Below are 113,899 nucleotides of genomic sequence, written 5' to 3'. Positions count from 1 at the left end.
GATGATCGAGGTGTCGAGCGGCGCGGCGGCGGTGATCCGCTTGGCGAGCTCGTCCGCCGGGATGCCGAGCTCGAGGCTCGCGATCACGGGCAGAAGCACGATCGGGGTGGCGACGAGGTCGGAGTAGGTCTTGACCCGCTGCACCGTGAAGCTGTTGCCCTGGGCGAGGTCGCTCGTGGTGCCGGTGGACTGGGTGGAGACGAAGACCTTGGCGGTGGCGCTGAACTTGGGGGTCTGCACGATCGAGACGCTGGCGGCGGCGGCGACGCCGACGAGCGCGAGGATGAGGATCATCACCCAGCTCTTGCGGAGGATGCGAATATAGTCGCGAAGTTCCACTAGGCGGCCTTCCCTGTGTTGACTTACCGTGCGCGTGTGCGGTGGTGCGCGAGGGCACAGCAGATGCCCCCTTCGTCATGGCGTCACACAACTGCGGTCCTCTCCCGCTACAGCTGGGCTACGTGCATGAATGGGGGTCATAAAACAGGGCAAATGGGGGGGGTGGAGCACGGACACGTGCGGGGCTGGTCGACGATATCCGCTACGCCGGTAGTCGCGCAGGTAGGCTCACAGGATGGGTATGAACTTTGTATGCAACGAGGCGAATCGGGAGATGACTCCCGTGCGCGGCAACGGCCCGCCCCGGGTACAACCCCAGACGACCGACTGATGGACGATTCAGGGGGAATCGCAAGAAACGGTGGGCCGAAGCACTGGGGAGGTTCTTCCGCGCCGAACTGATGGTCACGTTCCATCCGGGGATGTTCGACAACCCGAAGGTGGCGGGGCTGCTGCTCGGCAGCCTGACGACGTTTGCATCGATTGTGCTTTTCGTCTACGTGAGCACACCCGAGGAGAGCGTGGCCCCGCACGCCGGCCTGTTCGTCCTCATCGTATGTGTGTCGCTGCCGGTCGGGCTGCTCTCGATACTCTTCCGCCGGTTCTTCACCCGCACCGTGCGCACGATCGTGCTCACGTTCCTGGTGCTCGACACCGCCGTCAGCGTCTATCTCACCGACACGACCTCATCGGCCCTCGCGATGAGCACCTGGATCCTCGTCATTCTCGCTCTGTCCTATATGTTCCTGCCGATTCTGCAGTCGCTGCCGTTCGCAGTGGCCGGCACGGTGCTCGTCACGACCGCGCTGATCGTGCACCCGGGCATGCGCGGCATCGACCTGCTCCTGATCATCCCCGCGGCGATCATCGCGAATTTCGGACTGCACTGGCTCGTGACGAGCGCACTCAAGTCGGAGACCGATGACCTGACCCGGCTCGGCAACCGGAACTACTTCGAGCGCATCCTCAACGATCACGTTCGGACCGCCCCGTCCGGCGCTGTGACGACGGTCGTGCTCATGGACCTCGACCACTTCACCCTCACCAACGAGGTGCGCCAGCGGGCCTACGGCGATACGCTCCTCATCGACTTCGCCGCACGCTGCAGGCAGCTCGGCGGTCCGGACTCGGGCGTGATCGTCGCCCGCACGGCCGGCGACGAATTCGCGATCCTTCTGCCGGGCGTGGCCACCGGGGAAGCCGAAGCCGCGGTCGAGGCCATGCGGGCGGATGTCCACGGGTTCTCGGCGGGCATCGCCGGCCACGAGCCGGGCGAGTCGGCCTCCGGGCTTCGAACCCGAGTGACGGAGGCGCTCTCGAGCGCCAAGCGGGCCGGGCGCGGAACAACCAGCATCCACGGGGGTCACTATGCGACGGCGACGGCCGTCGGGCAGGCCATCGCGAACGACGAGTTCAGCCTCGTGTTCCAGCCGATCGTCGATCTGCGCACCCGGCGGGCGGTCGGCGCCGAGGCCCTGCTGCGCTGGACGCACCCGACCCGGGGCGCGATCTCGCCGGTCGAGTTCATCCCGCTGTGCGAGGCGAGCGGGGCGATGCCGCGCCTGGGCGCCTGGATCGTGGACACGGCCGTGACGATCGCGTCAGGCTGGGCGATGCCGGTCGAGCCGGGGGCGCCGCCGTTCTATGTGAGCGTGAACGCCTCGGGCATCGAACTCGGCGACCCGCACTACGCCGACCGGCTGCTCGCCCTGTGCACGGCTGCGGCGCTGCCGGCGGGAGCGCTCAAGATCGAGCTCACCGAGAGCGACTACGTCGTGGAGTACGGCGCCGTGCACGCGAACATGGCCCAACTGCAAACATCGGGCATCCCGATCATGATCGACGACTTCGGCACCGGGTCATCGAACCTCGAGCGGCTGAGCGAGGTACGGGCGAACGTGCTGAAGATCGACCGCCGCTTCATCTCGGCGATCGGCTGCGCCGCAGACGATGCCCCGCTCGTGCAGTCGATCCTGGGGCTCGCCCGGGGTCTCGGCAGCAGCGTCATCGCCGAGGGCGTCGAAACCGATGCCCAGGCCGACTGGCTCGAGGACCACGCCTGCCGCTTCGCGCAGGGGTACCTGTTCTCCCGGCCCGTGGCATCCGCCGACCTCGCCGAAGTGTGCGCGGGACTGCGCGAGCGCTCGGGATTGCTTCTCTAAGTGGTGAAGCCGTAAGTTCCGACCGTCGGAAGTTCTGTTGGGCGCTATTGCCGCCAACACAAGACCACTCAAAAAAACAAGAAGCCAGGGTAGGCATCGATTCGGAAGAGGCAAGCTGCACGACTGGAATGAAGTTGTTGTCGAATTGAAATTGTGGACAACATCCGGGAGCGCCTGAGATGCTGCAGTCCCCCACGTCTGCAACACGCATCCGACTGACCAGCCGCGCCCCCAACTCACACAGCTCGCCGGGGGAAAATACCTACATCAATGAGGATGCTACCAAATTCCACAATTACGACACCTTTGGCACCTACCAGAGCGAGTCCTTGATTGGCACAGCAAGGCGATGCCTAACGTTCAAGGGGATTTAGGCCGGGATGGTCACGACTTTGGGGCTCCCGAAACTGGTGTTGTTAAAACGGAACTGTTTAGGACAGTTCAAGGCGTCCAGGGCATCGGGCATCGGGCATCGGGCATCGGGCATCGGGCATCGACCGTGCCGCACCCGTCGCCAATCCCGCCGCGGTCTCGTGGTTTGCCGCTCTTGCCACGCCGGCGTAAGGCGCCGAAACGATCATGAATGGGCTCGCCGCCCATGGCGTTGCTCTGCTCTGGGCGGTACACGGCGACCCCGTTGTCGGCCCGTCGCTCTGACGATCCACACATGCGAAAACGTGTACGACCGTTGGAGGCCCGCTCTCGAATATCCGCCATATACACGGCGTCTATCCTGACTCCTATGGCGCGGGACACTAGATTCTCTAGCGTGGGTGATGCCGGATGCCCCGCCAACAGCTACGAGTCGTTCAACTTGGGGACAACATGGGCACTTATGTCCGGAACGGTTTGGGGCTACTCAGGCATGGCAGACAGTGCAGGTTTCGTGTGCTGCCACAGACATATAGGTCGGCTCCGAGCCTTCCAACCCGATCTCATTCCAGGTTCCGCGGTTGACTGGCATCCCCGAGTGGATCGGCACGACATTCACTGGGAGCATCCCCGTTCCCGGTGTGCTCCGGGCCCGCATCACAGACCTCGCCACGACAAGCGGGAATAGTGCGGTGACCAGCGCCACGGCCGCAGTCACAACGAACGCCTTGGGTTCCCTCTCCGCACAATTTGGCAAAACTTCGTACGGATCGGAACCTACATTCAGGCGGCCACCAAGGCCACGACCCTCACGCTGTCAGTGCCTGCGATGACGAGCCGCGGCGATGAGGACGCTCACATCTTGGGCTAGGAAGTCGGGACAGCAGTGTTCTACGTTGCGATAGATCCTGTTGCTGGCATCTACTACTTTGGGCAATCAATGGGGCGATGCGCGGAAACACGGGCGGCCTCCTCGCCGTTACCAGGCTGGCGCTCTGAACTGCTCGACCTGCTTCCCGCACAGCCCCTCGGTCAGGTATCCATCGCCATCGGAAGTGTGAATGGGAAGAGGCTCCCACGGCCTCCGCTGGCAATTCTCTAGGCGATATGACCGCTAGGCTGGGGTCTTCTAGCATTCAGCCTGGGGGCGGCGCTCGTGGTCATCTATTTTTTTGTCGCGGGCATATCCACGGCACTTGCGGGCATATCTCAAGGTATCGACCGGTACTACCGGCAGGTGCAGAGAAAGACCCTGCCTTCGAAGCTGTCGTTTCTGGCTCGGGGAACATGGACACCGATCGACTTCATGCTGCTAGCCGGGCTAGTAGTCTTCTCCGGGCTCCGCTACTACGTCGGAACCGACTATGGCATTTATACGACGATCTACGCCCAGCTCAACCCCCAGGACTGGGTGGGTTCGCTCACTGCCTCACCTGTAGAGTTCGGCTTCACGATCCTGTCGCTCATGATCCGGTCGTTCACCAATCAGGCATCCGTACTCTTCTGGGTGACTTCCACAATCACGATCGTTCCTGTCTTTGTCGCCATGAAGAGACAGAGCACCAACTTCGCGCTCACAGTATTGTTTTTCATCTTGCTCGCGTCGTATGTCACACCATTCAACATCGTTCGCCAGGGTATGGCGATCGCGCTGCTCTTCTGGGCAAGCTCGTTTATGGTGAAAAGGAAGGTGCTCTGGGTCCTAGTCGTCCTTGTCGCTACGTCCTTCCACAGCACAGCCATATTCGCCGCCGCATTGCAGCTGATCCTCTACAGATGGAAGCCGACCCTGCGGACCTTCATCGCCGCGCTCGTTGTCACGTACGTGGTAGGCGCTGTCTTCATAAAGCAGCCTGCAGTCGTCAACTTCCTCTCCAGCATCAACGGCCGCTACGCAACTTATCTAGATGGCGCTGGGAGCGGACTCGGCACCTACCTGATCGCGGCAATCTTCGTCATCTTGGTCCTAATCGCATTCGCCCTGCCCAGAGATCCTGGCACGGAGCGGTGGCTTGGGTACGCGGCGCTCGCGCCAATCTTTCTGATCCTCGGGACAAGCTTCGCCGTATTGGGCCGGATGGAAGGGTATTTCAGCATCTTCTTCATCCTCCTGCTCGCCAATCGAATACGAGTGAGTAAGCATCGACTTGGTTTTACTATCGTCGTTGTCGTCATCTCGGCTATATTCTTTGCGTTCTATGTGTCCAGCTTCGCGAGCTTGGTGCCATACAGGATGCTTCCGTAACCCCTCAATTTGACCCAAATTGCCGGGCAAGGTCGAAGACTCGGAATGGGACTGGGACTGGGACTGAGCATGGGCAGTTCGTCATAGCCTCTGGGTCGGGAGCTACTAGATTCCGAGGGGCGCAGGGCGTAGCCCACACGATAGTTTGAGTGCATGACCCTCGCCACACCCGCTGCCTCCGCCTCTCCCCCGGCCCGGCGCGTGCGCTGGGGCCTCGACGACGCGGCCGTCGGCGCGGTCGGGGCGATCCTGCTCGTGCTCGCGGCCGACTGGGCGCTCAGCCACGGCTACCTCACCGACCCGCGACTCGTCGAGGTGCTCAGCTACCTCGTGGTGTGGGTGCCGCTGCTCGGCAGCGTGCTCGTGGCCTGCTACCTGCGCGGCTCCCGCTCGCCCGCCCGCGACTTCGGGCTGCGCTTCCACCCACTCGACCTGCTCTGGGGGCTCACGATCGGGCTGCTGACCCGGGTGGTGGCGAGCCTGTTCGAGATCGCCGGCTACGGGCAGATGGGCACCACGGGCGCCACGCTCGACGCACCCGCGCACGACGCCTGGTGGATCGTGCTGGCGCTCCTCGCACCGGTCCTGATCGCGCCCCTGATCGAGGAGCCTGTTCTTCCGCGGCCTGCTGCTGCGCGCGGTCACCGCGGCAACGGATGCCCGCCGCCCGGTGGCCCTGGCTCTCGCGTGCGCGGTGAGTGCGCTGGTGTTCGCGCTGGTGCACGTGGTCGACGCCGGTTCCCCGACCGCCCTGTGGGTGGTCGGGGCCGGGACGTTCGTGTTCGGGCTCGCCGCGGCATCCGTCACCGCGGTCACCGGCCGGCTCGGCGGGGCGATGGTCGCGCACATCGTATTCAACGGCCTCGTGGTGGTGCCGGCGCTGCTCAGGTAACTGGTGTGGGCCCGCTACCGTGGCCTTCCTCCGACGGGCTGCTGCGGCGAGTACGGCGTTGCAAACAGGGCGTAGATCGGTCGCGATGCGTTCACGTTGTGCCCGACGTCAATGTGGACCCCCGCGTCGGACAGGTCGAATCTGATTGTGACCTCATCGTTGTTGGGCGAGTTGGGGTCATAGACCCAGATCGTGGCGATTCCCCCTTCCAGGAGATAGGCGTAGGCGAGAACCTGGTGGTTCTCGCCCAGGTCGGTCGGAAGGAGCGACTTCACCATCACAAGGCCCAGAGGGCACGGGCGCCCCGAATCGACGGCAGCCATGATGGCGGGAAAGGCCTCGTGCGCCATCACCCACGATCGTCCGTCCGCATCGACCCGAGGCGTATCGGGGTAGGCGGGTTCCATATAGTGCCAGTAGACGACCGGCCCGTCGGGGAGGTCAAAGGAATCGAAGAGTCGCGATACCAGGTAGTCGAAGAGAGGATCTCCGATTCCCGCGGGATTTGTCGTCTGGGCGGGCGGAAGCTGTCCGGCGTTGTAGTAGTCGGCGACGGCATAGGCCATTCCGCCGCAGATGCCATTGGATGCGTTTCCGATCGTGATGTCGCCGAAGGGATCCGGCATCTTGATCAGTCGCGCGAGCGACTCGTCCGGCCAACGGTTGTCGAAGTGAAATGCGTTGACGGACGGCTCAAAATTGGGAACGCTGACCCTCCTCGCAGGGACGATCTGCACGTCCAATTCAGAGTTGTTGCCGAATCCCCCCGAGAACGACACCCCGGTACCGAGCGGCGCACCCTGGTGATAGCTGTTCCTCCCGACGAAGGGGTTGTACCAGTAGAAGTAGAACTGGCCGCCCGAATAGGTCGTGTAGACCGCCTCGTCCTTCCCCACCGCGAACAAGTCGATGTGGTCGTCCGTGCGGGAAACAATGGAGATCGGCGTCAAAGGGCTCAGTGTAAAGCCGTCCCCGAAGTTGGTGTCTCCGTTGCGGACCCACCGGTTGGACCACCCGCCATTCGTGTCGTAGAAGGTGGTGTACACCGCGTCGTCCTTGCCCACCGCGACGAGGTCCAGGTGGTTCTGGTCGCGCGCGACGAGGGCGACCGGCGTGCGTTGGTTCAGGGTGAAGCCGTCGCCGAAATTCGAGTCGCCGATGCGGAACCACCGATTGAACCACCCGCCATTCGTGTCGTAATAGGTCGTGTACACCGCGTCATCCTTGCCCACCGCAAACAGGTCGACATGATCCGGGTTGCGTGAAACCACCGAAATGGGCGTCAGCCCGGGCAGGGTGAAGCCGTCGCCGAAATTCGGGTCGCCGATGCGGAACCACCGATTGAACCACCCGCCATTCGTGTCGTAATAGGTGGTGTACACCGCGTCATCCTTGCCCACCGCAAACAGGTCGACATGATCCGGGTTGCGTGAAACCACCGAAATCGGCGTCAGCCCGGGCAACGTGAAGCCGTCGCCGAAATTCGGGTCGCCGATCCGGAACCACCGATTGAACCACCCGCCATTCGTGTCGTAATAGGTGGTGTACACCGCATCGTCCTTACCCACCGCAAACAGGTCGACATGATCCGGCGTACGGGAAACCACCGAAATCGGCGTGCGTTGGTTCAGGGTGAAGCCGTCGCCGAAATTCGGGTCGCCAATCCGGAACCACCGATTGAACCACCCGCCATTCGTGTCGTAATAGGTGGTGTACACCGCATCGTCCTTACCCACCGCAAACAGGTCGACATGATCCGGCGTACGGGAAACCACCGAAATCGGCGTGCGTTGGTTCAGGGTGAAGCCGTCGCCGAAATTCGGGTCGCCAATCCGGAACCACCGATTGAACCACCCGCCATTCGTGTCGTAATAGGTCGTGTACACCGCATCGTCCTTGCCCACCGCGAACAGGTCGACATGATCCGGGTTGCGTGAAACCACCGAAATCGGAGTCAGCCCGGGCAGGGTGAAGCCGTCGCCGAAATTCGGGTCGCCGATGCGGAACCACCGCTCCGACCAGGCGCCGTCGGCGGAGTATCGGATGTGCCCTTCCGTTCCCGTTGCAAAGCCGTCGCTTTCCGACTCCACGAACACCGTGGCGAAGGGCGCAATGGTACTCGGCGGGCTGTTGGGATCGGTCCATTCCCCGTGATCGAGACCCGAATCTGTCAAGGTGAGGAGCTTGTCGGTTCGATTGTGGATTCGCATAAACGTCGACCGTGCTGGCATCACTGCCTCCCAAAGAAATCTCACATACTTCTCAAAGATGGAGCACCGATGTCGCGAGACTAGACCCGGTGCGTGGCCAGAGGCAAGGTTCGCTGAGTGAATATTTCGATGGACCACTCATTGTCTGGAAAAAAGGCGCATCTCGGCGAGCAGCACCTAAAATGGGGGGACGGCTCCGGTTCACGGATCTGTTAGACAGGTCGGGACGCGACAGCGATCCGACGGGAGCCCATGATCCAGGACACGCGCACGCGCACGCGCAGAGCAATTCGGCGTCGTGAGCGCCTCGTCCATCGGCTGAGTCTCGGGCTGACCCGTGGACTGGCGGGATTCGTCACGGTTGTCGTGCTGGCGGCATCCGCCCTCGTGTTCGCCCCCGCGGCGAGCGCCGGCACCGACGACTACCCGGACCAGTGGAAAAACGTGCCGATCGACTCGATGTTCGACACCTGGCTCGAGTACAACCGCGAGTGCACGTCGTTCGTCGCCTGGCGGCTGCACTCCAAGAACGGGTTCGAGATGCCGTTCCACAACGACGCGACCGGCTGGGCCGATGACGCCCGCGCCCGCGGCTACACCGTGGACATGAACCCGACCGTCGGCTCGGTCGCCTGGTGGGCCTACGGGCACCTCGCCTGGGTCGAGTCGGTCAACCCCGGCGGCACGGTGACGGTCGAGGCGTACAACTGGCGCACCGTCACCGGCGCCCACGACGGCGCCTATCACGAGAACACGTATTCGGTGAGTGCGCCGTCGGGGTACATCCACTTCAAGGACTCGGGCTCGGGCGTGCACTCGGGCGACTTCGTGAGCTACCGGGGCGACGTGTATCGCATCGCCGGTGGGGCGCCGATCTACGTCTCCAACTGGGCGACGTTCGGCGGGATCAAACCGACGATCGCGCTCTCCGACTCGCAGTGGGCGGGCCTGCGCACCTACCCGGCCGACGGCACGCTCGTCTCGGCGCAACCGAGCCAGCAGGTGTTCACCATCGTCGGCGGCGCTCCCCTCTATATCTCCGACTGGGCGACGGTCGGCGGCGCGAAGCCGACGGTGTCGATCGGCGACGACGATATCCGGAACGCCGACCAAGCGGATGCCGCGAGCCCCTGGAACCACCTCCGCTTCCACCCGTCTGACGGCACGTTCGTGTCCGCGCAACCGAGCCAGCGGGTCTACCAGGTCACGGGCGGTGCACCGAGCTACATCTCGGACTGGGCCTCGGTGGGCGGCGTTCAGCCGGTGACCAATGTCGGTGACGACGTGATCCGGAACGCCGGGACTCCGGACCACGCCAGCCAATGGAGCCACCTGCGGCAACGGCTGTTCGGCACGGATCGATTTGAGACGTCTGCGGCCATCTCGGCCTGGCGCTTTTCCTCGGGAGTCGGCACGGTCTATATCGCGAACGGATTCAACTTTCCGGACGCCCTCTCCGGTGCAGCGCTCGCCGGCAGTCAGGGCACGTCGGTGCTCCTCGTCACGGCCGACGCGATCCCGGCGGCGATCGGGTCGGAGCCTGACGCGGCTGAAGCCGAGACGGATCGTGGTGCTTGGCGGAGAGGACGCGGTCTCGGCATCCGTGTACCAACAGCTCGCGGCATTCACAACCGGAGGCGTTGTGCGGATCGCAGGGCTGGACCGGTACGAAACGTCTGCGGCGATCTCGAAGAGCGGCTTCGCGCCGGCACGCCCGGTCGTCTATGTGGCGAACGGGTCGAACTTCCCGGATGCGCTTTCGGGAGCCGCGGTCGCGGGCAGCCAGGGCGCACCGGTTCTGCTGGTGCGGGACGACGTGATCCCTGCCGCGATCGCGACCGAGCTGGCGCGCCTGAAGCCGGGGCGGATCGTGGTGCTCGGCGGGGAGAGCTCGGTCGGGGCGGCCGTGTTCGAACAGCTCAAGGCGCTCACGACGGGCGCCGGAGCCGTGACCCGGATCGCCGGAGACGACCGTTTCGCGACATCGGCGGCGATCTCCGCGGCGACGTTCGCTCCCGGTTTGCCGGTCGTGTATCTGGCCAGCGGAAGCAACTTCCCGGACGCGCTTTCGGGAGCGGCGGTCGCGGGCGACGCGGATGCTCCGATCCTGCTCACGCGTGCCGACAACATCCCGGCGGTGGTCCAGGCCGAGTTGGACCGGCTCCGCCCGGGGAAGATCGTGGTGCTCGGCGGCGAAGACTCGGTGAACGGCTCGATCCTGCCGTAACGGCGCCGAGCACCTGCCGTAACGGCGCCGAGCACCTGCCGTAACGGCGACGAGAGCGGGAGTTCCGCCCCATTTGCGCAGCTACGCGCCCACTGCGACTGCTGAGTTCGCGTCGCGCGCCTATTGCGCCGCTTCGCGCCAAGCGTGCCTGGCGCGAAGCGGCGCAATTGGCGCGCGAGCCGAGGGGGCCCGTGAGGCAACACGCGAGCGCGGCGAAGGGTTAGCGGCGGGTGCTGCGGGTACCGGTGCGGCGGCGGGCGGCTCGGGCGGTGCGCCAGAGGATGATCACGTCGCCCATGATCGACCAGTTCTCGATGTAGTACATGTCGAGGCGGAGCCGCTCCTCCCAGGGCAGTGTCGAATGCTCGTAGAGCTCGCCGAGGCCGGTCATGCCCGGCTTCATCAGGAACCGGCGGTGTCCGAGGCTGTCGAAACCGGTGACCTCGTCCTCGAGCGGCGCGCGCGGTCCGACGAGCGACATCGTTCCGGCGAGCACGCTGAACAGTTGCGGGAATTCGTTGAGGCCGAAGCGACGCCGGCGCCCACCCGGGCGCCGGGCATCCACCGACCGGAAGCCGAGCAGGGTCAACGGGCGGCCGCCGCTTCCGATGCGCTGCTCGCGGGTGAGCACCGGACCGGCCGTGACCAGGCGGATCGACAGCGCGGTGACCGCCATCACCGGCGACAGCACGAGCAGCAGCATCCCGCCGACGATCAGGTCGAAGGCACGCTTCGCGAATCGCTTGCCGCCCTCGAACCGGGGCGTCTCCACGTGGATGAGCGGCAGGCCCGCAACGGGCCGGGTGTTGATGCGGGGGCCGCCGAGGTCGGTCAGGCCGGGGGCGACGACGAGGTGGTGCCGGCCGGGCTCGAGGCCCCAGCTCAGCTCGCGGATCTGCAGCGGCGTCAGGCCGCTCGAGCCGGTGAGCACCACGGTGTCCGCGCCGGTTGCGGCGAGCGCCGCCATGACCGTGTCGAGGGGGCCGTGCACACGGATGCCCGTGCCCGGCAGGATCGCGCCCGCTCGCCCGGCGGGCACGCACGCCGCGACAACGCGGTAGCCGGCGGAGGGAACCCGGGCGAGTTCGAGGCCGATCTGGGTGACGGACGTGGCCGTGCCGACCAGGAGTACGGTCGCCGAGTGGTGACCGCCGCGTCGGTTGGCGCCGAGCCACTGGCGCCACATCCAGCGGGAGAGGAACAGCACGAGGATGCCGGCCGGAAGGGCGATCAGGAAGTAGCCACGGGCGAACCGGATCTGGAAGAGGTAGGACACGATCGCGAGCGACCCGAAGAGTCGCAGCGAGGCGCGGGCGACCATCTTGTACTCCTCGGCCCCCGAGCCGAGCAGCCGGGGACCGCGGGTGCCGTAGACGGCGAGGAGCAGCATCCACGCGGCGATGATGATGAGCGAGATGAGCGTGTAGCTCACGGCGAGGTCGGAGCGGCTCGCGCGCACGGTCGCGTCGGCGCTGTCGAGGCCGAACCAGGCGATCTGCACGCCGAACACGACCCAGATCAGCACGAGCAGGTCGGTGAGGGCGAGACGGCCGGCGTAGAGGCGGCGCCAGTCGGGAGGGGTTGTTGTTGTGATGGGGGCCTCCAGACGGTATCGCACGGTCTCGATGGCCACGGCGCACCTTTACGTTACCCCTTTAATGACACCCGTTCAGGGGTCGACCATGTCTGTGAGGTGTCGCATATCGACGTTCCCACGGCCCACGAAGGTCGATTTGCGACACCTCACGGAACCGCACACGAGGGTGGGCGGTACGGAGGGGGAAACTAGATGTCGAGGACCAGCTCGGCGGAGGTCGCCCGGGACACACAGGGGTACATCACCCGCAGCGAGTCCTTCTCGTCGTCGGCCATCACCGAATCGAGGTGATCGGGCGTTCCGGTGACGACACGCACCTCGCAGGTGCCGCAGACACCCGTGCGGCACGAGCCTTGAACGGGCATCCCGTTGTTCTCCAGGACATCGAGGATGCTTTCGCCGGCTGCCACAGCGAAGGTGACGTCGCTGCGGGCGCAGGTCACGGTCACGGCCTGGGGTTCCTGGGCGGACTCGCGGTCGACGGCGACGAAGCGCTCGAAGTGCATCCGCTCCCGGGGCACGAGCGCGGCCACGGCCTGCATGAGGGATTCCGGGCCGCAGCAGTACACGTCGGCGCGGCTCGCGAAGGAGTCCGGTGCAGTGGCGGCGTCGAGGCCGCCGAGGCCCCCGAAGGCGGCGATCAGCAGTTCGCTCGCCTCGGGTTGCACGAGCCTGCTCGTCGCGGGCGAGGACCTCGACCCGGTCGGGGTAGCGCTCGAGCAGGCTCGTCGAGGAAGGCCATCGTGCTGCGGCTCCTGCCGAGGTAGACGAGCTTCCAGTCGCGGCGAGCGGGCAGGGACTCGATCATCCCCATGATCGGCGTGATTCCGATGCCGCCCGCGATGAAGAGGTACGCGGCGGCGGGCTCGAGTTCGAAGTGGTTGAGCGGGCCGGACACCTCGAGCACGAGACCCGGCGCGAGGTTCGCGTGGATCCAGGCGCTGCCACCCCGCGACGCTTCGGTCTGCAGGACGGCGATGTCGAGGTGCGACCGCTCTGCGGGGTCGCCGCAGAGCGAGTACTGCCGCTCGAGGCCGTTCGGCAGGTGCAGGGTGATGTGCGCGCCCGGGTGCCAGGCCGGCAGCAGTGCGGTCGCGGTCCCGGCGGCGCGCACGGCGACGGAGCCCGTCGTGGCGAGGGCATCCGTGCGCGTGTCGGCCGGCGACCCAGCGGGCACAGCGGGCGCGGTTTCGGCGGGGGCCGCAGGCACCAGGCGGATGCCGAGGACGCCTTCGGCGACGCGGGTCACGGCCGCGACACGCATGGTGCGTGTCTCAAGAAGCGCCGGGGCGGGGCGGATGCCGCGGGCGGCATCCGCTGCACGACCGGCGGCCGCACCCGACCCGCGCTTGGCCGCGACGAGGCGCAGCACGACGGCGAGCATCGCCATGAGGATCAGCCCGATCGAGACGACGCGGTACCAGCTTGTGCCGACGTCGGTTCCGGTGAAGGCGGCGTGGAAGGAGACGAGGATGAGGGTCGCGTAGCTCGAGTAGTGCACGACCTTCCAGAACCGTCGCGGCAGGTACCGCATCAGCAGCGAGGTGCCCTGCACGGCGACGAGCAGGTAGAACGCGGTGACGCCGAGGGCCACCGGGAGCGCTTTGAAGTGGCTCGTGAACGGCACGAGAACCTCGGCGATGCTGAGGTGCAGCCAGCCGTCGAGCATCAGGGTGAGCATGTGCACGGCGACCATCACGATCGCGGCGCCGCCGAAGTAGCGGTGCAGGTCCTGGAGCCAGGCGGGGTTGTCGATCTGGCGCATCACGCGGGTGGAGAGCAGGATGCCCCAGACCACCGACAGCGTCATGAGCGCCCAGCCGATGACGGCGCTCGCCCTCGAGATGTACCACCAGAGGTGCGGATCGTTCATGCGTAGTGCTCCCAGTTCGTGGAGGTCGTGACGAGTCCGGTGTCGTCGATGATGAGGCCCGCGGCGCCGACGGTGGGCAGCCAGGCGAGGAAGTCGGCGGTGGGGCGGAGGAAGCCCGGCTTGGTGAGCACCTCGGCGCGGGCGCCGGTGGAGGCGATGACGGAGACGGTCTGCACCCGGGTGGCCGCACTCTCGTGGGTGCGCGGGTCGACGAGGTGGTGACGGCTGGCCGGGGCGGACGCGGCCTTCGGGACGGACGCGGCAGCCGGGACGGACGCCGCGGTCGGGGTCACCGGGTCGGAGCCGGCGGCCGGGAAGCGCCGCTTCCGCTGGCTCGAGGTGACGAGCGCACCCGCGGCGAGCCGCACGACGGCGGAATGCTGGCCGGGGTCGAAGGGGTTCTCGACGCCGAGCCGCCAGGCGACGGCGTCGGGAGCCTGGCCGGCGACGACGATGTCCCCGCCGAGTTCCGCGAGGGCGCCCCAGGCGCCGGCGTCGAGAGCGAACGCGCAGAGGAGGTCGGCGGCGAGGCCCTTGCCGACGCCGCCGGGATCGATCGTGGTGCCGAGCGGCAGCGTCACGATCCGGTCCAGGTGCGGGGCTCCGTCCTCGATGGTCAGCCCGGAGAGGTTGCCGGGCGAGACCGCCGACGCCGGCAATACGGTGACCCGGCCGGGGTCGAGGGCGGATGCCCGGTACCCGGCCGCGAGCACGTCCGGCAACAGGGTCGCGTCGTAGTCGCCCCTGGTCAGCCGGGCGCCGTCGAGCATGGCCGCGATCAGGCGCACGGTGCAGGGGTCGACGGCGACGGGTTCGCCCTCTGCGGCGTTGAGCCGGGAGACGTCGCTGTCGGGGAGGAACCGGCTCCAGAGTCGTTCGAGGCGGTTCGCCAGGTCGACGACGTCGTCCATCAGGCCGGCGGATGCGCCGACGAGCGCGAACGAGGCCCGCCCGCCCATGAGCGTCACGGCACGCGTGATGACCTCGGGCTGCGTTCCGGTCTCGGTGAACACGGCCCGGATGGCGGTGCGGGCGATGGAGTCGACCGCCAACTCTCAGCCTCCGGATCCGGCGGAGGTCGCGGCCACCGGGGCCGGTGCGGGCGCGGGAGCGGGTGCCGGAGCGGGCGCGGGGGCGGGGGCTGGGGCTGGTGCCGGTGCGGCGACGGGAGCCGGCGCTGGCGCGGGAGCAGGGGCCGGAGCCGCCGCGGGCGCCGGGGCAGGGGCGACCGGAGCCGGAGCGGCTTTCTTGGCCGGTGCCGGGGCCGGTGCCGGAGCTCCGGCGGGCGCCGCAGCGACCGGAGCCGGGGCGGGGACCGTGCCGGCGGCATCCGCTGCACCCGGTGCCGCCGTTGCCGTCGGCGGGTTCGCCGACGGCTCGGGGGCCGCCGTGGGGTCGGTCGCTCCGGCCGTGCTCGTGGGGGCCGGCGCGGGCGCCGCCTTGCGTGCGGCGGCCTCGTCGGCGTGGGCGGAGATCTGGAAGCCGGTCACCATGCCGACGAGGGCGAGGGCGGAGACGGCGCCGGTGACGGCCTTCGCGCCGCGGGCGGGCTGGCGGCGCTTAGTCGTCCTTTTCAATTTTCTCTCCGGTGCTGGGGGTCTTCGAGTCGTCGGAGCCGCTGTCCTCGACGTGCGGGGCTTTCGTCGGGGCGGGCGTCACAACGGGTGCGGCCGGCGCGGGGGCGGGAGCCGGTGCGGGAGCGACCGGGACGGGGACCGGGCGCGGTGCGTCGTCGCCGCCGGTTGATTTCCCGGCACCGGAGGCGGCGCCCGGCTCGGAACGGGTTCCCGCACCGGTCGACCCGGGAGACGGCTGGGTGCTGCCGTCGTCGGAGCCGGACACGGCGCCGGTGTCATCGGAGCCACCGGCGGCGGGGAGGTCGGTCGGAACGGCGATCCCGGTCGCGGCGGGGTCTGGCTGCAAGGGAGTGGCCGGGTCGGCCGACGGCGTGACGAGCAGGGCCTCGGAGGACTGCCCGATCGGGGCCTGGACGGACGAGGACAGGACATCGGAGTTGACGGCCATCGCCGCAACGCCCGTACCGAGCACCCCGACGATGGACAGGATCGTGATTGCCTGTGATTTCATGTCTCCCACGCTAGGGAGGCGCGAGAAAAGATGGGGCCCCCGAACGTCCAAGACTTGTCAAAGATTGCGCGGTGTCGCCCGGGATGAGGGGGCGGCCGCGCACTCGCACCGGCACAATGGTGTCATGCGAGTTCTGGTGGTCGAAGACGACGGTCCTGTGGCGTCGGGGATCATCGACGGCCTGGCGATGGCGGCGTTCGAGTCCCTCCACGTCGAGACCGGCCAGGCGGCGCTCTCGGCGATGACGAGCTTCGCGCCCGACCTCGTGCTCCTCGACCTCGGCCTGCCGGACATGGACGGCAGCGAGGTGTGCCGCAGCATCCGCTCGTCGTCGCAGATCGCGATCATCGTGGTGAGCGCGCGCGACGATGAGATCGACCGCGTGGTCGCTCTCGAGATGGGCGCGGACGACTACGTGGTGAAGCCGTTCGGGATGCGCGAACTGATCGCGCGCATCCGTGCGGTGTCGCGGCGCACGGCCGCGAGCGCTGCTGCGGGTGCGGGCACGGATGCCGGCCCGGCGACCGGCGCGGACGGGTCGGGCGGCCGCACCGAGCGGGTGCTCGGGTCCCTGGTCATCGACACCCGCACCCAGCGGGTGTCGCTCGCCGGCACCGAGGTCTACTTCACCCCCACCGAATTCGACCTGCTCGTCTACCTGTCGCGCGACGCGGGCGCGGTGCACCGGCGCGCGGATATCCTGCACGACGTGTGGGAGACGACCTGGCACGGCACCACGAAGACGCTGGACGCCCACGTGGCGGCCATCCGCAAGAAGCTCGGCAATCCCGGTTGGATCGAATCGGTGCGGGGGGTGGGCTTCCGGTTCGGCGTTCCGGAATGAGGTGGCAGTTCATGGCCGCGCTGATGGGGATCGCCCTGCTCGTGCTGCTCGTGCAGGACATTCCGCTCAGCGGCTACCTGCGACAGGTCGAGACGGACCGGCTCGTGACCTCGCTCGAACGGGATGCCTTCGTGCTCGCGGGACGCAGCGAGGAGACCCTCGAGACACCCCCGGCGAGCGCGGATGCGGCCAGCTCGGCCGCGGCCCTCACCGCGGCGGCGCGCGGGTACCGGGATTCCGGCGGGGCGCGCGTCGTGATCGTGAACGCGGACGGGGTCGCCGTCGTCACGAGCGACGATGACCAGTCGGCCGTCGGCGACTCGTACGCGTCCCGGCCCGAGATCATGGGCGCCCTCGGCGGACAGATCACCTCGGGCCATCGGTACTCCGACACCCTGCAGATCGACCTGCTCTACGTCACGGTGCCGATCGTCAACGGTCAGGACGTCGTCGGCGCCGTGCGCCTGACCTTTCCCGAGCAGGTCGTCACGGATGCCGTCACCCGCCAGATCAGCGTGCTCGGCCTCGTCGCACTCACCACGGTGGTGCTGGCCGGCATCGTCGGGTTCATCTTCTCGGCGACGGTCACCCGCCGGTTGAAACTCCTGCAGCACACGACCGAACGTCTCGCGGACGGGGACCTCGACGCCCGCGCCGACGAGCGGGCCGGGGCGCCGGAGATCCGGTCGCTGTCGGTCTCGTTCAACCGGATGGCGACGCGCCTGGAAACCCTGATCGGCCAGCAGCGCACCTTCGCGGCGGATGCCTCGCACCAGTTGCGCACGCCCCTCACCGCGCTGCGCCTGCGGCTCGAGCGTGCCCGGGAGCTGCTCGAGGACGGGACGGACGGGTCCGGCGTTGCCGCCGTCGAACGCCTCGCCGCCGCCGAGGCGGAGGCGGACCGGCTCGGCTCCATCATCGACGGACTGCTCGTGCTCAGTCGCACGGAGTCCTCCACCGCGCCCGTCGTCGAGTGCGATGTCGCTCGCGTGGCCCGTGAACGCGTGGAGCACTGGCAGCCACTCGCCCAGGAACTGGGCGTCGGCATCCGCTACGAGGGACCGGATCACGCGAGCGCGAGCGCCATCGTGACCGCCCCCGAGCAGATCATCGACAATTTCGTGGACAATGCGCTCTCGGCGAGCACGAGCACTGGCACCGGCACTGGCGTGAACTCGAGCACGAGCAGTGCTGCGGGGCTCCCCCACGAGATCGTCGTGCGGGTCGCGGCGGGATCCCCTGGCTGGCGGGTCTCGGTGCTCGATGACGGGCCGGGCCTCTCGGACGAGGACTGCGCCCGGGCGTTCGACCGGTTCTGGCGGGCGGACTCCGACGCTCTCGGCAACGGGCTCGGCCTCGCGATCGTCGCCCAGCTGGCGCGGGCGAGCCGGGCGACCGTGCTGCTCGAGCGGCGTCCGGAGGGCGGGCTCGAGGCATCCGTCACCTTCGAGGCCAGGGGCTAGCTGCCCCCGGCGCCGCCAGGTGCACAGTGCGGGGCCGTGAGGTGTCGCATATCGACGTTCCTTCGGCCAACGAAGGTCGATATGCGACACCTCACAAGGCCGCTACCTTTTCCGCTGGCCGCTCCCGAAACGGCGGGCGCGGCCCGCGCAAACCGGCGCGGGCGCGGACACGGGCGCGACGGATGCCGCCGGCCCGGTCGGGCCGACGGCATCCGTGCCTGAGGTGTCGGGACTAGAGGTTCACACGACCGGAGTTGATCCGTCGCGCGAACATCAGGGCGGTTCCGGCGAGGAGCAACAGAAGGCCGGCAAAGCCGCCGAACTCGATTGTGCCGGTGCCGGTCGACGCGAGCTCCGTGACCGACACGGCGGCCGGGGACGAAACCGAGCCGGAGACAGCCGGCGTGGACGACTGTCCCGAGGCTTCGAACGTCGCGGTCGTGTCGACCGGTGCGGTCGGGTCGGCCGGGTCTGTCCCCTCGGTCGGAGTAACCGGGGTCACCAGGATCACCGGGGCCGCCAGGGTCACGAGAGTCACCGGGGTCACCAGGGTCACCGGAGTCACCGGAGTCACCGGAGTCACCGGGGCCGCCAGGGCCGCCAGGGCCGCCAGGGTCACGAGAGTCACCGGTGTCACCGGAGTCACCGGAGTCACGGAGGTCGGGGTCACCGACTCGCTGTCACCGACGACGGAGACCGCGTTGCCGCCAACCGTCACCGGAGCGGAAACCACCGGGACGACCTGCGTGCCGGAACCGACAACATCCGTGCCCGACGTGACCGGACCAGAACCCGAGGACGAACCCAAGCCGGAACCGGCCTGATTAGCCGAACCATTCCCCGTTTCACTGTCACCGACGACGGAGACCGCGTTGCCGCCAATCGTCACCGGAGCAGAAACCAACGGGACGACCTGCGTGCCTGACGCCGTGGCATCCGAACCTGAGGTCACCGGGGCGGACCCTGCGGCGGGAGCGGAGGCCGTTCCCGCGCCAGACCCTGACGGAGCCGGCGAAGCAGACGTCGAGCTGCTGTCACCGAGAATCGAGACGGAGTTACCGCCGACGGTCACCGGTGCAGCGACGTCAGGGACGACCTGAGTTCCTGATGCGATGCCATCCGCACCCGAGGTCACCGGGCCGGACCCGGCCGCGGGAGCGGAGGCATCCGCAGTGCTCGCGGACGGTGTGCCCATTGACGCCGAGTCACCGAGGACGCTCACCGCGTCGCCCGATGCCGTGATCGGCACGTCGACGCTGATGAGGCCTTGCGTGCCGCCGAGAAGGGAGTCGCCTCCCGTTGTCGTTGCCGGGGCCACGGTGGCCGCCGGGGCGGAGGCAGGGGCCGGGGCGGTCGACCCGGTCGAGGTCGAGTCGCCGAGCACCGAGATGGCGTTGCCGGAGACGCTCACGGGTGCCGCCACCGGGGCGACGACCTGGGTGCCGGAGGCGGTTCCGTCGGAGCCCGAGGTAGTTGCAGCCGCTGGCGCCGGTGCAGCTGCAGGAGCCGGCGCCGACGCCGGTGCCGATGCAGCCGCGGGAGCCGGCGACGTGCTCGCTGAGTCGCCGACCACGCTGATCGCATTGCCGGTCGCCTGGATCGGGGCGGTGACGCCGGCGATGACCTGGGAACCGGACAGGGTCCCGTTGTCGCCGGTGGTGTCCGCGGCGTGGGCCGCGGTCGTGCCGAGGAGCGAAAGCGCCCCGACGAAGAGGGTGCCGTAGAGCGCCCGGGACAGAGTGATGTTCATGGTGATTCTCCTTGAAAGTGCGAGTGAGCCGCGCGAGGAACGCGTGGCGGTGGTCCGCATGCCGTCGGGAAAGCACGGCCGGGACTTACTCAGGCGGGAGAAGAACCAGGGTCGATGGAGAGGGAGGACGGCAGGGAGTCGTCCTCGAAAGTGAGACGGAGAGCCGCGACCGACGCGGCGCGTGTTGATCCGCAGGTTGCGAGCAGAGCTGCCGAACTGCCGCCGCCCGGTGCTGCGGCATCGGGAGCGGGCTGCGGCAGGTTGACGGGGTGTCCCGGCGTGCCGAGCGGGGCTCCGGTAGCGGATGCCGCGGCATCCGCTTGCGTCAGGCTCGCGACCGCGTCGGAGCCTGCCGGGGGTGCCGGCGGTGCCGCGCGCAGAGGGCGCGAACGAATGCACGCTCGGCGCGACGAAGACGGTCCCGGCCGGGACGACCGACGTGATCACTGCGCGAGTCACGAGGGTGGAAACGTCTGAAGCCGCGAGGGCGATCGTGGGCACGGCGACGGGCACGACGACGGGCACGGCTACGGGAAGACCCACCACATCCGGGATGCCGAGGTCCGGGATGCCGACGTCGGGTACTTCGGCAGCGACGGCGGCCAGAATCGGCGCAATGGTCGTCCCGACGGCTTCGGGCACGTCTGTTGACTCCGCGTCGATCGTTGCGGTGTCGACGCCAGGTACGTCAGCCACGAGGGAGACCGCAGCGGCAGGGACGCTGGCGACCAGCTCAGGGACGGAAGCGTTCAGGAGGCCGGGTGCGGCGGCATCCGTTGCAGGAGACGCATCGGGGAGCAGCTCGGCGGCAGATGCGGGATTCGTCCCGCCGCACAGGAACCAGGCGATGCCGAGCGCAACTGCGACGAGAGCGAGCCAGAGGGCGCGGGGGGCGCGAAATGCCTGGGCATCATCCATCTCGTTCACCTCCGTCGTCAGTTGCGTACAAGGCCGACCGTAGGTGCACGGGGAGCTCGTGTCCACGAAACTGGTCGATACTGCCAGCTTCACCGGGTCGAGCCTCGAGACCCTGCCCCGTCTCACCGGGGAATGTTGCATAACGCTGCAATTGGGATGGGCTGGCAAGGGGGCAAATCCCCCGGCTCGGGCCGGCCGCGACGGCCAGCGGATGAGCCAGGGAACAAGATTCGCGGTTCACAGGTTCACGTCCGACCCCTGTCCCGCAGCAGGTCGTGCCCTCCACACCCTCGCTGAGGTGTCGCAGATCGACGTTCGTTGGCCCTGCGAACGTCGATCTGCGACACCTCAGCGCCAGGTGAAGGCACCTAAAGGGCGTTCCCACGTGCTGAAATCCCCAAAACTCCGTCGAATTGGTTCAGCAGGTCGGGGTGACGCCGGTCGGAACCCGAAGAGCGGTCTGGAGGCTCGACCGCTGGCGCGCGCGTCGGTCAGCTGTCGAAGCTCACGACGGGCAGCGGTGACGGGCCCGGCCTGGAGAAGAGGTAGCCCTGCCCGTAGCGGCAGCCCATGGACCGGAGCAGGTCGCGTTGGCCTGCCGACTCGATGCCTTCGGCGACGACGGCGAGTCCGAGCGAGTCGGCAAGGCGCAGGATGCCCTCGACGATCGCCCGGTCGTGTTCGGAGCGTTCGAGGTCCCGCACGAAGGTGACGTCGATCTTGAGCAGGTCGACGGTGAAGGCCCGGAGGTGCGTGAAGGAGGAGTATCCGGTGCCGAAGTCGTCGATCGCCAGCTTGACGCCCAGTTCCCTCAGGCTCCTGGAAGGTCCGGGCCGCGGAGTCGATGGCCTCGAGCACGGCGCTCTCCGTCAATTCGATCCAGAGTCGCTCGGGGGCAGCCCACTCTCCGCCAGCGCGCGTTTGACAACGGCGCCGAAGTCGTCTTGAGCGAACTGTCGCGGGGAGACGTTGACGCTCACCGCGAGACCGCCGTCGAGGGTCGCGGCCGCCCGGCAGGCCTGACCGAGAACGGTCACGCCGATGCCCTTGATCAACCCGACCTCCTCGGCGATCGCGATGAACTCGCCCGGGTAGACGATGCCGCGCTCGGGGCGGCGCCACCGGGCGAGGGCCTCGGTGGCGACGACCGTGTTCTCCTGGAGATCGACGATCGGCTGGTACCAGGTCTCGATCTCGTCGAGACTCGACGGCGTCGCGGAGGGCGAGCTCGGTGTCCAGCCGCCGGTGGATGCGGCCACGCAGGTCATCGTCGAAGACCTCGTAGCGGGCCCGACCCCGGCCTTTGGCGGAGTACATGGCCTGGTCCGCGTTGCGGAGCAGCGCCTCCGCGTCGTCGTGGCCGAGGCCGAAGGCGATGCCGATACTCGCGTCGACGGATGCGACCAGGTCGCCGATCCGGATCGGTTCGGCAATTGCGAGCTGCAGGTTGTGGGCCAGTGTGTGCACGTCCTGGCTGCTGTCGACGCCCGGACAGATGATGACGAATTCGTCCCCGCCGATACGGGATACCGTATCGGCGGCCCGCGCCTGCTGCCGGAGCCGCACCCCGACCTCGGTCAGCACGGCATCTCCGATGTGGTGGCCAAGACTGTCGTTGACGAACTTGAACCTGTCGAGGTCGATGAACAGCACGGCCACGCCGTGCCCGTGCCGGGATGACTGCAACAGGGCCTGGTTGAGCCGGTCGAGAAGCAGCAGGCGATTGGGCAGGCTGGTCAGCGGGTCGTGGAACGCGAGGTGCTCCACCCGGGCCTCGGCGAGGCGACGGGCGGTGATGTCCTCAACCTGATACAGCAGCGCGCCGGCCTGCTCCCCCGCGGAGATCTCGGCGATGCTCACCTTGACCCAGGTTTCCTCGTCGTCGACCCGGCGCATCCGCCGGTCCATTCGTTGCCGGGTGGAGGGCCCGTCGAGCGCCTCCGAGGTGCGGTCACCGGACGCCCCGGCATCCGACGGCATGAAGATGGCCTCGATCTGCCGGTTGACCACGACGGATGCCGGCCCGGCGAGCTCGAACAGCCGCGGGTTCGCCGCCACCACCCTGCCGTCGAGATCCACGATCGCCGTGCCGAGCGGCGACGACGTGAACGCCGCCTCGAACTGCGCCCGCGCGGCCGAAACAGCCTGTTCCGCAGCGCGTAGGGCGGTCACGTCGGTGACCGTGGCCATGTGCCCGATGACCTGACCGGCGTCCCGGATCGGCGCGGTGCTCACCTGTACCCAGTTGACCTGACCACCGGGAGTGCGGAAGCGCATCATCGTCTCGTACGCAACCCCGGCTCTGATCGCGCCGGCCCAGTCGCGGTGCACGCGCTCGGTGTCGTCGGGGTGGATGGCGGTGGCGATTCCGCCCCGCCGTGACTCTTCCCTGGTGAGGCCGCTCAGGGCATGCCACTGGTCGTTGGCGCTGACAAGTCCGCCGGCCGCATCCATCTGCACGATGCCCACCGGGGCGATCGCGACGAGGGTGTGCAGCGTGTCCGCGACCTTCGCGAGGTCGCGGGTGCGCCTGTCCACCGCAGTCTCGAGGGTGTGGTTTGCCTCGTCCATCGCGACCATGGCGGCGTCGCGCTGCCGGTCGAGGTCGCGCAGCCTCCGCGCGGCCACCCAACTCAGGCCGATGCCGACCACCGTCATCGTGGCGATCAGGAACGCGACACCGAGCACCGTGTCGAACAAGCCCTGTCGCTGGCCCCAGAGTCGCAGCCAACCCAGCATGAAGGGACCGAGCAGGAAGAGTGGAACGACCTGGCGGAGCAGCCTCCCTGCGCTGCCCGGGTCGCGCAGCAATCCGACGAGGCCGGTATCTGGACGGGCCAGAAGAATCGCGACCGACGCGAACCCCACCGCGAGGGCGGTGATGAGAGCCATGCTCGTGTACCCGCTCAGGGTGTAGAGCGAGGACGCCCCGTAGGCGTAGCCGAGCAATGCGAGCAGGCTCACGGTCAGAGAGCCGAAGGCGAGGCCGAGCATCCAGGAAGCCCGAGGCAGCAGGCTCGCGCAGACGGCGATACCCAGCAGGATGAGTGAAACGGCCGTTGCAGGCGCCATGCGCGGTTCCTGGCCGCCGAGGGCGATGCCGGGCAGCAGTCGGTCGATGCCGAGGGTCACGCCCAGGATGTCTTCGGAGAGGGTGAGGGCGCCGATCAGGGCGACGGTAAGCCCCAGGACCAGCGCCACCCGACGCCGCTCGAGCAGGAACAGGGCAAGCGACAGCACGAGGAGAGCGAGGGCCGCCGTCGGCTTCATCGACCAGGGGCCTGCGAACGGGGCCGGTAGGGTGCTCGCGCCGAGGTACCAGCCTGCGAGCACGATGAGTCCCATCGCCCCGGTGACGGCCGCGCTGATGCGTGCCAGTTGTTGCATGCTGCCCCCGTGCTCACGAGACGCGGAAAGCCAACGCCCCCGTTAAAGGGTACCCGCGCGGCCCCGCACGCCACACCACCCCTTCCGTCGAGAGCCGCCGCGTGCACCGGGGGAGCGGACTTAACGACGGATGCCCCCTCACCGAAGTGAGGGGGCATCCGTTGTGTGAGAACTACACGCTACTTGTAGGTACCGGGCGTGAAGTCGTCGGACGAGAAGCTGTCGAAGTCGACGAAGCTCAGGTCACCCTCGTTGAACGCTGCATCATCGGTGAAGATGCGGTTCGGGTAACGCTCGGCCTTGGCCTCCTCCGTTGCCTCGACGGTGACGTCGCGGTAACGGGGCAGTCCGGTGCCTGCCGGGATCAGCTTTCCGATGATGACGTTCTCCTTGAGGCCCATCAGCGGGTCGCTCTTGCCTTCCATGGCCGCCTGGGTGAGAACCCGGGTGGTTTCCTGGAAGGAAGCGGCCGACAGCCAGGACTCGGTCGCCAGGGACGCCTTGGTGATACCCATGACTTCCTGACGAGCGGATGCCGTCTTCTTGCCCTCGGTGAGTGCCGCACGGTTGAGTTCGTTGTACTTCAACCGGTCGACGAGCTCGCCGGGGAGCAGGCCGGTGTCGCCGTGTTCGACGACGGTGACCTTGCGGAGCATCTGGCGGACGATGACCTCGATGTGCTTGTCGTGAATCGGCACACCCTGCGACCGGTAGACGTCCTGGACGCCACCGACGATGTGCTTCTGCACGGCCCGGACACCCTTGACGCGAAGAACTTCCTTCGGGTCGACGGCACCGATGATGATCTGCGTGCCGAGCTCGACGTGCTGGCCATCCTCAACGAGGAGGGTGGAGCGCTTGAGCACCGGGTACGCGATCGGCTCGTCGCCGTTGTCGGGGGTCAGGATGACCTTCCGGCTGCGGTCGGTGTCCTCGATCGTGATGCGTCCGGCGGTGTCGACGATGGGCGACGCACCCTTGGGGGTACGTGCTTCGAAGAGCTCCTGGACGCGCGGCAGACCCTGGGTGATGTCGTCAGCGGATGCCGAACCACCGGTGTGGAAGGTACGCATGGTCAGCTGCGTGCCGGGCTCACCGATCGACTGTGCGGCGATGATGCCGACGGCCTCTCCGATGTCCACGAGCAGGCCGGTCGCGAGCGAACGGCCGTAGCAGACCGCACACACACCGACGGCAGACTCACACGTCAGCACGGAACGCACCTTGATGGTCTCGATGCCGGCCTCGACCAGCTTCTCGATCAGCACGTCTCCGACGTCGTCGCCGGCTTCGGCGACAACCTCGCCTGCGGCGTTGACCGCTGCTGCGGCCAGGCTGCGGGCGTAGACCGCGTTCTCCACGTTGGGGTGGCGAACCAGTTTGCCGAGCGGGTCGACGATCGCGATCGGCAGGCTCGAGGCCCTTGGTCGTTCCACAGTTGTCTTCACGGATGATGACATCCTGCGAGACGTCCACGAGACGACGGGTGAGGTACCCCGAGTCGGCGGTACGGAGGGCGGTGTCGGCCAGACCCTTGCGAGCACCGTGAGTAGCAATGAAGTACTCGGCGACGGACAGGCCTTCGCGGTAGCTCGAGATGATCGGGCGAGGGATGATCTCACCCTTCGGGTTGTTCACGAGGCCTCGCATGCCGGCGATGTTACGCACCTGCAGCCAGTTACCACGAGCACCCGATGTGACCATCCGGTTGATGGTGTTGTCGGCCGGGAAGTTCTTCTGCATGGCCGCGGCGACGTCTTCGGTCGCCTTGGTCCAGATCTGAATGAGCTCCTGGCGACGCTCGAGGTCGGTCGTGAGACCCTTCTCGAACTGCGACTGCACCTTGGCGGCGAGCTTCTCGTAGCGGGCGACGATCTCGGGCTTGTCCGGCGGGGTGAGGATGTCGCTGAGCGCGACGGTCACACCGGAGCGGGTGGCCCAGTAGAAGCCGGCGTCCTTGATGCGGTCGAGCGTTGCCGCTACTTCCACCTTCGGGTACCGCTCCGCGAGGTCGTTGACGATGGCCGACATGGAACCCTTGTCGGCAACCTTCTCGAAGTACGCGTAGTCGACCGGCATCGTCTCGTTGAAGATCGCGCGGCCGAGCGTCGTGGTGACGAGCACGGTACCGACGGCCTGGCCGTTGACGAGCTCGACGCCTTCGGGCTGGGTGCCCTCTGCGAAGTACTTGTCGGTCAGGCGGATGCGAACCTTGGCGTTGATGTCGAGCGACTTCTGGTCGAACGCGAGAATCGCCTCGGCGACCGAGGAGAACGCGCGGCCTTCGCCGATCACGCCTTCCTTGAGGGTCGTGAGGTGGTGCAGGCCGATGATCATGTCCTGGGTGGGCAGGGTCACCGGGCGACCGTCAGACGGCTTCAGGATGTTGTTCGAGGCGAGCATCAGGATGCGCGCTTCGGCCTGGGCCTCCATGGACAGCGGCAGGTGCACAGCCATCTGGTCGCCGTCGAAGTCGGCGTTGAACGCGGCACACACGAGCGGGTGCAGCTGGATGGCCTTACCCTCGACGAGCTGAGGCTCGAAGGCCTGGATGCCCAGGCGGTGCAAGGTGGGCGCACGGTTCAACAGCACGGGGCGCTCGCGGATGATCTCCTCGAGCACGTCCCAGACCTGCGGGCGTGAGCGTTCGACCATGCGCTTGGCGGCCTTGATGTTCTGAGCGTGGCTCAGGTCGATCAGGCGCTTGATCACGAACGGCTTGAACAGCTCGAGTGCCATCTGCTTGGGCAGACCACACTGGTGCAGCTAAGCTGCGGGCCGACGACGATGACCGAACGGCCCGAGTAGTCGACGCGCTTGCCGAGGAGGTTCTGGCGGAAACGACCCTGCTTGCCCTTGAGCATGTCGCTCAGGGACTTGAGCGCGCGGTTGCCGGTACCGGTGACGGGACGGCCACGACGACCGTTGTCGAACAGTGCGTCGACAGCTTCCTGCAGCATCCGCTTCTCGTTGTTCACGATGATCTCGGGGGCACCGAGGTCAAGCAGACGACGCAGGCGGTTGTTGCGGTTGATCACACGACGGTAGAGGTCGTTGAGGTCGCTCGTTGCGAATCGGCCACCGTCGAGCTGCACCATCGGGCGCAGTTCGGGCGGGATGACCGGGACGACGTCGAGCACCATCGCGGCCGGCGAGTTGCCGGTCATGATGAAGGCGTTGACCACGCGGAGACGCTTGATGGCGCGGATCTTCTTCTGGCCCTTGCCCTCGGCGATCTGCAGGTGCAGGTTCTCGCTCTCGGTGACCAGGTCGAAGGCCAGCAGGCGCTTCTTGATGGCTTCGGCGCCCATGTAGGCCTCGAAGTACATGCCGAAACGGTCCTGGAGCTCGTGGAAGACGCTGTCCTCGGGCTTGAGGTCGCCGACCTTGAGGGTGCGGAAGTCTTCCCACACGCGCTCGAGGTGCGCGATCTGCTCGTCGAGGGACTTGCGGACCTGCCCCATTTCCTTCTCGGCGGCGTCCTTGGTGCGCTTCTTCTGGTCGCTCTTGGCGCCCTCGGCCTCAAGTGCTGCGAGGTCGGTTTCGAGGCGCACGAGACGGTCGGCGATCCGGGAATCGCGCTGGCCTTCGAGGGTCTTGATCTCGAGGCGAAGCTCGTTCTCAAGGCCGGGCATGTCCTGGTGACGGCCGTCTTCGTCGACCGTGATGACCATGTACGCAGCGAAGTAGATGACCTTTTCGAGGTCCTTCGGTGCCATGTCCAGCAGGTAGCCGAGACGGGAGGGGACTCCCTTGAAGTACCAGATGTGGGTGACGGGGGCGGCGAGCTCGATGTGGCCCATCCGCTCACGACGCACCGACGACTTGGTGACCTCTACGCCACAACGCTCGCAGACGATTCCTTTGAAGCGAACTCGCTTGTACTTACCGCATGAGCATTCCCAGTCCCGGGACGGTCCGAAGATCTGCTCGCCGAACAGGCCGTCTTTTTCCGGCTTGAGCGTGCGGTAGTTGATGGTTTCGGGCTTCTTGACCTCACCGTGCGACCAGCGACGGATGTCGTCTGCGGTCGCCAGGCCAATTCGAAGCTCGTCAAACGTGGTTACGTCGAGCAATTTCTCTCCTTGAAGAGTGTTCGGAGTATTTGTCATTCTGCCCGGCCCTAGATGTCGTCGATCGAGGATGATTCGAAGCGGGTGGAAATGTTGATGCCGAGCTCTTCCGCAGCGCGGAACACCTCGTCATCCGTGTCGCGCAGGCTGACGGCGGTTCCGTCCGAGGACAGCACCTCGACGTTCAGGCACAGGGACTGCATTTCCTTGATGAGGACCTTGAAGCTCTCGGGGATGCCGGGCTCCTGGATGTTCTCACCCTTGACGATGGCCTCGTAGACCTTGACGCGGCCGAGGATGTCGTCGCTCTTGATGGTCAGGAGGCTCCTGCAGGGCGTACGCAGCACCGTATGCTTCGAGCGCCCAGACCTCCATCTCACCGAATCGCTGGCCACCGAACTGCGCCTTACCACCCAGCGGCTGCTGCGTGATCATGGAGTACGGACCGGTCGAACGAGCGTGGATCTTGTCGTCGACGAGGTGGTGCAGCTTCAGGATGTACATGTAGCCAACGGAGACCGGGTTCGGGAACGGCTCGCCGGAGCGGCCGTCGAAGAGCTGGGTCTTACCGGTGGAGTCGATCATGCGCACGCCGTCGCGGGTCGGGGTCGTGGAGTCGAGGAGACCCTCGATCTCGATCTCGAACGCGCCGTCGAACACCGGGGTGGAGACCTTGGTGTTCGGTGCGGCGTGGTGCGCCTGCTCGGGCAGGTTGGCGGCCCACTTGGGCTTGCCTTCCACGTCCCAGCCCTGCTTCGCAATCCAGCCGAGGTGCGTTTCGAGCACCTGGCCGAAGTTCATGCGACCCGGGATACCGAGCGGGTTGAGGATGATGTCGACCGGGGTTCCGTCGGCGAGGAACGGCATGTCCTCGATGGGCAGGATGCGGGAAATAACACCCTTGTTGCCGTGACGGCCGGCGAGCTTGTCACCCTCGGTGATCTTGCGCTTCTGGGCGATGAAGACGGCAACACGCTGGTTGACGCCCGAGCCGAGCTCGTCGTCGCCATCCTGCGAGTCGAACACCTTGACGCCGATGATCGTTCCGCGCTCACCGTGGGGCACCTTGAGCGAGGTGTCGCGAACTTCGCGGCTCTTCTCGTTGAAGATGGCGCGCAGCAGGCGTTCCTCGGCGGAAAGCTCGGTCTCGCCCTTCGGCGTGACCTTTCCGACCAGGATGTCGCCGGGGCGAACCTCGGCGCCGATGCGGATGATGCCACGCTCGTCCAGGTCTGCAAGCAGATCCGGGGAGACGTTCGGCAGGTCGCGGGTGATCTCTTCCTTGCCGAGCTTGGTGTCGCGGGCGTCGACCTCGTATTCCTCGATGTGAATCGAGGAGAGGGTGTCGTCCTTGACCAGGTTCTGGCTCAGGATGATCGCGTCCTCGTAGTTGTAGCCTTCCCACGGCATGAATGCCACGAGGAGGTTCTTTCCGAGGGCGAGCTCTCCGTTGTCGGTTGCGGGACCGTCGGCGATGACCTCGCCGGCTTCGATCCGCTCACCGGCGGTGACCATGACGCGGTTGTTGTAGCTCGTGCCCTGGTTGGAGCGCGCGAACTTGCGCATGTAGTAGTCCTGCGTGCCACCCTCGTCGAGCTGGATGGTGACGACGTCGGCCGAAACCTCCATCACCACACCCGACTTCTCGGCGGTGATGACGTCGCCGGCGTCGATGGCCGCGAAGACCTCCATGCCGGTGCCGACGAGCGGGCTGTCACTCATGAGGAGAGGAACGGCCTGACGCTGCATGTTCGCACCCATGAGGGCGCGGTTCGCATCGTCGTGCTCGAGGAACGGGATGAGGGACGTCGCGACGGACACCATCTGGCGCGGGGAGACATCCATGTAGCCGATGTCTTCGGCGGGGAAGAGGTCGACCTCGCCACCCTTCTTACGTGCGAGGACTCGGGGCTCGGCGAACCGGGCGTCCTTGGTCAGCGGCGCGTTGGCCTGGGCGACGATGAACTCGTCTTCTTCGCTCGCGGTCAGGTAGTCGATGGTCGTCGTGATGACGCCGTCGACGACGCGACGGTACGGGGTCTCGATGAATCCGAAGGCGTTGATCCGCGCGAACGAGGCGAGCGAACCGATCAGGCCGATGTTCGGGCCTTCCGGGGTTTCAATCGGGCACATGCGGCCGTAGTGCGAGGGGTGAACGTCTCGCACCTCGACGCCGGCGCGGTCACGGGACAGACCACCCGGGCCGAGCGCGGACAAGCGGCGCTTGTGCGTGAGGCCGGCGAGCGGGTTGTTCTGGTCCATGAACTGCGACAGCTGCGAGGTACCGAAGAACTCCTTGATCGCGGCGACGACGGGGCGCACGTTGATCAGGGTCTGCGGGGTGATCGCTTCGATGTCCTGCGTGGTCATGCGCTCGCGGACGACGCGCTCCATGCGGGACAGGCCGGTGCGGACCTGGTTCTGGATGAGCTCGCCGACGGCGCGGATACGACGGTTGCCGAAGTGGTCGATGTCGTCGATGTCGATGCGGATGTCGGTGGGGACGCCCTCACGGATGCCGGCGATCGTGGTCTGGTTGTCGTGAAGGGCAACCAGGTACTTGATCGTGGCGAGGATGTCTTCCAGGGTCAGCACGGAGGAGCCTGAGCGGCGCTTCGATGCCGAGCTTGCGGTTGATCTTGTAACGACCAACCTTGGCCAGGTCGTAACGCTTGGAGTTGAAGAAGAAGTTGTCGAGGAGCGCGCGGGCTGCCTCAGCGGCGACCTGCTCTCCCGGGCGCAGCTTGCGGTAGATGTCCTTGAGGGCTTCTTCCTTGGTGAGGATGTTGTCCTTCTCAAGGGTGAGGCTCGATGGACGCGAAGCCCTTGAACTCTTCGAGGATCTGCTCGCTCGTGAGGCCGAGTGCCTTGAGGAACACGGTCACGGACTGCTTGCGCTTGCGGTCGATGCGAACGCCGACCTGGTCGCGCTTGTCGATCTCGAATTCGAGCCAGGCTCCACGGCTCGGGATGACGCGGGCGGAGTAGATGTCCTTGTCGGACGTCTTCTCCTGCTCACGGTTGAAGTACACACCGGGCGAGCGCACGAGCTGTGAAACGACGACACGCTCGGTGCCGTTGATCACGAAGGTGCCCTTGGGGGTCATCAGCGGGAAGTCACCCATGAACACGGTCTGGGTCTTGATCTCACCGGTGAGGTGGTTCATGAACTCAGCGTTCACATAGAGGGGTGCGGAATAGGTCTTGCCCTTTTCCTTGCACTCGTCAATGGTGTACTTCTCAGGCTCGAGCTCGGGGTTCGTGAACGACAGCTGCATCGTTTCGCCGAGGTCCTCGATCGGGGAGATCTCTTCGAAGATCTCGTCGAGCCCGGTGCGGGTCGGGAGGTCCTGGCGACCTTGCGCCTGGCCTTCTTCGACACGCTTCTTCCACTTGTCGTTTCCGACAAGCCAATCGAAGGACTCCGTCTGCAAGGCGAGCAGATCCGGGACCGTCAGATTGTCTGTGATCTTTGCGAACGACAGACGCCCTGCAGCGCGGCCGTTCTTGGGTGAGTTGGTGGTTGCGTTGCGCGCAGCAGCCAAGGAAATAACCTCCGTAGACCCCGTCAGGTCTAGTCACTGTTAGTAATGAATTCCGAGTACGCTCCCCAGACCCTCAGTTTGATACGAGGTATGCCTCAAGGTGGCTTGAGCACGCAAAGCCGACCGCAATATGAAGGCATGAATTTGTCTGGGAGCGCAAAGATCAACTATAGGCTGTCTTTTCCCCTATGTCCACCCCAATCTTGACCTTCACCATTTTCTCAGGTATAACCCGCCGCATCCGCCCCCTCGCTCACCCCTGCGACCCGCCGCCCACCTTCCGCGAGAGCGGAGAAATGGCCCTTTCGACGCCGCTGAGAGGGCCTAATTCGTACTCTCGCGGAGTGGTGGTGGGGGGTGATTGGGGGAGACTGGGGGGATGAGCAGGTCTGAAGTGCAGCATCCGTCGGTCACGTTGAAGCTGAGTGGGATGGTCGCGGAGGTCCAGCCGGACCGGTTCGTGCCGGGAAGTTTCGAGCTCGTCGTCGACGGCACGCCGCAGTCGCACGTGAACATCGACAACCCCGACGAGTTGTTCTTCGAGTACGTGCAGCGGATCGGGCACGTCATCGACCTGCTCGGCGACGTCGGCGAACCGATCACAGCCGTTCACCTCGGCGCAGGTGCGCTCACGCTCCCCCGGTACGTCGAGGCGACCCGGCCCGGCTCGCGGCAGCAGGTCGTGGAGATCGAGAGCGACCTGATCGACTTCGTGCGCGCCGAGCTGCCCTGGGACAAGCGCGCGAACCTGCGGGTGCGGCACGGCGACGCCCGCGAGGTGCTCGCCAAGCTGCCGGCCGGGCTGCACGGCACCACCGACCTCGTCGTCGTCGACATCTTCTCGGGGGCGCGCACCCCCGCCCACGTGACCAGCCGCGAGTTCTACGAGCTCGCCCGGCCGCTGCTGAGCCCCCGCGGGGTGCTCGTCGTGAACGTGGCCGACGGCCCCGGGTTGGCCTTCGCGCGCGCCCAGGCGGCGACGCTCTCCGCGGTGTTCCCGCACGTGATCGGCCTCGCCGAGACCCAGGTGCTCAAGGGCCGCCGCTTCGGCAACATCGTGCTCGTCGCGACGCTCACCGCGGTCGACCTGACCTGGGTGCCCCGGCTGCTCGCCGGCGGCCCGCACCCGGCCAAGGTCGTCGAGGGCGCGGAGCCTGCGGCAGTTCATGGCGAGCGCGCTCGTGACGACGGATGCGACGGCGACGCCGTCCCCGCTGCCCGGCCGCACGGTGTTCCAGATCGGCAACTGAGCCGGAGCACGACGGGACCTGCCTGCGGCCCGGCTGAGGCCGGGATCCCGAGCTGTCCAGAGGTGTCCCGGTTGTGTCGAGGGTCGCCGGTGCACCGGCGACCCTCAGCAGGAACGGGACCTGTCGCGTTCTCGGCGGAGCGGGCATCCGCTCTCAGACTGAGACTCGGCGCGCGGCACCCCCGTCTGAGGGCGGCGCCCGGGTTATCCTGTTAGGGAACCCGATCGTCCGCGGCACACCCGGCCGCCCTTGCCTCAGGACTACACCCTGCCCATCATCATTGGTTACGACGCCGTCACTCTCCGTGAGAAAGTCGACCTGCTTGCCGCCGGGCAGCGCCTCGACGAACTCGGCGAGTTGCGCAGCCTGTCCGCGCTCAACGAGAAGATCGCGCTGCTGCGCCTCATCGGACGCCTCGACGAGGCCTTCGACATGGCCAACGCCGCCCTGCGGCAGGCCCGGTTCACCGGGTCCCGGGAGGAACTCGCGGCCAGCCGCATCCGCCGGGCCCAGGTGATGCAGTTCCAGGGCAAGCTCGATGAAGCCGCGAGCGAGCTCACCCACTGCGTTCTCGAGGCGGAGACGCACGAGTGGAGCGCGGTCGCCGCGTTCGCGCGGGAGAACCGCGGCAAGGTCCTGTTCGAGCAAGGCGACCTCGAGGGGGCTCTCACGGACCTCACCGCCGCCGTGTTCCTGCGGGAGAAGGCCGGGGCATCCGTCGATCAGCTCGAAGGGTCTCTTCTGGCCGTCGCGGTCGTCGAGTCCATCATCGCCGAGCGAGGCCAGGGCCGCTAGCGGTCCAGCGCCCGCCTGCGCCTGCGCCGGCGCCCGCGCCGGTTTCCGCACACCGCGCCCCTCTGCGCCCACGCCCGCGCCGGTATCCGCAGGCCGCGCCCGCCGATGCGGGAGCGGGCCGCGCAAACGGGCGCGACGGCGGACGCTGCCCGCGCGAAGTGCGGACGGCATCCGCTCTCGACGCCTCACCCTCCCCGCCCACGCCCGCGCCGGTTTCCGCACACCGCGCCCCTCTGCGCCCACGCCCGCGCCGGTATCCGCAGGCCGCGCCCGCCGATGCGAGAGCGGGCCGCGCAAACGGGCGCGACGGCGGACGCTGCGCGCGCGAAGTGCGGACGGCATCCGCTCTCGACGCCTCACCCTCCCCGCCCACGCCCGCGCCGGTATCCGCAAGCCGCGCCCGCCGATGCGGGAGCGGTGTGCGCAAACGGGCGCGACGGCGGACGCTGCGCGCGCGAAGTGCGGACGGCATCCGCTCTCGACGCCTCACCCTCATTCGCGCAACCCGTCTCGCGAGAGGTCCGCGGGAATGGAACACACGGAGGGCGCTGCGGCAACCCAGTGGTCGATGTCGGTGGACGGGGGCATTCTGGAGGAACGGGCGCGGCCGGTCCCGCACACTTCACCGGATGCCCAGCACACGGCACGGCAGGCCCCTCGACGGTGGGCCGGCGCAGGAGAAGTAGGGAGGTCGAAGTGGACGAGTGCAGGCCGGCGCAACGGTCGGCGCAGATGACGGCGCAGTCGACTGCGCTGCGGCACGGCGCTACGTCGGCAACGGCGCGGGGGCAGGTGACGGCACAGGGGCAGGTGACGGCACAGCGGCAGGTGACGGCACAGCGGCAGGGGCAGCGGCGCGGCGCGGCGCAGCACGCCTGTCGGGTGCTCGGGCGGCTCACGCTGCTCTCGCTGCTCTCGGCAGTCACCGTGTTGCTCGCGGCGTGCACGTCCGGGGTGCCGGGTACTCCCGGCGGGACGGGAGTGCCGACGGCGCCCACCTCGACGGAACCGGCGCCCGGGACGCCCTCGTCCTCGGGCGCGACCGGTGTGCCGAGTCCTGACCCCGGAGCCCAACCGGGCGAACCGAACACCGGACCGGGCCCCGGCATGGCTGCAGGGCCCGTCGAGCCGACCGGGGAACCCGTCGTCCTTGCCTCCGGCCTCGAGGCGCCGTGGTCGATCCTCCGGTTGCCCGGCGGCGGCACCCTGATCAGTGAACGGGGCACCGCACGCGTGCGCGAGCTGGTGTCCGGCGGACTCCGCGATGCCGGAACGGTTCCCGGGGTGGTCCCCCGGGGCGAGGGCGGGCTGCTCGGCCTCGCCTACCTCGCCGGTCCCACTGCTGCGAGCGGGACCGGCACGGGCGCGAGCAGCAGCACGGCTCGCGAGACGGGCAGCGGCGCGAGCGGAAGCGCTGCGAGCGTCGAGGCGGGCGCCAGCGCTGGCCCCGGGGGCTGGGTGTACGCGTATTTCACCGGGGCCGAATCGAACCAGATCGTGCGGATGCCGCTCACCGGTACCGTCGGCAGCCTCGCGCTCGGGAGCCCCGAACCGGTGCTCTCGGGGATCCCTCGGGCGGGCAATCACGACGGCGGGCGCATCCGCTTCGGCCCGGACGGCATGCTCTACGCGACGACGGGCGACGCCGGGGACACCGCGAGAGCGCAGGACCTCGGGTCGCTTGGCGGGAAGATCCTGCGGATGACGCCGACCGGCACGGTGCCGCCGGACAATCCGTTCGGGACGCTCGTCTACTCGTATGGGCACCGGAATCCGCAGGGCATCGCCTGGGATTCCCGGGGCCGGCTGTGGGCGAGCGAGTTCGGGCAGTCGACCTGGGACGAACTCAACCTGATCACGCCCGGCGCAGACTACGGCTGGCCGGAGGCCGAGGGCATCGCGCACGATTCCCGGTACACCGACCCGGTCGTGCAGTGGCGCACGTCGGAGGCCAGCCCGAGCGGGCTCGCGATCGTCGGGGACACTCTGTTCGTCGCGGCCCTGCGCGGCGAGCGACTGTGGCGGGTCGACTCCTCAACAGGCGTGGCGACCGCGTGGTTTGTCAACACCTTCGGCCGGCTGCGCGACGTGGTAGCGGGCCCGGATGGGACACTGTGGTTTGTGACGAACAACACGGATGGCCGCGGCACCCCAGCCCCAGGCGACGACAGGCTCTACTCCGTTCGAGTGGTGCAGACCAGCCCGCCGGCGCGCGGCACCCGGGTGGCGCCGGGTGCGAATCCGCCGCCCGCAACGGCGGTGGCACGCTGATGGCCGATCTCACCCGCGTGCGACGCTGGGCCGAGGCGCTCATCGACCTGCACCTCGACTCCGGCTGGACCTTCGCGTTCGACAACGCTAAAAAACGTGCCGGGCTCTGCAACTTCACGGCGAAACGCATCACCGTCTCGCGCTACCTCGCCTCCCGCTACGAGGACGACGAGGTGCACCAGATCCTGCTCCACGAGGTCGGGCATGCGCTCGCCGGTCCGCGCGCCGGCCACGGCCCGAAGTGGAAGGCCATCGCCCGCGACCTCGGCTACGACGGCAAGCGCACGCACGACGGCGAGATCGCCAACGAACTCGCCCCGTGGGTGGGCACGTGCCCGGCCGGCCACATCCACTATCGGTACCGGAGGCCGACGCGTGCCCTCGCCTGCGGGCTGTGCGGTCGCGGCTTCAGCCGCGATCACCTCATCGACTGGAGGAGCCGGGAGATCACGGCCGCCGTGCGACGCCGGGCCTCGGCATCCGCCGGCCTCTGAGTCCGCCGCGGGCGGACCTCGCGCGCTCTGACGCTCGCCGGCCTGCGACGTCGCCGCTCACGTAGGGGTTGGGGTGAGCCGCGACGTCGAGCCCCACGTGAAGTGTCGCAGATCGAGGTTCGCGGGCCCCGCGAACGTCGATCTGCGACACCTCAGGGAACCGCGACGGGCGACGGATGCCTAGCGCACGCCGATCCGGCGGCGCCGGTCCCGGGAGGTGCGGCTGTCCCGGTTGAGCCGTCGGTCGCCGTGGTAGAGGATGCCCTGCCAGTCGACCGGCGCGCCGGGGTCGATCCGGAACCCTGCCGGCTGCTTCGGCTTCTTCACGTCAACGTAGAGGAAGTTGAGCAGACCGAGCCACACGTCGACGACGGAGTTCCACAGGCCGATGTACATCAGGATCGCCGCGCCGGTCGCGACGGCATTGAAGGCGGCGAAGATGGCGTTGCCGACGTTCTGATGGCTGATGTCCCGGTAGAGCGTGAGCAGCGAGAACGCCACGATCAGGTAGGGAACGATCACGTAGAGCGCCGGCGCCGCCGTGCGGTTGAGCACCTTCGGGGTGCGCACGAATGGGATTTTCTCGGCCGAGAACATCTGCTGGAACGACTTGAGCACCCCGGCGAGGTTGACGGGGAGCAGCACGAGGTTGAAGCCGTAGATGCGGAACACGTCGCTGAACCGATGGCCGGCGTCGCGCAGGTCGGTGCCCATCGCGAGGAAGTAGGGCAGCGCGGCGAGGAAGACGAAGGGGCTGAGCAGCCGGCTGTCGTATGGAAAGGCGAGCAGGAAGATGAGCCCGAAACTCGACCAGGCGATCGAGGCCATGTAGTTGGTGCGGAGGAACACCTCGCTCCAGCGCACCCGCTCGCGGCGGAAGCGGCGCTCCCGGAGCCTGGTCCCAGAATTTCGGCAGGATGAGCAGTCCGCCGTTGGCCCAGCGCCGGCGCTGCACGATGAGCGAGCCGAAGTCGGGCGGGGTGGCACTGTAGCTCAGGCGTTCGGGGTAGTTGACGAGGGTCCAGCCGTGAGTGCCGAGGTCGATGCTCGACTCGGTGTCCTCGATCACGGTGCGGTCCTGAATGTAGGTGCGGATCTCGAAGCCGCCGACCTCCTCGACCTCGACGATGTCCTCGAGGGCCTTCTTGCGGATGACGGCGTTCGCGCCGACCCAGAAAGTCGCGTCGAAGTAGGTCATGCCCTGGTGCAGCATATGTTGCAGGTCGGTCGACGCACCGGCGATCCGCTCGATGCGCGTCGGGGCCCCGTGGAACGAGGAATACGGCGTCTGCGTGACGGCCACCCGGGCGTTCTCGGGCTCCTCGAGCAGGTGGACGAGACGCACGCAGTAGTCCCTGAGCAGCAGGGAGTCCGCGTCGAGGGTGAGCAGGTATTCCGTGTCGGGCACCGGGAAGTCGCCCACGGCATCCCCGACAGCGCGTCGCAGGACCGTGCCCTCGGCCGTGTGGTCGGTCACCCACGACGTGCCCATCAGGCCGATGTAGGAGTTGAGGTTCATCGCCTTGTTCGCCTCGTGTGAAAGGGAGGCATACTTCTTGCGCTCGAAGTAGTCGAGCCGGGCGGTGAAGATCCGGGCCAGGCGCAGCGAGAGGGTCACGATCTGGTCGGCGTCGGGGAAGTCGGCGCCCGCGGCCGACGACTCGAGCGCGAGCAGGCTCAGCCGCAGGCTCGCGGGCCACGCCCATGATGACCTGGTCGACGAAGAACTCGTCGACGTGGTCGAGCACCTCCTCGGCCGCGGCCATCTCCTCCAGCCACGCGGCGGCCGCGGCGTAGTCGTCGGCGAGATCGCGGACATCCGCCGCCGTGACCCGCGGGTCATCGACGAACCGGTCGAGCCTGCGCTCCGCGCCGAGCCGGAACCGCGCGGCAGGCGCGGCAAGCCGCTCGCCGATCTCACCGGCGAGCGCCCTGGTCGCGTTGAGCACGCGCAGCGTCTCGGGGTCGGTCGGGAACGGCGCATCGTCGAGGAGCAGCACGATCCCGAGGTCGGGGAATTCCTGCAGCGCCGCCGACCACAGGGTCGCGCGTACGACGTGCGTCTCCTCGGCATACGACGGTACGAGCACGGTGATCCCGTGCTGGTAGGTGCCGAAGTGCCGGTCGAGCTCACCGCGCGGCACGCGCACGTGGCTCTGGTGCCGGTACATCGCGCCGAGGCGCGCGAGAAGGTACATCGACGCGGAGAAGGTCAGGAAGGTGACCACGATGGCGTAGCCGATCGCCTCCATCGTGAAGGTGAAGTCGGGGCGCGGGGTGTCGACGAACAACCGCACGATGGTCGTCAGGAGGTAGTACGCCCAGAAGCCCACCGTCGCCACGATGGCGACTCGGGCCCCCGCGATCGCCCGGGAGCTCGGCCGTGGGTGCACGATCGAGAGGGGTTCGCTACGCCGCTCCGCGCCCCATTGGCGGCGGCGAGCCCGGATCGGTCCGTTCCCGATGTCGGCCATCTCCGCGGATGCCGGCGGGAACCCCGCGGGCGCTGGCGTCGCGGAGGCATCCCGCTTCGTTGTCGATTCCGGTGTAGCCACGTGGGGTTTCCTATCTGAGACGAGCAGGAACCCTCCTGGACCGGGTTCGCGCCCGCACCGAAGCGAGAAAAAACAACCGCGGCGGTACGGTGCCCCCAGTTTAGGGGCGGATGTAGCACCGAAAACTGCCATAATCCACAGTGAGGTCGAGGAGTCCCATGTCCACACGTTTCCCAGGTCGGCGCCTGTCGGTCGTGCGACTGATCGGTGTCATCGTGGTTGCCGCCGGGCTGATCTTCGCCGGTTTCCAGGGCTGGAACCAGATCGCCGACGCCGCATCCGTGAGCGCGAAGCCGTGGATGGCCGGGTACGTCGATGTGACGGCCACGCCGAGCCTCGCCTTCGAGAATCCCGTCTCCGCCGCGGGCGACAACGTCGTGCTCTCCTTCATCGTCGCCGACCCGACCGCCGCCTGCACGCCGACCTGGGGCACCTTCTACACGATGGCGGCAGCGGAGCACGACCTCGACCTCGACCGACGCGTGGCGCGCCGCACCCAGCAGGGCGGAGAGGTGATCGTGTCGTTCGGCGGCGCGATCAACCAGGAGCTCGCCGTCGGCTGCACCGATCCCGCAGCACTCCAGGCCGCGTATGCCTCGGTGATCGAGCGTTACAAGCCGAGCACCATCGACCTGGACCTCGAGGGCGCGAACCTCACTGACACGGATGCCGGGGCGCGCCGCGGTGTGGCGCTCGCCGCCCTGCAGAAGGCCGCCGCGGCATCCGCTGCCCCGCTCGCGATCTGGCTCACCGTGCCGACGGCCCCGGACGGCCTCACCGAGGACGGCACGAACGCGGTGACGCAGTTGCTGACGGCCGGCGTCAACCTCAGCGGCGTGAACCTGATGACGATGGACTTCGGCTCCTCACGTGCCGCCGGGCAGTCGATGGCGGATGCCGCGACGAGCGCCCTGCAGTCCGCCCACGGCCAGCTGTCCACGCTCTACCGCCGGGCGGGCCAGCCGCTCGGGTCGAAGGCGCTCTGGAACAAGCTCGGTGCGACCGCGATGATCGGGCAGAACGACGTGCCCGGCGAGATCTTCACCCTCGCCGATGCCGTGGCGCTCAACGATTTCGCGCTCGCGAACGGCGTCGGCCGCATGTCGATGTGGTCGCTCAACCGCGATGCGAGCTGCGGGGCGAACTACCCGGACGTGAAGCAGGTCTCCGACTCGTGCAGCGGCGTCGAGCAGGGTTCCGTGCTGTTCGCGGATGTGCTCGGTGCGTCGTTCACCGGAAGCCCGGCCGCGAGCGCCGGCGACAGTTCGACCGCGCAGCCGATCGGTGTCGCGACGGAGAACCCCGCCGCCACGGACGAGCCCGCGGCAAGCCCGTACCGGATCTGGTCGGTGACGATCGCATACCCGAAGGGCACCCGGGTCGTGTGGCACCACAACGTGTACTCGGCGAAGTACTGGACCCAGGGCGACCTGCCGGACAACCCCGTGCTGCAGGCGTCCGAGACCCCGTGGCGGCTGATCGGGCCGGTGCTCGCCGGCGAGACGCCGGTGCCGACGCTGACGCTCCCGGCCGGCAGCTTCCCGGAATGGTCCGGTACGACGATCTACACCAAGGGCCAGCGGGTGCTCTTCGAAACCGGCGCCTTCGAGGCGAAGTGGTGGACCCAGGGCGACAGCCCGGATGCCGCGGCCGAGAATCCGGACGCCTCACCGTGGGTGGCACTCACCGACGCCCAGCTGCGCGTGCTGCTCGGCCTGCCGTTGATTCCAGCGGACGCCGACAGCATCGGGTAGCGGCGGCGAGCGGTTCGCCCGGTCGGCGGCATCCGCTTGCCTGCTCCCCTGCGCGCCCGCTCGCCGGCCAGAATGCCCTAACGAATTCGACGGAGTCTTTGCCCGGAAAGCGCTTAAAACGCGTTTCCACGCGTGTAAAACCCAAAAACTCCGTCGAATCGGTTAGGGGACGTCAGCCGCTGAGACCCAGGGCCTCGGACACGAGCCCGAAGATCCCGAAGAAGCCGGCGGCGCTGCCGAGGAAGATCCCGAGCGGGAGGTAGATGCGGCGCTGGCGGCCGGCCGCACGGACTTCCGTGTCGAGGACCTCAAAGCGTTCGATCAGGTCGTCACCGGTTTCGACGGGCACGTTCGCCCACATGGCCGGGTTGTCGAACAGGTCGGTGAACCGGCCGCACTCATTCTGGTCGAGCACGACCGGGAGAGCCTCGAGCCAGCCGACGAGGTCGTCGACGTCGAGCACCGTGACGAACGGCGGGCGAGCCCTGACCTTGACCTCGCGCGCGCCGACGAAGACCACCGTCGGCCGCACCGGTGCGGTCTGGGCACGGCGGTCGCTCATCAGGTCGGTGACGTGGTTCGCCTCGAACTCGGCGTGACGGAGGTAGGGCACGGTGCGTCCGTTGACGGTCAGCACGGACTTGTCGACGAGGATGCGTGCCCCGCGGTGCTGCTTCGCGTTGATGGTGATCACTCCGCCTGGGCCGACGATCAGGTGGTCGATGTCCCAGCCCTCGAGGCCGATCGGGAGCGCGTGGAAGACGGTCCAGTCGGAGCCTGAGCGCCTCGAGGCTCTTCCCGACGGCGATCTCACCGAGCGCGGCGAGATACCAGCCCTCGCAGCGCTTGCTGAGCGGTGAGCGCCCGCTGAACCGAAGCCACGGGGAACGGTCCGGCGTTCCGCCCTGCTCGCGCAGCAGCTTGTCGATCACGGATTCCGCCATGCGCCGCCTGTACATGCCGCCGCCGCTGAGCCTCACCATGTCTGCCGGTCCGTTACTTTTACTACGCGCGATCGCAAGTCCTGTCAGCCCATTGTCACCCCAAAGATGGGCGCGTCCTTACTCCGCGGGAAGATGCGGTTGGGTCAGCAGGCTCTTGGGGCGTCTCCCGAGCACGCCGGCCCGAGGACCGATCGGACGAAACGCACGCGGCTGACGGCCCCCGCTGCCCTCTTCGCGGGTCGCTCCGACTCCAGTATTCTATTGAGAGGACATCTGTCCGTTCAACAGCGGCCCGAGGGGAACGATCATGCCGGCATCCCCTCGTGCGTTCCGGAGAGTCCTGCGGACCGGGCGGGCCCCGCTGACCAGCTTCGGCATCCCTTTCGGACTGTCTGGCCTTGCCGGCACCTGGACGATGGCCGCGGGAGTGCTCGGCACGCCCGCTGGCATCGGTGAGGCCCTGTGGGTGTTCGGGCTCGTCGCCTGGGTTGCGGTCCTCGCCAATTACCTCGTGCGTAGCCGGAACAACGGGGGGACGATCAGGGGTGACCTTGCCGACCCGGTCCAGGGACCGTTCGCCGCCCTCGCGCCCACGACCGGGATGCTGCTGGGCACCCATGCCGCCGTGTCCCTATCCGCGGGTTCCGGTGCCGGGCATCCGCTTGCGGGGGCGCTGCCGGGATCGCCCCCGGGCTCCTGGTCGGACTGGTGCAGGGGGTCGTCGTCGTGTTCATGGTCGCGGCGCTCGTATTCGGGTCGTGGTCGGTCGCGCAGCTGGCTCTCCGGATGCGCGACATCGACACACTCCATGCCGGGTACTTTCTTCCGACGGTCGCCGCAGCCTTCATCGCCGGGCAGTCGGCGGGAACGTTCGGCTGGACGACGCTGAGCGTCGCGTCTATCGGGGTCGGGCTGCTGTTCTGGATGCTGCTGGGTGCGCTCATCCTCGGCAGGATGGCATTCCGACCCGCCCTTCCTGCCCGCCTGCTGCCGACGTTCGCGATCTTCTCGGCCCCGCCCGCAGTCGCGGGGAACGCCTGGTTCGCCTCCAACGGCGGCCGGCTCGACACGCTCGAGACCGTCCTGCTCGGGACGTTCGTGCTGCTGATCCTCGTGCAGGTGATGATGCTCGCCACTTATTGGCGGCTCGGGTTCGACCTCGGCTTCTGGGCGTTCACCTTCACGGCCGCGGCGAGCGGGACCTACGCCCTGCACTGGATCGGAGGTGCCGCCGCGCCCGGCGCCGGGACCGGGTCGGCCATGAGCCTGTGGGTGTCGGGGGCCTGGGTGTCCGGGTTCGCCGGAACCGGCATCCTCGCCACCGTGACCCTCCTGATCGGCAGTATCGCCGTGCGCTCGGTCGGGTACCTCGTGCGGGCACACGCGCGCTCGACGCAAGCGCGCGCCTGACCTACTCGGTGACGGAGATTTCCTTCCAGAAGGCGACGTAGCCGCTGTAGTCCTGGCCGACCCGGTCGAACGACGCGGGGTACGGAGTGGGGTAGCTCCAGGCGCGGTCCTGCAGCAGGGTGTCGCCGTCCTGCAGGCTGAAGTACTGGCATTCACCCTTCCACGGGCAGGTGTACGGGGTCGCGCTCTCCACGAGGAATCCGGGCTTGACGCTTGCCGGCGGGAAGTACCAGTTGCCTTCGATCTTGACGAGCTCGGACTGGGGGGCTTCGGCGATCGTGGTGCCGTTGAATACTGCCTTCATGGTGTGCTCCTGGTTCGGTCGGTGACTCGGGGTGTTGCGAGGCTGTTGCGAGGCTGGTGCGAGGCTGTTGCGAGTAATGAAACGTCAGGCCGGAAACCGGAATTCCCGGACACGGCGAATCTCGGCTGATTGTTGGGCGGCATCCGCTGGCGCGTGGGGCCGGGCCAGATCGATCGCAGCCCGGATCTCCTCGGCGCGGCCGGCCGCACGGAGCGCAACGGCGGTCTCGGACGCGCTCACGAGGTGACGCAGGGCGCGATGGAGCCCGAGGAATCCGGCGGAGGGGGCCGCGGCCTCCGGCGAACAGTGGTCGATTCCGAGGCGGGAGAGCTCGTCGATCACTTCCCCGGCCAGGAGGAAGTCTTCGACTGCCGGGCGCGGGGATCCGTCGCGGCGCCGCTCCCCCACGGCGACCACGGCCACGGAGAACCGGTCGGCCTTCTCGGTCTGCTGCGCGAGCACCCACTGGGCGACCCGCGCCGGGTTGCCGAGGTCGGCCACGATCACGAGGTGCTCGCCGAAGGGCGTCGCGGGTGCCGTGTCGCCGACGGTGGGCAGGGCGTCCGCAAGGATGATCACGTCCGCATCCTCGGCGAGCGCCTGGAACCCGGCGAGGCCGACGTCGAAGCGGACCTGGTACTTCTGCTGGGGCAGGGATTCACTCACTGGAAAAGGCTACCCGTCGGACGGCCGACCACCGTCCCCGAGCATGCGGACGCGTGGCCGGCGAGGGCTGGGGCGGGTCAGTCGAAGCGAGCGTCGTAGCGGGCGAGGGCGTCGGCATCCGTTGCGAGGGTCGTCGCCCGGCGCGCCGTGTCGAGCGCGGTCACGGGGTCCGCTTCGGCCTCGGCGAGTGCGACGAGCCGCTCGGATTCGGCGAGCCGGGTACGGGCCTCCGCGCCGACCCGGCCGGGGTGGGCCGCGATGAAGCTGCGGGTCACGGTTCCCTGGCTGCGCGCGGCCAGCAGGGCGCCGGCGAGCGCCGCCCGGGCGTTGTCGAGACGCAACTGCTGGTTGCGCGCCTCCGACCGGGTGACGTCGAGCCCGTCGAGCACCTCGCGCAGCCGGGCGAGGTCGGCGGCGGGGTCGCTCACCCGCGACGGATGCCGCAACTCGGCCACGATCGCATCGGCCGCGGTGATCACCCGGTTCAGTTCGGCGGCCGCGACGGACTCCTCGTGCCCGTCACGGAGGGTGCGGGCCTCGGCGATCTCGGCGTCGGCGGAGTCGAGGGCGGCATTGAGGGTCGCCTGGCCGACGTGCAGCTGGTCCTCTCCGGTCTCGATCGCGTCGAGGAGCTTTCCGGCGTGGAAGAGCCCGAGTTCCGCGGCCGCGAGTTCGTCACCGATGGGGTAGCCGGGGACGGCCTTGAGGTGGGCGGCCGCGGCATCCGTGGCCTGTTTCGCCTGCCCGAGGGCGGTGCGCGCCTCGGCGACGTTGCCGCTGAACGCAGCGAGTGCGGTGGGGGCGTAACTGAGCCGGAGCCTGTCGATGCTCGCCGCGCCCGAGGCGACTCGATCGGTCACCCGGTCGACGCGGCGGGTGAGCTGCTCGAGGAGGAGCGGGGCGTCGCGCTCGCGCCCGCGGCGGGCGGTGAAGACACGGTCCTGCTCGGCGAGGCGGGTCGTCGACTCGGCGGCGAGCGCGATGATCTGTTCCGTCCAGCGGCGGCGCTCGGACTCGGTGTCCGGCACGCTGTCGTCGAGCTTCTGTTGCAGGGCGAAGGCGTCCCGCAGCTGGCGGCGGGAGAGCTCGAGGGCCGTGGCGAAGTCCCGGGTCGCCGCCTCGCCGAACTGGGCGACCGCGAACCCGAGTTCGTCGGTCGCGGCGCCGACCTGGTCATCGGCGCGCACCAGGGCGATCGCAGCGGCGCGTGCGCGTTCGGCGACGACCGCGGCCTCCGCCTGTTCCCGGTCGCGGCGCCGGCGGCGGGCGGATGCGACGACGAGAGTCACCCCGAGGACCACGAACGCGAGAAGTATGGCCGAGGGTACCCACCAGAGATCGCCAGTCATAGCCGCGAGTCTAATCAACGCGGCTGGGGCGAATGGCGGGTGCGGCCGCGCTGCACGCGTCGGATGCGGCAGACACCGCGGCGGACGCAACGTCGGAGATTTTCGCGACTCGCGGCATCCGCCGCCCGGGTTCACGGCGTGTCGCGAAAAACTCCGACATAACGCACGCCGACCGGCTCCGACACCCGCCCGAAACCGCGCACGCGGCGGATGCGGCGCAGGCCGTGGACGACGCAACGTCGGAGAATTTCGCGACTCGCGGCATCCACCGCCCGGACTCACGGCGTGTCGCGAAAAACTCCGACACAACGCACGCCGACCGGCTCCGGGGCTGGCGGGCGGGCGGGAGACAGGCGCCCAAGCCGCTCCGGCGCCTACATGCGGCGCATCTGCCTCCGGATCAGGTCGTAGTCGTGCCGCGAGATCTCGAGCAGGCCGCGGCGGAGCCTGGTAGCCCCAGTCCGGGTCGGACCGGGTGAACTCGAGCACGTTCAGGAGCGGGCGGATCGAGGTGCTGACGGCATCCGTGTCGTAGTCGATGCGCCGCCGCCACGGCACATAGGTGCCGGAGGGCGTCTCGGGGCTCCGGAATTCGTACGCGTTCCCCTCGGCGACGAACCCGATCGCGGTGAACTCCCGCAGCAGCTCGCCCTCGACGGCGGTCTTCGGCGAGTAGTAGACGACCCCGTCGCTCTCCCGCATGCCCTCGAGCGTGGTGCGCAGCCGGTAGCCGGCCTGCGCGAACCCCATAGCGACGCCCCGCTGCACGTTATCGCGCTGCGCGACCCCGAGCCAGTACCGAATTGCCACTCCTCAGTTGTACTGCATGCCCCGGCACCACAGACTGGGGGCATGCGTGTTCTCCTGAAAGAAATCCTCGATTGCCCGCCGGATGCCGCGTGGCGCGCCCTGCAGAGCCCCGCCGTCTTCCGCGAGGTGAGTTCCCCTCTCATCAGCGTGGAGTCGCTCGAGGCCGACGGCTTCCCCTCGATCTGGGAACCCGGCGAGCACCCGGTCGAACTCACCGCGCTCGGCCTCGTGCCGATGGGGAAGCAGGTGATCCGGCTGCAGATGTCTACCGAGCGGCGCGACGGCGTGCGCATCGTGCGCGACACCGGCCGGGGCGTGTCTGGCGCCCTCGAGGCCGTCACACTCTGGGACCACCGGATGGCCGTGGCGGCAGACCCGGCCGGCACCGGCAAGACGCTCTACCGCGACCAGCTCATCTTCGGCACCGGCGCGCTCACCCTGGCGAGCTGGCCGGTGTTCTGGGCGATGTGGCAGTGGCGGATGCTGCAACTCAAGCGGCTCGCACCGACCTGGCGTTTCGACGTGGGCATCGACGCGGCCGGGTCTGCGGGTCCGACAGACGGCGATGCATCCACGCGCCCTGACGAATTCGACGGAGATTCTGTCCGAATTGCACGTGAGAGGCCCGAAAACACCCCGGAAACCGAAAAACTCCGTCGAATTGGTTCGGCCGACGACGGAAATACGACACCGACCCCGACGGAGGCACCGGCATGAGCTCGACGCTCGGGGCCCTTCAGCTCGCCGACTGGCGCCGTCGCGTGACCGGCCTGTATGCCGGAGTGCGGCAGCTGAGCGTGCAGAACCCGGCGGCAGGCCACGAACTCTGGCGGAGCGGGCGCGACGACCTGTTCGCGGGGCATCCGTCGTCGCCCCTGCTGCCCGACGACCGGGCCGCGTTCACGGGGCTCACGATCGCGCCATACGACCCGGACTGGCGCTTCGAGGTCGAAGTGCACCGGGCTCCGGAGCCGCACCGAATCGCGGTCGAGACCGGGACGGACGGCACCGTGCCGTTCGACCTGGTCGGCATCGTGCGGCTGCCCTACCTCGGCCCGATCGACCTGTGGCGGCTCGGCAGCTACGGCGGCGGCCTGTTCCTGCCGATCAAGGACGGTCTCGCCGGCCGGCCCGGCGGGACGTACGGCGGCGGGCGCTACCTGCTCGACACGATCAAGGGGGCGGACCTGGGCCCCGGCGTCGGTGACGACACCGTGATCCTCGACTTCAACTTCGCATACAACCCGTCGTGCGCCTACGACCCGATGTGGGCCTGCCCGCTCGCGCAGGCCGGCAACACCGTCACGGTCGATGTTCCGGTCGGCGAGCTCTACACGGGCGACCTCGACTAACGCACCTTCCGTCGATAGGCGTGCCCGGGGCGAGCGGGGGCCGACCGGGGCTTTTCTGGGAGGGTGCTTGACAGCATCCGCTAGACTGAAACAACTTGCGAATGCATCGCTGCGCTCGCTGCGTCGTAGAACGCCCTCTTCTTGTTGCGGCGGCACACCATTTTGGTGGGCCGAGCGCATATTGCGAATGAACATTCTTACGGCGAACGGATGTGCCCATTGGCACCTTCGCCATGTGAATCCTCCTGGCTCCGAAGCCTGCATTCCCTCACTCGGGGTGCGCACACGGTTCGACGGAGGGCTCTGATGCCCGAAAGGCACCACTTTGTCTGAAATTTCCTTCGGCGCGCTTGGCGTGCCGGCTCCCCTCGTTGCCGTGCTCACGGCGCAGGGAATCGACAGCCCCTTCCCGATCCAGGTCGACACCCTCCCCGACACCCTCAAGGGCCGGGACGTGCTCGGTCGCGGCAAGACCGGCTCCGGCAAGACCCTCGCCTTCGCGATCCCGATGGCCGCGCGCCTCGGCGGCACGCTCGCCGGCGGCAAGCGCCGCCCGGGCCGCCCGCTCGGACTGATCCTCTCGCCGACCCGTGAGCTCGCCACCCAGATCACCAACGCGCTCACCCCCTTCGCCGAGGCATACGGCCTCACGGTCACGACCATCTTCGGCGGCGTCTCCCAGGGCCGCCAGGTCTCCGCGCTCAAGGCCGGCGTCGACATCGTCGTCGCCTGCCCCGGACGCCTCGAAGACCTGATGAAGCAGGGCTACGTCAACCTCGACTCCGTCGAGATCACCGTGCTCGACGAGGCCGACCACATGGCCGACCTCGGCTTCCTGCCCGTCGTCACGCGCATCCTCGACAAGACGCCGAACAGCGGCCAGCGGATGCTCTTCTCGGCCACGCTGGACAACGGCGTCGACAAGATCGTCCGCAAGTTCCTCCACAACGAGGTGCTGCACTCGGTCGACGACTCGAACAGCATCGTCTCCGCCATGACCCACCACGTCTTCGAAGTCGACAACGCCGAACAGAAGAAGGCGCTCATCGAGAAGCTCGCCTCCGGAACCGGACGCCGCATCCTCTTCATGCGCACCAAGCACCACGCGAAGAAGCTCGCCAAGGCACTCACCGAGGCGGGCATCCCCTCGGTCGACCTGCACGGCAACCTCTCGCAGGTCGCCCGTGACCGCAACCTCGCCGCGTTCAGCAACGGCGACGTGAGCGTTCTCGTCGCAACGGATGTCGCCGCTCGCGGCGTGCACGTCGACGATATCGAGCTCGTCATCCACGTCGACCCGCCGGCAGAGCACAAGGCGTACACGCACCGCTCGGGCCGCACCGCCCGCGCCGGACACGCCGGTGACGTCGTCACCCTCGTGCTCCCGGAGCAGCGTCGCGACACCGCGGACCTGCTGCGCAAGGCCGCCATCAAGGTGACCCCGCAGCGCGTGACCGCGGACTCCCCCGCCGTCGCCGCCCTCGTCGGCGACGTCGCCGCGTACGTCAAGCCGGCGCCGCGCAGCGAACAGCCGCAGCAGCAGCGCCAGTCCCAGGGCGGACGCTCGCAGGGCGGTCGCTCACAGGGCGGCCGTTCCGAAGGCGGACGCTCGCAGGGTGGCCGTTCCGAAGGCGGACGCTCGCAGGGCGGACGCTCCGAGGGGGTCGCTCCGGCGGACGCTCCTCGTCCTCCGACGGCGGACGCTCGCAGGGCGGCAGCCGTTCCTACGCCTCCTCGTCGTCCTCCGACACCTCGCGCTCCTCGGACGGGCAGCGCGCGCGCGGCCGTGACGACCGCGACGGCGCGAGCACCGCTCCCGTTCGCGGCAACCGCGGCAGCCGCAGCAACGACACCGCCTCGACCGGCGGAGCGCGTCAGGAGCACTCGGGACGCCCCGCGACCTCCGGTCGCAGCCACGCCCCGCAGGGTTCCGGTCGCTCCGGCGGCCTGCAGGTCGGCGGACTCGTCCGCGGATCCGGTTCGGGAGCCGGCGCCGGCGCCGGCGGCGCTCGTCGCTCGGCCCCGCGCCGCGCCCAGGGCTAAGCAGCACCAGCACGAGGGCGCGACCGGCTGCCGGGGCTGAACCCCCGGCATCCGCTCGTTTCGCCCCGCACGACCCAACGGGCCGGCCTCCACCAGGAGTCCGGCCCGTTTCTGCGTGAATCCTGCGCCATCGGCGCCACCTGCGCGCGATTTCGCGGCCTGCGGCCACCATTTCCGGGCGTTCTCCGCGACCACCGGGGGCTAACTCAGGAAAATCGTCCCTCCGTCGCGTGCCGTCCGCTGATATTCGGGGGCTCGTTGTCCCACTGCTTCGAATCTCCTGAGTTAGCCCCCGCACAGGCGGTCAACCGGTGTCGCCCGGCTGGGTTAGGGTCAGAATATGGACACCACCACCGTCGTTGTTCGGCCCGTCGAAGAAGCGGATGCCGAGAGTCTGGGCCGCGTACACGCCCTCTGCTGGCACGAAACCTACGACCACCTGCTGAGCGAGGCTGCCCTCTCCCAGCTGCGGCCCCAGCGCCTCGCCGCCATGTGGCGCCGGTTCACCACCCAGGGCGCCGAATACCGCCAGGTCGTCGCGCTCGTCGACGGTGAGGTCGTCGGCTTCGCCGGCAGCGGACCCGCCCGCGACGAGAACGCCCCCCGCCGCCCACGAGCTCTATTTCATGTACCTGCTCGAGGACAAGCACGGAAGCGGCATCGGCCAGAAGCTCTTCGACGCGGTCGTCGACGCCGGGCCCTCGTACCTCTGGGTCGCCGCGGTCAACCCGCGCGCCCACGCCTTCTACGCACGCAACGGCTACGCCGCCGACGGTCACGAGCAGGTTCAGGAAGTGCTCGGCGAGCAGCTGCACGAGGTCCGCCTGGTCCGGTAGGTCTCGCCGCAGGCGGATGCCCGGGCGCCCGTCGCTCACGTCAGCGTGCGACGGGCCCGTCGCCGACCGGCAGCACCACGGCGAAACACGCGCCGCCCTCGGCCGCGGACTGCACCGTGATCGTGCCGCCCATCCTGGTCACCAGCCGGGCGGCGATGGACAGGCCCAGGCCCGTGTTGACCGGGCGGATGTCGCGGTACTTGGCTCGCAGGACTCCGCGCTCGAACGCGACGGCGGCATCCGATGTGCTCAAACCAGGGCCGCTGTCGCGCACCTCGACACGTACGTGCCGGCCATCGACCCGGCGGGCCGCGAGTACGACCTCGCCGCCGGTCGGCGTTGCGCGCAACGCGTTCTCGAGCAGGCCGTCGACGATCTGGCGCAGGCGCATGCCGTCAGTCACGATCGTGAGGACACCCGGCACCGCGCCCGCACCCGCATCGTCCCCCGGCCCGTCAACGCGCAGCGCGACGCCGAGCCTGCGTGCATTGACCCTGCCAGGCGAGGGCAGCCTGCGCGAGCACTCCGCCGACGTCGATCGGCTGCAGGTGCACCGTGAAGTCATCCGCTTCGAGGCGGGCGAGTTCGAGCAGGTCGCTCACGAAACGGTCAACGCGTTTCGTCTCCGCGACCAGGACTTCACCGACCGCCGCGCTGTCGCTTGCCGGAATCACGCCCTCGGCGAGGGCCTCCGCGTACCCACGGAGCGCGGTCAACGGCGTGCGGATCTCGTGCGACACCGAGAGCAGGAACTCCCGTTGGCGGGTCTCGCTCGTACCCAGCGCGTGGTCGAGGGCACGGAGCGAGCGGGACACGTCGTCGATCTCCGGGATGCCTTGGGCCGCGATGAGCACGCCGCGTTCACCGTCGGCGAGCCGCCGAGCGGCTCGTGCGGTCCGCTCCAGTGGTCGTGCCAACCGCCGGGACAGGAACAGTCCGGCGAGCACGGCCACGACGAGCCCGACGAGCACGGCCAGCAGGATCCGCCCGGCGACGAGTCTGCCCGAGTCGGTGATGTCCGCGACGCGCACGAAGCCGACGAGTCCGCCGCCTCCCGCGAGCGGCCGCGCTTCCACCACGTAGGACTCACCCCGAATCTGCAGCGACGTCGACACCGAGCGGCCGGCATCCAGTACCTGGGTGATGCGTCTCTTGACGTCCTGCGTGACCGTGCGCGCACCCGAACCTGTTTCCGGTACCGTCCCGTCGGCGCCGACCAACACAAAGCGCTCGCCGCGTCCGCCAAGGAGGGTGTCGTCTTCGAGCAGGATGCGCAGGGTCGCGAGCGGCCGTTCGCTCAGCGCGGTCGTCCGGCCGCCGAGGTCCGCCTGGGCCTGCGTCGTGACGAGGGTCTGCACGAGTTGCAGGGACACGACGGCAGTGACGAGAACCGCGACGAACGCAACGCCTACCGTGACGAGCAGGATCCTGCCGCCGAGTGACCCGAACCAGCGCCGCACCGCTCAGCCCTCCCGGCCGGCGACGGAATACCCGACGCCGCGCACCGTGCGGATCGGATTTCCCTCACCGAGCTTGGCACGCAGTTGGGCGACGTGCACGTCGACCGTCCTGCTCGCACTGTAGTCGGCGATTCCCCAGACCAGGGAGAGCAGTTCCTCCCGCGAATACACCCGTCCTGGCCGGGCCATCAGCTGGGCGAGCAGGTCGAATTCGGTCGCGGTCAGGTCCACGCGGATGCCGCCGCGCGCGACCAGGCGGGTCGCCGGGTCGAGCGTCACATCCTCCACCCGCAGTACCGTGTCGCCGATGAGGCCCGAGGAACGGCGCACGATTCCCTTCACCCGCGCGACGAGTTCCCTCGGCGAAAACGGCTTGGTCACGTAGTCGTCCGCACCCAGTTCGATGCCGAGCACGCGGTCGACCTCGTCGTCGCGTGCGGTGACGAAGAGGACGGGCGTCCAGTCCCCCGCCTCGCGCATGGCCCGGCACACCTCGATCCCGTCGAGCCCGGGCAGGCCGACGTCCAGGATCACCGCGGCCGGCCGCAACCGGCGCACCTGTTCGAGGCCCGCGCGCCCGTCGGACTCCAGATGCACGGTGAAGCCGGCGCGCACGAGGTACAGGCGTTCGATGTCCGCGATTGCGGGGTCGTCTTCGACGACCAGCACCAGCCCTTTGTCGTCGCCCACAGCATCCATTAAACCAGTAGGCGCCGGTTGCTGCGAACCGGGCGGGCGGGTGCCCGACTCGCCTTACGTTCTCCGTACATTTCCCGAACACGTCGTTTGCGTGCGCCTGCCACTGTGGCTTCACCGCCGGGACCCTCCCGGTCCAGCGAAAGGCAGGAAAATATGAATGCATTCACGAAGCGAGCCACGACCGTTGTCGCTGCGGGGACGCTCAGCCTCGGCCTGATTGCGGGCGGCACGTTCGCGGTCGGCGCGGCGAGCGCGGCCGAGATGCCCACGACCGTTGCAACGTCCTCCGTCTCGGGGACCACCGTCGCCGGGTCACTCGCGACTGCCGTGTCGGCATCCGCCAACACCGCTGTCGCCGCGGACGAGACCGTGAGGACCGTTGCCCAGTTGCGCGCGGACCTGCGCGCGGCGATCAAGCTCGACGCGGCCGCACGCCCCGCGGCCCTGGCCGCCATTCGCACGGACGTCCTCGCCGGAGCATACGGCGCGCAGGCCAGCCAATACCTCACGAAGATCGAGGCGGCCAAGGCCGACAAGTCCAAGGCCGATGTGCCGAAGCGGTGGCGCCACGCCCTGCGCCACCTTGTGCGCGCCGACGTGAAGGCACAGCAGCACACCGCTCCGGGCGCGTCCACGCCGACCCCCACTCCGACGGCCGGTTCATAGCGGAGGGCGTGGCGGAGGGCGTGGCCGCGGCGGGCGGCTCGCCCACCGGGCGCGTCAGCGCAGCTGGCCGACCGAGGCGAGCGCCATCCGCAGCAGGGAGCCGCGGCCGCCCTCCATCTCGGCGGACACGGCCTCGGATGCCGCTTCGAGCGGTGTCATCCAGGTGAGTTCGAGGGCGTCCTGGCGGGGGTCGCAGGTGCCGGTGACGGGCACGACGTAGGCCAGCGAGACGGCGTGCTGGCGCTCATCCGTGAATGCGGTGATGCCGGGCAGCGGGAAGTACTCGGCGACCGAGAACGGCACCGGGCTCGCGGGCAGCTGCGGGAACGCCATCGGCCCGAGGTCCTTCTCGAGGTGCCGGAACAGCGCATCGCGCAGGGTTTCGCCGTAGAGCACGCGCCCGGAGACCAGGGTGCGCGTCATCTCGCCGGTCGGCCGCGCGCGCAGCAGCACGCCGAGCTCGACGACCTGGCCGAGCCCGTCGACCCGCACGGGGACGGCCTCGATGTACAGGATCGGCAGGCGACGGCGGATGTCCGCGAGCTCGACATCGGTAAGCCAGCCCTGGTTCTGATTGGGTGGCTGGATGTTCTCGGGGCCAGGCGTCCAGTCCGGGTCGGGGTCAGGGGTGCGCACGCTCATGCCTTCATTCTCTCCTAACCGGCGAGCGGATGCGCCCTGTCGCGTTCCGGGGCGAGTCGCGCTCGCCCGCGGGCGCCTCCCGCGGGAGCGGCCCGCAGGCCGGCAGTGGTCGCGCTCCTCGGTCGGGCGGCGCAGCATCCGGGGCCGGAGGCGGCGCAGCATCCGGGGCCGGAGCAGTGGAAGTATTGACTGGTCGACGCGTTCCGGCCTCGGCGTACGGCAGGAGGACCGACATGGACGACAACGACGTGGAGAACACCGGCGGCACCGGGAGCACCGGCGGAGCACCCGCCTCTGCCGCACTGGCGATCGATCCCGGCGCGGTGCTCTGGTCGGCGTCCGAAGCCGACCGGGTCGGGCGGCCGCTGCTCCTGATCCTGCACGGCTACGGCTCCCACGAGGGTGACCTCTTCTCGCTCGCGCCGCACCTGCCGCTCAAGCCCGTCCTCGCCGCACTGCGGGCACCGTTGCCGGTCGGCGGCGGCTGGGCGTGGTTCCCGATCGGTGTCCCCGGCGCGGACGTCAACCCGAGCGCCCCGAGCGCGACCGCTGTCGAAGCGGCAACGGACAGCGTGCTCGCCTGGCTCGACGCGCTCGTCGTGCCGCCGGCATCCGTGGGGCTGCTCGGCTTCTCGCAGGGCGGCGCGATGGCGCTGCAACTGCTGCGCCAGGCACCCGACCGGTTCGCGTTTGCGGTGCAGGCTCTCGGGCTTCGTCGCCGGGGCGCCCCAGCCCGGGGATGCCGAGCTCGCCGAACGGCCCGTTCCGGTGTTCTGGGGCCGCGGCACGGCCGACCCGGTGATCCAGGCGGATGCCGTCGGCCGCACCCAGGCCTGGCTGCCCGGCCACTCTGTGCTCACCGAGCGCATCTACGAGGGCATGGGCCACTCGATCTCGCAGGGTGAACTCTCCGACATCGTCGGCTTCCTCCGCGCGCAGTACGCCGACGCTCCCGCGGGCACCGACGCTACCGAGGCATAACCAATTCGACGGAGCTTTTGCCCGGAAAGCGCTTAAAACACACTCTTACGTGCCAGAAACCCAAAAAGTCCGTCGAATTGGTGAGGGCCGGGCGCGGGAACGCGAGAGCCAGGGCTAGCGCTTCTTCGCGGCGGCCTTCTCGTTCTGGGCGGCGAAACGGGCGGCGTGCGCGGCCTTGCGGGCGCGCTCGGCGTCGCGGTCCTTGACGCGGATCTGCTCCTCGCGCACCTCGAACTGGGTGGCGCGCTCGGTGACGAGCCACGCCGGCGGCTGCTGCAGCAACGCGAGGATCTCGGCGCTCGTGAGCGGCTCGGTGACCTTGCCGCGTGCGAGCCCAGAGATCGAGACGCCGAGCTTCGCGGCGACAACCTGCTTGGGGTGCGGGCCGTTGGTGCGCAACTCGACGAGCCACTCCGGCGGGTTCGTGTCGAGTTCGGTGAGCTCGGTGCGCGAGATCAGGGTGTTCTGGAACTCCTCGGGGGCTGCCTCGAGCAGAATCCCGAGCTTCTGGGCCGCCGTTGCGGGCTTCATGGTCTGGGTCTTCTTCTCGCTCATCAGTCCAGCGTATAGCCTGAGAGCACCACCGCTTCGGCGGATCATATCGGTGAGCCGCCCCGCGCGCCACAAACAGAGAGGATGCCGGTGACTTTTTCCATCGCCTTCGCCGCCGGCGTCACGCCGACCAAGTGGACCCGCGCCTGGGCCGAACGCCGCCCCGACCAGCCCCTCGAGGTCTTCCGGACCACCCCGGACGAGCAGTCGGCAGTGCTCCACGACGGCCGCGCCCAGGTCAGCATCGTGCGCTTGCCGATCGACGAACACGACCTGAGCCTGATCGCGCTCTACCGGGAAATCCCGGTCGTCGTCGCCGCGAAGGACCACTTCATCGCCGACGCGGACAGTCTGCTCGTCGCCGACCTCGCGGACGAGCACCTGCTGCAGGACCCCGACGCCGTTCCCGAGTGGCGCGACGTCGCGACCGAGGTGCGCGACGGCAGCCGCCGCCCGCTCGCCGCCGTGCGCGACATGGACGAGACCATGGAGCTCGTCGCCGCGGGCGTCGGCATCGTGATCGTGCCGCATTCGATCGCCCGGCTGCACAGCCGCAAGGACCTCGTCTCCCGGCCCGTCGAGGACGTCGCCGAGAGCCAGGTGTCGCTCGCCTGGCTCGCCGCCGAGACGACCGAGGACATCGAGGAGTTCATCGGCATCGTGCGCGGCCGCACGAAGGCCAGTTCCCGGGTCGACTCGGTGCCCGCCGGTGGCGAGAAGGTCAAGAAGGAAAAGAAGACCGACAAAGCCAAGGCCGCCGCGAAGGCGTTGCGCGTCGCCGCCGCCAAGGCGAAGCCCGCCGTGGCTAAGAAGACGCAGTCCGCGCCGGGCCGCACCCGCAGCACCGCGAACCTCAAGCTCGGCAAGCGCACCGGTCGCTGAGCCGCTGAGCCGCGCGGCCGCCGGCAGCGGATGCCGGGCCCGGCCGCCGCATCCGCCGCGCTCAGGTCTTCGCGCGCCAACAGCGCCGCTTCGCGCCAGGCACGCGTGGCGCGAAGCGGCGCAACCGGCGCGCGGGCCGATGCTGCCGGCACAGTTGGCGCGAAGCGGCGCAACTGGCGCGCAGACGGGTGCCGGCGTCCATAGGCGACGGGGCAGCGGCGCTCGCGCGCCACAAGCGCCGCTCCGCGCCAGGCACGCGTGGCGCGAAGCGGCGCAACGGGCGCGCGGACGGATGTCGCGGGCACGGCTGGCGCGAAACGGCGCAACTGGCGCGCGATGTCGACCGCGCCGCAGCGGATGCCGGGCTCAGGCGGGGGCGACCGGCTGCCTGAGGACCGTCTTGAGTTTCTCCGGGGCGCTTCTGCGCGGGTCCCCGAGGTACACCTCGTGGTGCAGGCCGTTCAGGCGCAGACCGTGCTCGGCCAGGAACTCCCCGTGCAGCCGCGCGAGTGCCGGCGCCTCGTCGTCGTAGGGTCCCACATGCAGCAGTTGCGCGCTGAGGCCCTCGGCGAGGGACTCGATGCGGACGCTCGCGAGGGTGGGAAGCTTCTTCTTCGCCAGGGTCGCCGTCACGGCGTCAGTGATGAAGGCATCCGTCACCCAGTCGGGCTGGCCGATCAGCATCGTCCAGCTCCAGGACGCCTTGTCGCCGGCTGCGAACGCGGCGTAGCCGGCCGGGTCGTCTGCGTACCAGAGGCCTTCGAGCGGGGCGACGACGAGGTCGCGCCCGAGGCCGCGCTTGGCCGCGAACTTGATCGCATAGGCGACCGCATAGAGGGCCTCGACCGCCTCGGTGTACGCGGGCGCGACGTTCGGGTCGCCGCGCCCGTCGACCGCGATGAACCGCTGCGCGGGAACCTCGATCAACTCCCAGTCACGGTTCGTCGGCGCGTACAGGGCCTTGTCCTCCCGCTTCACGTCGTACGGTCCCGTCGACCGCGGCGCGGTGTTCCGCGGAGCACGCAACTGACCGGTGCGCCGGTCGGTCGTGAACGGCACCTCGTTACTCATCGTGCTGTGCCGACTCCTCGACCACCGAATCCTCGAGAACCGAAAGGATGTTGCCCGCCGGGTCCGTGAACCAGGCGATCGGCGGTCCCCACCCGCGCACAATGCCTTTCGCATCGTGAGGCGAGCCTTCGTACCGCTCGAACACGACCCCGCGCGCGATGAGCGTGTCCACTGCGACGTCGATGTCGCCGACCGCGAAGTTCAGCATCGTGTAGACCGCCGGCACGTGGTCGGACTTGGGGTATGCGATCACGTGCGCCCCGCCAGGCAACTCGATGCGCAGGATCCCCATGCCGCCGTCGGTCACCGTGAGGCCCAGCGTGCCGGCGTAGAAGGCACGGGCGGCCTCGATGTCGGGGACGGCGAAACCGCTGAATCCCTCGAGGATGCCGATGCCCCGGCCGGTTGTCGTCGTTCCGGTCTCTGAGTCAGTCATGTCGAACTCCCTTGCTCGAGCGGATGGAACAGGTCAGTCTGCGGAACAGGTCAGTCTGTGGAACAGGTCGGTCGCTGCAGCACCTCAGTCAGCGGAAAGCTCGGTCAGTTGTCACGCTACCGCGAACTGATCGACGCGAACTTGCGGATGCACAGCGGTACGAACACCACGAGCATCACGGTGATGCCGATCAGCACCGTCTGGATCGGGTGCTGCATGGTCCAGATCTCGGGAACGGGCGCGGTGCCCTCGTTGCCGAACAGCTGCCTGGCCGCCTGCACGAGCGAGGAGACCGGGTTCCACTCCGCGAAGATCCGCAGCGGGGTCGGCAGGGTGTCGCTCGGCACGAAGGCGTTCGAGACGAACGTCAGCGGGAACAGGATGAGGAACGAGGCGTTGTTGATCACTTCCGGGCTCTTCACGCTCATACCGAGCAGGGCCATCACCCAGCTGAGCGAGTAGCTGAACAGGAGGAGCAGGCCGACGCCGGCGAGGAATTCGGCCGGCGAGGAGTTGACCCGCCAGCCGACCGCGAGCCCGGTCGCCATCATGATGACCATCGAGATGGTGTTGAGCACGAGGTCGCTGTTGGTGCGGCCGATTAGCACCGCGGACGAGCTCATCGGGAGGCTGCGGAACCGGTCGATGATGCCCTCCTTGAGGTCGAGCGCCATCGCCGACCCGGAGAACGTCGACCCGAACACGACGGTCTGGGCGAAGATGCCCGCCATCAGGAACTGCGTGTAGTCGGTGCCCTGCACCTGGATCGCGCCGCCGTACACCTGGCTGAAGAGCAGCACGAACATCACCGGCTGGATCACCGCGAAGACGAGCATGTCCGGGGAACGCTTGATCTTGATCAGGTTGCGCTTGGTGACGGTCCAGCCGTCTGAGTACCACAGCGAGAACGGGTTCCAGCTGGGCAGGGTCGTGGAAATCGCGCTCATCGGGCCTTCACCGCTTCCTTCTGGTCGAGGGTGTCGTCATCCGCTGCGCCCGTGGCCTTGTCGGCCTTGTGCCCCGTGAGCTTGAGGAACACGTCATCGAGCGTCGGCCGGCGCATGCCGGCGTCGTGCAGCTCGATACCGGCGTCGCCGAGCGCCGCGAGCACGTGCTGAAGGGCGAGCGGCCCGTCGGTCACCGCGACCTCGAGGCCGCGGCCGTCGCTCGTGACGATCGGTTCGCCGTCGCCGAAGCGGGCGAGGATGCCGCGGGCCGCCTCGCTCGCGCCGGCACCGGCGTCGACGAGCGCGACTTCGAGGCGGTGCCCGCCGATCTGCGCCTTGAGCCTGGTCGGAGGTGCCCTCGGCGATGACCCGGCCGTCGTCGATCACGACGATGTCGTCGGAGAGCTGGTCGGCCTCTTCGAGGTACTGGGTCGTGAGCAGCACGGTCGTGCCGTCGGCGACGAGCCGTTTGATCACGTTCCAGAGCGCGATACGGCTGCGCGGGTCGAGCCCCGTGGTCGGCTCGTCAAGGAAGAGCACCTTGGGGTTGATCACGAGCGCTCCCGCGAGGTCGATCCGCCGGCGCATGCCTCCGGAGAACCCCTTGACCGGGCGGTTGCCTGCGGCGGTGAGCTCAGAAGAGGTCGATGAGCTCCTGGGCGCGACGCCGGGATTCGGTCGCGCCGAGGTGGTAGAGCCGACCGACCATCTCGAGGTTCTCGAAACCGGTCAGGTTCTCGTCGACGGCCGCGTACTGGCCCGACACCCCAATGATCCGGCGCACGGCCTTCGGGTCCGCGACGACGTCGATTCCGTCGACGAACGCCGTGCCGGAGTCCGGCCGGATCAGCGTCGTGAGCACCTTCACGACGGTGGTCTTGCCCGCGCCGTTCGGACCGAGCAGGGCCTTCACACTGCCCCGTGGAACCGAGAGGTCGAGCCCGGCGAGCGCATGCACCGGCCCGCTCTTGGAGCGGTACGTCTTGGTCAGGCCCCTGGCTTCGATGATCGTCATCGTGTTCATCCCTGCGGTATTGTGGACGTTGTACACATTCGGTCTCCAGCGTAACGAGGCGGCCTCACTTTGACAACCACGAACACCGATCCAGCCACCGAGTCCCAGGGTCGCACGACCTACCGACACGGCGACCTGAGGCGTGCCCTGATCGACGCCGGCCTCGAACTCGCCCGCGTGGGAGGCCCGGCCGCCGTCGTGGTCCGCGCGGCGACTCGCCGCGCCGGCGTCGCCCCGAACGCCGCATACCGGCACTTCGCCGACCGGAGCGCGCTCCTCGAGGCGGTCTGCTCAGAGTGCCAGTCCGGCGTCGCCCGGGCGATCGAGGACGAGCAGGCGGCGATCCCGGTGGCGGATGCCGCCGCATCCGCCGCGGGAACGACGATGGACGCAGCCACGGCCCGGCTCCGATTCCGCGCCGTCGGCTCCGGCTACCTGCGTTTCGCCCTGGCCGAACCGGGGCTGTTCCGCACCGCGTTCACGGCCTCGTCCGACCTCGAGAGCGCAACGAGCGCTGCACGGGCCGGCGAGCGCGGGCTGACCCCGTTCCAGCTACTCAGCGAGGCGCTCGACGACCTCGTGACCACGGGCGTCCTCCCCGCCGAGCGCCGGCCGGGTGCCGAGTTCCTGGCCTGGTCGGCCGTGCACGGCCTCGCCTCGCTGCTCCTCGACGGCCCGCTCCGGGCGTTGCCGCCAGAGTCGACCCAGGCCCTGATCGGCCGCGTCGTGACCATGGTCGAGCAGGGCCTGTAGGCGGCGAGCCCCGCGCGCCCGCGCCGCGCGCATCCGCTCGCCCGGCGCCACGCCCGCGCCGGTTTCGGCAAGCCGCGCCCCTTTCATGGCACGCCCGCGCCGGTTTCGGCAAGCCGCTACCGCCCTTTCGGGCGCGGCCTGCCGAAACCGGCGCGGCGAGCGTGCAACCGCTACTCGTAGCGGAGCGACTCGATCGGGTCCTGCCGCGCGGCACGCCAGGCCGGCAGGGTGCCGGCGAGGAACGCGATGCCCATCACGATCAGGATGATCGTGATGATCGATGCCGGTGTGAAGGAGATCAGGTGCAGGCCGGGCAGGTTGGCGAACAGCCTGGTCGAGAGCGCGCGGCTCACGACGGTGCCGACGATCATCGCGATGCCGGCGCCGATCGCGCTGCCGAGGAAGCCGATGAACGCCGCCTCGATGCTGAACAGGCCGAAGATCCGGCCGGCGCCCATGCCCATCGCCTTCATCAGGCCGATCTCCCTGGTGCGCTCCTGCACACTCATCAGCAGCGTGTTGACGATGCCGAAGCTCGCGGCGAGCAGGGCGATCACGGCGAAGGCGTTGAGCACAAGCACGATCGCGTCGATCACCGACTTGAAGGTGCCGATCTGGTCGGCGACCGTCTTGGCAGTGAAGCCGGCGTCGGTGAAGCGGGCCTGCAGTGCGGTGACCTCGCTCGCCGAGGCGTTCGCGTCGAAGTGCACGACGGCCTGGGCGTAGCTGTCCTTCGCGGTCGCGCTGCGCCCGACGCTCTGCGCGTCGTAGAGCGCCGTCGTGAGTGCCGTGTTCGCGGTCGCATTCCCCGTCGCACCGAGACCGGCCTCTGAGACCCCGACCACGGTCGCGTCGATGACACTCGACGTTCCCGCAGCGTCCGTGATGCCGATGTGCACGGTGGCACCGATCGCATCCGCGTCGCTCGCGAACCCGAGCGGTGCGACGAACGACACCGGCAGCGCGATCTGCCGCTCCGATGATGCCGGATCGAGCTGGGCGCCCGCGGACAGCTGCAGCGTCGTCCCGGTGACGAAGCTGCCGAGCCCGAGCCGGTACTTCTTGCTGCTGCCCGTCGTCACGTAGTCCGGGGTGACCGAGAGGCTCGGTTCCACGGACGTGACCCCGTCGATGGCGGCGATCGTGGTGAGGTCCGCGGGGGTGATCGCGGCGACGGTCGTCCTCCCCGCGGCACCCCCGGCCGCGCCCCCACCGCTGGTGATCTGGTCGGCCGAGTATTCCTGCGGGCCGGTCGTCGTCGCATCCGGCGACACCTTCGTCACGGTGAGCACGTCGTTCGCGCCGATGGATGCGACAGTGTCGGTGATGTAGGCGTTGATCCCGGTGCCGAGACCGTTGGTGATGGTGAGCGTGAACGCGCCGATGAAGATGGCGAGCACGGTGAGGGTGGTGCGGAGGCGGCTGCGGAAGCTGTTGCCGATGGCCGAGCCGACGACGTCGATGGCCCTCATGCTGCGACCCGGGCTTCCTCGGAGACGACGAGGCCGTCGCGAATGTACACCCGGCGGTCGCAGCGTTCGGCGAGGTCCTCGTCGTGGGTCACGATGATCAGGGTGATGCCCTGCTCGCGGTTGAGCCCGAACAGGATGTCCTCGACGATCGCGCCGGTGGCACTGTCGAGGTTGCCGGTGGGTTCGTCGGCGAAGATGATCCGCGGATCGTTGACGAGGGCGCGGGCGATCACCGCCCGCTGCTTCTGGCCGCCGGAGAGCGCGTTGGCCTTGCTCCTCGCCTTGTCGTCGAGCTCCAGGCGTTCGAGCGCCGCGTGGCCGCGCAGCTTGCGGCTCCGAGAGGCGATACCGGCGATCTTGAGCGGCAACACGACGTTCTCGAGCACGGATGCCCCCGGCGTGAGGAAGAACTGCTGGAAAACGAATCCGAAGGTCTTGTTGCGTGTCTCGTTGAGCCGCTTGCCCTTCAGGGTCGCGGTGTCGCTCCCGCCGAGCTCCACGCTGCCGGTGCTCGGCTTGTCGAGCAGGGCGAGCAGGTGCATCAGGGTGGACTTGCCCGAGCCGCTCTTGCCGACGATGGCGACGGACTCGCCGGCGAAGATCTCCAGGGTGACCCCCTTGAGCGCGTCGAATCGATTCGGGCCGCGACCGTACGACTTCTTCAGGTCGTAGGCGGCGAGTATGGGGTGGGACATCGTGTTCTCCTCCGGGTGATGTAGCGCTGTCGGCTGCGTGGGTGGCTGCGTGGGTGCGCCGGGTCGGGCGTGGCGGATGCCGCGAGCCGGCACTGTTCCAGCGTCGCGGCATCCGTCTCGCCGGGCATCCTCCTGCGGCAGCAACCTGCCGTACCGCAGGCGCGGTACGGCCTCTCGTCCCCCGGGAGGATGCCGCAGCCCGGCGCAGGGGGCATCCTTGGGAGATGACCTCGATGTACAGCCATGCGCACCTGCCGCGTTGGGCCGCCGACACGCTGATCACCCTGCTGGTGCTCGCGGGCGCGTTCCTGCCATTCGGCGGCAACTTCCGGGTCGTGCCGAGCGTCGCCGGCACCCTCGTCGCGGTCGCCGCAGCGGCCGTACTACTGGTGCGGCGGCGCTGGCCCCTTCAGGTTCTCGCGGTGTGCGTCGCCCTGTTCATGATCGCCGGAGGCCTCGGTGTGCCACTGACTGCCTTCATCATGCCCACGGCGATCGCCGCCTGGAACGTCGCCGTCCGCACGGACCGGCGCACGACCATCGTGGCCACGTCGCTCAACGCATTCGCCCTCGTCATCACGAGCCTGGTCGTCACCCCGGCCGACGTGCTCGACCCCCGCGTCGTGCAATACGCGGCGATCATCGGGTTCGCCGGCGCAACCGGTGACGCCGTGCGGTCGCGCCGCGCGTACATCACCGCGATCACCGAACGCGCCCGCACCGCGGAGGAGACCCGCGAGTCGGAGGCTCTGCGCCGGGTCGCCGAAGACCGGCTGCGCATCGCCCGCGAACTGCACGACGCCGTCGCCCACCAGATGGCCGTGATCAACCTGCACGCCGGGGTCGCCACCCAGGCACTCCCCGACCGGCCCGCCGACGCACAGGAATCGCTCACGACGATCCGCCAGGCCGCCCAGGCGGTGTTGCGCGAGATCGGCACAATGCTCGCGGTGCTCAGGGACGACTCGGCCGGTCGCCCCCGGCCCCCGGCCGCCGAGATCGGCCTCGGCCGGGTCGACGCGCTCCTGGCCGACTTCGCCCGCGACGGCCTCGCCGTGACCGTGCGCGTGCGCGGCGCGGGCACCCGGCTGCCCGCCCCCGTCGACACCATCGCCTACCGGATCGTGCAGGAGGCCCTCACCAACGCGCACAAGCACGGTGCCGGCCACACCGCCGAGCTCCGCATCAGCTACGGCAGCGACAGCGTCGACATCGAGGTCGAGAACCCGGTCGCCTTCCACGCGATCGACCCGGCAGCGGATGCCCCGACCGGCCATGGCCTCGTCGGCGTCGCCGAGCGCGCGGGCACCATCGGCGGCACAGTGGAGTTCGGCGTGCGTCCCCCGGACACGTTCCGGCTCGCCGTGATCCTGCCCATTGCGAGCGCCGGGGCGGACGCCCCGGCCGATGTCCCGGCCGCCGAGTCGCCGGCCCCTGCTCGCATCTCCGCCCCGACCTCTGCTCCAGACCCTGCAGCAGGAGCGGCCTCGTGATCCGGGTCCTGATCGCGGACGACCAGACCCTGATCCGCACGGCCGTGCGCGAACTGGTCAGGCACGAGCCCGACCTCGAGGTCGTCGGCGAAGCCGCTGACGGGGCCGAGGCGCTCGCCCAGTCCCGGCTGCTGCTACCCGATGTCGTGCTGATGGACATCCGCATGCCCGTGCTCGACGGCATCGAGGCGACCCGCGCGATCTGCGCGGATCCCGGGCTCTCGGCCGTGCGCATCCTGATCCTGACGACCTTCGAGGAGGACGAATACGTCGTGCAGGCCCTCCGGGCCGGGGCCGGCGGCTTCGTCGGCAAGGGCACGGAGGCGGCCGACCTGATGCGGGCGATCCGCACGATCCACCAGGGCGATGCCCTGCTCTCCCCCACCGCTACGCAGAGCCTGATCCGCCGCTACGTGCTGCCGACCGGCCCGGGTCGCGCGGCCTCGGTGCCGCCGAGCCTCGCGCACCTGACCGATCGGGAGCGGGAGGTCCTCACGCTCGTCGCGCGCGGCCAGTCGAACGAGGAGATCGCCGCCGGCCTGTTCATCTCGCCACTGACCGCGAAGACCCACATCAACCGGACCATGGCCAAGCTCTACGCCCACGACCGGGCGCAACTCGTCGTCATCGCCTACGAGAGCGGACTGCTCGTGCCCGGAACCGCCGGCTGACCCTGGTCGCGCGCCGCCGGCATCCGCCGCCCGACAGCACGCAAGCGGATGCCGGCGGCCGGCCCTGCCGTGCGGGCGATGGTCCTCCTAGAGTGTGGGCATGACTCAAGAACGCTGGCAGCAGCTCGTGCAGTGGCCGCTCCTCGGGGCGGCGATGATCTTCCTGGTCGACTACGCCTGGAGGGTCCTCGCCGACGTGCAGGGCGAACCCGGGCTCATCCTGACCCTCGTGCTCGAAGCAGCCTGGTCGGTCTTCCTCCTCGACTACCTGATGAATCTCGTGCTCGCTCCCCAGCGCTGGTTGTGGTTTCGCACCCACCTCTTCGACCTGCTCGTCGTCGTGCTGCCCGTGCTGCGTTCGTTGCGCCTGCTCCGCCTCGTGACCGCCCTGTCAGCCTTCCCCCGCTCGCCGGGGACAGCGGTGCGGTCCCGGGTCGGCATCTACGTCACGTCCGCGACGGTCCTGCTCGTGTTCCTCGCGTCCCTTGCCGTGCTCGACGCCGAGCGGCGCGCTCCCGGCGCGAATATCACCTCGTTCGGCAACGCGCTCTGGTGGACCTTTGTCACGATCGCGACGGTCGGTTACGGCGACTTCACCCCCGTGACGATCGAAGGCCGGCTGATCGCCGTCGCGCTCATGCTCGGCGGGATCGCCCTCGTCGGCGTCGTCACCGCGACCCTCGCCTCGTGGATCGTCGACCGCGTCGCCGAACTCACCCGCGACCAGGGCGCCGACAAGTGATGCGGCGCGGCGGCTGAGGTCCCGGAGTCCCGGCGCCCCGCCGCCGCTACCAAAACCGCAGCCCGCTCCCGAAACGGCGGGCGCGGCCTGCCGAAACCCGCGCGGTGGCAGATGCTTCTGGGCGGGGGCCGCCAAAACCGGCGCGGCGGCGGATGCGGGGGGGCGCATCCGCTCAGTGCAGGCGCACCAGGGAGTACCGGTCGTCGCGCGGCAGGGTGTCGACAGTCGCGGTCACGGTGAGATCGCGGAGGAACACCGCGCCGCCGATCGTGGTGAGAAAGGCGGTGTCCGCGGCGTCACGGCCGGTCGCGATACGCAGGAGCGTCTGCCGCGGGGCGAGTCCGGTGGCGTCCACGACATGCCAGGCGTCGTCGACGAAGACCTCGGCCACCGCGTGGAAGTCCATCGGCGAGAGCCCGGGCGCGTACACGGAGACGACCCGCGCCGGCACGTCCCGCGCGCGAAGCAGCGCGACGACGAGGTGCGCGAAGTCCCGGCACACGCCCTGCCGGTCGATCAGGGTCCGCACGGCGCCGTCGGTCGGCAGGCTCGACCCGGGCTCGTAGCGCAGCTTCGCGCCGACCCAAGCGGCGACGGCGTTCATGAGGACTGTGCCGGAGAGCCCGGCGAATTCGGCGGCGGCCGTGCCCCAGAGCCGGTCGGATTCGCAGTACCGGCTCGGGCGCAGGTAGCGCACGAGGTCGATCTCCGAAAAACCGGCGTCGCTCGCCTGCCCGGTCGCGGTGACGGCGTAGTCGATGTCGACCGAGCCGGCCTGTGCCTCGACGACATGCAGGCGGGTGCCGTGCTGGTCGAACACGATCCGGGCCTCCAACGGGGTGCCGTCCTGCACGGCCGCGAAGGTCTCCTTGATCGACACGGCCGGGTCGTCGGCGACGCCGATCGAGAGGATCAACCGGGCGGGCGCCCGCACATCGAGGGCGAGGCGAGCGGATGCGTTACGTTCCATCCCACGATGATGGCATGCGCCCGGTGCCTCGCGGTACCGACCCCGCCGACCGCCACGTCGTCGGCACGCGGGCGGGCGGCACGCCGGCAGCACGCAGGCGGCGGGAAGTCCCGCCTGGCACTGGTGCGCCTCACCGGGCGGGTCCATGCTGGGGTCATGCTCGGGGAATTGAACGCTCGTGAAATCGACGCAGTCCTGCACACCAGTGTGGTCGGCCGGATCGGCTGCCACAGCGACGGCCGCACCTACATCGTGCCGATCACCTACGCCTACGACGGCGACACCGTGTACGCGCACAGCGCAGCGGGCACCAAAGTCGAGATGATGCGGGCGAACCCCGCTGTCTGCTTCGAGGTGGAGCAGCTCGACGACCTCGCCAGCTGGCGCACCGTCGTCGCCTGGGGTGAGTTCGAGGAGCCTGCACGGTGCGGATGCCGACGACGGCCTCCGTAAGCTGCTCGCCCGGCTCGCACCGTACGTGACGTCGACGACGGCGCAGCCGGTCTCGGGTCCCGACGGCACGTTCCACGGGATCCGGACGACGGCGTCTGAGCCGGTGCCGCCGTCGGCGGTCCGGGTGGCCGCATCCGGTCAGGCACCGGTTCTCTACCGGATCAAGCTGACCGAGAAGACCGGCCGGTTCGAGGAGCGCTCGACGTCAGGCCGTGAGCGGCGGGCGGCTCAGGCCAGCGACATGTACACCTGAGGGGTCTGCGTCGACCGCGACGATGTGGTTGTCCGCGTCGACGTGCACGACGACGGGGACGTAGCTGCGGGCTTCTTCGTCGCTCATCTGCGCGTAAGAGATGATGATGATGAGGTCGCCCTGCATGCCGAGGCGGGCGGCGGCGCCGTTCAGGCCGATGACTCCGCTGCCGCGCTTGCCTGCGATGAGGTAGGTCTCGAAGCGGCTGCCGTTGTTCACGTCGACGATACTGACGCGCTCACCGGCGAGCAGGTCGCCGGCTTCCATCAGGCTCCTCGTCAACCGTCAGCGAACCGACGTAGTGCAGGTCGGACTGCGTCACGGTGGCGCGGTGGATCTTGGACTTGAACATCGTGCGCTGCATGGTGGAACTGGGCCTTCCGGCGGCGGCCCGGGGGCCGCCGCCTGGTGCGGGTGTCTGGTTAAGCGGTGTCGCGACTACGCGGTCGCGAGGATGTCGACGACGAACACAAGGGTGTCCGTTGCCGAGATGCCCGCGGTCGTGTTGCCGGTTGCGCCGTAGCCGAGCGCCGGCGGGATCACGATGACGACCTGCGAGCCGACGGTCTGGCCGACCAGGCCCTGGGCGAAGCCGGGGACGACGTTGGCCGTCGCGAAGGTGGCCGGGCCGCCCTTGCCCCAGCTCTGGTCGAAGACCTTCCCGGTGGCCCACACGACACCCGCGTACTGCACGGTCACGGTCGCGCCGTCGGCGACGGTCGCGCCGTCGCCCTTCTTGAGGACCTCGGTCTTGAGCTCGGTCGGGGCGTCGCTCTTCGGGACGGTGATCGTCGGGGCGCCGTCGTCGGCGAGCGCGACGGTCGGGAAACCGTCCTGCGGGGCCTGGTCGGCGCCGCTCGCGCGGGTGGGCACCTTGCCCTTCACGTCGATCACGAAGATGATGTTGTCGGTCGCGGCGACCTTGAGGTCCGTGTTACCCGTGGTGCCGAACGCGTCGACCGGCGGCACGACGACGGCGACGCGCGAGCCGATGTTGGAGCACGCGATGCCCTTGAGGATGCCGGGGATGACGGAGCCGGTCTCGGCGACGGTGACGGTGAGGCCGGCTGCGGTGCCGTAACCGCCGGCGTTGAGCTTGGCACCCGAGGTGGCGTTGTACGCGGTGTACGCGATCTCGACGGCGTCACCGGTGTTGACGGCGTCGCCGTCGCCCTTGGTGATCACGGTGCGCTCGGTCGCGGTTGCCGCGAGCGGCGCCGTGAAGGTGACGGTGGGCTCGACGCCGGCGTCACCGGCGACCTTGACGGCGTCCGAGCTCGTGCCGGGGTCCGTGCAGGTCAGCGCGGCGGCGGCGGATGCCGTCGGTGTCGACGACGGGGATCCGCTGCAGCCGGTGAGGGCGAGCACCGCGACGGTTGCGACGGTGAGAAGGGCAGGAAGTTTGCGCACGCTGATCTTTCTGTTTCGAGAGTGGTCTCTTCGATGATGGGCCTCGGTCAGTATGAACCATGCATCTATGAGTAACCTGAACCGACCGGTCGGCGGAGGACAGACCGCGGGCTTCCGGTAGCGGATGCCCGCACGAGGGAGCCCGACGGAAGACGCTACCCGACGTTGGTGTCGGGAGCCCCAGTCGCCGGAACATCGGTCGCGACGGGGGCGGTCGCCGCCGCCGTCAGCACGTCCACGACGATGACGACGTTGTCGTTCGCGTGGAGGTCCAGCTCGATGTTCTCCTGCGCTCCCCAGGCATCCACCGGGCTCGCGACGACGGCGACCCGGGAGCCGACCGTCGAGCAGGTGACGCCTTTGAGGATGGCGAGCAGGGTCCCGTCCGGCGCGGCAAGGTTCACCCGGACGGGTGCTCCGGTGTCGAGTCCCGAGGTGCCGGGCCCGAATCCGCGGGCGTCGATCTTCGCCCCGGTCCTGCCGTTGTAGAACGCGACGCCGAGTTCCACGTAGTCGCCGGTCTGCACCGGGGCGCCGGTGCCGACCGTCATGACGGTGCGTTCGGTGTTCGCGGCGGTCAGCGGCGTGGTGAAGGTGACCTCCGGCGCGCTGCCGACGGCCCCCGGCGCGACCACGGCGTCTGAGGCTGCCCCGGGCTGGGCGCAGCCGGCCGGGGCGGCGGGCGACCGGGTCGCTGCCGGGCTGCATCCGGTGAGCGCCAGCACAACGCAGACCGCGACGAGACCGGCGGAGGCTCCGAGGGAGATAAGGGCGGGGTAGCTGCGCACGGGTGGACCTTCTTGTCGGCGGGCGGCCCCGATTGGCACGCCCGCCGTGCATTATGACGTACGCAGGCGAACGGGAAGGTACACGTCCCCGGGCGCCCGGCGCCGACTACAGGCCTTCGGCGATCGCAGCGGTCGCGTAGAGCCAGGCCTCACGGGTGCGCGGGGCGAGGGCGTCGATGTTGAGCGGGCCGCCGGCGACGAGCGCCGGGTCGTATGGCACGTCGACGACGGTGCGGGTGAGCTGGCTGAAGTGGTCGTGCAACCGGGCGGACAGGGCTCGGTCGGCCGTCTTCGCCGGGGATGCGAGCACGGTCACGGCCTGGGCGACCTTGTCCCCGTGCCCCTTGAGCCGCAGACCGTCGAGGAGCGAGGCCGCGCCGTACGCGGTGTCTTCACGGATCGTCGAGACGACGACGAGCTGGTCGGCGGTCTCGACGGCCGCCTCCCAGTTCGAGGCGCGCATGTTGTTGCCGGTGTCGATGATCAGGATCCGGTAGAAGCGGCTCAGTGCGGCGTGCAGCTTGCCGAAGGCGACGTCGTCGATGCTCGCGGCGCCGGCCGGGTCGAGGTCGGAGGCGAGTGCGTCGAAGCGGGCGTCGCCCTGGTTGCGCACGTACTTGTCGAGGTCGCCGACCCTCGCCGACGTGGAGTACGCGAAGTCCTCGAGGTCGCGGAGCAGGTCGACGGCCGTGTTCGTGTGCTGGGCGCCCTGCGCCCGCACGCCGAGGGTGCCCATCGTCTCGTTGTTGTCCCAGGCGAGGGTGTACCCGCCACGGTGGATGCCGAACGTCGCGGCGATCAGCAGCGTCGCGGTGGTCTTGTGCGCGCCGCCCTTGGGGTTGAGCACCACGATGGTGCGGGGACCGCTGAGGCTGCGCTGCACTGCCGCGATTGCGGCGCGGCGGGCGAGTTCGCTGCGGCCCGGCGACGGATTCACGAGTCCGCCGGTGACCCGGCGCACGGTGCCCTGCCAGCCGAGGAGGGCGGGTCCTGCGACGATCGCGGGGCGGGAGGCTCATGAAGTCGGCGAGGTTGGGACCGTCTTCCGCGGCGACCAGGGTCGTGTGCGGTGCCGGGACGAGCAGTGCGGAGGAGGCGGAGACCGGCGTGGACCGGAACTCAGCTACCGAGCCGGCCGCGATTTCGTCCTCGTCCTCGTCGGCGTCGAGATCGCCGTGTTCGAAGATGATGTCCTCGAAGAGTCCGGGTGGCGGTCCTGGCGTCCGGCGGGGCCCTGCGGGCACGGATTCGGCGGCCTGAGATGGCGCATCAGCGTCGGCACCGGCATCCGCTTCGGCATCGTCATCGACGTCGTCATCGACGTCGACAGTGGCGGCGCGTGCAGCGTTGGATGCATCGGCTGCATCGGCTTCGGCCCCGCGTTCCGCTGCCGACTCGGCATCGGCCTCGTCGACGGACGTCTGCGCCCCGGCGTCGAGGGGGTCACCCAGGGCTGCGAGCTCGGCCAGTTCCTCGAGGGCATCGATCGGTTCCATCGGTTCGGCCAGGGCCGCCGGGGCGTTGTGGTCGCCGGTGTGGGCCATGGCCCGCTTGGCTGACTTGCCCTGCGACGCTGCGGGTTCCTCGGTTTCGAGCGCGTGGCTCGGCAGTGCGGCGGCGGGGATGAAGTCGCCCGCGGCTTCCACTTCGCCGTCCGGGTGCACGACGAGGGGCCATTGGCCCTGCTCGTCGTCGGCGGTCAGCCGCACCGGGCGACCGAGTTCGCGGGCGACATCCGTCACGCGGTTGATGATCTCTTCACGAACACCGGCCTCGTCGCCGGCCGTCACCTGCTGGCCCGCCCCGTCGATGATCAGTTCGCCGGTTCCGTTGCTACGAATCGTTGCCTGGATGCGAGGAGGTACGGATACTTCGTGTTTCATGGTCAGCCTTTTTTCCGTCGAGCTCAGCTCTTCGTGCTTTGGTGCGCTCCGGAACAACTGGACCGCGCCACAGACCAGCCTAACGGGCGCGAGTGATTACCCCTCGTTTAGGCGTGATTCTTCCTCAGGTGGGCCCTCTTCAGCCGTGCAGCGACGCCCCGGAATCACCGGGAATCGCCGGCCGCGCCCACCGTCGCCGGCGCGCCGGCACCGCCTGGCGGAATCGATGACTCGCGGCGCGGAACCTCAGCCGGAGACCTGGCTCGTCGTCACCATGCGGAGCCAGGGCCCGGGCGGGACATCGGCGCGCTCGGTGAATGACCAGTCGACGTGGTCGGCGTCGCCGTCCAGGTCGGTGAAGCCCAGGCATCCGTTGAGCGCGGGCGAGACGTCCATTCCGGCGCCCTGGCTGCTGTCACCGCTGAACTTGAGGTTGATCGGGCGCGCGTTCGTGGTGCCGAAGACGTAACCGGCGTCGTGGTACAGCGCCCCGCTCGAGGGCCCGGCGTCTTCGACCTGGCCATAGCAGACGTGCCCGTTCGGGCCGACGATGCGCACCCAGCGGTTCTTCAGGTAGGAGAACCCCGGGTCGGCGCAGTGGCTGAGGCCGAGGGTCGCCGCCCACGGCACGACGGTGCAGCGCCCCGCGAATGCGGTCGGGTCGTTGACGTCGTCGAAGGGCAGGTCGAGGTAGAAGGCGTTCTGCAGGGGTGCCGGCTGACGGGTGGGCAGGAACCCGTTGGCCGACGTGCGGGCCTCGGTCGCGCAGAGGAAGGCGGCGCCCGTCCCGGAGCTCACGCCGTCGCACCCGCCATAGGCGCTGCCCGCGCAACCACTCGCCGCGGCCGGAGTGATCCCGGTCGTGATCCCGGTGTGGTGAAACGCCCACTGGCCGTCGTAGGTGCTGCAGACCTGGCTGCCGTCGCTGAGGTTGGCGTTGAAGATCTCACCGACCCAGAATGTCGTCGAGACGATGTTGGCGTGCAGGGGGTAGCGACTGGCCGTCTGGCCGGCGCCGGACGGCACGACGACGACGAGCTGCTCGTTGCGGTCGGCGAGGGCCGCTCCCGCGAACGTGTCGGCCGATCCGCTCGACGCACCCCCGGTTGCCACGGTCGCCGCGCCGAGTGTTCCCGTCGAAGCGAGGGCGCCCGACTGCACACCGAGGCCCGCCGCCGAGGCGGCGCTCGGTCGGCCGGCGCCGGGCCCGGCGGGCGCTCCGTCCGCGGCGACGATCGGCTTCGGGGCGGATGCCGGGGCCTGGCTCCCTGCTCCGCCGACCGGGCCGGCAGTCCCCGCGACCGGCGTCGGTCCGGCAGACGAGGTCACCTCGCCCGTTTTTCCGTCGGGCCCGGCGAAAGGGGGTGACGCCACGGCTCCCGGACCGGAGGCGGCGTGGCCGGCTTCCACCACCGGCGCGGTCGCGGCGACGGGCACGACAGACACCGCGAGCGCCGTCGAGAGGGCGAGGGTGACGAGGAGCAGGGCAGGGTGGATCAGGAGAGGAGCGACGGCGCGCATGAGTCCGATCGGATCACAGAGTTGCTGGGTCCGGTGGTTCGTGCCTCAGCAACCGCGGCTCGACCGATTTTCATGGGACTCCCCCAGCATGGCCACGACAAGGCGGTCATCCGTTTCGGCGCGCCGCAACGGGGAGAATTGAGTGAGGACCTGTCACGTCACGGCGGACCAGGGCGGTCGACACCCACGGCCTTCGCACAGACCTAACCTGCGACGGCCTGACGCGCGACGGCCCGTCCGGCTACCGCCGGGCGTGGCTCAGCCCGCGAGCGGCAGGTCTTCGGTCCCTGGGTGCCAGCGGATGGCCCGGATGCCGGCGCGCGTTGCGTGGGTGTCGTCGTGGCCGTTCTGGCGACGGCACTCGACGAGGTCCTGGGTCGCTGTGATGTGCGGGTCGCGGCAGGAGTTGGCGTAACTCGTGTAGTCCGTCTCGAGCAGGAGTTCGTCATCGGTCATGTTCGCGTGTTTCTGGTTCACAGCACTGGTTCCTGGTTCACGACACCGCCGGCCTGCGTCGTGCGCCGGCAACGGTGCCTGGTGGTTCTACTGGTTCGGACGGTGGTGAGCGACGCCCACTGCGGGCGTCGAGCCGGTCGTCACTCCCGCGGGGGAGACGTCGACGGATCGACACTCCCTGCGAGGTTGTTCTGCTGCTGATCAGACTAGGGCTGGGTTAGACGAATACCCAGTAAACCTGATGAATCGTCACATAAACGTCACTGTGTTACGGGCGTGTCACCCGGCCGGCACGTGCGGGTGCGGATGCGGATGCGGATGCGGACCGTCGTGCGGCGGGTGCGGGCGACCGTCGACCTCGTGCTTGCGCAGGTGTGGCGGGACCGGGGGCGGGCCCTCGTGCGGGCCGTGTGGAGGGGCGCGGATGCGGGGCGTCATTCGGGTGCGGATCTTCCGGGGTGGGCGGCGCGCCCGGGGACTGCACCTGCGGCTCCGGGCGGCCGGCGGCATCCGCTGGGAGGGCAGCGGACTCGACCGGAACGGCCTGCTCAGCGGACTCGACCGGAACGGCCTGCTCAGCGGGCTCGGCCGACCCGGCAGACTCTGCCGACCCGGCAGAGTTGGCAGAGTCGGGCGCCGAGGTGCCGTAGTAGTCGTAGAGTTCCTTCTCCTCGTCGGCGGTGATCGATCCACGGTCGCTCTCGATGCGGGGGCCGTTGCGGATGCGGTCCCGGTCGAAGGCCACGACCACGCGCGGGCCGTCGATGGTCGCGCCGTCGAGCGGAACGAACGATTCGAGCATGCCGAACAGGCCGGTGCGCACGGTGACGAACGCCGGTTCGCCGGAATCCTCACTCAGGAAGACCTGTTCGACCGAGCCGAGTTTCGCGCCGTCGCGCGTCACGACGACGCCGCCGTTGACGACGATGTCGTCGATCCCTTCGAGGGTGATCATTCGGTCATTCCTTCGCTCGAGGCACGCGTTGGACGCAGGGGCGGATTCCCATATTCTCGCATCGCTCGATGCGGCCGCGCGGAAGTCATGCGGTGACCAGGATCATCGTGAGCACGCTCAACCCGACCGTGACCGGGGCGAGCACGAGACCGAAGAGCGCATACCCGCGCCACGTGATCAGCACGTTCATCTTCTCGAGCCTGCTGTGCCAGAGCAGGGTCGCAAGAGAGGCCCACGGGGTGATCAGCGGGCCTACGTTCGCGCCGATCAGCACGGCGAGCAGCCGCGGGGTCGAGTCGGCGACCGGCTCGAGCGCGAGGTAGGCGGGCAGATTGTTGACCAGGTTCGAGCCGACCATGCTCGTGCCGGCCAGGCGGAACAGGTCCCCCGGCGCGTTCCCCGCCCCGGCGAGCGCGGTGAGCAGCACCGGCAGCCCCAGGTTCTGCAGGGCCTCCATCGCGAGGAACAGGCCGGCGCTGAAGAGAAGAAGCGACCACGGGATCAGGGTGATGCGGAGCACGCTCCGGCGCCTCACGAGGAACACGACGGCAAGCGAGAGCGCGGCGATGCTCGACGGCAGCCACACCGGCAGGCCGACGACCAGGGCGGGCAGCAGGGCCGCGAGGACGAGCGCGCTCGTCCCGAGCAGGACCCGGTCGACGGATGCCGCCGCTCCCGACGTGCCCGCCACGCGGGTCCGCTGCACGGGTACGCTCGCATACCGTTTGCCGAGGTCCTTGCGGAAGATGAGCGCGACCATGGCCATCGGCACGAGCACGGCGACGAGCGCGGGGGCCGCGGTGAGCCCGGCGAAGGCGATCGGGGAGATGCCGCCGAGGCGATTCTGGGCGAGCAGGTTGGTCAGGTTGCTGATCGGCAGCAGCAGGCTGCCGGTGTTGGCGAGCCACACCGTCGTGAGGGCGAACGGCAGCGGCGGCAGGCCCGCCTGTCGCGCGACCACGACGACAACCGGCGTCAGGAGCACGGCGGTCGTGTCGAGGGAGAGGAACACGGTCGTGACGATCGCGATGCCAGCGACCCACAGCCAGAGCAGCCAGGCCCGGCCGCCGCCCCAGTGCCGCAGCCGGCGGGCGATCCAGCGGAACACCCCCGCCTCGCTGCAGAGCTCGGTCACGACCGTCATGGCCACGACGAACACGAGAATCGGCGCCACTCGGTCCACGAGCACGAGCAGTTCGGCGAGCGGGAGCAGGCCGGTCGCCACGGCGACGGTGCCGAGCAGGAGCAGACCGGCGCCGATGAGGGACAGGACCATGGATCGGAGTGTATCGGTCGAGACCCCTCCGGCTCGCGAGAGTACGAATATGGCCCTTAACGCACCGCGTTAAAGGGCCATTAGTCCGCTCTCGCGGCGGGGTGAGCGGATGCCTCGGGTCGCGGGGTGCAGCGGGTGCGGGCGGGGTGAGCGAGGCCGGGAGCCGGGTCAGCGGAAGGCGCTCACCCCGGTCAGGTCGCGGCCGATCAGCAGGGACTGCACGCTCTCGGTGCCCTCGTAGGTGTGCAGGGATTCGATGTCGGCGAGGTGCCGGATCACGTGGTTCTCGAGCAGGATGCCGTTGCCGCCGAGCACGTCGCGCGCGGTCGCCGCGATCTCGCGGGCGGCCCGGGTGTTGTGGTACTTGGCGAGGGACGCCTGGATCGGACGCATGGTCCCGGCCGCGTCGAGTTCGGCGAGGCGCAGGCAGTAGAGCTGCATCGCGGTCAGCTGGGACAGCATCCGTGTGAGTCGTTCCTGCACGAGCTGGAAGCCGGCAAGGGGTTTGCCGAACTGGATGCGCTGGTTCGAGTAGCTGAGGGCCGCCTCGAAGACCGCGGTGGCGTGGCCGAGCGCCGACCAGGCCACGCCGAGGCGCGTGGCGAAGAGCACCGTCGCGGTGTCCTTGAAGGTGCGGGTGCCCGGCAGCAGGGCGTCGAGGGGCACGCGCACGTTGTCGAGCACGATGCGGGCCTGGTGGATGCCGCGCAGGGAGCCCTTGCCGGTGATGGTCTGGGCCTGGTAGCCGGGGGTGTCCTGCGGCACGAGGAACCCGCGCACGTTGCCGTCGTCGTCGCGGGCCCAAACCACGGTCACGTCTCCGACGGAGCCGTTGCCGATCCACTTCTTCTCGCCGGTGATCACCCACTCGTCGCCGTCGCGGGTCGCGGTCGTCTCGAGCGCGACGGAGTCGGAGCCGTGGTCGGGCTCGGTGAGGGCGAAGGCGCCGAGCTTCTCGGCGCGGGCGAGGGGCACGAGCCACTCTGCCTTCTGCGCCTCGCTGCCGAAGAGGGCGATGCTGCGGAGCGCGAGCCCGCCCTGCACGGCCACGACGGTGCCCATCGAGCCGTCGCCGCGGGAGATCTCCATGTTGACGAGGCCGGCGGCGAGCGGCGACATCGGGGTCAGGCCGGGGCCGACGACGCCGTCGGTGAGCAGGTCGAGTTCGCCGAGCTTGCGGACGAGGTGCAGCGGATACTCGGCCTTGTCCCAGGCCTCGGTGACCTCATCGAGGGTTTCGATCGCAAAGGCGCGGGCCCGGTCCCAGAAGGCGCGGTCGGCGACGGGCACGTCCCGGAAGAGTTCGTAGTAGTCGGTGTCGAGCGGCACGGATACGTCGTAGTCGGGCACGGTTTCCCTCCATTGGGTTCGGCTGGTCAGCAGATCGGTCGCTACTAGTAATAGTTGACACTCAGTGTCAGGTCAAGTGACACTGAGTGTCAAATCGCTGCACGTGCGCCGAGGCGAGCGGATGCCTGCCCACGAAATGCAGGATCTCCCTGCCCTTGAGGCCGTGGGTGCCTCAGCGTCAGTCTCGTCCTGCGTTTCGGTGCGCCCCGGCATCCGTACCCGGAGCGCTGCCGGCGAGACGCCCGCCGAGGGCGCGGGCGACCTCGCGAGTGAGCTCGCCCGGCGTGATCGTGCCCGGGAACACCGCCACCACCAGTTCCGGCGGCGACTCCCCAACCTGGCCGTGCACCGCCTGCCCCTGCCCAGCCGTCGAATCGGCCACGTCCGGATGGAAGAGCCGCCCCACCTCGCGGAGTTCGGTGGCGAGTTCCTCGGCGAGGCGTGCGGTGCGGTCGGCCTCTGACGCGGCATTCGACGCCTCATCGCCTGCGGCATTCGTCGGGGACGAGGCCGGGATGGCACCGCGGATCAGGCGGCGGAGTTCGTAGTTGTGCGTGGCGGTGATCGCTGCGGCGTAGCGGATGGCGGTGAGCGGAGGCACGTCTGGACGTGCGGAGCGGAGGTAGGCGGCGAACATCTGCTCGTAGCGGATGGCCATGATGGTCTCGCGGTCGCGGAGGGTCGGGGTGTCGCGCACGACGAGATCGCGTACCCGGACGCTGTCGAGCCGTTCGCGGAACCGCTCGAAGACCATCGTCGCGGCATCACGGATCGCACGCCAGGGGTCGTCGTGCTGCACGGCGAAGTAGGCGGCGATCTGCACGGCGAGTTCGTCGTGGTCGGCGAAGATCACGTCTTCCTTGGATCGGAACTGACGGAAGAAGGTGCTGCGCGAGATGCCGGCCGCCCGGGCGATGTCGGTCGCGGTCGTGGCCTCGTAGCCGTCGGTGCGGAACAGGCGCACGGCGATGTCGGCCACCTCGACGCGGAGAGCGCGCACGCGTCGGTCGGGGCTGGGCGGAGGCCTCTGCTGCGGGAACGGACATCAGTCGTGAAAGTAGCACGGAATCGGGCTCCCTCCTGCGCGCCCGGTCGCCGGAACCGGACCGGCTCAGCGGCTCAGCGCAGCGCGGCGAGCTCCTCCGGCTCGGCGATCACGTCGACCATCGCGGCGCCCCGGAGCACAGTGACCGGAAGCGGGCGGCCGATGGCATCGCCGAACAGGAGACGCTGGAGGCCCTGGGCGTCCTTGACCTGTTCGCGGCCCGCGGCGAGGATCAGGTCGTTGGGCTTGAGGCCGGCGCGATCGGCGGGCGAGCGCGCGATCACGTCCACGACTCGCAGGGCCACGTCCTGGTGCACCCGCACGGCCACGTCTGGCGGCAGCGGTATCGGAGTGCTGACCAGGCCGAGGTACGCCCGGCGCACCCGCCCTTCCCGTTGCAGCGCGTCGATGATGCGCCGGGAGGTCGGGTTGATCGGCACGGCGAGGCCGAGTCCGACGCCGGCGACGGCGGTGTTGATGCCCACGACGACGCCCCGCGAGTCGGCGAGGGCTCCGCCGGAGTTCCCGGGGTTGAGGGCGGCATCCGTCTGGATGACGTCTTCGATGACCCGGGCAGCCGACCCGGAGCGGGTCGGCAGAGAGCGACCCAGCGCGCTGACGACCCCGGCGGTCACCGAGCCGGCGAGGCCCATCGGGTTGCCGACTGCGACGACGAGCTGGCCGACGCGGAGGGTGTCCGCGTTGCCGAGCCAGGCGGGCTCCGGCAGGGTCAGCGCGCGGGAACGGACCACGGCGAGGTCGGAGAGCGGGTCGGAGCCGACGATCTCTATGGCGCTGCTCGTGCCGTCGGAGAAGAGGGCGCGGCCGGCATCCGCCCCGAGCACGACGTGAGCGTTCGTGAGCAGGTAGCCCTGTGCGGAGTAGAGCACGGCCGAACCGGCGCCGCGGCGCACCCGGCCGCGCGGCGTGGCGACCGACATTTCGATCGCTGCAACCTGGCGGGTCACGGTCGCGGCGACTTCGGTCACGACCCGGGAGTACGCGTCGAGCGGACCTTCCCTGGTGTCGTCCCCCGCATCGCTCATCGCCTGTCCTTCCGTTCTCACCACCGCGATCGCAGCGGATGCCGGCCAATGTACCCGGGGTCCGCCCGCTTCGCCGTGCCCCGCCACACGCCCTCGGCGAACACGGGAGCCGGGCCGAGCGCCTGACCGCAACCTGACCGCGGGTGCCATCGGCCACCGCTCCGCGCCCGCCGCTCCGTAGCGTAGGGAGCGGACGAGCGGAGTGTACGTGGCAGAGATCGAGCAGAACCCCCTGAGCAAGGTTCCCGAGGTGACCGCCGCGTTCTGGGTCACCAAGGTGCTCACGACCGGGATGGGTGAGACGACGGCCGACTACCTCGTGCACCAGATCGACCCGCCCGTCGCCGTCGGCCTCGCGGGCCTCGGCCTGCTCGCCGCACTGCTCCTGCAGTTCGCCGTCCGCCGGTACGTCGCGTGGGTCTACTGGCTCGCCGTCGTCATGGTGAGCATCTTCGGCACCATGGCAGCGGATGCCGTGCACGTCGGCCTCGGAGTTCCCTACCTGGTGTCTTCGGTGGCTCTTGTCCTCGTCCTCACCGCGATCCTCGTGGTGTGGCGGGCGACCGAGAAGTCGCTCTCGATCCACAGCATCGTGACGCGCCGCCGCGAGGCCTTCTACTGGGCGACGGTGCTCACGACCTTCGCGCTCGGCACGGCGGCCGGCGACCTCACCGCCATGACCTTCGGCCTCGGCTACCTCGCCTCCGGGATCGTCTTCGCTGTGCTCATCGCGATCCCGGCCCTGGCGTATCGCCGCTTCGGCATGAATGCGACGCTCGCATTCTGGTTCGCGTATGTCCTGACCCGGCCGCTCGGGGCATCCTTCGCCGACTGGGCCGCCGTCTCGACCGAACGCGGCGGCCTGGACCTCGGCACGGGGCCGGTGAGCCTCGTGCTCGGCGTGACGATTCTCGCGTTCGTCGCCTACCTCGCGGTCACTCGCCGCGACGTCGAATCGCTCGCCCGCCGCCCGTAGGGTCCCGCGCCCCCATCACGGCCGTGAGGTGTCGCAGATCGATGTTCACGGACGTCCGGAACGTCGATCTGCGACACCTCACTGGGATCGGGGGCTGGCGCGGCGACGGCCGCGGCGACGGCCGCGGCGGAAGGCTCCGGGCTATTCGGCGCCGAGGCCCGCTGCCGAGACCGGCTTCTCTCCGGCCGCCGTGCGTACCTGGTTGAGCGCGGTCAGGTCGAACAGGCCGTTCAGGTCGCCGGTCTTGGTGGTGCCTGCCGTGACGCCGTTCTGGAGACTCACCGGGAATGTCGACGCGATCGGGTCGGTCGAGAACGTCACCCTGGTCAGGGCTTCGGGTGATCACGGCGTCGGAGAGCGCCTTACCGCTGTCGGCGGTGAGCTTCTTGTTGATCACTGTCGCGGCATCCGCGGGGTTCTTCGTGAGCCAGTCGACGGATGCAGCGTTGCCGGCCACGAGGGCCTCAACGGAGGCGGGGTACTTGGTCAGGAATGCCTTGCTGACGAGCAGTACGGTCGTCGGGAAGGCGCCGTCCGGCCACAGCGCGGACTCGTCGACAAGCACCTTCGCTCCGGCGTCGACGACGAGGCGGGAGACCCAGGGCTCCGGCAGCCAGGCGCCGTCGATGGCGCCGCTCTGGAACAGGGTGAGGGTCTGCGCGTTCTCGGTCGGTGTGATCTTCACGTCTCCGCCGCCGGAGGTATCCGTCGTGAAGCCCTGGCTGCTGAGCCAGGAGCGCAGTGCGACGTCCTGGGTGTTGCCGAGCCTGCGGGGAGGCGAGGGTCTTGCCCTTCAGGTCGGCGGCGGAGTTGATGCCTTCGCGCACGACGAGGGCTGCTCCCCCGCTCGTCGCGCCCGCGACGATCTTGACGGACTCGCCCTTGCTCTTGATGTAGCTGTTGACGGCCGGGCTCGGGCCGATGTACGCCGCGTCGATTGCGCCGGCGCTGAGCGCCTCGATCGTCGCGGGGCCGGCGTTGAAGATCTGGGTGCTGAGCTTGGTGCTGCCGAGGGAATCCTGCAGCAGGCCGTTCTCGAGCCCGACGAGGGCGGGGGCGTGGGTGACGTTGTCGAAGTAGCCGAGCCGGAGGCTCTGCGGCCGGGCCGGCTGCCGTGGCGTTCGAGGCGGCATCGGCCGAGGCGGCGCATCCGCTCAGGGTGGTGGCGAGCAGGGCAACGGATGCCGCGCCGAGGGCGAGGCGCATCCCCGCGCGACGAGCAGTGGTGTGGGTCTTGGTGGACATGGGCTTCACTTCCATTCGGTGGACGGCGTACCCTGCGGCACCCGGACTGGTCGCGAGACCTGGGTGGTCTCGAGACGACGTTATTCACCGAAGGTCCTGGGCGCATTCCGGCCGGTCACGCCCGGTCACGAAACGTAGCGCAACGTCACACAGCATCGACGGGCCCGGCGCTGCGGCGCCGAGACTCGGCACAGGCGTTGTCCCCGCTGTCCCGCGGATGCTGCTTGACTGAAGTGTGCGCACACCCAAAACCCGCTGCTACCGGAACGGGGACCTCGTCGACGAGGGCTTCCCGCTCGCCGACGTCTCCGAACACCTTGCCGATGAGGGCTGTGTGGTCTGGGTAGACCTGTGCTCGCCCGGGGAAGCGGACCTCGACCTCCTCGCGGAGGAACTCGGCCTGCACGCCCTCGCCGTCGAGGACGCCCTGAAGCTGCACCAGCGTCCCAAGCTCGACCGGTACTCCGACCACCTGTTCCTGTCGGCGTATTCGATCACATTCTCGCCGGAGTCGGCGGGCGTGGAGACCTCGGAGATCGCCGCCTTCATCACCGACCGGGCCTTCGTCACCGTGCACAAGGACCCCGACTTCCCCATCGACGCCGTCGTCGCACGTTGGGACTCCTCTCCCGACCTCGCCTCGAACGGTGTCGCGTTCCTCCTGCACGGCCTCCTCGACTTCCTCGTCGACGGCTATTTCGAGGCCGTCGAGGCCCTCGACGAGCAGGTCGAGGAGCTCGAGAGCCAGCTCTTCGAGCCGAGGAGCGACCAGGAGGCGGTGCAGCGTCGCTCCTTCGATCTCCGGAAGAGCCTCGTGCTGATGCGCCGGGTGATCCTGCCGATGCGTGAGGTCGTCAACACCCTGCTGCGCCGGGACGTGCACCTGCTGCCGAATGACATGGCGCCGTACTTCCAGGACGTCTACGACCACGTGCTGCGTGCGATGGAGTGGACGGAGAGCCTCAGGGACCTCGCGACGAGCGTTCTCGAGGCGAACCTCGCGATTCAGGGCAACCGACTCAACGTGATCACGAAGAAGGTCACCGGGTACGCGGCGATCATCGCGGTGCCCACGGCGATCACCGGTTTCTACGGCCAGAACGTCCCGTACCCCGGGTTCAGCGAACTGGGCGGTTTCTACAGCTCCATCGCCCTCATCATCGGCCTGTCCGCCCTCCTCTACCTGCTCTTCAAGCGCAACGACTGGATCTGAGACCCGCACGACCGGCACGACACGCACGAGGGGCGGATGCCGGGCGCGACCCCGATGGGTCGCGCCCGGCATCCTTCGCCGCTACAGGGCGGGAGCCCCGACCGTGTCGAACATCGCGTAGTCGTCAGTCACGAGGGTTCCGTTGCTGAACAGGTTCAGCCCGAAACTGATCGCGGTGGCACCGGCCGGAAGCACCGGGGTCGTGAAGCTCGCCTGGGTGAAGGCGGATGCCGTCGCGAGCCACGGGCTCGACGTCCAGTATTGCCAGGTGCCGCTTGCATCCCGGTAGTAGACCGCGAACTGGGTGGACGTCGTCGACGTGTACCAGGCCCGGAGCGAATAGGCGTGCCCGGCGATCGCGGGCGGGGCGCAGGCCCCGCTGTCCAGAGGCTCGGCAGCAGCTTCGCGTCACCGTTCGCGTAGTTCGTCACGACAAGCTTTTCGGCCTTGGTGCCGGTGTGCGCCGTTGCGACTGTCGTGAATGCGGCCGTGTTGGTGCCGTAGCCGCCGATTTGGTAGCACTGCGGGAGGGCGGCGACGCCGGCGGTCTCCAGGCTCGAGTTCTGGACGAGGTTGGTGCCGGGGGCCGGCGGCGGCGGTACGGGCAGGGTGGCGGCGTCGAAGGCCGTGTAGTCGTCCGTGGTGAGGGTGCCGTTGCTCAGCAGGTTGAGTCCGAAGGTGATCGCACTCGCGCCGGCGGGCAGGGCAGGGGTCGTCCAACTCGCCTTCTGGTACGTCGCGGACGCGGCGAAGAGCGGGCTCGCGGTCCAGTAGGTCCACGACCCGAGTCCGGTCCGGTAGTAGACCTCGATCTGGGTCGCCGCCGTGGACTTGTACCAGGCCGAGAGCGCGTAGGCCGTGCCCGGGGTGGCCGCCGGGGCGCATCCGCCCAGGTCGGGGGTCGGCAGCCACTTCGCGTCACCGTTGGAATAGCCCGTCACGGTCAGGCGGCCGGCCCGGTTGCCGGTGCGGCCGGGGCTGACCGTGGTGAAGGCGGGGGTGTTCGTGCCGAATGAGGCGCCCTGCCAGCACTGGGGCACCCCGGCGGTGAGGGTCTCGAAGCCGGGGTTGGAGACCAGGTTGCTGCCGACTGGCTTCGGCGCGACAGCGGGGCCGGAGACGACCGCCTTGACGGTGCCGCCGATGACCTGGTCGACCGTCTTGATCGTCGTTGTCGCCGGGCGGGTCTTCAGCCACTGCACGAACTGGGTGAACAGCGTCGGGCTGATCGTGAGGGGGTCGGTGAGCCCGGTCGCGATGTGGTGGAAGGTCAGCTGCTGCCACCCGCCCGCGGTCTCAGCCTGGATGACGGTGTTCTGGAGGTCGGTCAGACTCCAGGTGTTGTCGACCTCGTCGGGAGCCTGGGTGAGGTACGGGTCGGCCGGCGGGATGCTCTCGGAGAGTGCGCATCCCGTGCAGCCGAACCGGGTCTGGATGTCGCCGAGGCCGCGGGCGCTGTTGTAGCCGCAGTTCTTGACGATCGTTTCTGTCGCAGGGGTCAGCAGCGAGGCGAACGGATAGGCGAAGCTCGTAACCCGGAATCCCCAGTTGGTGAGGTTGACCCTGTCGTTGCAAACCTGGCGGGTCGCTTCGTCCGTCGGCAGGGTCGCAAGGTCCGGGTGCGTGACGGTGTGGCCGCCGATCTCGTTACCGTCGGCGACGAGACCCTGCATCTGCGCGACGGTCAGATAGCCGGGCTGGTTCACGTAGCCGGACGGAGTGTAGAAGGTGCCGTGCAGCCCGTTCGCTTTGAGGATCGAGGCGGCGGTCAGCTGGTCCGCGTTCGCGTCGTCGAAGGTGAGGGTGATGACGGCGGGAACGGCGGCGCTTGCGGGAAGGGCAGCGAATCCGTCTGCGACTCCGACGGAGACGAGTGCGAGCACGAACGTCGTGGACCAGGCGAGCCAGCGCGGACGTCTCCGACCGAAAGTACCGGTCAGCCGTTGTTTGGTGGCCGCAGGAAAGCGTGGCTGAACGTCCATGTCGCTGAGCTCCATTCTGGGCCCCTGCCTTCCGCGCCGGGACGGCACGGAAGACAGTCGGGTTAGGGCGCCGGAACCCCCATTAACGGGTGACCTCTCGGCCCTGTCAATGCGCGGCGCCCCACCAGAATGGGGGGCAAGGGGATGCCTACGCCGCGCGGCGCCGACCCGTTGCGAGCCCGTAGATCAGGAGGACGACGATGGAGCCGCCGATGGCGAGAAGCCAGGTCTGCAGCGAGAAGAAGTCCTGCAGCGGTGCGTTGAACAGGAGTCCGCCGAGGAACCCGCCGAGGAGTGCGCCGACGACGCCGAGGAGCAGCGTCACGAACCATCCGCCGCCCTGCTGGCCGGGGAGGATGAGTTTGGCGATGGCCCCGGCGATCAGGCCGAGGAGAAGGAAGCCGAAGAAGCCCATGGGGTGCTCTTTTCTGGATTGGTCACACGTGGTTGCGGATTTTGTGGTGAAGCGGTGAAGCAGTCAAGCGGTCATGCGGTGAAGCGGTCATGCGGTGAAACGACGTCGGCACGGCAGGCCGGGGCCCGCCGTGCCGAAAAGGACTAGTCCTTGAAGACGTCCTTGATGTTCTCGCCGGCCTTCTTGGCGCTCGCGGATGCCTGCTCCGCGCGCCCCTCCGCGACCTTGGAGTCGTCGTTCGTTGCCTTGCCGATGGCCTCGTTGGCCTTGCCCTTGAGGTCTTCGGCCGTGTTCTTGATCTTGTCCGATGCGCTCATCGTGTTGTCACTTTCTCTCGGTGTTTCTCTGGGGGTGCCCGACGCGGTTGCGCGGGAAGTCTGGTCGTCTTCTGAGGGGTGATGCACGTCGTTGATCGTGACGTTCACGGCCGACACGCCGAGGCCGAGGAAGTCTTCGATCGCCCGTGTGATGCTCGCGCGCACGTCGGCGGCGATCTGCTGCACCGGAGTCGGATACTCGGCCACGATGACGATGTCGACGACCACGTCCGAATCGCTGACCGTGACGCTCACACCCTGGCTCAGGTCCGTTCCGCTCAGGGCCTCGCGAATGGCGCCGAAGGCCCGGGCGGGCGCGCTGCCGAGCGAGTGCACTCCGGTCACTCCACGGGCGGCGACACCCGCGACCTTGGCGACAACGCTGTCGCTGATGACGGTCTGTCCGCCCTGCAGGTCGGCCGATTCATCGCCGGACGCACCACCGGACGAGTCGCGATCGGAAATACCGCGGAGAGCACGGGAAAGCGGCATGATGGGTATTCTTTCGTTGTCGATGGGCGAAGATCGTGATGATCGTCACTCGTATGACGTAGGCCGCGACCGGTTCGTCACGCGGAGATCAAAAATTTACTGGGCGCACCACGGGGTGATTCGGGAAGGACGTGATGACAACCGTTACCAGGCTCGCCGTGCCATCCGCTCTCGACGCGGCCTCAGACGCCCTGCTCGCCGACCGCGCGGCCGACGGCGACGTCCGCGCCTTCGAGGTCCTCGTCCGCCGCCACGGCCCGCTGATGCGCGTGCACGCGACGCGCATCCTGGGGTCGAACGACGAGACCGACGATGTGGTGCAGGAGTCATTCATCACGGCCTGGCGGCAATTGCCGACCCTCGAGAACGGCGCCGCGGTGAAGAGTTGGCTGATGCGCATCTGCGGTCGCAAGAGCATCGACCGGGTGCGCGCCCGCCGCGACCACGCCGACATCACTGAAACGGATGCCGCGGCTCCGGCGACCCTCACGCCGCACCACGTCGCCGAGACGCAGGAACAGGCCGAGGCACTCGCGCGGTGTCTGGCCGAGCTGCCGGACGATCAGCGGCGCTGCTGGACCCTGCGGGAACTCGGCGAATACAGCTACACCGATATCGCCGAAGAACTCGACCTGCCCGTGTCGACCGTGCGAGGCTTGTTGGCACGCGCCCGAAAAACCCTGTTGCGGGAACTGGAGGACTGGCGATGAACACCCCAGACACCCCCTTTGTGGCGTTCGACCCCGAGGAGCCTGGCCGAGGAACAGTCGCGCCTGTCCGGGCACACGATCGAGGACCTCAACGACTACCTCGACCGCGGCCGCACCCCGAGCGATTCGAGCATCGACGATTCCCCGGCGTGCACAGTGGCACTTACCCGTCTCGAGCGGCTCCGCGCTGCGCTGCGCCGGGTGGACTCGGCCGCCGTGGACCGGGAGGCGGAGCGGACCGACGGCTGGGTCGCGACCATCATCGACAGCATCCGGCTTGAAACCCGCGCCGGTCGGCGGATTCCGCTCACCTCAGACTCACCGGTCGCCCGGCTGGCGCTCACCGAAGGCGCGGTCATCGGTGTCCTGCGCACGGCGGGGGACGGTATCGACGGCATCCTGATCAGTCGCTGCCGCCTCGAAGGCGACGTCACCGAGCCGGGAGAGCCGATCACGGTGCGCCTCGACGTCTCGGTCGGGACCGACGGAATGAACACCGGAGAGAGTGTCCGGGACCTCACGGCACGCCTGCGCGCGGCGGTCTACGCGGTGCTCGTGCAGCAGACCGAACTGACGATCGCGGCCGTGGACATCACCGTCACCGACCTGTACCTGACGACAGCCCTCCCGACCTCCGAAGGAGAAGCCGATGAGTGAGCCCGCTATCGCTCCCGATCGACTCGACGACTACATTCTGGCGGTCCCGGGCGTGGACGCCCTCTACCCGGCAGGTCCCCTCCTGACCACTGTCGTCGCCTCGGTTGTCTCCGCGCTGATCCCGAGCGTGGCTGCGCCGAATCCGATCGTCGTCGTCGAGCGGGCCGGCGGACTCTCGATCTCCGCGAGCATCGGAGTCGGCCCCGATCATGCGGCACCGGATGTCTGCCGCCGCGTTCACGACGCGATCGCCGAGCACTTCAGTCGCGCCGGAGACCCGGTCATCGTCGAGATCGCGGTCACTGTCGCCCGCATCGGCTGAGTCGCCCGCATCGGCTGACGGCCGACAGGCGCCGAGGAAAGACCGGTCAGTACCCCGTTGTCACGGCGGGTCCGCAGCTTATGGCCGACCGCGCCGGGCGCGTGCCGGCCTGCTTTTTCGCTCGCATGGCATCGTCGGCATTCCTGAGGAGCACCTCGAGCCGGGGCAGCTCGCTGGCTTCCCCGGTGTCCTCGGCCATCGCGATCCCGATCGTCGCGGACACGCACAGGCGCCGACCCTCGCAGGCGAAGGGACTGGCTGCACTCAGCACGCCGGTGGCGCTCGTTTCCTGTGGTCGCGTTCGGGCCGCAGATGCGGCAGGATTGATTCCGTACCGACTGGTACACAATAGTCCGGAGGAACCCATGCTCATCGCCGCCCAAATCGTCGCTACCGTCGCCGCCCTCCTGCATGTCGTCTTCTTCCTGTTCGAGAGCGTGTTGTGGATGCGACCCGCCGTGTACGGGCGGTTCGGGATCGCATCCAGAGGCGAGGCGGAAACGATTCGCACGATGGCCTACAACCAGGGCTTCTACAACCTCGCGCTCGCGGTCGGGGTGCTCGTCGGAGTCGTGCTGCTCGCGCAGTCCGGATCCGCGTTCACCGCAGGCAAGACGGCCGTCATCTTCGGAACGGCGTGCATGTCCATCGCCGGAGTCGTCCTCGCCTCAACGGGACCCTCCTACCGACGTTCGGCCGCACTTCAGTTCTTCCCCGCTGCCGTCGCCCTCGTCCTGGCGAGCGCCGCCTGAGGAGGTAACCCGGCTTCGTCGACCGGGGCCGCCACGCTGCCCGATCAGTCCTGGTGCGGCCCTCCGCCGGCGATGTCATCCTCGAGGAGTTCGGTGATGTGGCGGAGCGTCTCGGGGGAAACGTCACCGAGGGTGCGGGCTGCAAAGCTGACGACGCGCTGCGCCCGAAGCTTCTTCACGAAGGCGAGCTGGGAATCAACCCGTTCGGGCAGGTCGTCGTCGGAGCCCAGCAGGTAGGCGGGCGGGATTCGAAAGAACTCCGCAATTCCGGTCAGGAGGTCGGCGTCGGTGACGAGCGGGCCCGTGCCGGCGATCATGTACGCCCAGCGCGCGCGCGAGAGCGACAGGTGCTTCGACCGAAGATCAGTGGCGATCTCGCGGTACGTGTGCGGGGTGTTGCCCTCCGCGACGACGACGTCCAGGAGCAGGTTGAGTTTGCGCGCCAATTCGACCTGTGGTGTGGACGGAGCCAGGCTGCTCTCCGGGGTGCCGGTCATGCCGTGTGTTCGCCTGCCAATTCGGGATGGGTTTGACGTTCGGTGGCGTCCAGAAGGGCCTGTTCCGAGCTAGACGTGTCCTGAGGATACAGCAGCAGGCTATCCCTGATCTCGACATATCGGCGATAGAGCCGCGCGGCGGGGTCGCGGGAGAAGACCAGCCGGAGTCGCGGAACCGGCGCTTCCATGCTGAGCTCTGGGGACGAAGCGAGGAGGCGCTCCCAGAGTGGGGAAAGCCGCCACAGCAAGATGCGGTCCCGCGCCCGGCGTTGCGCCGCGATTGTTCCGTCGACGGCGGCCGTGAGCCCGAGTCCGACGACCATGCTCAGTGGGGAAAGGAGCAGGGTCGCGAAATACAGCGGCCGTGACCAGTTGCTGAAGTCCGAATCGTGGTGCATGACTGTGGTCGTGGCATTGGTGATGCTGACAAGCGCCCAGATCAGCACACCGAAGCAGCCGAGCACGACGAAACCGAGCGAGACCCTGGTCAGCGTGCGACCCTGGCGGCGCATGTCCCCCAGGCAGGCGAGAGCAACCGAAACCGAGAAGTACGCGAAGACGACCCAGGTCGTCGAGGCGTAAATCGTGTAGTCCCAGCGATCGAAGAACGAGTGGTGGATATCGTCCGTGATCCGCCAGTCGGTTCCGAAGAACAGGACCGCCTGGACGACGATGACCGCCGCCGTCACACTGATGGTCACTCGCGCCTGGCGCCGGGTGATCCCATCGGGTGATGCCGCCGCCTGGACGAGGCTGTTCACGAGCGCGACCGCGACGATCGCGATGGCGTGCAACACGAAGTAGGTCACGTTTGCGCCGCCGATGGCGGAATCGATCACGGCATAGATGGGATCGGGCTGGAGTGTCATGAGCAGGGCGAATGTGGCCAGCAGCCAGAACAGCAGCCGCCGTCGTCCACGGAGAGCGGAAGGCAGGCAGACCAAGGCTGCAATCCACAGGAGTGCGCAGACGATCACCTGCACGATCACGACCATCAGAGCACCCGCCCGAATCCGGTCTGCGGACCGTGCCGGGCGTCGGTGCGATCGGTCAGCATCGTCAGGGCCAGGCAATCGCCGATTGCCTCGGCGAGGGCCTCCTGCTCATCGGTGAAGCTGCTCCGCGCCAGGGCATGCACGATCGCGTCATAGGGAATAAGGGGAGCGAGAAGCGCGACACGGTCGGCCGGCAGACGTTCCTTCTCCCCGTCGAGGATCATGTGTCCGAATTCGTGGTTGATGAACTGCTGGCGATGCACGGCGGACTCCGTGGGAGCGTAGTGGATTCGTTCAAAGTCCTCGCCGTCGACCTCGATCCAGAGCCCGCAGATCCCGGATTCCATCATCCGAGCACTCGCCGCGCGGACGACGATGCGCTTGTGCCGTAGCCCTTCCATGTGGCGGTGCAGCAGGTCAGCGGTCAGCGGTCGTGGCAGGTTGAGCGCCGCGACAAGCTCGCCCGCCCGCTCTCGACGTTCGTCGTGATCCATGGTCATTCCCCCACCCATGCCGCATCCCGGCGGATCCCGGAAACGTATATTGGACATGTCCAACGTCTGCTACGCTTACCTTCGGTTGGACATGTCTAGGTTACAGTTCCGGGGGAACGCCGTAACCGGCATGTCCGAACCAGGCACGACGCGAAATTCTGGGCGACAGCGGGGGCGTCGCCGCGTGCGTGGTGCGGAGCCTGCCCTCAGGCCTTCGCACCACGCAGCCGCCTCCTCGCTGTCCCGCCGCGCTGAGCCGTCTCAGGCCATTGCCTGGCCGAAGAGAATCAACGACCAGGCCAGAGCGACGAATGCAGCCGTCGCTGCCGCCGCCCGCACTCGGTTCCAGGTCGCCCATCTGGCCTCGTGGAACTGGCTCCGCACTACAGCCAGGTCCTGGCTCCGTTCCGGCACCCCTGCCGCCTTGATCCCGTTGTTGAGGGGCACGTGGACCGCGACCGTGATGACGACATCAGCAAGGGTGAGCACAAGGGCGGCGGCGATCCACGGCGCGCCCGGACGCCCCAGATTCGTCAGCAGGGCGGCCCCTGTCATCACGAGAGATCCGAAGAATGCGCCCAGCATGAACCAGGGATTGATGATCGCCCGATCCACCGCCTGGAAAGCGACCACGAAGGTGCGGTCGTCGACGGCCTTCAGCCCGGGCATGATCGTGTGGGCGTAGAGCGCGAAGACGCCCGCCGTGAGCCCGGTCGTGATCGTCGCCCCGAGAAGCACGACCCCGGCGAGGATGTCGGCAATCACGTGTGGCTACGATCGTGAGGTGTCGTCATGGCGCACAGTCAAGCACCAGCAGTGCGGTCCATCCAGATTTCGATCCAGAATCCTGACTCATTCCGTCTCTATTCGTCCGGCGCGGCGCGAAAATGCTCCTGTGGTCTGACCACAACAGGTAGTATCGATCTCACGCCCCAACCACTAGATATGGTCTTTCGCCCGACTTACTGTCCCGCTCGATTGTCGTGGGGAGTATTAGTCAAGGAGACGACAGCGCGTGTTGAAGATGGATACCCCCGGCACCGGGACGCTTACGGCCGGCAGCAGTCTCAGCACACTTATGGTGGCAAAACGCGATGGTCGCCGGCTCGCCTTCGATGACGCCCGGATCTATGCGGCGCTGGCCAAGAGCTTCACGGAAGTGAACGGCGAACTGACCCCGCTCACGCACCGGATCATCCGCGACCTGGTCGCCCGCGTCGACCGCGAGATAGCCTCGCGCTTCGCCGTCGACATCAAGATCTACGAGGTCCAGAACATCGTGGAACACGCCCTGCTCGACAGCAAGGAATACGACGCCGCTGAGGCGTACATCAATTACCGGATCCAGCGAGACTTCGCGCGCAGCAAGTCCACCGACATCAACCACTCGATCATCAAGCTGATCAGCAAAGATGAATCGGTCGTCAACGAGAACGCCAACAAGGACAGCGACGTCTTCAACACCCAGCGCGACCTGACCGCCGGCGCGGTAGGCAAGGCGATCGGCCTGAAGATGCTTCCGCCGCACGTTGCCAACGCCCACCAAAAGGGCGACCTGCACTACCACGACCTCGACTACCACCCCTATGCGCCGATGACGAACTGCTGCCTCATCGACTTCAGGACAATGCTCAGCACCGGCTTCCGGATCGGCAACGCCGACGTCGACCCGCCCCGCTCGATCCAGACGGCCACCGCGCAGATCTCGCAGATCATCGCGAATGTGTCGTCGAGCCAGTACGGCGGATGCTCGGGCAACCGGATCGACGAGGTGCTCGCTCCCTATGCCGAGAAGAACCTGCAGAAGCACCTCGCCGACGCCCGGACGTGGATCGCCGACGAGTCCCAGCACCAGCAGTTCGCGGAGGAGAAGACCCTCAAGGACATCTACGACGCGATGCAGAGCCTCGAATACGAGATCAACACCCTGTTCACCTCGAACGGGCAGACTCCGTTCACCTCGCTCGGCTTCGGCCTCGGCACCAGCTGGTTCGAACGCGAGATCCAGAAGGCGATCCTGCAGATCCGCATCGAGGGTCTGGGCCGCGAGAAGCGCACCGCGATCTTCCCGAAGCTGATCTTCACGGTGAAGCGCGGCCTCAACCTCGACCCGAGCGACCCGAACTACGACATCAAGCAGCTCGCGCTCGAATGTTCTACCAAGCGGATGTACCCCGACATCCTGAACTACGACAAGATCGTGGAGGCTCACCGGCAGCTTCAAGGTGCCGATGGGCTGCAGGTCCTTCCTGCAGGGCTGGAGGGACGAAGCCGGCAACGACGTCTCAGAGGGCCGGATGAACCTCGGTGTCGTGACGCTCAACCTGCCGCGGATCGCCCTCGAGGCCGCCGGCGACAAGGACAAGTTCTGGAGCATCCTCGCCGAGCGTGTGAGCATTGCCCGCGATGCCCTGCTCTTCCGGATCGAGCGCTGCAAGGAAGCGACCCCGGAGAACGCACCGATCCTCTATGTCTACGGCGCCTTCGGCCAGCACCTGGAGGCCGGCCAGTCCGTCGACACCCTGTTCAAGGACAAGCGCGCCACGGTGTCGCTCGGCTACATCGGCCTCTACGAGGTGGCAGCGGCGTTCTACGGCGGAGCCTGGGAATCCAACCCCGAGGCGAAGGACTTCACGGTCGACATCCTGCGCACGCTCCACGACCGCACCCAGGAGTGGAGTAACGAGTACGGCTACCAGTTCAGCGTGTACTCGACCCCGAGCGAGAGCCTGACCGACCGGTTCTGCCGGCTCGACACCGCGAAGTTCGGCTTGGTCGAGAACATCACCGACAAGGACTACTACACCAACAGCTTCCACTACGACGTGCGCAAGAGCCCGACCCCGTTCGAAAAGCTCGACTTCGAGAAGGATTACCCGCAGTTCGCGTCGGGCGGGTTCATCCACTACTGCGAATACCCGATCCTGCAGCAGAACCCCAAGGCGCTGGAGGCGGTCTGGGACTACTCCTACGACCGGATCGGCTACCTCGGCACCAACACCCCGATCGACCGTTGTTACGCCTGCGGCTTCTCGGGCGACTTCGATGCGACGGAGCGCGGCTTCGAGTGCCCCGAGTGCGGCAACGCCGACCCGATGACCTGCGACGTCGTCAAGCGCACCTGCGGCTACCTCGGCAACCCGCAGGCCCGTCCGATGGTGCACGGCCGGCACATGGAAATCACCTCCCGGGTCAAGCACATGGCGGGCGCCACCGGCATCAGTGGGGCGGATGCCCCGGCAGCGGTCTCCGAGGATGCGTAACCCCCGGCCCGGCGAGTGGCTGTCTGAGAAGCTGAGCCAGCGATACGTCGGGGACTACAAGCCCTTCGTCTTCGTTGACGGCGAGGGCGTGCGGTGCAGCCTGTACCTGTCCGGGTGCCTGTTCGCGTGCGAGGGCTGTTTCAACGAGGCCACCTGGAGCTTCCGCTACGGTCAGGAATACAGCCAGGAACTCGAAGACCAGATCCTGACCGACCTCGGCCAGGAGTACGTCCAGGGCCTGACCCTGCTCGGCGGTGAGCCGTTCCTCAACACCGGGGTGTGCCTCGGTCTGATCGACCGGGTCCGCCGGAAGTTCGGCTCGTCGAAAGACGTGTGGTCCTGGACCGGATACACCTTCGAGGAGCCTGCTGCTCGAGAGCCCGGACAAGCTCGCCATGCTCCGCGGAATCGATGTTCTGGTCGACGGCCGGTTCGAACTCGCGAAACGTGACCTGAAACTGCAGTTCCGGGGCAGCAGCAACCAGCGGATCATCGATGTCCCCGCGTCCCTGGCCGCCGGCGTGGTGGTCCTGTGGGCCGGACTCCGGGATGCGACGAGTACCTTCGAACAGATCGAGAAACGCCAGCTGATCTGAGAACCGGTCGTCACTCACCCGACTGGCTGGTGGCCTTGGCCTCTGTGAATCAGTCCGCGGAGAGATGAAAGAGGGGCCGTGCCCACGTGCCCACGACCCCCTTAAGACAAGAAGCGCTAGGCGGCCGTGCTCGCCGTCAGCGTTTCGATCGCCGCAGCCAGGTCGGCCTTGTTGTAGCTGGCTCCGGGATTGGTTGAAATGTGGGAGTAGCGGACTATGCCCTCCTTGTCGAGCAGGACGCCGCCGGACTGCTGGATGGCGCCGAAAACCTTGCGGAGCAATCCCGCTTCGGCGTGTGCCGTTCCGTCCTTGCCGATCACAACCGGGAACGGCACACCGCGCTTCGCCTTCCACGCGGTCGCCGCGGCCTCCTCTTCCGGCACGGCGACGATGACCTGAACTCCCGCCGCTGCCAGCTCGTTCTTCTGCGCGGCGAGGGTGCGAACCGCTGCGTTGCACTGAGCGCACGACAGCGCGCGCATGAAGTAGACGAACACGTTCGAGGATTCGCGGTAGTCGGCGAGGTTCAGGTCTCCCCCGCCGACCTCCCGAAGCTGCAAGTTCAGGGTGGAGCCGATTTCGAGTGGCATGTGATTCCTCCGGTTGGGCCGTGCGCGAATGCTGGTGACGGAACGGTGAGTGACGGGATGGTGGGTCACGGAAAGGTGAGCGACGGATGGTGGGTCGTGGGACAACGGGTGACCGATGGTGGCAGCGCGGCCGGAGTCGGCCAGACCGGTCACCGACGAGCGCACCTAGTGCGTGAGCGCGCTTCGCGACGACGAGCGCAGGGTCTCGGTGAGGTCCGACATGCCTGAGGTGATGCCATGCAGGCTCTCCAGCAGGTTGCTTAGTTCGTTGACCGTCGTGATCCCGTAGGCAGGATCAAGGCAGCGCACGGTTGAGGTGACCCGGTCATGCAGCTGCCGGCCCTCGGGGGTCAGCGCCACGATCACCGTACGCTCGTCACCCTTCCGGCGTTCGCGGGTCAGGATCCGGCGCGCCTCGAGCCGTTGCAGAAGCGGGGACAGGGTGCCCGAGTCGAGGAACATGGCACTCGCGAGCGCGCTCACCGAAGACTCGCCCTCGGACGCCAGCACGACGAGCACCAGGAACTGGGGGTAGGTGATCTCCTCCTCGGCCAGCACGGCACGGTACGCCTGGGTCACGGCGCGAGAGGCCGCGTACAGGGCGAAGCACGGCATCTCACTCAGAGGACTCGTCACGTACCAACCTTGGCACACAAACCCTTTGTGCACAACTGATACTCGGGCGAGCCCGCCACTGGGCCAACTCACGACAGAGCCCCCTGCATCCCGGTGATGGACCGGGACGCAGGGGGCTTGGTCGTGCCCGTTACTCGGCCAGGCTCTCGCCGGCTCCGTTGCGGAGGAGCAGGGTGGCGCCCGCGGCGATCACGGTGACCACCAGGGTGGTGATGCCGATCACGATCGGGATGTTGCTCGTTCCGGGAGGGGCCATCAGGGTGAAGATCGCCGGTGCGAACGCTGCGAGCATCAGGCCGACGTTCCGTGAGACGGCGAAGCCGGTGACGCGCAGCCGGGTCGGGAACTGCTCCTGGTAGGCCGTGGCGAACGTGGCATTCCACATCTGGAAGAAGATCGACATGGCGAGCACGCCGAGGATCAGCACGAGGGCGAAGTTCTTCTCCTGCACCGCGAAGAGGAACGGGATCGACGTGAGTCCACCGCCGAGGGCGCCGGTGATCATGAGCGCCTTCCTGCCGAAGACGTCGGACAGCTTCCCGAACAGCGGGATCGTCAGGGCAGAGACCGTGTTGATGATGAGGATGATCCAGAGGAACTCACTCGTCGTGAAGCCGACTCCGTAACTCTCCTGCTTGCCGAAAGTGACACCGAAGACCAGGGTCGCCGTGCCGATCACGTTGGCCAGGGTGCTGATGACGCAGATGAGGAGCATGCGCGGGTAGCGACGGAACAGTTCGATCGCCGGGGTCTTGAACTCCTTGATCTGGGACTGCCTCAGGTAGGCGGGCGGCTCTTCGATGTTGCGGCGGATCAGGTAGCCGGCGAGGATGACGACAGCGCTGAGCAGGAACGGAATCCGCCATCCCCAGCTCTGGAAGGCCTCGGCGGGGAGCGCGGATGCCAGCGGAAGCATGAAGGCGAGGGCGAGGATGCTGCCGATCTGGGACCCCTGCAGGCTGAAGCTTGCGAAGAAGCCGCGCTTGGAATCGGGCGAGTGCTCGACGATGAGGGCGTTGGAGGCGCCCAGCTCCCCGGCAACCGCGAAGCCCTGGACGAGCCGGAGCACCACCAGCAGGATCGGCGCGAGGATGCCTACCTGGGAGTAGGTCGGCAGGACGCCGACGAGGAGCGTGGCCAGACCCATCATCATCATGGCGATAACGAGGACGTGCTTCCGGCCGTGGCGGTCGGCCAGGTTACCGAGGACGACGGCACCGATGGGCCGTGCGACATAGCCGACACCGTACGTCGCCAGCGACGCGACGATGGCGACGGCCGGGCTCGCGGTGGGGAAGAACACCGTCGGGAAGACGAGTGCTGCCGCCTGGGAATACAGCGTGAAGTCGTAGTACTCCAGTGCGCTTCCGATCCACCCGCTGAAGGCGGCGCGTTTGAGATTGCGGGATGAAACCTGTTTGTCGTTCGACGGCGTCCTCTGTGACGTTGTCGTGTTTTCGCTCATGACGAAACCCTTGATCTTCCTTGATAAGTGGTTCTAGTGTGATCGTTCGTGGTGCAGAGTGCAGTTCGCCGGTCAGGCGAGTGACGCGAGGATGTAGTCCCGCACCTCCCCCGGTTCGGCGTTTGCGGTGAAATACTCCGTGAAGTTCTCGGTGGCGACGGTTTCCTTCAGGAAGTCCTGATCGATCTCGTTGAGGACCTGGATGAGGGGCTTGTACACGACCGCCTTCATCTCGGCGAGGATGCGGGCATTGCGCTGTTCCGGGACCACCCGCTCCTTGGGGTACCCGCCACCCATCGACTCCGCGAACAGGCGTTCGAAGATGAGCGTGAGGTTGAGGCTCTGCTCCCCAGCCGAAGCCCTTCGCATAGGGAATGGAGAGGGCGTTTCCGCCGTTGATCTGGGAGAAGAGGTAGGCATCCGTCGGTTCGATGGCGAGGCCGCAGACCACGCCGGGGAAGCTGTTGCAGGCGAGCATGGCGCCCACCCCGGTGCCGCACCCGGTGACGACGAAGTCGACAGCCCCGGTACCCAGCAGGATCGAGGCGAGGAGACCGTTCTGCACGTAGGTCAGCTGGCTCTCGCCCTCCGCGCCGGTCATCCCGTAGTTAAAGGACTCGTAGCCTTTCTCGTCGGCCACATCCTTGAGCGCCTTGTAGATGACGGCGTTCTTGGAGGCCTGGGAGTTCTCGTTTATCAAAGCAATCTTCATCGGTTCTTCGACCTTTTCGTTGATGGTGTTCCCGTGATGGTGCGGGCGGTGCCGCGTTACTGAGGGGTCTTGCCGATGTAGGCGAGGATGCCGCCGTCGACATAGAGGACCAGGCCATTGACGAAATTGCTCGCGTCGGAGGCCAGGAACACGGCGGGGCCGCAGAGGTCGTTGGGTGTTCCCCAGCGAGCGGCGGGGGTCCGCGCGATGATGAATTGGTCGAACGGGTGCCGGGAGCCGTCCTCCTGAAGTTCACGGAGCGGGGCCGTCTGCGGCGTCGCGATGTAGCCGGGGCCGATGGCGTTGCACTGGATGTTGGCTTCGGCGAATTCGGAGCAGATGTTGCGGGTGAGCATTTTCAGGCCGCCCTTGGCTGCGGCGTAGGCCGACACGGTTTCGCGGCCGAGCTCGGACATCATCGAGCACATGTTGATGATCTTTCCGTGGCCGTTCTTGATCATTCCCGGCAGCACGGCCTTGGCGACGATGAACGGTCCGTTGAGGTCGACGTCGATCACCTGGCGGAAGTCGGCGACGCTCATCTCGAGCATCGGGACGCGCTTGATGATGCCGGCGTTGTTGACGAGGATGTCGATGGTGCCGACCTCGTCCTCGATCTGCTTGACCATCGCGACGATCGCGTCCTCGTCGGTGACGTCGGCCACGTATCCGTGGGCCTCGATCCCGGCCTCCTGGTATGCGGCGAGTCCCCGGTCGACCGCGGCCTGGTCGCGATCGTTGAAGGCGATCCGGGCGCCGACGGCGGCGTAGGCCGAGGCGATGGCGAGCCCGATGCCGTAGCTGGCTCCGGTGATCAAGGCGACTTTGCCGTTCAGGGAGAAGCTCTCCATGGCAAACTTTTCGGTCATTTTCTTACTCTTTTCGTGGAAGGCATGGTCGTCTCAGCAGAAGGAGACGAGATACTCGGCGAAGCACAGCACCGTGAGCGACTGGCCGTACGGCATGGCGGTCTGGTCGATGTTTTTGTAGAAGTCCAGGTCGTCACCCATCCCGGTTCCGACCGAGACGTTCTGGACCTCGCCCTCGTCGGTGATCCGGTCGTACAGCGCGGCAACGGCCTTCTCTGCCACGGCCGCGTAGCTCTTGTCGATGTAGCGCTCGTGCACGGCTTTGAGCAGCCCGTAGGCGATGCCGGCCGTCGCGGAGGACTCCAGGTAGGAGGTCGGGTCGTCGAGCAGCGTGTGCCACATGCCGGACTCGTCCTGCAGTTCCGCGAGCGCCGAGACCTGGCTGTTGAGGATCTCGAGCAGCCACTCCCGGATCGGGTCTCCGGGCTTCAGCCCCAGGGTGCCGATGAGTTCCGGGATGGCGATGGTGATCCAGCAGTTGCCACGGGCCCAGAGCGCGTCCGCGTAGTTGTCGCGGCGCTCGAACGACCAGCCGTGGAACCAGAGGCCCGTCTTCTTGTCCATAAGGTACTGGGCGTGGATGAGGAACTGGTACTTGGCTTCCTCGATGTATTCCGGCCGGTCCAGCAGGCGACCGATCTTCGCGAGGGGCAGCACCGTCATCATCAGGGTGTCGTCCCAGAGCCTGCTCGGAGTTCGGTCCGGCATAGGTCATGTGCTGCATGCCCCCACCGTGGGTGCGGGGCATGTCGTGCATGGCCCATTGCGCCCATTGGTTGAGGTACGGGATGTACCTGCTGTCCTTGGTGTCCTCGTACAGGCAGGCCATGGCGAGCAGCGGCGCCATCGTGTTGACGTTCTTCGGCGGGGCGCCCGCGGCGAGCGCGGTGTCGAACCACTCGCGCACGACATCCGCTGCGAGCGGATTGCCGGTGATCCGGTAATTCTTGTAGATCCCGTAGAGACCGACACCCTGAGGCCAATTCCAGACATTCCAGCTCTTGTCGTCCACGACGACATCACTGAAATGGAGTAAAAACTTACCTGACTCGTCCCTGATTGTGGTCAGGTTGGAGATCATGGCATCGATCTTTTGAACGATCTGCTCTCTGCTGACGGCAGTGTCTAGATGCATGGTTTCTCTTCACAATCTTCTTTGATCCCTTGTAATTGAAACGTTACAACCCGCGAATCCGTCGATACAGGCCCCTTGGTGTCGACAGTTGCTCAGAAACTGTCGTTTCTTGCAGCGGAGGCTGCGTGCCAGACTGTCGCCTGAGAAACGGGAGAGGAGACGTCGATGGAGCCTCGCCGAGCAGTGATCGTGAACTCGATGATCTCCGGGCATTTCGAGATCTACCACGTCGACAATGCCGTCCGTGAGCACGCGAACCTGCACTATCACGACTTCCACGAGATCAATTGCGTACTGAGCGGCACGGGGGTCTTCCGGCTGGGCGGCACCGAATACTCCACGGAACCGGGAACCGTGACCTTCGTGCGCCGGAACGACCTGCACAACATCGTCAGGCAGTCCAGCGAGTACTACGAACGTGCGTACATCCACATCCGTGAGGAGTTCCTCACCAGTCGATCCTCGGAAAGCACCAACCTCAACCTCCTGTTCGCCAAGGACGGCACCCCGACGAGCCAGGTCATCCGAGTGGATGCCGACTGGTTGCGCGACCAGATCTCCCGCCTGGACGATCCGGATCAGCCGGGCTTCGGGGCGGACCTCGTCCGGGAGAACCGGCTGATCGAATTCCTGATCGAACTCAACAAGGCCGTCTTCGACTCCGAGAACGCCGTCGTTCCCCACGACCTGCCCGTGTCAGCCCTGATCTCGGCGGTGATGGGTTACGTCGCCGACAACCTGGACGAGGACCTGTCGCTTGATGCCGTCGCCGGCAGGTTCTTCATCAGCAAGTACTACCTGTCGCGGCAGTTCAAGACGAACACCGGACTCAACTTCCACCAGTACACGCTGAAGAAGCGGCTACTGCACAGCAAGGATCTCCTGAGCACGCACGGGAACGCCCTGGACGTTTATCGGATCGCCGGGTTCTCGTCGTACACGCATTTCCTGCGCTGTTTCAAGGATGAGTTCGGCATGACGACCAAGGAATTCATCCGCCGGAGTCGCAACCCCGAGGGCGTTCACTTCGAGAATCCCGATTCCCCATAGCGATTCACCGTCCGGGCGATCGCGTCGTTGACGGTTTCCTCCATGATGACGGCGAGATAGGGAGCGTGCGCACTGATCGTGGCGAGAATCTGGGCGACCGGGAGCACTCCCTCGTCGATATCGCAACGGATGACGCGGCCATCCGACAGACGGTAGTCGTCGAGGTGCGCCGCGACGATGCGTCCCCCGAACCGCTCGAACGCGTCGCTCGTCAACTCCGCCAGATCGACGGGTTCGTGCGGGTCGAGCAACGCCGTGGCGTCGAACACGATGCCCAGGAAGGGCGAGTCAATGTCGTCGAGAAGCTGCTCGACCCGATCGAGGTTGTAGATCGGGTGGTTGATGCCCGGCTCGATGGCGACGATGGTGCCCACGCGTTCGCCGAATTCGGCGAGCCGTCGAATCACCACGGCGGCCTCGCGGTACGCCTCCGTCCGTGAAGTTCGCCCGGGTGTACGCGAAGCCCTCCGCTTGGACACTCCCGGTCTCGGTCGCGACCATCGGTGCCCCGAAATGCCGGGCGTTGCGCAGGTACGCCTCGAACCTGCGCAGGATCGACTCCCTGCGCGCGGCATCCGGATGGATGATGTTGTCGTAGCAACCCAGCACGGCGATGTCCACGCCCTGGGCGGCCAGCGTGCGGCGGAAGTACGCGCCCATTCCCGGGTTGAGGGCGTCCGCGCCGCTCAGGCTCAGGGAACGACCGGCCGAGGGCGAGTTGTACGTTGTGCACCCCGTAGTCCGCGAGGCCACGGGCCAGCTCCTCGGGCGTTGACGCCCACGTCACATCGTGCCCGCGAGCGCCGAAATTGATCGTCATGTCCCAGCCTTTCACCGTGGTGGCCGACTCGCCGAACTGTACTCCTGTCCCCGTGCGAGCCCTGACCCGGTCAGCCGGGCGGATGCCGGCTGGGAGTCCCGTGACAGACGCGACCCCCGCGCACGGCGATAATCAGACCATGGACGCAGACCGAGGCAACGAGGAGGCCAGACCTCGTGCCGCCAGCGTGTTCGATGTGGCCAGGGTCGCGGGAGTGTCCCACCAGACGGTCTCCCGTGTCCTGAACGATCACCCCAGCCTGCGCGCGGCCACGCGCCAGAAGGTGCTCGATGCCATGCGGGAGTTGAACTACCGGCCGAACGCCGCCGCCCGCGCGTTGTCCTCGAGCCGATCGCGCCTGATCGGAATACTGTCGACCTCGAGCGGAGAGTACGGTCCTGCGACCATCGTCGCCGCCATCGGGGCTGCGGCACGCAGTCGCGGCTACAGCGTGACGATCGCGAACGCGGACGGACTCGACCGGAGATCCGTGGACGACGCACTCAGCCACCTGGCCGACCTCTCGGCGGAGGGGCTGATCGTGGTGGCCCCGCAGACCCAGGTGCTTGTCGCGCTCGAAGGCCTGACGATCCCGGTGCCGTATGTGACGCTGCAGACGGCAGCGGGGAGCGAGCCGCAGGGCGGGATGCTGGACCAGGTCCGGGGGCCCGGCTGGCGACCTCACATCTTGCGGATCTCGGCCATCAGCGCGTCGGCCACATCGCCGGCCCGCCGGAATGGCTCGACGCGCAACAGCGCCTGACCGGATTCCAGGAAGAGCTTCGGTCGCGACAGCTGGATCCGCGATTCGTGGAGACCGGCGACTGGAGCGCCGCCTCAGGTTATCGTGCCGCCCGTGCGCTGCTCGGACAAGGCGTGACGGCCATCTTCTCCGGCAACGACCAGATGGCCCTCGGCGCCCTGAGCGCCGCGGCTTCCCTGGGCATGACCGTGCCGGGGGACCTCAGCATCGTCGGCTTCGATGACGTTCCCGAGGCCGCGTACTACCAACCCGCCCTGACGACCGTTCGGCAGGACCTGACCGAAGCCGGGCGGCGCGCCGTGGCGCTTCTCCTCGGCGAAGCGGACCTGCACCCGGCCGTCGACCCTGAGACTCATCGAGCGGGCGTCCACCGGTGCCCCGCCGGAGCGGCCACGAACCGGACACTGACGGTCGCCAAACTGACGGTCGACATCCGGGATGACGATGTCGTAGACTGCATACATCGCGCATGTGATCGATCACATGAGTAAGTCAAAGGAGTCTTGTGTCGACATCGAGTACCGTTTCCCCCGGCGATTCCGCACGAGACGACCTCCGCGCGGGGCGCCTCTCCCTCGGGATCGAACTGGGGTCGACCCGGATCAAGGCGTGCCTGATCGGTGACGACCCGTCGCAGGTGATCGCGGTCGGCAGCCACGAGTGGGACAACGAGTTCGTCGGACAGGTGTGGACCTATTCCCTCGAGGACGTGTGGTCGGGCCTGCAGGCTGCCTACGCCGATCTCATCGACAATGCCGAATCTCGCTATGGCGTGCGCCCCGACACCTTCGCGGCGATCGGCGTCTCCGCCATGATGCACGGGTACCTCGCCTTCGATGCGGCCGGCGACCTCCTCGCGCCCTTCAGGACCTGGCGGAACACGACAACCGGCCCGGCCGCCGCGGAACTCACCGACCTGTTCGGCGTGAACATCCCGCTGCGCTGGTCCATCGCGCATCTCCGTCAGGCGGTCCTCGACAAGGAACCTCACGTCCCCGAGATCGCCTCTCTCACCACCCTCGCCGGTTATGTCCACTGGCAGGCTCACGGGTCGGAAAGTTCTGGGAGTCGGTGACGCCTCGGGCATGTTCCCGATCGACGCGGCCACCAAGACATACGACGCCGAGTTACTGGCGCGATACGACAGCCTCCCCGCGGCCGGCACCCCCGGATCCCGCCTCGTCGACCTGCTTCCGGAGGTGCTCGTCGCGGGTCAGCCCGCCGGGAACCTGACCGACCAGGGCGCCCGGCTTCTCGACCCGACGGGCACGCTCAAGCCCGGTGCGGCACTGTGCCCACCCGAGGGCGATGCCGGAACGGGAATGGTCGCGACCCGGTCCGTCGCCCCCGCTCGGGCAATGTCAGTGCCGGCACGAGCATCTTCGCCATGGTCGTGCTCGAACGGCCGCTCCAGACTGTGCACCACGAGCTCGACGTCGTCACGACTCCGGCCGGGGACCCCGTCGCGATGGTGCACTGCAACAACGGTGCCAGCGAACTCGCGACCTGGGTCGGCCTCTTCTCCCGGTTCGCCACGGTCGCCGGCCAGCCGCTCGCCAGCGATGCCGTCTTCGACGCACTGTTCCGCGAAGCGCTCGAGGGCGAGGCGGACGCCGGTGGGCTGCTGGCCTACAACCATCTCGCGGGCGAGCCGATCGCCGGCCTCACCGAGGGCAGGCCCCTCGTCGTGCGCACTCCGGACAGCCGGCTGACGCTCGCGAACTTCATGCGCGCCCAGCTCTACGGTGTCTTCGGCACGCTCAGCCTCGGGATGCGGGTCCTTGCCGACGAGGGCGTCGTGATCGACGAGATGTTCGCCCACGGCGGCATGTTCCGCACCGCCGGAGTCGCACAGCGATTCCTCGCCGGGGCGCTCGGCACCCCCGTCACCGTGACCGAAACGGCATCGGAAGGCGGCGCCTGGGGCATCGCAGTGCTGGCGTCCTACCTGCGGGCCGCCGACCACGGCCAAAGCCTCGACGACTACCTCGACGAACAGGTCTTCGCGACCACCGCGTTCGACACCACCCAGCCCGATCCGACAGACGTCGCCGGATTCACGACTTACCTTGCGCGCTATTCCGCCGGCCTCGCCGTCGAACGCATCGCCATTGAAGCACTCTCACTGAAGGAAAGCACCCTATGAGCAACCGCATCACTCCCGACCTTCGCTCCTACGAGGTCTGGTTCCTCACCGGCAGCCAGAACCTGTACGGCGAGGAGACCCTCCGACAGGTGGCGGAGCAGTCGCGCGCCATTTCGGACACGCTCGCGGCAGCATCCGACATTCCGGTCACGATCGTGTGGAAGCCGGTGCTGAAGGATTCGGAGTCGATCAAGCGCGCGATCCTCGAGGCGAATGCCAACGACAAGGTGATCGGGCTCATCGCCTGGATGCACACGTTCTCCCCCGCGAAGATGTGGATCTCCGGGCTCGACGCCCTCCAGAAGCCCCTGCTGCACTTCCACACCCAGGCGAACGTCGAACTGCCGTGGGCGGACATCGACATGGACTTCATGAACCTCAACCAGGCCGCACACGGCGACCGTGAGTTCGGCTACATCCAGACCCGCCTGGGCGTCGCCAGGAAGACCGTCGTCGGCCACGCCTCGAGCCCCGCCGTCACCGCGCAGATCGGTACCTGGACCCGTGCCGCCGCCGGCTGGGCCGCGACCAAGAGCCTCAAGCTCGCCCGGTTCGGCGACAACATGCGCTACGTCGCCGTCACCGAGGGTGACAAAACCGAGGCCGAGCTGCGGTTCGGCGTGCAGGTCAACACGTGGGGCGTCAATGACCTCGCGGAGGCCGTCGCCGCGGCAACGAAGGACCAGATCGACGCCCTCGTCGCCGAGTACGAAGAACTCTATGACGTCGCTCCGGAGCCTGCGGGCCGGCGCCGAGCGTCACGAGTCGCTGCGCTACGGCGCCGCGATCGAGATCGGCCTCCGGTCATTCCTCGAAGCCGGCGGATTCGGTGCGTTCACCACGAGCTTCGAAGACCTCGGAGCCCTCCGCCAGCTCCCCGGCCTCGCCGTGCAGCGCCTGATGGCCGACGGCTACGGCTTCGGCGCCGAAGGCGACTGGAAGACGGCCATCCTCGTGCACGCCGCCAACGTCATGGGCTCCGGGCTCCCCGGCGGCGCCTCCCTGATGGAGGACTACACCTACGACCTGACCCCCGGGGCGGAAGTCATCCTGGGTGCCCACATGCTCGAGGTCAACCCCGCCCTGACGACCGCGAAGCCGACGCTCGAGATCCACCCGCTCGGTATCGGCGGCCGCGAAGACCCCGTGCGCCTCGTGTTCACGGCCGATCCTGGACCCGCCGTCGTGGTCGCGATGAGCGACATGCGCGACCGGTTCCGTCTCGTCGCCAACGTCATCGAAGTTGTCGAGCCCACAGAGCCCCTGCCGAAGCTGCCGGTCGGCCGCGCCGTCTGGAAGCCCGCACCGTCCTTCGCGGTCTCGGCGGCCGCATGGCTCACCGCTGGTGCGGCGCACCACACCGTGATGTCGACCGCGCTCGGCCTCGAGGCCTTCACCGACTTCGCCGATATCGCGAAGACGGAGCTTCTCGTCATCGACGAGACGACCGAGCTGCGGAGCTTCGAACAGGCGATCCGCTGGAACGCGGCGTACTACCGCCTGGCCCAGGGCCTCTGAGCGGACGACATTTGAATGCACGGCGCGGGTGACCCGGACATCGGGTCGCCCGCGCTGTCTCGTTCAGGACCCGGGCGCGGATGTCCGGTCGGACTCATCGGGAGTGCGCCAGAAGTTCGAGTGGGAATCATCGCAAGCAGAACCATTCCCACCTCCTGGCTCGTTGGACCGTAATCGAATCGAGATCGGACAAATGCGGAACGGGGGAACCGTACGGCTCGTGCCGGACAGTATGAAGTATGGGGATACAACACGTGGGGGAAATCGCGGTGTGGGCGTCGGCTCGCGACGGCAACGCGGACGCGTTCGCCGAACTGTTTGACCTGCATCGGGATCGCGTCTTTCGGCATGCTCTTCGGTTGGTCCGTTCCCAGCACGACGCAGAAGACATCACCGCTGCAGCGTTTCTCGAACTCTGGCGTCGGCGCGACGCCGTTCGCGTCGTTGAGGACAGCGTGATCGCCTGGTTGCTTGTCACGACGAACAACGTGGCACGCAACGTATCGAGAAGCCGAAGTCGTCATCAGGCCCTGATCGACCGGCTGCCTCGCGGAATGTACCAGGGGGAAGGGGCGTTTGATGCCGTCGACGCTCATATCGACGCGGAACACCGCGAAACGACGATGAGGGGTGCGCTGGCTCAGCTCTCGATCGCTGATCAGAATGTGATCACCCTCTGCGTGGTCGAAGAACTCGGAGCAGCAGAAGCCGCTGCGGCGCTCGGCATTCCGATCGGCACGGTCAAATCACGTCTCTCCCGCGCGAAGGCGCGGCTCGCTCGGCTGGCGGGCGATGCTCGTGCGGCCGTATCGACGACAGGAGGTGCGCTGTGAACGACGAACCGACATTTGATCCGGATCGCAGTCGAGCGATCAGACACATGCTGATCGAGGCTGTCGTTTCGGCTCCCGCCAGGCGCAGAACTCATCGGGTGCGGGTGCTCGTCGGGATCATTATGCTCGCCGTGTTGACGGGCGGCGGCACGACTGCGCTCGCGCTGGCCGGTGGTGCACTGTTCAAACCGGCGCAGCCGGCCTCCTCGAGCACTCCAGCCCCTGCCGTGCCGACCGCCACGACGACGGCGGTGCCAATCGCGCCGACGTCGGTTCCGAGCCCGACGCCCGCGGTCGCGACTCTTCCGATCGCACCACACGACGTGACCTCAGCGCCATCGGGCGCGTCGTGGTCGATCCAGTTGCCGGGAAGCAGCGAGTCGTGCGTACAACACACGTCCTACAGCATCGCGGACGGCTACGCCCTCTTCCAGGCGGGACCGAAGGAGGCCTCGGGCGATGAGCTCTCCCCGGGAGTTGGCCCTGATCCGTGCGACATGTCCGACGACGGGGTCACCCTCACTCTCGTCGACACGGCGACCGGAAGCCAGGTCTGGTCGCGCAGTTGGTCGTGGAATGGTTTCGCGAACCGCTATGCCGGGGTCGTCCCCGTCATCCTCGGCACCTCGGGTCGGATCCTGGTGAGGACCGTGGGACCCGAATTGCCCTCAGAGGTTCTCGACCTGGTATCAGGATCGACGGTCGGTTCGCTCGCGCTCGATACCGGCGAGAGCATCCGTTCCGCCCAGGCCGTCGCCGGTGACTCGGGGGAGGTGATCGCGACAATCGAGACGCTCGACTCCTCGCTGAACACGGCCGGCCCGTCGCGTGTCGCTCGATTCGATCCTCGCGACGCGTCGCATCCGGTCTGGTCGACGGTGGTCGATGGATCAGAGATCGGCGCTCAGGTCGTGACCAACGGCTTTTCCTATACCTCGCTACATTACAGCCCCACCTGGCAGACCGCGCCTCCACCCGGGCAGACTCCCTACGTGAACCCCCTGCTCAACCTGTCAACGGGTGAGATCTCGTCGCGACCAGAGGCGCTCTACTATGACTTCTTCACCGGGTACACGATTCGGCCCGGGGGCTACGACACGACTGGCTACCCGCTCACACTGACCGGACTCGATGACGACGGAAACCAGATCTGGACTCGGAGCGTCCCTGCTGCCAGCTCTGTTGTGGAGGTAACGACGCCGCTCGTCCGCCCGGGCAGTAGCGACCAGATCGGAGTCGTTGGCGGAAGCGATCGGGTCGGAGACGGTCAATTCCTCGTTGTCTCGCCGGATTCAGTCACCCTGGTCGATGGCCTGACGAACGACACGATCTGGACGACGGGCCTGACGGGCTGCGCCCTCGACCACAAGCCGTACTCATTCTTCGACGCTCTTCGTACCGAGGGGGCGACACTCATTGTCACCGCTACTCCCGGTAGGGCATGCCGCTTCGATGCCACAACGGGGGCGGTACTCGCGAGTCTCCCGCCGAGCTACTGGCCCAGAACCGGAACGGTGGCGACGTACGACCTCCGCGACGGAACCGGAACCGCGACGAATATGCAGACCGGCGCGACCGAGTGGTCGGTTCCGTCAGACGCCGACGCCTGGTTCTTTGCGGGAGGGTACCTGGTTGCCCAGACCGGCAACACCATCGTCGGCCTCGGCTGAATCCCCGGTGAATCCCGACGCAACCCGCCGGGCTGAACCAAGGGGTCGGCCCATGCCGATCAGGCCGGGCGCACCGCGCGGAGCGTCGCGAGTATCGCCTCCGGGTTGAAAGACTCCGGGTTGCGGATCGTCTGGATCGAGGCACCCTGCACCAGGGCGACCACCGTCGCCGCGAGCTCGTCGCCCTGGATGCGGGTCCCTGCGGCGACCTCACGACAGACCGGCGAGAACGCCGCGAGGTAGCGCGCGAAGCTCGCCTCGATGCGGGCGCGGAACAGGTCGTCACGGCGGGAGAAGTAGAACGCGAAGATCAGTTCGACCGCGGCGTGGTACTCGACCAGGCGCTCCAGCTCGACCCAGATCATCCGCTCGAGGCGGTCCCACGGCTCCAGCCGGGCCAGGTCGGAGTCGGACAGCGCGTCGAGCGTGCCATCGAGCAGCACGCCGAGCAAGGCTTCCAGCAAACCGTCTTTCGAGTGGAAGTGGAAGAACACGAGGCCCGTGGAGATGCCGGCTGCCGTGGCCACCCGGCGTGCGGTGACGGCATCGAGACCCTCGGCGAGGGCGATCTCATACGCCGCCGCGAGGATCGCGTCGCAGCGCTCCTGTTCGGGCTTCTTGGGGCCGCCCATCGATCAGGCGTCTTCCCCGGTGCGCCGGGAGGCGCGATACCGGCGCAACGCCAGCCAGGCGCCCGAGGACCAGAGCGCCCACAGCACCAGCACGGGCTGGAACAGCAGCCGGATGGTGCGATCGAGGTCGGTGTTCAGACCGAAGGAATCGGTGTGCGTCGCGAGCTGCGAGATGTTCCCGGGGAAGATGGCGACGAAGAACGCCGCGACGATCCAGCCGACCTGCACCCGGTACCGGCCCAGGGCGAGCAGGGAAGCGCCGAGGACAATCTCGACGACGCCGGACGCCAGGACGACGAAGTCTCCCGCGATCGGCAGCCAGGTGGGAACCTGGGCGAGGAACGCCTCCCTGTTCACAGTGAGATGGCTGATGCCGGCGAGTAGGAGGAAGGCTCCCAGCGTCATCCTGAAGATGGTGCGAAGCACGGTCGTGCGCTTCTTCTGAGGTGCGAGAAGGTTCATGCTGCGGCTTTCGTGGGGGGATGCCGGGGAGAATCGATGCTCCGACTCTACGTTGACTACCCGGTCAATGACCACTCGGTCAATGTAAAAAATCGCAGACCCTGCAACGATCCTCCCTCAAACACACACTCCGTGGTGCCCTAGAAGGGAGCCCCGGAGTAGAGCATCACGTTCGAATACGGCGTGTACTCGCCCGTCCGGACGATGGCTCGTGCCCCCTGGGTGCGCGCTTTGAATTCGTCGTGCGGAATGGCCTCGACCACAACGCCCACGGCCTCGAGCCTCGCCCTCACGCTTGTCAGCATTCCGGGGCTGTTGGCTTCGATCTCCTCCGAAACCACCGCACGTTCGACGATGAATTCACCGAGAACCGTGTCGAGGATGTCGAGGAAGGCGGGTGAACCCGCCCGGTGAGCAAGATCGATGCGCTCGACGTTCGGCGGGATGGGCAACCCGGCATCCGCCACAACGATCGCATCGGTGTGGCCGCACTCGGCGATCACGCGCGACAACTGCGGATGGATGATTCCACTGGTCAGCTTCATTTGACGAGGGCCCGGCCATCCGAGTCAAGGTAGTCACGCCAGGAACGCTTGGGTGCCCACCCGAGCATGCGCTGGGCCTTCGCGCTGGAGATGCCGGAGGCATCCACGCGGTCGAGCGGGCGAAGCTCGATCTTGTCGCCATAGTAGGTGTGCAGGATCTCCGCGAAGTCACGGCCACCCACATTGTCCGGTGAGGCGATGTAGAAGACCTCGTGGCCGGGAAGGTCGGACTCTGTCGCCAGCACAATGGCATCGGCGAGGTCGTACGCGTCGATGTAGCTCCAGAGGTTCGGGCTCAGCACGGATGCGTCGCGGACCTGTGGGCCGAGATTCTGTTCGTAGTTGCCCTCGTTCTGCACCCAACTCGGACGGATCGAGATGGCCCGGATATCGGATCGCTCGACCGCCGCGTTCATGAGCCTGCTCCCCGAAGTGCTTCGAGAGCGCATAGGGATCCTGCGGGTGGGCCGGATGCTGTTCGTCGACGGGCGCGTAGTCGGGCAGGAAATCGCGCTCGGGAAAGAAGAATCCGGGCACGGTTTCGCTCGAGATGTTCACGAAGCGCTTCACTCCGAAACGCACGGCGGCTTCGAGAACGTTGAACGTGGCCATCAGGTTCGTGCGGAACACGACATGGGCCGGGTTGCCGGTCGGCTCCGGAATCGCCGCGACATGCACCACTGCATCGGCACCGCGAACCACGGCGAAGGCTTCACCGGCATCCGTCAGGTCCGCCATCTGGTAGCGTGCAGATCCTTCCGCGCGACGCTCGAATCCTGGACGGGTCAGGTCCGTAGCGAGAACCTCATGGCCGGCGGCCAGAAGCGCCTCTGTGGCAGCGCGGCCGACTTTGCCATGCGCTCCGGTGATGACTACCTTCATTGTTGTTGCTCCTTCTATTGCGCGGGATTGTGCTGTTGTGCGGGATTGTGGGCGGCGAGACGCCGCAGTGCTGTCGGGCCGAGCAGTCAGCTGCGTTGTTTCCGCCACATGTTCAGGGCTACGGCGCCGACGATGATGACCCCGCTGAAGACCTGCTGCCAGTAAGCGGAGATCCCCAGGAGGATAAGAGCATTCTGGATGAGAAGAAGCAGGGAGGTCCCGAGTGCTGTACCCAATATGCCACCCACACCACCGAAGAGGCTGGCACCGCCGATGACGGCTGCCCCGATCGCCAGGAGTTCATATCCGTTCCCGGCAGCGGGTTGGCCCACGCTCAGGCGCGCAGTCTCCAGGATTCCCGACACGGCAGCCAGACTCGATGAAATGACGAAGACGGAGATCTTCACCCGGCGCACACGGATGCCGGAAAGCTTGGCCGCTTCCTCGTTCGATCCGACGAAATAGATGTGACGGCCGAAGGTCGTTCGGGTCAGGACGAAGTGGGCGGACAGGGCGACGATGGCTGCGATCCAGACCGGGATCGGGATTCCCAGGAACGAGCCCTGGCCCAGATACAGGAAGCCCGGGGGAAATCCGCTGATCGTCGACCCGCTCGTGATCCCCAGGGAGAGCCCTCGCGCCACCGCAAGCATTCCCAGGGTCACGACAAACGACGGTATGCCGGCGAATGCGTTGATCATTCCGTTGACCATGCCAACGATTGCGCCGCTGATCAGGGCAAGAACAACAGCGACGATGGGCGACAAACCGATCGTCACCATGAACTCTCCGGTGAGGACGCTGACAAGGGCGACCACGGATCCCACGGAAAGATCAATACCGCCAATCAGGATCACGAACGTCATGCCGACGCTGATGATCAGTGCCAGCCCAATCTGGCGGCCGACGACCGTGAGGTTCCCGACGGTGAAGAAATACGGTGACGCCCAGGAGAGAAAGATCACCAGCAGGAGCACGACACCGGCGAGGGTCGACTCCCGGGCGGTGACGATTCTCCGGAGCCGGTGACCGATCCGTGAGGTGAGCGTGGGAACGTTCGTCGGTACCGGCCCGCTGCCGGGCCCCGGGAGGCTACCCGTCGCCGGCTGCACGGTCTTTCCATTGATTGTCATGAGGCATCTTCCTGAACTCCGGTGGCCATGGCCATAACGCTTTTTTCTGTTGCATCGGCAGCATCGAGTTCGCCGACGCCGTGTCCCTCACGCATCACCATGATGCGATCGGCAATGCCCAATACCTCGCTGAGCTCCGAGGAGATCACCAGCACGGCGACCCCCTCACTCGCGATCGTCCGAATCAGCTGGTAGATCTCGGCCTTTGCACCGACATCGACCCCGCGCGTCGGCTCATCGAGGATAAGGAGCCGGGGAACTCGCGCCAGCCAGCGCGCCAACACGACCTTCTGTTGGTTCCCGCCGCTGAGGGTGCCGACCGGGACTTCGATCGCGGACTCGCGCAAACCGAGTTGGCCCGCGTAACGTCGCGCGAGGGTGCGGTCTTGTCGCCGCGAGACCAGCGAGAGTCGGCTGATCATCGGCAGGGACGCCGATGACATGTTCTCCCTGACCGGCAACTGCAGAAAGAGTCCCTGCCGTTTCCGATCCTCGGGGACGAAACCGATTCCGGCCGCCATGGCTTCGTTCGGCGACCGCAACGGCAACGCCTGCCCGTCGATGAGAATTTCGCCGCCGCGTCGCTTGACCGCGCCGAAGATCGTCAGGGCAGCGTCGCTGCGACCGGCGCCGATCAGCCCGGCAAGGGCGAGGATCTCTCCCGGACGCACAGAGAAACTCACGTCGTGCAGCAGCGGCCCCGAGCTGAGGCCGCGCACTTCGAGGGTAGGCGTGGCGGTCTCATCCACGGCAACTGTCCGCACCCCGTAGAGATCCTCCAGTTCGCGGCCGACCATCATTTGAACGATCTCGTTCGGGCTGGTCGAGACCGCATCCCGAACTCCAACGACCGAACCGTCACGCATCACGGTGATTCGGTCGGCGATCTCGAAGATCTCGCGCATGCGGTGGGACACGTAGATCACGCTGACCCCGTTCGCGCTGAGCCTGCCGGACGAGAGAAAGCAGGGTTTCGACCTCTTCTTCAGTCAGTGAGGACGTCGGTTCATCCATCACAACCACCCGGGCCCGGACCAGAAGCGCCTTGGCGATTTCCACCATCTGACGCAGTGCGATGTTGAGGTCGCCGACGATCGCGTCCGGGGAGATGGAAATGCCCAGGCTTGCCAGCAGCCCCGCGGATCCCGTTCTCATGGCCCGAAAGTCGACTGTTCCGAACCGGGTCTTCGGTTCGCGGCCGACGTAGATGTTTTCGGCGACGCTGAGATCGTTCGCGAGGTTGAGTTCCTGGTAGATGACGGCGATTCCGTTGGCCTGGGATTCCCGGGGCGAATGGATCTGAGCGATCTCGCCCGATATTTCGATCACGCCTTCGTCGGCGCGCGCTGCGCCAGCAAGGATCTTGAGGAGGGTGCTCTTCCCCGCACCGTTCTCCCCCACGAGAGCCATGACCTCGCCGGCTTCAACCGACAGGCTGACGTCGCGGAGGGCGACGACTCCCGGGTACCTCTTGACCACGCCGCGCATGGCGATGAGCGGATGCTCCGTCATTGCAGACTCCTTCGTGCTGGGGGCGATTGGATGCGGCGGGGCCGGCTGGCGTGCCGGCCCCGCCGCAGAGTGGGACTAGTGTGCGGTCTTCTGGAATTCGGCGAGCGTGTCCGGGGTGACCGTCACGACGCCGGTGTCGACGATGAAGTTCTTGTCCAGCTTGGACGTGTTGCCGTGGAAGTCCGACAGGATCTGGAGC

Annotated in this window: 99 protein-coding genes and 18 pseudogenes (2 of these 117 running past the window's edge); 48 read left to right on the top strand and 69 right to left on the bottom strand. The window is 67.9% G+C overall.

Translation table 11 applies throughout. The features are described 5' to 3' along the window. Positions 1–339: the 5' portion of a polysaccharide biosynthesis tyrosine autokinase gene (locus KIV56_RS14015; protein ID WP_281533923.1), read on the bottom strand. The gene continues 927 nt to the left of window position 1, outside the view; 339 of the gene's 1,266 nt are visible here — the first part of the coding sequence; it begins with the start codon at positions 337–339; its stop codon lies beyond the left edge, outside the window. Positions 340–761: 422 nt separating this feature from the next. Here KIV56_RS14015 and KIV56_RS14010 point away from each other — a divergent pair, with 422 nt between their 5' ends. The 3 genes from KIV56_RS14010 to KIV56_RS14000 all read left to right on the top strand — a co-directional run bounded on the left by KIV56_RS14010 (position 762) and on the right by KIV56_RS14000 (position 6,010). Beyond that, complete coding sequence (locus tag KIV56_RS14010; RefSeq protein ID WP_281533922.1) at positions 762–2,501, top strand: putative bifunctional diguanylate cyclase/phosphodiesterase; 1,740 nt, start codon at positions 762–764, stop codon at positions 2,499–2,501. 1,528 nt (positions 2,502–4,029) lie between these two features. Further along, the gene (locus KIV56_RS14005) at positions 4,030–5,118 is read left to right on the top strand and encodes an EpsG family protein (protein WP_281533921.1); all 1,089 of its coding nucleotides are present in this window, start codon (positions 4,030–4,032) and stop codon (positions 5,116–5,118) included. Between the two features lie 610 nt (positions 5,119–5,728). Continuing rightward, complete coding sequence (locus KIV56_RS14000) at positions 5,729–6,010, top strand: CPBP family intramembrane glutamic endopeptidase (protein ID WP_281536163.1); 282 nt, start codon at positions 5,729–5,731, stop codon at positions 6,008–6,010. Between the two features lie 14 nt (positions 6,011–6,024). On the opposite strand, the gene KIV56_RS13995 is transcribed toward KIV56_RS14000, so the two are convergent. Next, positions 6,025–8,184 carry a hypothetical protein gene (locus tag KIV56_RS13995; protein WP_281533920.1) on the bottom strand — a complete coding sequence of 720 codons (2,160 nt, stop codon included), beginning with the start codon at positions 8,182–8,184 and terminating at the stop codon, positions 6,025–6,027. 288 nt (positions 8,185–8,472) lie between these two features. On the opposite strand from KIV56_RS13995, the pseudogene KIV56_RS20520 reads away from it, so the two are divergent. Next, positions 8,473–9,723 (top strand): annotated as a pseudogene (locus KIV56_RS20520) (CHAP domain-containing protein); the annotation flags it as partial. Further along, positions 9,680–10,447 carry a cell wall-binding repeat-containing protein gene (locus tag KIV56_RS20515; RefSeq protein WP_432432639.1) on the top strand — a complete coding sequence of 256 codons (768 nt, stop codon included), beginning with the start codon at positions 9,680–9,682 and terminating at the stop codon, positions 10,445–10,447. The pseudogene KIV56_RS20520 and the gene KIV56_RS20515, both read left to right, overlap by 44 nt. Positions 10,448–10,667: 220 nt before the next feature. Here the strand turns inward: KIV56_RS20515 and KIV56_RS13985 are convergent, their stop codons facing one another. The 6 genes from KIV56_RS13985 to KIV56_RS13960 form a co-directional block, all read right to left on the bottom strand. Beyond that, on the bottom strand, positions 10,668–12,080 hold the full coding sequence (locus KIV56_RS13985) for a sugar transferase (RefSeq protein ID WP_281533918.1): 1,413 nt from the start codon (positions 12,078–12,080) through the stop codon (positions 10,668–10,670). A gap of 152 nt (positions 12,081–12,232) precedes the next feature. Further along, entirely contained in the window at positions 12,233–12,712 is a 480-nt protein-coding gene (locus KIV56_RS13980) for a 2Fe-2S iron-sulfur cluster-binding protein (protein ID WP_281533917.1), read from the bottom strand. Continuing rightward, entirely contained in the window at positions 12,685–13,917 is a 1,233-nt protein-coding gene (locus KIV56_RS13975) for a hypothetical protein (protein ID WP_281533916.1), read from the bottom strand. The genes KIV56_RS13980 and KIV56_RS13975 overlap by 28 nt, the downstream gene beginning before the upstream one ends. After that, on the bottom strand, positions 13,914–14,969 hold the full coding sequence (locus tag KIV56_RS13970) for an FAD:protein FMN transferase (protein WP_281533915.1): 1,056 nt from the start codon (positions 14,967–14,969) through the stop codon (positions 13,914–13,916). The genes KIV56_RS13975 and KIV56_RS13970 overlap by 4 nt, the downstream gene beginning before the upstream one ends. A gap of 3 nt (positions 14,970–14,972) precedes the next feature. Further along, the gene (locus KIV56_RS13965) at positions 14,973–15,494 is read right to left on the bottom strand and encodes a hypothetical protein (RefSeq protein ID WP_281533914.1); all 522 of its coding nucleotides are present in this window, start codon (positions 15,492–15,494) and stop codon (positions 14,973–14,975) included. Further along, positions 15,478–16,005: a hypothetical protein gene (locus KIV56_RS13960; RefSeq protein WP_281533913.1), complete on the bottom strand. Its 528-nt coding sequence runs from the start codon at positions 16,003–16,005 to the stop codon at positions 15,478–15,480. Before KIV56_RS13960 ends, KIV56_RS13965 begins: the two co-directional genes overlap by 17 nt. Positions 16,006–16,129: 124 nt before the next feature. On the opposite strand from KIV56_RS13960, the gene KIV56_RS13955 reads away from it, so the two are divergent. Together KIV56_RS13955 and KIV56_RS13950 are read left to right on the top strand one after the other, a co-directional pair. Continuing rightward, positions 16,130–16,849, top strand: coding sequence for a response regulator transcription factor (locus KIV56_RS13955; RefSeq protein WP_281533912.1), 720 nt, complete (start codon positions 16,130–16,132; stop codon positions 16,847–16,849). Positions 16,850–16,860: 11 nt separating this feature from the next. Continuing rightward, positions 16,861–18,312, top strand: coding sequence for a sensor histidine kinase (locus KIV56_RS13950; RefSeq protein WP_281533911.1), 1,452 nt, complete (start codon positions 16,861–16,863; stop codon positions 18,310–18,312). A 232-nt stretch (positions 18,313–18,544) separates the two neighbouring features. On the opposite strand, the gene KIV56_RS13945 is transcribed toward KIV56_RS13950, so the two are convergent. From KIV56_RS13945 to rpoB, 5 genes and pseudogenes are all read right to left on the bottom strand, one after another. Then, positions 18,545–20,980 (bottom strand): chaplin family protein, encoded by a 2,436-nt coding sequence (locus KIV56_RS13945; RefSeq protein WP_281533910.1) that lies wholly within the window; start codon positions 20,978–20,980, stop codon positions 18,545–18,547. An 869-nt stretch (positions 20,981–21,849) separates the two neighbouring features. Further along, positions 21,850–22,248, bottom strand: coding sequence for an EAL domain-containing protein (locus KIV56_RS20510; protein ID WP_432432638.1), 399 nt, complete (start codon positions 22,246–22,248; stop codon positions 21,850–21,852). Positions 22,249–22,264: 16 nt separating this feature from the next. Next, positions 22,265–23,551 (bottom strand): annotated as a pseudogene (locus KIV56_RS20505) (diguanylate cyclase domain-containing protein); the annotation flags it as partial. Between the two features lie 995 nt (positions 23,552–24,546). Beyond that, positions 24,547–28,443 (bottom strand): annotated as a pseudogene (locus KIV56_RS13935) (DNA-directed RNA polymerase subunit beta'). A gap of 47 nt (positions 28,444–28,490) precedes the next feature. Further along, positions 28,491–31,985, bottom strand: a pseudogene (gene rpoB, locus KIV56_RS13930) (DNA-directed RNA polymerase subunit beta). A gap of 379 nt (positions 31,986–32,364) precedes the next feature. On the opposite strand from rpoB, the pseudogene KIV56_RS13925 reads away from it, so the two are divergent. The 4 genes and pseudogenes from KIV56_RS13925 (at position 32,365) to KIV56_RS13910 (ending at position 36,795) form a co-directional block, all read left to right on the top strand. Continuing rightward, positions 32,365–33,235, top strand: a pseudogene (locus tag KIV56_RS13925) (spermidine synthase). 249 nt (positions 33,236–33,484) lie between these two features. Continuing rightward, complete coding sequence (locus KIV56_RS13920; RefSeq protein WP_281533908.1) at positions 33,485–34,030, top strand: hypothetical protein; 546 nt, start codon at positions 33,485–33,487, stop codon at positions 34,028–34,030. 882 nt (positions 34,031–34,912) lie between these two features. Then, positions 34,913–36,301, top strand: a complete 1,389-nt coding sequence (locus KIV56_RS13915; RefSeq protein WP_281533907.1) for a PQQ-dependent sugar dehydrogenase — start codon at positions 34,913–34,915, stop codon at positions 36,299–36,301. Continuing rightward, positions 36,301–36,795, top strand: coding sequence for a SprT-like domain-containing protein (locus KIV56_RS13910; protein WP_281533906.1), 495 nt, complete (start codon positions 36,301–36,303; stop codon positions 36,793–36,795). The genes KIV56_RS13915 and KIV56_RS13910 overlap by 1 nt, the downstream gene beginning before the upstream one ends. Positions 36,796–36,975: 180 nt before the next feature. Here the strand turns inward: KIV56_RS13910 and KIV56_RS19895 are convergent, their stop codons facing one another. Continuing rightward, positions 36,976–37,659 carry a hypothetical protein gene (locus KIV56_RS19895; RefSeq protein ID WP_348648588.1) on the bottom strand — a complete coding sequence of 228 codons (684 nt, stop codon included), beginning with the start codon at positions 37,657–37,659 and terminating at the stop codon, positions 36,976–36,978. A 109-nt stretch (positions 37,660–37,768) separates the two neighbouring features. After that, a pseudogene (locus KIV56_RS19890) lies at positions 37,769–38,287 on the bottom strand (glycosyltransferase family 2 protein); the annotation flags it as partial. A gap of 91 nt (positions 38,288–38,378) precedes the next feature. Here KIV56_RS19890 and KIV56_RS19885 point away from each other — a divergent pair. Together KIV56_RS19885 and KIV56_RS13900 are read left to right on the top strand one after the other, a co-directional pair. After that, positions 38,379–39,368, top strand: coding sequence for a hypothetical protein (locus KIV56_RS19885; protein WP_348648400.1), 990 nt, complete (start codon positions 38,379–38,381; stop codon positions 39,366–39,368). Between the two features lie 140 nt (positions 39,369–39,508). Further along, on the top strand, positions 39,509–41,104 hold the full coding sequence (locus tag KIV56_RS13900) for a chitinase (protein WP_281533905.1): 1,596 nt from the start codon (positions 39,509–39,511) through the stop codon (positions 41,102–41,104). Between the two features lie 172 nt (positions 41,105–41,276). Here KIV56_RS13900 and KIV56_RS13895 read toward each other — a convergent pair whose 3' ends face one another. After that, positions 41,277–41,918: a nuclease-related domain-containing protein gene (locus KIV56_RS13895; RefSeq protein ID WP_281533904.1), complete on the bottom strand. Its 642-nt coding sequence runs from the start codon at positions 41,916–41,918 to the stop codon at positions 41,277–41,279. Positions 41,919–42,355: 437 nt separating this feature from the next. On the opposite strand from KIV56_RS13895, the pseudogene KIV56_RS20500 reads away from it, so the two are divergent. Both KIV56_RS20500 and KIV56_RS13890 read left to right on the top strand, forming a co-directional pair. Beyond that, a pseudogene (locus KIV56_RS20500) lies at positions 42,356–42,664 on the top strand (hypothetical protein); the annotation flags it as partial. A gap of 92 nt (positions 42,665–42,756) precedes the next feature. After that, complete coding sequence (locus KIV56_RS13890; protein WP_281533903.1) at positions 42,757–43,458, top strand: hypothetical protein; 702 nt, start codon at positions 42,757–42,759, stop codon at positions 43,456–43,458. Position 43,459: 1 nt separating this feature from the next. Here the strand turns inward: KIV56_RS13890 and KIV56_RS13885 are convergent, their stop codons facing one another. The 4 genes and pseudogenes from KIV56_RS13885 to KIV56_RS13870 all read right to left on the bottom strand — a co-directional run. Further along, positions 43,460–43,762 carry a DUF427 domain-containing protein gene (locus KIV56_RS13885; protein ID WP_281533902.1) on the bottom strand — a complete coding sequence of 101 codons (303 nt, stop codon included), beginning with the start codon at positions 43,760–43,762 and terminating at the stop codon, positions 43,460–43,462. Between the two features lie 84 nt (positions 43,763–43,846). Further along, a complete protein-coding gene (locus KIV56_RS13880) occupies positions 43,847–44,428 on the bottom strand; it encodes a hypothetical protein (protein ID WP_281533901.1) in 582 nt (193 codons plus the stop codon). 77 nt (positions 44,429–44,505) lie between these two features. Continuing rightward, the gene (locus KIV56_RS13875; protein WP_281536261.1) at positions 44,506–45,777 is read right to left on the bottom strand and encodes a hypothetical protein; all 1,272 of its coding nucleotides are present in this window, start codon (positions 45,775–45,777) and stop codon (positions 44,506–44,508) included. A 573-nt stretch (positions 45,778–46,350) separates the two neighbouring features. Continuing rightward, positions 46,351–46,527, bottom strand: a pseudogene (locus KIV56_RS13870) (EVE domain-containing protein); the annotation flags it as partial. A gap of 102 nt (positions 46,528–46,629) precedes the next feature. On the opposite strand from KIV56_RS13870, the gene KIV56_RS13865 reads away from it, so the two are divergent. The 4 genes and pseudogenes from KIV56_RS13865 (at position 46,630) to KIV56_RS13850 (ending at position 50,818) form a co-directional block, all read left to right on the top strand. Beyond that, entirely contained in the window at positions 46,630–47,304 is a 675-nt protein-coding gene (locus KIV56_RS13865) for a hypothetical protein (RefSeq protein ID WP_281533900.1), read from the top strand. Continuing rightward, the gene (locus tag KIV56_RS13860; protein WP_281533899.1) at positions 47,301–47,939 is read left to right on the top strand and encodes a DUF1684 domain-containing protein; all 639 of its coding nucleotides are present in this window, start codon (positions 47,301–47,303) and stop codon (positions 47,937–47,939) included. The genes KIV56_RS13865 and KIV56_RS13860 overlap by 4 nt, the downstream gene beginning before the upstream one ends. 325 nt (positions 47,940–48,264) lie before the next feature. Beyond that, positions 48,265–49,982: pseudogene (locus tag KIV56_RS13855) on the top strand (DEAD/DEAH box helicase). A 626-nt stretch (positions 49,983–50,608) separates the two neighbouring features. After that, the gene (locus KIV56_RS13850) at positions 50,609–50,818 is read left to right on the top strand and encodes a GNAT family N-acetyltransferase (RefSeq protein WP_281533898.1); all 210 of its coding nucleotides are present in this window, start codon (positions 50,609–50,611) and stop codon (positions 50,816–50,818) included. A 40-nt stretch (positions 50,819–50,858) separates the two neighbouring features. Here the strand turns inward: KIV56_RS13850 and KIV56_RS13845 are convergent, their stop codons facing one another. Genes KIV56_RS13845 through KIV56_RS13835 form a run of 3 tightly spaced genes read right to left on the bottom strand, consistent with a single transcriptional unit; the run spans position 50,859 to position 52,977 of the window. Then, positions 50,859–51,221 carry a sensor histidine kinase gene (locus tag KIV56_RS13845; protein WP_281533897.1) on the bottom strand — a complete coding sequence of 121 codons (363 nt, stop codon included), beginning with the start codon at positions 51,219–51,221 and terminating at the stop codon, positions 50,859–50,861. A 52-nt stretch (positions 51,222–51,273) separates the two neighbouring features. Then, positions 51,274–52,278, bottom strand: coding sequence for a histidine kinase dimerization/phospho-acceptor domain-containing protein (locus KIV56_RS13840; RefSeq protein WP_281533896.1), 1,005 nt, complete (start codon positions 52,276–52,278; stop codon positions 51,274–51,276). Positions 52,279–52,281: 3 nt separating this feature from the next. Then, on the bottom strand, positions 52,282–52,977 hold the full coding sequence (locus KIV56_RS13835) for a response regulator transcription factor (RefSeq protein ID WP_281533895.1): 696 nt from the start codon (positions 52,975–52,977) through the stop codon (positions 52,282–52,284). A gap of 153 nt (positions 52,978–53,130) precedes the next feature. On the opposite strand from KIV56_RS13835, the gene KIV56_RS13830 reads away from it, so the two are divergent. Further along, positions 53,131–53,643, top strand: coding sequence for a hypothetical protein (locus KIV56_RS13830; protein WP_281533894.1), 513 nt, complete (start codon positions 53,131–53,133; stop codon positions 53,641–53,643). A 54-nt stretch (positions 53,644–53,697) separates the two neighbouring features. Here KIV56_RS13830 and KIV56_RS13825 read toward each other — a convergent pair whose 3' ends face one another. Continuing rightward, positions 53,698–54,285 (bottom strand): NUDIX hydrolase family protein, encoded by a 588-nt coding sequence (locus KIV56_RS13825; RefSeq protein ID WP_281533893.1) that lies wholly within the window; start codon positions 54,283–54,285, stop codon positions 53,698–53,700. Between the two features lie 233 nt (positions 54,286–54,518). Here KIV56_RS13825 and KIV56_RS13820 point away from each other — a divergent pair, with 233 nt between their 5' ends. Continuing rightward, the gene (locus tag KIV56_RS13820; protein WP_348648399.1) at positions 54,519–55,190 is read left to right on the top strand and encodes an alpha/beta hydrolase; all 672 of its coding nucleotides are present in this window, start codon (positions 54,519–54,521) and stop codon (positions 55,188–55,190) included. Positions 55,191–55,380: 190 nt separating this feature from the next. On the opposite strand, the gene KIV56_RS13815 is transcribed toward KIV56_RS13820, so the two are convergent. Further along, positions 55,381–55,821, bottom strand: a complete 441-nt coding sequence (locus tag KIV56_RS13815; RefSeq protein WP_281533892.1) for a DUF5997 family protein — start codon at positions 55,819–55,821, stop codon at positions 55,381–55,383. Between the two features lie 87 nt (positions 55,822–55,908). Between KIV56_RS13815 and KIV56_RS13810 the strand changes: the two genes are divergently transcribed. Then, a complete protein-coding gene (locus KIV56_RS13810; RefSeq protein ID WP_281533891.1) occupies positions 55,909–56,700 on the top strand; it encodes a LysR family substrate-binding domain-containing protein in 792 nt (263 codons plus the stop codon). Positions 56,701–57,066: 366 nt separating this feature from the next. Here the strand turns inward: KIV56_RS13810 and KIV56_RS13805 are convergent, their stop codons facing one another. The 4 genes and pseudogenes from KIV56_RS13805 to KIV56_RS13790 all read right to left on the bottom strand — a co-directional run bounded on the left by KIV56_RS13805 (position 57,067) and on the right by KIV56_RS13790 (position 60,169). Further along, on the bottom strand, positions 57,067–57,771 hold the full coding sequence (locus KIV56_RS13805; protein ID WP_281533890.1) for a GyrI-like domain-containing protein: 705 nt from the start codon (positions 57,769–57,771) through the stop codon (positions 57,067–57,069). Then, positions 57,764–58,207, bottom strand: coding sequence for a VOC family protein (locus KIV56_RS13800; RefSeq protein ID WP_281533889.1), 444 nt, complete (start codon positions 58,205–58,207; stop codon positions 57,764–57,766). The genes KIV56_RS13805 and KIV56_RS13800 overlap by 8 nt, the downstream gene beginning before the upstream one ends. Before the next feature lie 116 nt (positions 58,208–58,323). After that, positions 58,324–59,154, bottom strand: a complete 831-nt coding sequence (locus KIV56_RS13795; protein ID WP_281533888.1) for an ABC transporter permease — start codon at positions 59,152–59,154, stop codon at positions 58,324–58,326. After that, positions 59,151–60,169 (bottom strand): annotated as a pseudogene (locus KIV56_RS13790) (ATP-binding cassette domain-containing protein). Before KIV56_RS13790 ends, KIV56_RS13795 begins: the two are co-directional and overlap by 4 nt. 69 nt (positions 60,170–60,238) lie before the next feature. Between KIV56_RS13790 and KIV56_RS13785 the strand changes: the two are divergent. Next, entirely contained in the window at positions 60,239–60,922 is a 684-nt protein-coding gene (locus KIV56_RS13785) for a TetR/AcrR family transcriptional regulator (protein WP_281533887.1), read from the top strand. A 170-nt stretch (positions 60,923–61,092) separates the two neighbouring features. Here the strand turns inward: KIV56_RS13785 and KIV56_RS13780 are convergent, their stop codons facing one another. Further along, positions 61,093–62,394, bottom strand: coding sequence for an ABC transporter permease (locus KIV56_RS13780; RefSeq protein WP_281533886.1), 1,302 nt, complete (start codon positions 62,392–62,394; stop codon positions 61,093–61,095). Then, positions 62,391–63,089: an ABC transporter ATP-binding protein gene (locus KIV56_RS13775; RefSeq protein WP_281533885.1), complete on the bottom strand. Its 699-nt coding sequence runs from the start codon at positions 63,087–63,089 to the stop codon at positions 62,391–62,393. Before KIV56_RS13775 ends, KIV56_RS13780 begins: the two co-directional genes overlap by 4 nt. Before the next feature lie 41 nt (positions 63,090–63,130). Between KIV56_RS13775 and KIV56_RS13770 the strand changes: the two genes are divergently transcribed. The 3 genes from KIV56_RS13770 to KIV56_RS13760 all read left to right on the top strand — a co-directional run bounded on the left by KIV56_RS13770 (position 63,131) and on the right by KIV56_RS13760 (position 65,995). Beyond that, complete coding sequence (locus KIV56_RS13770; protein ID WP_281533884.1) at positions 63,131–64,582, top strand: sensor histidine kinase; 1,452 nt, start codon at positions 63,131–63,133, stop codon at positions 64,580–64,582. Next, positions 64,579–65,253, top strand: a complete 675-nt coding sequence (locus KIV56_RS13765) for a response regulator transcription factor (RefSeq protein WP_281533883.1) — start codon at positions 64,579–64,581, stop codon at positions 65,251–65,253. Before KIV56_RS13770 ends, KIV56_RS13765 begins: the two co-directional genes overlap by 4 nt. Positions 65,254–65,353: 100 nt before the next feature. Beyond that, positions 65,354–65,995, top strand: coding sequence for a potassium channel family protein (locus tag KIV56_RS13760; RefSeq protein WP_281533882.1), 642 nt, complete (start codon positions 65,354–65,356; stop codon positions 65,993–65,995). Between the two features lie 172 nt (positions 65,996–66,167). Here the strand turns inward: KIV56_RS13760 and KIV56_RS13755 are convergent, their stop codons facing one another. Next, positions 66,168–66,965: a transglutaminase-like domain-containing protein gene (locus KIV56_RS13755; protein WP_281533881.1), complete on the bottom strand. Its 798-nt coding sequence runs from the start codon at positions 66,963–66,965 to the stop codon at positions 66,168–66,170. Between the two features lie 156 nt (positions 66,966–67,121). Here KIV56_RS13755 and KIV56_RS13750 point away from each other — a divergent pair, with 156 nt between their 5' ends. Together KIV56_RS13750 and KIV56_RS13745 are read left to right on the top strand one after the other, a co-directional pair. Continuing rightward, the gene (locus KIV56_RS13750; protein ID WP_281533880.1) at positions 67,122–67,418 is read left to right on the top strand and encodes a pyridoxamine 5'-phosphate oxidase family protein; all 297 of its coding nucleotides are present in this window, start codon (positions 67,122–67,124) and stop codon (positions 67,416–67,418) included. Next, on the top strand, positions 67,369–67,671 hold the full coding sequence (locus KIV56_RS13745; protein ID WP_281533879.1) for a hypothetical protein: 303 nt from the start codon (positions 67,369–67,371) through the stop codon (positions 67,669–67,671). The genes KIV56_RS13750 and KIV56_RS13745 overlap by 50 nt, the downstream gene beginning before the upstream one ends. Here KIV56_RS13745 and panD read toward each other — a convergent pair. The 4 genes and pseudogenes from panD to KIV56_RS13725 form a co-directional block, all read right to left on the bottom strand. Continuing rightward, a pseudogene (gene panD, locus KIV56_RS13740) lies at positions 67,624–68,035 on the bottom strand (aspartate 1-decarboxylase). The gene KIV56_RS13745 and the pseudogene panD sit on opposite strands and share 48 nt — an antisense overlap. A 74-nt stretch (positions 68,036–68,109) precedes the next feature. After that, a complete protein-coding gene (locus KIV56_RS13735) occupies positions 68,110–69,081 on the bottom strand; it encodes an FKBP-type peptidyl-prolyl cis-trans isomerase (protein WP_281533878.1) in 972 nt (323 codons plus the stop codon). 155 nt (positions 69,082–69,236) lie between these two features. Further along, complete coding sequence (locus tag KIV56_RS13730; protein WP_281533877.1) at positions 69,237–69,869, bottom strand: hypothetical protein; 633 nt, start codon at positions 69,867–69,869, stop codon at positions 69,237–69,239. A 106-nt stretch (positions 69,870–69,975) separates the two neighbouring features. Continuing rightward, positions 69,976–70,830, bottom strand: a complete 855-nt coding sequence (locus KIV56_RS13725) for a MinD/ParA family ATP-binding protein (protein ID WP_281533876.1) — start codon at positions 70,828–70,830, stop codon at positions 69,976–69,978. Here KIV56_RS13725 and KIV56_RS13720 point away from each other — a divergent pair. Together KIV56_RS13720 and KIV56_RS13715 are read left to right on the top strand one after the other, a co-directional pair. Beyond that, positions 70,817–71,428, top strand: coding sequence for a hypothetical protein (locus KIV56_RS13720; RefSeq protein ID WP_281533875.1), 612 nt, complete (start codon positions 70,817–70,819; stop codon positions 71,426–71,428). The two genes, KIV56_RS13725 and KIV56_RS13720, sit on opposite strands and share 14 nt — an antisense overlap. 117 nt (positions 71,429–71,545) lie before the next feature. Then, a complete protein-coding gene (locus tag KIV56_RS13715) occupies positions 71,546–71,848 on the top strand; it encodes a hypothetical protein (RefSeq protein WP_281533874.1) in 303 nt (100 codons plus the stop codon). A 150-nt stretch (positions 71,849–71,998) separates the two neighbouring features. Here the strand turns inward: KIV56_RS13715 and KIV56_RS13710 are convergent, their stop codons facing one another. The 7 genes from KIV56_RS13710 to KIV56_RS13680 form a co-directional block, all read right to left on the bottom strand. Then, the gene (locus KIV56_RS13710; RefSeq protein ID WP_281533873.1) at positions 71,999–73,273 is read right to left on the bottom strand and encodes a hypothetical protein; all 1,275 of its coding nucleotides are present in this window, start codon (positions 73,271–73,273) and stop codon (positions 71,999–72,001) included. Positions 73,274–73,531: 258 nt separating this feature from the next. Further along, a complete protein-coding gene (locus tag KIV56_RS13705; protein WP_281533872.1) occupies positions 73,532–73,750 on the bottom strand; it encodes a hypothetical protein in 219 nt (72 codons plus the stop codon). Between the two features lie 247 nt (positions 73,751–73,997). Beyond that, positions 73,998–74,684, bottom strand: a complete 687-nt coding sequence (locus KIV56_RS13700; protein WP_281533871.1) for a PRC-barrel domain-containing protein — start codon at positions 74,682–74,684, stop codon at positions 73,998–74,000. A gap of 85 nt (positions 74,685–74,769) precedes the next feature. Continuing rightward, positions 74,770–75,960, bottom strand: a complete 1,191-nt coding sequence (locus KIV56_RS13695) for an SLC13 family permease (RefSeq protein WP_281533870.1) — start codon at positions 75,958–75,960, stop codon at positions 74,770–74,772. A 168-nt stretch (positions 75,961–76,128) separates the two neighbouring features. Next, on the bottom strand, positions 76,129–77,310 hold the full coding sequence (locus KIV56_RS13690) for an acyl-CoA dehydrogenase family protein (RefSeq protein ID WP_348648398.1): 1,182 nt from the start codon (positions 77,308–77,310) through the stop codon (positions 76,129–76,131). Between the two features lie 178 nt (positions 77,311–77,488). Beyond that, on the bottom strand, positions 77,489–78,310 hold the full coding sequence (locus KIV56_RS13685; protein ID WP_281533869.1) for a TetR/AcrR family transcriptional regulator: 822 nt from the start codon (positions 78,308–78,310) through the stop codon (positions 77,489–77,491). A 119-nt stretch (positions 78,311–78,429) separates the two neighbouring features. After that, positions 78,430–79,401 carry a S1C family serine protease gene (locus KIV56_RS13680; RefSeq protein ID WP_281533868.1) on the bottom strand — a complete coding sequence of 324 codons (972 nt, stop codon included), beginning with the start codon at positions 79,399–79,401 and terminating at the stop codon, positions 78,430–78,432. A 208-nt stretch (positions 79,402–79,609) separates the two neighbouring features. Here KIV56_RS13680 and KIV56_RS13675 point away from each other — a divergent pair, with 208 nt between their 5' ends. Beyond that, positions 79,610–80,377, top strand: coding sequence for a COG4705 family protein (locus KIV56_RS13675; RefSeq protein WP_281533867.1), 768 nt, complete (start codon positions 79,610–79,612; stop codon positions 80,375–80,377). A gap of 141 nt (positions 80,378–80,518) precedes the next feature. Here KIV56_RS13675 and KIV56_RS13670 read toward each other — a convergent pair. Continuing rightward, positions 80,519–81,622, bottom strand: a pseudogene (locus KIV56_RS13670) (ABC transporter substrate-binding protein). Between the two features lie 235 nt (positions 81,623–81,857). Here KIV56_RS13670 and KIV56_RS13665 point away from each other — a divergent pair. Further along, positions 81,858–82,835 (top strand): magnesium transporter CorA family protein, encoded by a 978-nt coding sequence (locus KIV56_RS13665; protein WP_281533866.1) that lies wholly within the window; start codon positions 81,858–81,860, stop codon positions 82,833–82,835. Between the two features lie 155 nt (positions 82,836–82,990). Here KIV56_RS13665 and KIV56_RS13660 read toward each other — a convergent pair whose 3' ends face one another. From KIV56_RS13660 to KIV56_RS13650, 3 genes are all read right to left on the bottom strand, one after another. Then, entirely contained in the window at positions 82,991–84,817 is a 1,827-nt protein-coding gene (locus KIV56_RS13660; protein ID WP_281533865.1) for a polysaccharide deacetylase family protein, read from the bottom strand. A gap of 148 nt (positions 84,818–84,965) precedes the next feature. Next, complete coding sequence (locus KIV56_RS13655; protein ID WP_281533864.1) at positions 84,966–85,232, bottom strand: GlsB/YeaQ/YmgE family stress response membrane protein; 267 nt, start codon at positions 85,230–85,232, stop codon at positions 84,966–84,968. A gap of 143 nt (positions 85,233–85,375) precedes the next feature. Next, positions 85,376–86,041 carry an Asp23/Gls24 family envelope stress response protein gene (locus tag KIV56_RS13650; RefSeq protein WP_281533863.1) on the bottom strand — a complete coding sequence of 222 codons (666 nt, stop codon included), beginning with the start codon at positions 86,039–86,041 and terminating at the stop codon, positions 85,376–85,378. Positions 86,042–86,175: 134 nt separating this feature from the next. On the opposite strand from KIV56_RS13650, the gene KIV56_RS13645 reads away from it, so the two are divergent. The 4 genes from KIV56_RS13645 (at position 86,176) to KIV56_RS13630 (ending at position 88,482) form a co-directional block, all read left to right on the top strand. Further along, complete coding sequence (locus KIV56_RS13645; RefSeq protein ID WP_281536161.1) at positions 86,176–86,751, top strand: RNA polymerase sigma factor; 576 nt, start codon at positions 86,176–86,178, stop codon at positions 86,749–86,751. Between the two features lie 18 nt (positions 86,752–86,769). Further along, positions 86,770–87,408 (top strand): hypothetical protein, encoded by a 639-nt coding sequence (locus KIV56_RS13640; protein ID WP_281533862.1) that lies wholly within the window; start codon positions 86,770–86,772, stop codon positions 87,406–87,408. Continuing rightward, positions 87,401–87,730 carry a hypothetical protein gene (locus KIV56_RS13635; protein ID WP_281533861.1) on the top strand — a complete coding sequence of 110 codons (330 nt, stop codon included), beginning with the start codon at positions 87,401–87,403 and terminating at the stop codon, positions 87,728–87,730. Before KIV56_RS13640 ends, KIV56_RS13635 begins: the two co-directional genes overlap by 8 nt. 365 nt (positions 87,731–88,095) lie before the next feature. Next, entirely contained in the window at positions 88,096–88,482 is a 387-nt protein-coding gene (locus KIV56_RS13630; RefSeq protein ID WP_281533860.1) for a DUF1304 domain-containing protein, read from the top strand. 44 nt (positions 88,483–88,526) lie between these two features. Here the strand turns inward: KIV56_RS13630 and KIV56_RS13625 are convergent, their stop codons facing one another. The 4 genes from KIV56_RS13625 to KIV56_RS13610 form a co-directional block, all read right to left on the bottom strand. Further along, positions 88,527–88,979: a hypothetical protein gene (locus tag KIV56_RS13625; protein WP_281533859.1), complete on the bottom strand. Its 453-nt coding sequence runs from the start codon at positions 88,977–88,979 to the stop codon at positions 88,527–88,529. Further along, on the bottom strand, positions 88,976–89,974 hold the full coding sequence (locus KIV56_RS13620) for an MAB_1171c family putative transporter (RefSeq protein ID WP_281533858.1): 999 nt from the start codon (positions 89,972–89,974) through the stop codon (positions 88,976–88,978). Before KIV56_RS13620 ends, KIV56_RS13625 begins: the two co-directional genes overlap by 4 nt. Next, positions 89,974–90,525 carry a hypothetical protein gene (locus KIV56_RS13615; RefSeq protein ID WP_281533857.1) on the bottom strand — a complete coding sequence of 184 codons (552 nt, stop codon included), beginning with the start codon at positions 90,523–90,525 and terminating at the stop codon, positions 89,974–89,976. The genes KIV56_RS13620 and KIV56_RS13615 overlap by 1 nt, the downstream gene beginning before the upstream one ends. A 204-nt stretch (positions 90,526–90,729) precedes the next feature. Continuing rightward, positions 90,730–91,233: a DUF1772 domain-containing protein gene (locus KIV56_RS13610; protein WP_281533856.1), complete on the bottom strand. Its 504-nt coding sequence runs from the start codon at positions 91,231–91,233 to the stop codon at positions 90,730–90,732. A 259-nt stretch (positions 91,234–91,492) separates the two neighbouring features. On the opposite strand from KIV56_RS13610, the pseudogene nrdD (KIV56_RS19880) reads away from it, so the two are divergent. The 4 genes and pseudogenes from nrdD (KIV56_RS19880) to KIV56_RS13595 form a co-directional block, all read left to right on the top strand. Then, positions 91,493–92,629: pseudogene (gene nrdD, locus KIV56_RS19880) on the top strand (anaerobic ribonucleoside-triphosphate reductase); the annotation flags it as partial. Positions 92,630–92,699: 70 nt separating this feature from the next. Beyond that, the gene (nrdD, locus tag KIV56_RS19875; protein WP_348648397.1) at positions 92,700–93,731 is read left to right on the top strand and encodes an anaerobic ribonucleoside-triphosphate reductase; all 1,032 of its coding nucleotides are present in this window, start codon (positions 92,700–92,702) and stop codon (positions 93,729–93,731) included. Then, positions 93,724–94,182, top strand: coding sequence for a 4Fe-4S single cluster domain-containing protein (locus tag KIV56_RS13600; RefSeq protein WP_281533855.1), 459 nt, complete (start codon positions 93,724–93,726; stop codon positions 94,180–94,182). Before nrdD (KIV56_RS19875) ends, KIV56_RS13600 begins: the two co-directional genes overlap by 8 nt. Then, positions 94,127–94,327, top strand: coding sequence for a 4Fe-4S cluster-binding domain-containing protein (locus tag KIV56_RS13595; protein ID WP_281533854.1), 201 nt, complete (start codon positions 94,127–94,129; stop codon positions 94,325–94,327). Before KIV56_RS13600 ends, KIV56_RS13595 begins: the two co-directional genes overlap by 56 nt. 116 nt (positions 94,328–94,443) lie before the next feature. Here the strand turns inward: KIV56_RS13595 and KIV56_RS13590 are convergent, their stop codons facing one another. From KIV56_RS13590 to KIV56_RS20490, 8 genes and pseudogenes are all read right to left on the bottom strand, one after another. After that, on the bottom strand, positions 94,444–94,917 hold the full coding sequence (locus KIV56_RS13590) for a peroxiredoxin family protein (protein WP_281533853.1): 474 nt from the start codon (positions 94,915–94,917) through the stop codon (positions 94,444–94,446). Positions 94,918–95,082: 165 nt separating this feature from the next. Continuing rightward, positions 95,083–95,553, bottom strand: coding sequence for a MarR family winged helix-turn-helix transcriptional regulator (locus KIV56_RS13585; RefSeq protein ID WP_281533852.1), 471 nt, complete (start codon positions 95,551–95,553; stop codon positions 95,083–95,085). A gap of 130 nt (positions 95,554–95,683) precedes the next feature. Then, positions 95,684–97,018: an MFS transporter gene (locus KIV56_RS13580; protein ID WP_281533851.1), complete on the bottom strand. Its 1,335-nt coding sequence runs from the start codon at positions 97,016–97,018 to the stop codon at positions 95,684–95,686. A 72-nt stretch (positions 97,019–97,090) separates the two neighbouring features. Further along, positions 97,091–97,387, bottom strand: coding sequence for a hypothetical protein (locus KIV56_RS13575; protein WP_281533850.1), 297 nt, complete (start codon positions 97,385–97,387; stop codon positions 97,091–97,093). Positions 97,388–97,400: 13 nt separating this feature from the next. Beyond that, a pseudogene (locus tag KIV56_RS20495) lies at positions 97,401–97,730 on the bottom strand (RpiB/LacA/LacB family sugar-phosphate isomerase); the annotation flags it as partial. Positions 97,731–97,786: 56 nt separating this feature from the next. Next, entirely contained in the window at positions 97,787–98,599 is an 813-nt protein-coding gene (locus tag KIV56_RS13565; protein WP_281533849.1) for a gluconate 5-dehydrogenase, read from the bottom strand. Between the two features lie 33 nt (positions 98,600–98,632). After that, entirely contained in the window at positions 98,633–99,307 is a 675-nt protein-coding gene (locus tag KIV56_RS13560; protein WP_281533848.1) for a glycoside hydrolase family 88/105 protein, read from the bottom strand. A gap of 64 nt (positions 99,308–99,371) precedes the next feature. Then, positions 99,372–99,680 (bottom strand): annotated as a pseudogene (locus KIV56_RS20490) (glycoside hydrolase family 88 protein); the annotation flags it as partial. A gap of 219 nt (positions 99,681–99,899) precedes the next feature. On the opposite strand from KIV56_RS20490, the gene KIV56_RS13550 reads away from it, so the two are divergent. Continuing rightward, positions 99,900–100,784, top strand: a complete 885-nt coding sequence (locus KIV56_RS13550; protein WP_281533847.1) for an AraC family transcriptional regulator — start codon at positions 99,900–99,902, stop codon at positions 100,782–100,784. Here the strand turns inward: KIV56_RS13550 and KIV56_RS13545 are convergent. Further along, on the bottom strand, positions 100,757–101,194 hold the full coding sequence (locus KIV56_RS13545; RefSeq protein WP_281533846.1) for a sugar phosphate isomerase/epimerase family protein: 438 nt from the start codon (positions 101,192–101,194) through the stop codon (positions 100,757–100,759). The two genes, KIV56_RS13550 and KIV56_RS13545, sit on opposite strands and share 28 nt — an antisense overlap. Before the next feature lie 26 nt (positions 101,195–101,220). Between KIV56_RS13545 and KIV56_RS13540 the strand changes: the two genes are divergently transcribed. The 7 genes and pseudogenes from KIV56_RS13540 (at position 101,221) to KIV56_RS13510 (ending at position 108,534) form a co-directional block, all read left to right on the top strand. Continuing rightward, positions 101,221–101,382, top strand: coding sequence for a hypothetical protein (locus KIV56_RS13540; protein ID WP_281533845.1), 162 nt, complete (start codon positions 101,221–101,223; stop codon positions 101,380–101,382). Positions 101,383–101,743: 361 nt separating this feature from the next. Beyond that, on the top strand, positions 101,744–102,367 hold the full coding sequence (locus tag KIV56_RS13535; RefSeq protein WP_281533844.1) for a LacI family DNA-binding transcriptional regulator: 624 nt from the start codon (positions 101,744–101,746) through the stop codon (positions 102,365–102,367). Then, on the top strand, positions 102,277–102,858 hold the full coding sequence (locus tag KIV56_RS13530; protein ID WP_348648572.1) for a substrate-binding domain-containing protein: 582 nt from the start codon (positions 102,277–102,279) through the stop codon (positions 102,856–102,858). Before KIV56_RS13535 ends, KIV56_RS13530 begins: the two co-directional genes overlap by 91 nt. A gap of 14 nt (positions 102,859–102,872) precedes the next feature. Continuing rightward, positions 102,873–104,513, top strand: a pseudogene (locus tag KIV56_RS13525) (xylulokinase). After that, a pseudogene (gene araA / locus KIV56_RS13520) lies at positions 104,510–106,031 on the top strand (L-arabinose isomerase). Before KIV56_RS13525 ends, araA begins: the two co-directional pseudogenes overlap by 4 nt. Before the next feature lie 254 nt (positions 106,032–106,285). Then, complete coding sequence (locus tag KIV56_RS13515) at positions 106,286–106,864, top strand: RNA polymerase sigma factor (protein ID WP_281533843.1); 579 nt, start codon at positions 106,286–106,288, stop codon at positions 106,862–106,864. A 47-nt stretch (positions 106,865–106,911) separates the two neighbouring features. Continuing rightward, a complete protein-coding gene (locus KIV56_RS13510) occupies positions 106,912–108,534 on the top strand; it encodes an SPOR domain-containing protein (protein ID WP_281533842.1) in 1,623 nt (540 codons plus the stop codon). A 59-nt stretch (positions 108,535–108,593) separates the two neighbouring features. Here the strand turns inward: KIV56_RS13510 and KIV56_RS13505 are convergent, their stop codons facing one another. From KIV56_RS13505 to KIV56_RS13465, 9 genes and pseudogenes are all read right to left on the bottom strand, one after another. After that, positions 108,594–109,166, bottom strand: coding sequence for a TetR/AcrR family transcriptional regulator (locus tag KIV56_RS13505; protein WP_281533841.1), 573 nt, complete (start codon positions 109,164–109,166; stop codon positions 108,594–108,596). A gap of 3 nt (positions 109,167–109,169) precedes the next feature. Next, positions 109,170–109,628, bottom strand: a complete 459-nt coding sequence (locus KIV56_RS13500; protein ID WP_281533840.1) for a DoxX family protein — start codon at positions 109,626–109,628, stop codon at positions 109,170–109,172. A 140-nt stretch (positions 109,629–109,768) separates the two neighbouring features. After that, positions 109,769–110,173 carry a D-ribose pyranase gene (gene rbsD, locus KIV56_RS13495; protein WP_281533839.1) on the bottom strand — a complete coding sequence of 135 codons (405 nt, stop codon included), beginning with the start codon at positions 110,171–110,173 and terminating at the stop codon, positions 109,769–109,771. After that, on the bottom strand, positions 110,170–110,589 hold the full coding sequence (locus KIV56_RS13490) for an NAD-dependent epimerase/dehydratase family protein (protein WP_281536260.1): 420 nt from the start codon (positions 110,587–110,589) through the stop codon (positions 110,170–110,172). Before KIV56_RS13490 ends, rbsD begins: the two co-directional genes overlap by 4 nt. A gap of 58 nt (positions 110,590–110,647) precedes the next feature. Next, positions 110,648–111,055, bottom strand: a pseudogene (locus tag KIV56_RS13485) (NAD-dependent epimerase/dehydratase family protein); the annotation flags it as partial. Positions 111,056–111,141: 86 nt separating this feature from the next. Beyond that, entirely contained in the window at positions 111,142–112,188 is a 1,047-nt protein-coding gene (locus KIV56_RS13480; RefSeq protein ID WP_281533838.1) for an ABC transporter permease, read from the bottom strand. Further along, the gene (locus tag KIV56_RS13475; protein ID WP_281533837.1) at positions 112,185–113,093 is read right to left on the bottom strand and encodes a sugar ABC transporter ATP-binding protein; all 909 of its coding nucleotides are present in this window, start codon (positions 113,091–113,093) and stop codon (positions 112,185–112,187) included. The genes KIV56_RS13480 and KIV56_RS13475 overlap by 4 nt, the downstream gene beginning before the upstream one ends. After that, entirely contained in the window at positions 113,047–113,589 is a 543-nt protein-coding gene (locus KIV56_RS13470) for an ATP-binding cassette domain-containing protein (RefSeq protein ID WP_281533836.1), read from the bottom strand. Before KIV56_RS13470 ends, KIV56_RS13475 begins: the two co-directional genes overlap by 47 nt. A gap of 186 nt (positions 113,590–113,775) precedes the next feature. After that, a protein-coding gene (locus KIV56_RS13465; RefSeq protein WP_281533835.1) for a sugar-binding protein crosses the window boundary here: on the bottom strand, positions 113,776–113,899 show its end. 848 nt of this gene lie beyond the right edge of the window; the window shows 124 of its 972 coding nt (coding positions 849–972); its start codon lies beyond the right edge, outside the window; the stop codon is at positions 113,776–113,778.

Origin of the sequence: Cryobacterium breve, assembly GCF_027594785.1 — a bacterium.
GTDB lineage: Bacteria > Actinomycetota > Actinomycetes > Actinomycetales > Microbacteriaceae > Cryobacterium > Cryobacterium breve_A.
Note: the sequence above shows the minus strand (reverse complement) of the source record. Positions and strands in the feature narration are given on the sequence as shown.

What these genes read in the sequence shown, in the direction of transcription:
- KIV56_RS14010 (WP_281533922.1), top strand. Translation starts at nt 762, where the DNA reads ATGTTCGACAACCCGAAGGTGGCGGGGCTGCTGCTCGGCAGCCTGACG.
- KIV56_RS13975 (WP_281533916.1), bottom strand. Translation starts at nt 13,917, where the DNA reads ATGAACGATCCGCACCTCTGGTGGTACATCTCGAGGGCGAGCGCCGTC.
- KIV56_RS13960 (WP_281533913.1), bottom strand. Translation starts at nt 16,005, where the DNA reads ATGAAATCACAGGCAATCACGATCCTGTCCATCGTCGGGGTGCTCGGT.
- KIV56_RS13955 (WP_281533912.1), top strand. Translation starts at nt 16,130, where the DNA reads ATGCGAGTTCTGGTGGTCGAAGACGACGGTCCTGTGGCGTCGGGGATC.
- KIV56_RS13950 (WP_281533911.1), top strand. Translation starts at nt 16,861, where the DNA reads ATGGCCGCGCTGATGGGGATCGCCCTGCTCGTGCTGCTCGTGCAGGAC.
- KIV56_RS13945 (WP_281533910.1), bottom strand. Translation starts at nt 20,980, where the DNA reads ATGGATGATGCCCAGGCATTTCGCGCCCCCCGCGCCCTCTGGCTCGCT.
- KIV56_RS20510 (WP_432432638.1), bottom strand. Translation starts at nt 22,248, where the DNA reads ATGACCTGCGTGGCCGCATCCACCGGCGGCTGGACACCGAGCTCGCCC.
- KIV56_RS13910 (WP_281533906.1), top strand. Translation starts at nt 36,301, where the DNA reads ATGGCCGATCTCACCCGCGTGCGACGCTGGGCCGAGGCGCTCATCGAC.
- KIV56_RS13900 (WP_281533905.1), top strand. Translation starts at nt 39,509, where the DNA reads ATGTCCACACGTTTCCCAGGTCGGCGCCTGTCGGTCGTGCGACTGATC.
- KIV56_RS13885 (WP_281533902.1), bottom strand. Translation starts at nt 43,762, where the DNA reads ATGAAGGCAGTATTCAACGGCACCACGATCGCCGAAGCCCCCCAGTCC.
- KIV56_RS13875 (WP_281536261.1), bottom strand. Translation starts at nt 45,777, where the DNA reads ATGACTGGCGATCTCTGGTGGGTACCCTCGGCCATACTTCTCGCGTTC.
- KIV56_RS13865 (WP_281533900.1), top strand. Translation starts at nt 46,630, where the DNA reads ATGCGTGTTCTCCTGAAAGAAATCCTCGATTGCCCGCCGGATGCCGCG.
- KIV56_RS13860 (WP_281533899.1), top strand. Translation starts at nt 47,301, where the DNA reads ATGAGCTCGACGCTCGGGGCCCTTCAGCTCGCCGACTGGCGCCGTCGC.
- KIV56_RS13850 (WP_281533898.1), top strand. Translation starts at nt 50,609, where the DNA reads ATGTACCTGCTCGAGGACAAGCACGGAAGCGGCATCGGCCAGAAGCTC.
- KIV56_RS13835 (WP_281533895.1), bottom strand. Translation starts at nt 52,977, where the DNA reads ATGGATGCTGTGGGCGACGACAAAGGGCTGGTGCTGGTCGTCGAAGAC.
- KIV56_RS13830 (WP_281533894.1), top strand. Translation starts at nt 53,131, where the DNA reads ATGAATGCATTCACGAAGCGAGCCACGACCGTTGTCGCTGCGGGGACG.
- KIV56_RS13825 (WP_281533893.1), bottom strand. Translation starts at nt 54,285, where the DNA reads ATGAGCGTGCGCACCCCTGACCCCGACCCGGACTGGACGCCTGGCCCC.
- KIV56_RS13820 (WP_348648399.1), top strand. Translation starts at nt 54,519, where the DNA reads ATGGACGACAACGACGTGGAGAACACCGGCGGCACCGGGAGCACCGGC.
- KIV56_RS13815 (WP_281533892.1), bottom strand. Translation starts at nt 55,821, where the DNA reads ATGAGCGAGAAGAAGACCCAGACCATGAAGCCCGCAACGGCGGCCCAG.
- KIV56_RS13805 (WP_281533890.1), bottom strand. Translation starts at nt 57,771, where the DNA reads ATGAGTAACGAGGTGCCGTTCACGACCGACCGGCGCACCGGTCAGTTG.
- KIV56_RS13800 (WP_281533889.1), bottom strand. Translation starts at nt 58,207, where the DNA reads ATGACTGACTCAGAGACCGGAACGACGACAACCGGCCGGGGCATCGGC.
- KIV56_RS13795 (WP_281533888.1), bottom strand. Translation starts at nt 59,154, where the DNA reads ATGAGCGCGATTTCCACGACCCTGCCCAGCTGGAACCCGTTCTCGCTG.
- KIV56_RS13780 (WP_281533886.1), bottom strand. Translation starts at nt 62,394, where the DNA reads ATGAGGGCCATCGACGTCGTCGGCTCGGCCATCGGCAACAGCTTCCGC.
- KIV56_RS13775 (WP_281533885.1), bottom strand. Translation starts at nt 63,089, where the DNA reads ATGTCCCACCCCATACTCGCCGCCTACGACCTGAAGAAGTCGTACGGT.
- KIV56_RS13760 (WP_281533882.1), top strand. Translation starts at nt 65,354, where the DNA reads ATGACTCAAGAACGCTGGCAGCAGCTCGTGCAGTGGCCGCTCCTCGGG.
- KIV56_RS13755 (WP_281533881.1), bottom strand. Translation starts at nt 66,965, where the DNA reads ATGGAACGTAACGCATCCGCTCGCCTCGCCCTCGATGTGCGGGCGCCC.
- KIV56_RS13750 (WP_281533880.1), top strand. Translation starts at nt 67,122, where the DNA reads ATGCTCGGGGAATTGAACGCTCGTGAAATCGACGCAGTCCTGCACACC.
- KIV56_RS13710 (WP_281533873.1), bottom strand. Translation starts at nt 73,273, where the DNA reads ATGCGCGCCGTCGCTCCTCTCCTGATCCACCCTGCCCTGCTCCTCGTC.
- KIV56_RS13700 (WP_281533871.1), bottom strand. Translation starts at nt 74,684, where the DNA reads ATGATCACCCTCGAAGGGATCGACGACATCGTCGTCAACGGCGGCGTC.
- KIV56_RS13695 (WP_281533870.1), bottom strand. Translation starts at nt 75,960, where the DNA reads ATGGTCCTGTCCCTCATCGGCGCCGGTCTGCTCCTGCTCGGCACCGTC.
- KIV56_RS13680 (WP_281533868.1), bottom strand. Translation starts at nt 79,401, where the DNA reads ATGAGCGATGCGGGGGACGACACCAGGGAAGGTCCGCTCGACGCGTAC.
- KIV56_RS13660 (WP_281533865.1), bottom strand. Translation starts at nt 84,817, where the DNA reads ATGGACGTTCAGCCACGCTTTCCTGCGGCCACCAAACAACGGCTGACC.
- KIV56_RS13655 (WP_281533864.1), bottom strand. Translation starts at nt 85,232, where the DNA reads ATGGGCTTCTTCGGCTTCCTTCTCCTCGGCCTGATCGCCGGGGCCATC.
- KIV56_RS13650 (WP_281533863.1), bottom strand. Translation starts at nt 86,041, where the DNA reads ATGCCGCTTTCCCGTGCTCTCCGCGGTATTTCCGATCGCGACTCGTCC.
- KIV56_RS13645 (WP_281536161.1), top strand. Translation starts at nt 86,176, where the DNA reads ATGACAACCGTTACCAGGCTCGCCGTGCCATCCGCTCTCGACGCGGCC.
- KIV56_RS13635 (WP_281533861.1), top strand. Translation starts at nt 87,401, where the DNA reads ATGAGTGAGCCCGCTATCGCTCCCGATCGACTCGACGACTACATTCTG.
- KIV56_RS13630 (WP_281533860.1), top strand. Translation starts at nt 88,096, where the DNA reads ATGCTCATCGCCGCCCAAATCGTCGCTACCGTCGCCGCCCTCCTGCAT.
- KIV56_RS13625 (WP_281533859.1), bottom strand. Translation starts at nt 88,979, where the DNA reads ATGACCGGCACCCCGGAGAGCAGCCTGGCTCCGTCCACACCACAGGTC.
- KIV56_RS13620 (WP_281533858.1), bottom strand. Translation starts at nt 89,974, where the DNA reads ATGGTCGTGATCGTGCAGGTGATCGTCTGCGCACTCCTGTGGATTGCA.
- KIV56_RS13615 (WP_281533857.1), bottom strand. Translation starts at nt 90,525, where the DNA reads ATGTCCAATATACGTTTCCGGGATCCGCCGGGATGCGGCATGGGTGGG.
- nrdD (WP_348648397.1), top strand. Translation starts at nt 92,700, where the DNA reads ATGGGCTGCAGGTCCTTCCTGCAGGGCTGGAGGGACGAAGCCGGCAAC.
- KIV56_RS13600 (WP_281533855.1), top strand. Translation starts at nt 93,724, where the DNA reads ATGCGTAACCCCCGGCCCGGCGAGTGGCTGTCTGAGAAGCTGAGCCAG.
- KIV56_RS13595 (WP_281533854.1), top strand. Translation starts at nt 94,127, where the DNA reads ATGCTCCGCGGAATCGATGTTCTGGTCGACGGCCGGTTCGAACTCGCG.
- KIV56_RS13590 (WP_281533853.1), bottom strand. Translation starts at nt 94,917, where the DNA reads ATGCCACTCGAAATCGGCTCCACCCTGAACTTGCAGCTTCGGGAGGTC.
- KIV56_RS13580 (WP_281533851.1), bottom strand. Translation starts at nt 97,018, where the DNA reads ATGAGCGAAAACACGACAACGTCACAGAGGACGCCGTCGAACGACAAA.
- KIV56_RS13575 (WP_281533850.1), bottom strand. Translation starts at nt 97,387, where the DNA reads ATGCGAAGGGCTTCGGCTGGGGAGCAGAGCCTCAACCTCACGCTCATC.
- KIV56_RS13565 (WP_281533849.1), bottom strand. Translation starts at nt 98,599, where the DNA reads ATGACCGAAAAGTTTGCCATGGAGAGCTTCTCCCTGAACGGCAAAGTC.
- KIV56_RS13560 (WP_281533848.1), bottom strand. Translation starts at nt 99,307, where the DNA reads ATGCCGGACCGAACTCCGAGCAGGCTCTGGGACGACACCCTGATGATG.
- KIV56_RS13550 (WP_281533847.1), top strand. Translation starts at nt 99,900, where the DNA reads ATGGAGCCTCGCCGAGCAGTGATCGTGAACTCGATGATCTCCGGGCAT.
- KIV56_RS13535 (WP_281533844.1), top strand. Translation starts at nt 101,744, where the DNA reads ATGGACGCAGACCGAGGCAACGAGGAGGCCAGACCTCGTGCCGCCAGC.
- KIV56_RS13510 (WP_281533842.1), top strand. Translation starts at nt 106,912, where the DNA reads ATGCTGATCGAGGCTGTCGTTTCGGCTCCCGCCAGGCGCAGAACTCAT.
- KIV56_RS13505 (WP_281533841.1), bottom strand. Translation starts at nt 109,166, where the DNA reads ATGGGCGGCCCCAAGAAGCCCGAACAGGAGCGCTGCGACGCGATCCTC.
- KIV56_RS13500 (WP_281533840.1), bottom strand. Translation starts at nt 109,628, where the DNA reads ATGAACCTTCTCGCACCTCAGAAGAAGCGCACGACCGTGCTTCGCACC.
- rbsD (WP_281533839.1), bottom strand. Translation starts at nt 110,173, where the DNA reads ATGAAGCTGACCAGTGGAATCATCCATCCGCAGTTGTCGCGCGTGATC.
- KIV56_RS13490 (WP_281536260.1), bottom strand. Translation starts at nt 110,589, where the DNA reads ATGAACGCGGCGGTCGAGCGATCCGATATCCGGGCCATCTCGATCCGT.
- KIV56_RS13480 (WP_281533838.1), bottom strand. Translation starts at nt 112,188, where the DNA reads ATGACAATCAATGGAAAGACCGTGCAGCCGGCGACGGGTAGCCTCCCG.
- KIV56_RS13475 (WP_281533837.1), bottom strand. Translation starts at nt 113,093, where the DNA reads ATGCGCGAGATCTTCGAGATCGCCGACCGAATCACCGTGATGCGTGAC.